Raw genomic sequence first — 113960 nt, 5'->3', positions numbered from 1 at the left:
TGCAGAGGCCGGTGCCGGCATGATGCGTGAAGCGTTTCAGAGCGGCAAGGCGGCTGAGAAGTTTGCCCAGATGGTTCATGCGCTTGGCGGACCTGCCGACTTCATGGAAAAGGCGGAACTTTATCTCGCCAAGGCGCCGGTGGAAGCGCCGGTCTACGCCGAACAAGACGGCGTCGTTACGGGTGTGGATGCCCGGGCAGTAGGCGTTGCGGTCGTCGCGCTTGGCGGTGGACGCAGGGCGGCGGCAGACGTGATCGATCCGTCCGTCGGCCTGACCAGCCTTGCCGGTGTCGGCAACACGGTCGACGCGGATGCGCCCTTGGCGATTGTCCATGCCAGAACCGAGGCAGAGGCCGAAGAAGCAGCCGTCGCGGTGCGCAAAGCCTACACCATCGGCTCCGCAGCCGATGTCATCGACAGGCCAAGCGTCATCGAGCGCATCGCGCCCTGACCGGGAAAATGCGTGCCGGGCGAATGGTCGCCCGGAACCTCTCCGGCCGAACCGGCCGGCAATGATAAATTTGAGGAGATGTCCATGCCTCGTGCAATTCTGTGCGTTCTGGACAGTTTCGGTATCGGCGGTGCCGCGGATGCGGAAGCCTTTGGTGATGCCGGGGCCGACACTTTGGGCCACATCGCGGCGCGTTGTGCAGCCGGTGAGGGCGACAAGGACAGTCTGCGCTCCGGCCCCTTGAACGTTCCCAACATGGACCGGCTCGGCCTGGGCGCGGCAGGGCGCCTGTCCACCGGCAAGGACGTGCCGGGCCTGGATTTCGATGGCGAGCCGGAAGGCCTGTGGGGCTATGCTGCTGAAGTTTCCAACGGCAAGGACACGCCGTCCGGCCATTGGGAAATCGCCGGTGTGCCTGTGCGCTTCGACTGGGGCTATTTTCCGGAAACGATCCCGACCTTCCCGGAAGAGCTGATTGCAAAGATCCGCGAGAAGGCAGGTCTCAACGGCATCCTGGGTGACAAACACGCCTCCGGCACGGTGATCATTGCCGAACTTGGCGAAGAGCACATTCGCACGGGCAAGCCGATTTTCTATACGTCGGCGGATTCCGTCATCCAGATCGCCGCCCACGAAGAACACTATGGTTTGGAGAAGCTGTACGAACTTTGCGAGATCGCGCGTGAATTTGCCGATCCCTACAACATCGGCCGGGTGATCGCGCGGCCCTTCGTCGGCGAAACTTCGGACACTTTCCAGCGCACCGCCAACCGGCGTGACTATTCGGTGCTGCCGCCGGAGCCGACCTTGCTCGACCGTCTGACCGAGGCAGGGCGCACGGTCTATGGCGTCGGCAAGATATCCGACATCTTCGCCCATCAGGGCGTTGCCAGGGTGCTGAAGGGCGCAGGCAATGACCAGCTGTTCGACAAGACGCTGGAAGCCATGGATGAGGCTGCCGACGGCGACCTGATCTTCGCCAATTTCATCGATTTCGACTCCCTCTACGGTCACCGCCGGGATGTTCCGGGATATGCAGCCGCGCTTGAGCATTTCGACCGCCGCTTGCCGGAAATGATTGGCAGGATGACGGACGGTGATCTCCTGATCCTGACGGCCGATCACGGCTGCGATCCGACCTGGCGTGGCACGGACCACACCCGCGAACATGTCCCGGTGATCGCAACCGGTCCGGGTCTCGAAGGCAGAAGTGTCGGTGGTCGCAAGACCTATGCCGATATCGGTGAAAGTATCGCCGATCATCTGGGCATTGCGGTGGGGCCGAACGGCACGAGTTTTCTGTAACCGCATCCGCATTCCGGCAATCCGGTGAATCGGGCACAATAACCGCGGGCCACTCGTCCGTCCTTTCTTCGGAAAGACGGAAAACCGGCCCGCCACACACTCGAATGAGGACCCGCGGGACATGAGCGACGCCATCACGGTACCGAAGGCGGAATTGCATTGTCATATCGAAGGCGCCGCGCCACCGACCCTGGTCAAGCGCCTTGCCGACAAGCGCGGCGAGGATGTTTCGGCCGTCCTCGACGGTAACGGCAAATACATCTGGTCCGACTTCACCACCTTCCTGAAAGCCTATGACGTTGCAAGTTCGGTGTTCCGGACACCGGCGGACTACGCCCTGCTTGCAGAAACCTATTTCCGCATGCTGGCGGCGGAAGGGGCAATTTATGGCGAGATCTTCATCTCGCCAGACCACGCTCAGGCCGCCGGCCTGTCCTACCGCTCCTATGTCGAGGGACTGGCTGCCGGGATCGAGCGCGCCAAGACAGACACTGCCATCGAAGGCCGGATGATCGCGATCGGCGTCCGCCATTTCGGTTCGGCCTCCGTCGAACGGGTAATCAAGGAAGTGATCGGCAATCCGCATCCTCTGGTCACGGGCTTCGGTCTGGCCGGGGATGAACGCTCCGGCCACCCGGCCAATTTCGCGAAGGCCTTCCGCATGGCGGCGGATGCCGGACTGGGCACGACGGCCCATGCGGGCGAGTTCGGCGGTCCGGACAGTGTGACCGCGGCACTCGAATTCCTGCGTGTGAAACGTCTTGGCCACGGCGTGCGGGCGATCGAGGACAAGGATCTGGTCAAGCGCCTTGTCGACGAGGAGATCGTGCTGGAGGTCTGCCCCGGGTCGAACATCGCTCTGGGCGTCTACACTCACCTGCGCTTCCACCCGGTCAACATGCTGCGCAAGGAGGGCGTGAAGATCACGCTCAACTCCGACGATCCGCCCTTTTTCGGCACCACGCTCGGCAAGGAATATTCATCGGTCACCGAAACCTTCGGATGGAGTTTCGATGATCAGATGGAAGTCACCCGCACGGCCATCGAAGCCGCCTTCTGTGATGAGCCCACACGCAAAAGGCTCCTTGTACGACTGGAAAGCGCAAAGCAGGCGCCGACGGGTTGAGGCAGGTCTTCTGCAACATGCCGGATGCGCCGCACGCTGAATGCACGCCAGATTTTTTTCAGGCGAGGTCGCTTCGCATTGGCTTGGTTCAGCGAGAACTCTAGTGAGCTTTCTCGCCTCTCGCCCTCTCATCCCCAAAACCTCATCCTGAGACGCCGCTGAAGCGGTTCCTCATAATGAGGGGAGAAGGGCGATGAATGCCGAAGGTAATGGCGTCAAGCCCCCTCAGATTTCCCCGCCGGTTTCGTCCACTTCCGTGCGCGGATCGAGGCTTACCGTTTCCGGGGTCGTAATCTGCGCGGTCGAGACCGCCATCACGAAATCGGACTTGTCTTCCTGCGGAAGCGAAGCACGCTGACGCATGCGCCAGAGGGCAAAGAGCATCATGGAAAGATGCGCTGCCGCCGTCACCTGGAAGAGTGCGCCCGGATAAGTGAAGGTCATCAAGCCCGAAGCGAGCAACGGTCCAAGCATTGTACCCGCCCCGAAGATAAGCAGAAGACCGCCGCTGATCCTGAGAAAGTCACCTGGCTCTGCGTGGTCGCTCGCGTGGGCGACGATCACCGGATACATGGAATAGACCACGCCGCCGAAACCTGCGATCAGAAGAACCGTGAGGGTCGGATCGGTGCCGCCGAAGAATGACAGGCTGGACCCGAAACTCATGGCGGTTACGGCGAGACCGACCAGCACAAGGCGCCGGTCAAGCCTGTCGGACAGCATGCCGACCGGGATCTGCACCACTGCGCCGGCCAAAAGCGCCAAACTCATCATGATGGCAATCTCCGGTACGTCCAACCCGATGCGAAGTCCATAAACCGCACCCAAGGTGCCGAAGGACCCGTTTGAAATGCCGACCATGAAAACCGCGACCACTGCGATCGGTGAATTGCGCCAGAGTTTTTTCGGGTCCAGCCGCGCCTGTGTCAGGGGCTGGGGCGATGCGGCGGTGGACAGCGCTGTCGGCAGCAGTGAGAGCGAGTAGATGATCGAACCGAGAACGAAGAAGAAGAAGCCGGTCGGATCACCAAGCGTCAGCAACATCTGTCCGGCGGTCGTCGCCCCCAGGTTGATCATCGTGTAGATGCCGAAGATCCGCCCGCGCGTTTCGCTGGTCGAACGTTCGTTCAGCCAGCTTTCCACGATCATGGCAGCGCCGGAAAAGCAGAAGCCGGTGATCGCCCGCAGCACGATCCAGACAGCGGCATCCATGAACAGAAGGTTCAGGAGAACCGAGATGCCCGCCAGCGAGGCAAGCGCCCCGAAGGCCCGCACATGGCCCACACGCTTCACGATGACCGGCACGGCCAGACAGCCGCTGACATATCCGACTGCCCAGCCGGTGCCGAGCAGACCGAGCGAGGCATCGGAAAAGCCGTTGGCGAGACCGGCGAGCGGCAACAGGAGGCCGTGAAGGCCGCCGGCGAGCAAAAGCAGTCCGGATCCGACGAGAAGGGCGGCGATTGAGACAACGGCAGACATGAAACTTCCGGTGTGGGGTGGTTGAAAGGCTTGGGTTCAAATCACACAGATGATGACCAATGACGAACCGGTTTGACAAGGTTATGGTGGGCAGATAGGCGAGGGCAGCGTCTTTTCACACAATCCTTTCCAGATCCGGCGATCTCCATGACCGATACCCAACCAGCCTTGTCCCTGTTCCGGCCGCAGCGTGTTCGGGAAAAAGCCTATGAGCTTTTGAAGCTCGCCACAGATGGCAAACTCGCCCATGTCGAAGCGGTTCCGGACCGGCTCGAGACAGCGCTGGCCACGGTGCTTGAAACTACCCGGGAAAACTATCCGGATTTTCACATTCCACCCTACGGCATCTGGCGGAATTTCGAAGCTGGCGGCATCGACCGCTGGGGTGCGTTGGCAAATGCACGCGGGTTTGAAACCGCCGAAGAAATGCTTGCCGCTGCAGCCGATCTTGCCATCCTCGGTACCTACATGAAAACCCGTCACCCCGAGGGCTGGGTCTTTGAAGACCGGATGACGGACACCAAGGCTACCGGTCAGGAGGCTTCGGCACTGGCCGCCTTTCACATGTTCGCGGCAGGTTCCTTTTCCGGTGAAATGACCGATCCCTACCGCGTCGATGCGCAGACGCTCGTGCAGATGGACCGGATGGAACTCGCAGAAGGCCTGCAGTGGGACGCAAGGGAAGATGACGACCTGCTCGAGGCGATGCAGCGCCATCTGAAACGCTTCGGTGAAGCGCTTGCCCTGCGGCCGGACCTTTTCGGAGAAGGGGACGAGACCCGTCCCGGCCGTCTTGCAGTTCGGATGGCAAAGGAAAGCGATGGTGTGGTTTCGGCAAGGGATCTGCTCGACCGGTTGCTGGAATCGCTTTGTCCGCTCTGGGACGGTGGTGCCAGCGAAGGAAGCATGGTCTATGGCGACAGCTTCGAGCATTACCAGCGGGGCGCGGTTTCCGAGAGAACTGTTGTTCCGTTACATCAGGCTGCCCAGGAGATGGTCTATTCACTGATCGAACCTCTTGCCTGGGCCGGGTTTGAAGTCTCCGGACTGGAGGCGCTGACGCCGCCGGCCGATCCTGCCCACGCGGCCCTGTTCCTTGACGCCGGTGTCCTGAAAATTGTCGAACCGGACACGGCGCTGTCAGCAGAGGCCGAACGCGACCGGATGGTCGAAATCCGCGCTGTGGCGCTTGCGCTCACCGACAGGCTGGCCGAACTGCTGCGGCACGAGCTCAAGGTTCATCAGGATCAGTTGCCGCTCACCTGCATCCTGGAAGGCGGAACCAGCCGGGCTGGCGGCATTTATTTGCAAGGACACCCGCAGGAAGCGAAAAAACTCGGGCACTTCATGAACCCGGGGTCTGTTTTTTGGTTGCCGTTCGGGGCATAGGTCCCGAACATAAAAAATTATGAGACCGGGCCGGTGTTATGGCCCCATTGAGAAGAGAGGCAGATATGTCCGGAGCCACTGTCATCAGCCACCCGCTGGTTCAGCACAAACTGAGCATCATGCGCGACAAGGGAACGTCCACCCAGGGGTTCCGGCGCCTGCTGCGGGAAATCTCCACGCTGCTCTGCTATGAGGTCACTCGCGACCTGCCGCTCGTCTACCAGACCATCGAGACGCCGCTTGCCGAAATGCAGGCGCCGACCCTGGCCGGCAAGAAGCTGGTATTCGCTTCCGTTCTGCGCGCGGGCAACGGACTTCTGGAAGGCATGCTGGATCTGGTTCCGTCGGCGCGCGTGGCGCACATCGGGCTTTACCGCGATCCGCAGACGCTGCAGCCGGTGGAGTATTACTTCAAGGCTCCGGAAGACTTGAACGAGCGTCTGGTGATCGTGGTCGATCCGATGCTGGCTACCGCCAACTCGGCGATTGCAGCAGTTCAGAAGCTCAAGGAGCGCGGAGCCAACAACATCCGCTTCCTCTGCCTGCTCGCAGCACCTGAGGGCGTCAAGAATTTCACGGAGAACCACCCGGACGTGCCGGTCTACACTGCTTCCATCGACGAGAAGCTGAACGAGAAGGGCTATATCGTCCCGGGTCTTGGCGATGCCGGCGACCGTATGTACGGCACGAAGTAACCGGCCGACGGAGCAGACGGCTGAAAGCGCGGAGGGAAACTTCCGCGCTTTTTTGTTGCGCTTGGGCGTGCGGTGTCTAACCTTTTGTAAAAAAAGGGAGGCGACATGATTACGGTCTTTGGTTCCATCAATCTGGATCTGGTCGTTGCCGTGCCCCGCTTGCCGACTGCCGGCGAAACGGTGAGCGGTCGCGATCACCAGACATTTCCAGGTGGGAAAGGCGCCAACCAGGCGCTGGCTGCCAGGCGGGCAGGGGCCGACGTTCGTTTCATCGGCGCGGTCGGACAGGACAGCTTTGCCGAACTCGCGCTGCTTAATCTGCGCGGAGCCGGCGTCGATCTTTCGGGCGTTCGCACCATGGCCGGGTCGACCGGCCTTGCCCTGATCGGCATCGATCCCGCAGGGGAAAACCAGATTATCGTCGCCAGCGGCACCAATGCACGTGTCGAAGCCTCCTGGCTGGAAGGCGGTTTTGGGCCCGGTCAGACACTGCTGGTTCAGGGAGAGGTGCCTCTGCTTGAGGTGATCAAAGGTGCCAGGCTTGCCCGGGATGCGGCAGGCACGGTCATCTGGAACCCGGCTCCTGTGCCTGAGGGCGACCTGAGTGCCTGTCTGGATGTTGCCGGTACGGTTGTGGTCAATGTGAGCGAGGCGGCAGAGATCGGAGGTCGTCTCGGCATTGCCGGTGACACGGAAACATTCGCGCTGAAGCTGGCGGAAGGTGGCCGGAACGTCATCGTCACCCTTGGTGCAGACGGTGTTCTCGCACGCACGCCAACCGCGCGCTATCGCTTCGCTTCTCCCTACGTCAACGCGGTGGATACGACCGGTGCGGGCGATGCCTTTTGCGGCGCCCTGGCTGCCGCTCTCGATCGCAAGACGTCCTTCGAACGTGCCTTGAAGGAAGGTGTCGCAGCCGGTGCGCTTGCCTGCACCGTGACAGGGGCCCAGTCCAGTGCACCGCTTCTGGAGGACATTGCCCGGCTGGCCGACACGATTGCCTGATGCTGTTTTACAGGCCGCTAAGGAAACCGTGATAATCAGGGGGCTCACGCAACGTCGAGACCCTGCATGTCGCGCTTTGTCATCATCTTTCTGGCCTGCATGGCAATCGTTCCGCTTGCGGCGTATCTGCTGGAGAACAGGCTTGAGGTGCTGGTGAGCAGCGACCCGGTTGCCGAAGATCAGGACGTGGACGAGGCCGGTGAACGAAGCCACCGAATATCGGCCAACAGGCAGGGGCATTTCGTGGCGGATGCCTATCTGAACGGCCGTGCGGTGGACATGCTGGTCGACACCGGTGCGACCGTCACCGTTTTGCCGGAATCGCTTGCCGAGAGCATCGGAATCTTCCTGAATTCGGCCGACTACAAGTACGCGATCCAGACGGCAAATGGCACAGTTCGTGGCGCCAGGGCGACCATTGACAATTTGCGCATTGGAAAGATCCGGCTACGCAATGTCGACACACTTGTGTTGAAAGATCAAAGCCTCGGGGAACCCCTGCTCGGCATGTCCGTTCTCAACCAAATGAAGCGGTTTGACATCTCCGATGGCACGCTTGTACTGGTGCAGTGAATTGTCATACCGTGTTTAGGTAATTACCCAGTTCCGTTCTTCTTCCTTGCTTTGAGAGGCATTGATGTTTCCGAAACCGCGTCCGAAATTGGTTCCGAACACTTTTGAATATGAATCCTTTCCAATGGTGAAGCCCACGGGTTTCCGCGAATACGATGCGCGTTGGCTTTTCGAAAAGGAAATCAATCTGATGGGCATGCAGGCGCTCGGTATGGGCATCGGCACGCTCATTCACGAACGTGGCGTGCGCCCGGACATCGTGGTGGGGCATGATTTCCGGGGTTATTCCTCCTCCATCAAGATGGCGGTGATCAACGGCCTTCTGGCAGCCGGCATCAACGTGCACGACATTGGCCTGGCCTTGTCGCCGATGGCCTATTTCGCACAGTTCGCGCTCGATGTTCCGGCGGTCGCCATGATCACGGCGTCGCACAACGACAACGGCTGGACCGGCGTCAAGATGGGCATCGACCGCCCGCTGACCTTTGGTCCCGATGAAATGGGCCGGCTGAAGGACATCGTTCTGGAAGCGGCCTTCGACCTGAAGGGCGGCGGCAGCTACCGCTTCGTCGACGGTTTCCCGGATGTCTATTTCAAGGATCTCACCGACCGGGCTAATCTGAAGCGCCCGATAAAGGTGGTCGCGGCATGCGGCAACGGCACTGCCGGCGCCTTCGCGCCGAAGATCCTGGAGGCGATCGGCGCCGAAGTCATCCCGCTTGATGCCGAGCTGGATCACACCTTCCCGCGCTACAACCCGAACCCCGAAGACATGAAGATGCTCCATGCGCTTCGTGACAAGGTTCTGGAAGTCGGTGCGGAAGTCGGACTTGGTTTCGATGGCGACGGCGATCGCTGCGGTGTCGTCGACAACGAAGGCGAGGAAATCTTCGCCGACAAGGTCGGCGTGATGCTTGCGCGCGATATCTCCGCGCTTCATCCCGGTGCCCAGTTCGTGGTCGATGTGAAATCCACCGGCCTGTTCCACACGGATCCGGTGCTTAAGGCCAACGGCGCCAAGACCGACTATTTCAAGACCGGTCACTCCTATATCAAGCGCCGTGTCACCGAACTGAATGCCATGGTCGGATTCGAGAAGTCCGGCCACTATTTCTTCAACAAGCCGATTGGCCGCGGTTATGATGACGGGCTCGTTTCGGCCATTGCCATCCTCGACATGCTAGACCGTAACCCGGACAAGACGATGGCAGACCTGCGCCGGGATCTTCCCAAGACCTGGGGGTCGCCAACCATGGCTCCCAAGTGCGACGACGAAATCAAGTACGACGTCGTCGACCGGGTTGTCGCCCGTTTCCAGGATATGAAAGCCAAGGGCGAAACGGTTGCCGGACAGTCGATCACCGACCTGATCACCGTCAACGGCGTTCGCGTCGTCAGTGAAGACGGAACCTGGGGTCTTGTGCGTGCCTCCTCCAACAAGCCGGAGCTGGTGGTCGTGGTCGAGAGCCCGGTTTCGGAAGACCGGCTCCACGCCATGTTCAAGGCTGTCGACGGCGTTCTGCGCGAAAACTCGGAAGTGGGCGACTACAACCAGACGCTCTGACCACTTGACCGATTGACGAAAGGCGGCGGATAGTTCCGCCGCCTTTTGCGCATCCTGCCGCCTTCTCGCCGGAGACTTTCATGATCAAGGAATTTGGGGTTCTGCCAGACGGGACCGTTGTCCAGGAAATTACGCTGGCAAAAGGGTCTCTGGCTGCCTCCATTCTCACCCTTGGAGCGATTATCCGCGACCTCAAGGTCGATGGTAAGACGGTGGTGCTGGGCTTTGACGATCTCCAGAGCTATCTGGATCATTCGCCCTATTTCGGCGTGATTGCCGGGCGCTGTGCCAACCGGATCGGCGGTGGCCGGATGACGATAGAAGGGGTCACCTATCAACTCGACCAGAACGAACGGGGTATCAACCACCTTCACGGTGGCTCGCTCGGCTTCTCCAGCAGGGTCTGGCAGATAGAGCAGCACGACAAGGCCAGTGTCCTGCTGAAGCTTGTCTCCGAAGACGGCGACATGGGGTATCCGGGACGGGTGGAGGTGCTTGCCCGCTATACGTTGACCGGCACCGGTGCGCTGCGTCTGAAAATCACCGCAACCACCGACAAGACGACGCCGGTCAATCTCACTCAGCACGCCTATTTCAATCTGGATGGCAGCAGCAATATTCTGGACCATACGCTGGAAATCGCTGCCGAGACCTATCTGCCCGTGGACGAGGCGCTGATCCCGACCGGCGAGATCCGCAACGTGGCCTGGACGCCATACGACTTCCGCGACGGGCGCAAACTGCGGCGCAAGGCGGGTGAGGAGAACGTGGTCTTTGATCACAACTTCTGCCTTGCGGATGCACCACGTGAGGGCGTGGAATTCGCTGCTGCCCTCGAAGACGGTTCCGGCAATCGCCGCATGGAAGTCTGGACGAGCGAACCCGGCCTGCAGCTTTATGATGCGCAGCGGATCTCGGTGACGGTTCCCGGGCTGGACGGCAGGCACTATGGGGCCCATGCCGGGCTGTGCCTTGAAGCGCAGCGATGGCCGGACAGCGTCAATCACGACGGGTTCACACCGGTTTTGTTACAGCCCTCAGAGACTTATACTCATGTTACGGAATTCCGTTTTTCCTGAAATGGGTTACATTAGCGCTGCTGTGTGAGACAACAGGGGACTTGGGGGCAACTCGTGAAGACGGTTTTTTCAAACACCCAGCTCGCGCATGCACCGGCGCAGGAAATATCAGACGGCGAACTGAAGCCTGCTGTCGAGATCCCGAGCCGCGCCGAAATCGTGCTCAAGACCGTGCGGGAGCGCAATGTCGGTGAAATCGTTGCGCCGGAGGAATTCCCCGTCCGTCCGCTGCACCGGGTGCACGCCCCCGAATACGTTTCGTTTCTGGAAAGCTTCTGGGAAAAATGGACAGCCGCAGGGCGGTCGCGGGAAGCCTTTCCCTTCGTCTGGCCTATCCGCAGCCTGCGTCAGGATGTTCAGGTCGAACATATCGACGGCCTGCTCGGACGGTACTCGATGGATGCCGGTACGCCGCTCGGCGAAAACACCTACAAGGCGGCGCGGGCGTCAGCCGACACGGCCCTGACTGCGGCCCGCCTGCTTCTCGATGGCGAGAAATCGGCTTTCGCGCTTTGCCGGCCACCGGGACACCACGCGGGCTATGACTTCTTCGGTGGATACTGCTTTTTCAACAACGCTGCTGTCGCGGCGCAGTATCTTCGGGACTACGGACTGCATCGTATCGCAATCCTGGATGTCGACTACCACCATGGCAATGGTACCCAGGCGCTGTTCTATGACCGGCCGGACATCCTGTTCCTGTCGATCCATGCCGACCCTAAACACGAATATCCCTATTTTCTCGGGTTTGCCGACGAGACCGGTGAACATGCCGGTACCGGGTTCACCCGTAACTGGCCTTTGCCGCTCGGCACCGATTGGGACAGCTACACACCGGCACTCGAGGAAGCCTGCCGTTGGCTGCTGGTGTACAAGCCAGAAGCGTTGATCGTCTCGCTTGGCATGGATTGCTACGAGAACGATCCGATCTCCGGCTTCAAGTTCAAGAGTGAAGACTACATCCGGCTTGGCCAGAGGCTCGCCAAGGTCGGCGTTCCGACCATCTTCCTGATGGAAGGCGGCTATGCGGTCGACGCACTGGGGACCAATTGCGTCAATGTGCTTGAAGGCTTCGAGGGATAAGACCTCTTCGCCGGGACTTGAGTGCGACGGATCCTGAGAGGCGGCCTTGCCGCCTCCCAAATATTGGTCGCCTCCTCGTGGCAATTACCCGTTCAGCAGACCAAGCTGTTTCAGTTCCGCGCGCAGACCCTCAGCCCCCTTGAAGTGATGGGCTGACATGCCGGCTTCTCTGGCAGCCTCGACATTGCGCTCGCTGTCATCGATGAAAAGGCATTGCGCGGCGGTCAGTCCGTTTCGCTCCAGCAGGATTTCGTAGATGCGCAGGCCGGGCTTGATTTCCTTTTCAGCGCCGGAGACGACGATGTCGCGGAAGCTGGTCTTCAGAAACGGAAACCGTTCCTGGGCCTGGACAAACTTGTCTTCTGAAAAATTGGTAATTGCATAAAGGGGCGTCCCCTGGGCCTTGAGCTCTGCAAGCATGTCAGGCGTACCGGGAATTTCGCCGGGCACCATGTCGTGCCAACGATCGCTGTAGGCGGCGATAAGCTCGGCCTTGTCCGGATGCTGGCGGGACAGAACATCGACGGCTTCCGCCCAGGGTCGGCCAAGATCCTGCTGCAGGTTCCACTCCATTGTGCAGACTGTCGTCAGGAAGTCTTCGCGTACATCGTCATCGGGAATGAGCTCGCGATAGAGATATTCGGGATTCCATTCGATCAGGACATTCCCTATATCGAAGACGACGGTCGTGATAGCATCGTTCATGTGGTCGATCCGGTTTTCTGGCGGAAGTTGTTCAAAAGGCGAGATAAAATTTTGCAAGTTTCATCAGAAGGTTATGTCGGCAATATGGCACTTGTAAATCTCCTGTTCCGTTGGCTGGCCCCCATTCTCGCGGCAGTCTTTCTCACCGCTGCCACCGCCAGTGCACAGGATCCGGAGACCATGCCCGATCGGCTGCGCCTCGGTGTTGTCGTGGCGGCAGATGAAGGGGCCCGGGACCGGGTGGAGCCTTTCCGCCTCGCGCTTGAGGAAATTGCCGACCTGCCGGTTGACCTCTTTCTGATGGATACCATGGCCGATGCTGTTGAGGCGCTTGCTTCCGGAAAGATCGACTATGCTCGCCTTTCACCATCTGCTTATGCTGCCGTGCATCAGCTCTGCAGTTGCGTAGAGCCGTTGGTCACCGCCGCTCCGGATGATTTTCCAGCGCGCTTTTACGCCATTCTGATCGCGAAGCGCGGCGCAGAGCAGGGAACCCTGGCAGACCTCAAGGGGAAGCGCCTTGCTGTCGGTGGTACCGACTCCGTGACCGGTTATCGTGTTCCGCTCGCCAATCTGGCGGCTGACGGTGTTGACGCGCGCGCGCATTTCACCGCGCTTGTTGAGGTGAAGGACCCTGTTGAGGGCCTCCGCGCCGTTCTGGACGGCCGTGTCGATGCGACCCTTGGCTGGTCGTCATTGGCGGGGGAGGCAAAGAATGGCTATACGGCCGGAACACTCAATGATTTTTATGTTTCGGGAGAGCGCGGTTTCAAGGATCTGGAAATCGTCTGGCGCTCGCCGCCGATCCCCTATTCCGCTCACAGCGTGCGCAAGGATTTGCCTGACGCGTTGAAGCGGCGTCTCAGGGCCGGATTGATGGACATGCGCCGGGAAGCACCCGACGCCTATCTGGCCATAGAACCGGACCTGCCGGGCGGTTTCGAGCCTGTGGTGCATGCCGACTACCGGCCGGTGCTGCGCACTTACGAGGACGATTACGCCACGCTGCTGGATCCAGCAGGCCGCTGAAGAAACCCTGCAGCGGTTGAACGATCGTCAGGCACCAGCGGCGGCGCTGCCCAGAAGCCTTTCGGTGTGGCGCCGGATCATTGCCTCTTCGTCGGTTGGAATGACCAGTACATTGATGCTGGAGGTATCGGTGGAGATTATCTCTGCTCCTGCGTCGTTCCTGACCGGGTCGATTTCAAGACCGAGCCATTCCTGACCGGCACAGACCTTCTCACGGACCAGGGCAGCGTTCTCGCCTATCCCACCGGTAAAGACCACGGTGTCGAGACCGCTCAGAACGGCGGCCATACCTCCGAGTTCCCGCCGGATGCGGAAGACGAAATAATCGATGGCTTCGGCGGCTTTCGGATCGTCGCTCTGCGTCAAGGTGCGCATGTCCTGGCTGATGCCGGAAAGCCCCTTGAGCCCGGACTGCTTGTACAGCAGGTCGGAGACCGCATCGGGGCTCATGCCCTTTGTCGTCAGCAGATACAGCACCACGCCCGGATCGAGCTGGCCGCAGCGCGTGCCCATCGGCAAGCCGTCAAGCGCGGTGAAGCCCATCGTCGACCCGATGCTCTGGCCTTCTCGAATAGCGCACATGGAAGCGCCGTTGCCGAGGTGGGCGACGACTAACCGGCCTTTATAGATTTCAGGATGAGCCTGCTTCAGATAGGAGCATATGTACTCGTAGGACAGGCCATGAAAGCCGTAGCGGCGTACACCTTCGTCATAGAGAGGCCGGGGCAGGGCGAAGGTATCGTTGACCCATGGGTGGCTGCGATGGAAGGCGGTATCGAAACAGGCGACCTGCATGGCCTCTGGAAAGGCTTCCTTGGCTGCAGTGATCCCTGCCAGATTATGCGGCTGATGCAGGGGCGCAAGTGGTTCGAGCGCCTTTAGGTCCTCAAGGATCTCAGCCGTCAAGCGAACCGGTTCGGTGTGGGTGACACCGCCGTGGACGACCCGATGACCTACTGCATCGACACTGCGTCCACCAAGTTCCTGTTCCAGAACCGGCAGGAGCGCTGCGAGCGAAGCCCCGTGGCTTTTGCCTTCGTCCGCCGAGAGCTGCCGGTCCACCCTGATGCCGGAAACCCTTGAGGCAAGGGAGATATGCGGCTGGGCACCCAGTCCGGAAATCTGCCCCTTGAGTTGAACGGTGTCACCCGAATAGAGAGTGAACTTGATCGAGGATGAGCCCGAATTAAGGACAAGAATGACCGGGTCCATGGTCACTCGCCGTCCCGGTCGAGGATACCTGCCGGATTGCCGGTTGCCTGCCAGTGCATGTAGAGCAGGGCGAGGGCACAGGAGGCGAGGCGGGCCCGGCTGTCGTCGGCTCTGCTCGTCAGCATGATGGGGACCTTCGCTCCGATCACCAGCCCGGCCGCTTCCGCGTGGGCGATAAAGGTCAATTCCTTCGCGAGCATGTTGCCCGATTCCAGGTTCGGTACGATCAGGACCTCTGCATGTCCGGCGACCAGCGAGGTGATGCCCTTGGTCCGGGCTGCCTGCACATCGACCGCGTTGTCCATTGCCAGGGGACCGTCGACGATCGCACCGGTGATCTGGCCACGTTCGGCCATCTTGGAAAGAACCGCCGCATCGAGACTGGACGGGATCGCAGGGTTTACGGTTTCGATGGCGGACAGGACGCCGACGCGCGGCATTTCCAGGCCGAGAGACAGGGCGGCGTCAATGGCATTCTGGGTGATGTCGACCTTGGTGTTGAGGTCGGGCGTGATGTTGATTGCAGCATCCGAAATCAGGACCGGGGTTTTGCGACCCGGGATGTCCATCACGAAGACGTGGCTGATACGCCGCTTGGTTCTGAGCCCGCCATCGCGTTTGACCACGTGGTGCAGAAGATGGTCGGTGTGAAGGTGGCCCTTCATCACGGCCTTGACCCGGCCTTCATGGACCAGTGCAACGGCACGGCCGGCCGCTTCCATTTCATCTTCGATATCGATCAGTTCATACGGGCCGAGATCTTCTTCAAGTTCTTTGGCTGCAGCTTCAATCCGGCTCTTCGCGCCAATCAGAATCGGCATGATCAACCCCTCGCGGGCGGCCATCAAGGCACCTTCCAGCGAGTTGGGATCGTCTGGCGCAGCCACCGCGGTCGGCAAGGCGGGCAGGGTCTTTGCCAGTTCGATCATCCGGTTGAAGTGCCGATGGCGCTGCACCAGGATCGCGGGAATGTCGCTGGAATCGAATTCGATAAGCTCTGTCGGCGCGGCGACTTCGGCAACGCCTTCAACGAGGCGGGTACCGTCTCCCCGTGTTACCGACATGTCGAACAGGACAATGTTGTCCGGACGTTTTTCGGTTGCCGTGACCCTGACATGCAGTTTGTCGCCGACCGCAGCTCCACCCAGGAAGCGGAACGACTGCGCCTTGTAGATCGTGCCGGGTCCGGGAAGAATGTTGCCGAGCACCGCGGAGGCAAGCCCCCCGACCCACATGGCCGGTGCTACCGGTTTGTCGACCAGGCCATCGCCGGTCCAGTCCGTGTCGGGCAGATGTATCGGATTGTGATTGCCGGAAGCGTGCGCGAAAACCAGAAGGTCGTTGGAGGAGCATTCGCGGACGATTTCTGCGGTATCGCCGACCTTGATCTGATCGTAAGTCTTGTTTGTCGCCATCGGTTCAAAAATCCCATACTTAAAAGTGCATATTGCGACGCAGCATTCCGGAGCAGATTAGCCGGAATGTGCGACGTTACAAATACGGGAGTTAGCGTAGGCGCGTGGCCGGCCGATTGAAACGGGATCAGGTAACGTGAAACAGACACGTTCTGGCGCCGCAGTTCCCGTTTCCAAGACGTTGCGGGTTTATCTTCAGCAGGCCGGGCACTTGACGGTATCGGTCAATCGCGGGCGCAGATAGTAGGTGTCGCTCAGGTCGATCGAGGACGCCCTGGAAAAATACTCGGTAAAAAGACCGGAGAACGTCGGCACATAGTTCAGGTTGGCCTGCGTCACGACGATGGAAGTGTTCGCTGCGGCCACCGTGGCAGGCAGTTCGATCGGCGGTGTCGACCCTTCCGCCCACGGGCTGCCGCCCTTGGACGAATAGCTCCAGTCGACAGCGGGATCACCGTCCTCGTCGAAGGTTACACTGGCGACAATCGTTTCCAGATTGGTATCCGGATAAGGATCCAGGATCTTTCCACCCAGAGCCATCATGGCGCTCAGGTCGGCAGGGGTAATGGTTTGCGCCTGGGCCACAAGGTCGGCGACCGAGTTGGCTATGCGGCTGACCTTGCGGTCATAGTTCAAGGTGCCGGTGACCTCTTCCATGCCGATCAGCAGGATCAGCAGAAAAGGCAGGATCATCGAAAACTCGATTGCGGACACGGCACGCTTGTCGGCGTGGAAGCTCCTCAGGCCGGCAAGCCGACGCCGGAAGTGGCCGAAATGACGAGGCATCTTAGTTCCAGGGTTCATTTCGAAACACCAATGTAGAAGTGAGATAGCGTTCGCTGCCATGATCGGCGAGATTGAGCGACAGAAGCGACGTGATCATGGGCCACCTGTAGATGACGTTGACCACGACGATCTCGCCCGCACCGGCGTCTTCGTAGTTGGACTCTTCCTTCAGGTTGCCGTCTTCATCGTAAAGACTTTCGCCGGCGGATTTGGCCAAGGCAAAAGCATCGACCTTGTCGACGTCGACCACCAGGCGGTCCAGGGAACAGAGAAAGTCCGGCAGGTTACCGCAAATCCGGGTCTTGAAGGTGGCAGCATCATAACCGCCATCATGTGCCTGGCCGGTGCGGATTTCGCGGGACGCATTGATCACGGCATTGTCGACCATCCGGTTTACGAAATGGGACAGGCCCACCTCGATGATCCCGAAAACGACTGTAAAGAAGGGCAGGGCGATCAGTGCGAATTCGACGGCTGTAGCGCCACTGTCGTTCTTGCCGAAGGACGCACGCTCTCTTTTCCGTCTCGAGACGAGGAGCCGTTTCAACAAGCGCATTCGGTGACTACTCCGTTAGGGGACCCGTTACTGCTGCCCGCCGGCTGCCTTGGTCGCCAAATCATTGCGTGCGCTTGCCTGATCTGCGGTTTCCTTGAAGGCTTCAATCGAGTCCCCAAGGCGCAGGACCGGTTCGCATGCCGGATTGCAGGACAGCGATTCCCGCGAGGCCTTCCTGTATACGGAGACGACGTCATCATCCGACGCCTTCACCGTAATGACTTCGTCGACGATCGGCTTGTTGTCACCATCAAGGATCACGAGGTTTGTTGTGCCGTAGCTCTTGCCGGTAATGACGACGGTGTTCTGATCGAACATCGCGACATCCGCGATAAAGGGGTTGCCGACAATAACCGCTGCGGCGCCGTCCTCGATCCGAAAGACCTTGGCGCGATCGACCGTAACAAGCACAGGGCCGTCCTGTGCGACCGCAACGGTCGCGCCAAAGGCAACGGCGAAAAGGCTTGTCCATCTGATTAGCTGCGCAAACATGCCTATGGATACTCCAATTGTGCATTTCCATAGAAGATCATGCGTCAAACGTGGTGAACGATCTGCTAACGACCCGGCGAAGGAAGTGTAAATGGATGTTCTTTTGCTTTTTCAGGGACAATTCTACGTTTGTATTGCCTTTATTCGTGGGTACGTGGATATTCTTCTCCCTCGGTAAAATTTGAGAGGCGGGAAGAAAAATAGAAGTTCGGGGAATTAGCGTATAACGCCGATCAAGCCCAAAATAAAATCTAAGAAACAAACTGGACAAATCGCGCGAGCATGTAGATAATTCTGTATGAGATTAAATTATACGTGTTTATATTAAAGTTTTTTGATCGTATTAACGAATTTTTATCTATACGTCTTGTTAACTATAGTAATAATTGCCAGCATTCTTTTTGGCTGGGATGGTAAATTTAACTGCTTGGAAAGCTCTCTGTCCTAGGGTGAGCCTATGTCCAATCGGACACAAAAGATCCGACGGACTTGAAGCTGTCAATTCAGTGGTACTTGGAGCAAAACACATGAAATCTCTTATCAACCGTTTCGTAAAAGACGAATCTGGCGCAACTGCAATCGAATACGGCCTCATCGCTGGCCTGCTGTCCATCGTCATCATCGGCGCACTGGCAGCAACCGGTACGTCCCTGAGCGCGATCTTCACCCGCATTCAGACGCAGCTCGGCGTTGCAGCTACCGACATCGCTTCCTAAGCGTCGTCTGGCGGCTCAAGCTGCCAAACAGGTTGAACAAGAACGGGCGGTTTTTCCGCCCGTTTTTTGTTCTGCCGGGCCGTACTTCCGCGAAATGTTAACCTCTGCCCCCTAGCCTTGAGGCATCAGGTTTTCAACGAGACGAATGTTCCATGGTTCAGGCCGCAATTCTCGTCATTTTTCCGATGCTGGTCGCCTTTGGCGGCGCATCCGATCTGCTGACAATGACTATCCAGAACCGGGTTTCCCTGCTGCTGATTGCAGGATTTGCCATCCTGGCGGTCGCGACAGGCTTGCCGTTGCAAGCCTGGGGAATGCATGCACTCGCCTTTGCGGTCGTTTTTGCCCCTTGTTTCCTGTTCTTCGCGTTCGGATGGATGGGCGGAGGCGATGTCAAGTTCATCAGTGCCATCGCGCTCTGGATTGGTTTTTCGCACGAACTGCTGATGTTCGTTCTCTTTGTTGCTGTCTACGGCATGTTTCTGACACTGGGGCTTTTGGCCTTACGGCAGAATGCGGTGGTGCCTTCCGTGCTTTATCGGCAGGAATGGTTCGCTCGTCTGCATGACAGCAAAAGCGGTATTCCCTATGGCATCGCAATCGCGATTGCCGGTCTTCAGGTATATTCCTCCACTTATTGGTTCGACCTCATTCGTTGAGGTCTTGTCCAGATGGGCTTTGGCAGGCGGGTCGAATCGCACCTGGCCGATGACCCGTGGGTGTTCGATTCCCGGTATGGATCATCACTTTGAGGTGAGCCATTTGCCCCTGGTTGGCAAATGCTAGCCGGCGAACGGATTTTTCTGCTTCAGGGCGCCGTTATCCAATTTGTCTGCCCGCGTTTCTGACAAGCAAAAACAGTGTCTTTGAAGCTGTGAGACGGTGTTGTAGCTCAGTATTCGTTGCAGAATGCATCAATTTAATAAAGTGTTCAGTAAAGTTAACGAATATTAACCGAAAACATCCATATCTGATTAACCATGTTTTGACCAATTACCCCTCATCCTAGTCGGGAACAGCGCATGTGCGCATTGGAATATTGGGTTTTGGTCATGAAAATCGCGCGAATTTTCGTCCTGGCAATTGCTGTAGCGGCAGGCATCATCGCCTTCCGCATGGTCATGATGTCGGGCAACAAGCCAGCAGAGCCTCAGATCGTACAGGCACCTGCCGCCGAGCAGACCAAAACGCAGGTTTTGGTTGCCCAAAGGGATATTCCGCTCGGTGCCAAACTCACGGCGGACGACATGAGCTGGGCGAAATGGCCTGAAGATGCCGTTCCCTTCGGAGCCGTGACGAAAGAGGCATCGCCTCTGGCCAACGAGGAGTATGAAGGCCGAATCGCCCGGGCACCGATTTTTGCCGGTGAGCCCGTTCGCCCCGAGCGTCTTATTAATACCGACAAGGGCTTCATGGCGGCGATCCTGCCCAAAGGCAAACGCGCAATCGCCGTCAGTGTGGAAGCGGAAACAACGGCAGGCGGTTTCATTCTGCCGGGCGACAAGGTCGACCTGATCCTGACCCGCAAGTCGGATACTGGCGCTCTCAGCGAAACGATCCTGGAAAACGTCCGCGTCCTGGCAATCGACAGTACGACCGCAGGCGAGCAGGACCAGAAGAACCTGTCACCAAAGCGCACGGCCACACTGGAACTGACCCTGCCTCAGTCCGAGGTGGTCGCTCAGTCGCAGCAGATCGGCACAATCGCGCTTGCCTTGCGCAGTGCCCAGGATTCCGCAGATGACGCGGACGATGAGGGCGGTCGCCGCCGAGGTGTCAGCTACGTGAAATATGGCGTGACGAGCCAGGCAGGTGCGCAATGAGCCCGGTTGAAAACAGAACGTCCAGCAAGAGGGGCGCGATGAAAAACTATCTTCACAAGCTGGCTGCCACGGCTGTTTTGCTCGGAGGACTGATGGGCGTGTCGGCTCCGGCAGCACAGGCGGAAGGCAACTTCCCGAGCCAGGTCCATATCGCCGCCGGCGAGCGGGCAACGGGCCGCATCCTGAACGTTGGGGTCGGCCGGTCGGTGGTGGTCAATCTCGCGGAAGACGCAGCCGATGTGCTGGTTTCCAACCCGGAAATCGCGGATGCCGTCCTCAGAACACCGCGCCGCATCTTCGTGATCGGCAATACCGCGGGTCAGTCTCGACTGGTTCTTTTCAGTCGCAGCGGCCGGGAGCTGGCCAGCTTCGACGTCCGTGTCGAAAAGGATACATCCGATATTACCCGGATCATCCGGAAGCTTATTCCCGGTTCCAACATTTCCGCAGAATCGATCAACGGCAGTGTTGTGCTCAGCGGGACGACCAAAAGCACGCTGGAAGCCCAGCAGGCAGCGGATATCGCGGCGAAGTTTCAAGGTGCCAAGGGCGCAAGCGAAGTCATCAATCTGATTTCCGTCGCCGGCAAGGATCAGGTTCACCTGAAGGTCACGGTCGCAGAAGTCGAGCGCTCGATCATCAAGCAGCTCGGAGTCCAGTTCCAAGGCACGATCGGCGTTGGCAATTTCACGCCCTTCATGTCCAGCCTGCCGAACTTCACCGTGAACCCTTCCATCGTGAACCAGGCAGTTGGCGGTACGCAGCTGTCTGCGGGAGCGACGAGCATCACCGCACAGGTGGAAGCCCTGCAGCGTGAGGGGGTCATCCGCACACTGGCTGAGCCGACCCTGACCGCGATTTCCGGCGAAAACGCAAGTTTCCTCGCAGGTGGCGAATTCCCGATCCCGATTTCCCAGCAGGATGGCGAGATCAGCGTCGAGTTCAAGAAGTTCGGTGTCGGTCTCGACTTTACGCCCGTGGTTCTGTCCGAAGGTCGGATCAGTCTGCGCGTGAAGACCGAAGTCAGCGAACTGAGCAACGATGGCGCGGTCTCCGCAGGTGGGATCACCATTTCCGCCTTGAAGGTACGCCGTGCGGAATCAACCATGGAACTGCCGTCCGGCGGCACGCTGGTGATGGCCGGTCTTCTGCAGGAATCCTATCAGCAGGCGATCGAAGGTGTCCCGGGTCTGATGCAGATCCCGATCCTGGGCGCGCTGTTCAAGAGCCGCGACTTCCTGCGTGAGCAGACGGAACTGGCGGTCTTCGTGACGCCCTATGTGGTTCAGCCGGTTGCGGTCAGCAAGCTGCAGCGCCCGGACAAGAACCTGATGGCGCCGTCGGATGCCGAGACGATTTTCCTGAACCGGCTGAACAAGATCTACAACCCGACCGGAGCCGCCGCCGAAGGCATCTATCACGGTCAGGTTGGCTTTATCTACAAGTGAGAACGGACGGATGAACATGTCAAACACGGTCCGCAGCAAGACGCTCTCGCAAACCGCACTTGTGGTCTTTGGGTGCCTGATCGCAGCCGGCTGCCAGAACCAGTCGCAGAGCCAGCTTCTGGCGTCTCACGACTACAGGCTGATGCACCCGATCGTGATCACCGAAGAGCCGGAAACGCTGGATCTCCCTGTTGGACGCAACACGCGTAACATCAACGGGCCGATCGAAAGCACCATTGCCGCCTTTGGCCAGCAGTCCCGGCAAAAGGGCGATGGATCCGTCGAGATCCTGGTGCCGTCTGGTGGGGCCAACGAGGCAGCGGTTCATTCCATCACGCCAAAGATCCGTCAGGCATTGCAGCGCGGGGGCGTTTCAAGGAACAGGATCAGCACCCGAACCTACTCGGTGGGTGATCCCGGAGCGGATGCGCCGATCCGCCTGTCCTATGCGCGCATGCAGGCGACTGCGGGCGAGTGTGGGGCCTGGCCGAAAAACATCGGTGGTGGCTTCGGCGAAAACTTCAACTACGAGAACTTCGGATGTGCCAGCCAGGCGAACCTGGCGGCAATGGTCGACAATCCGTCCGACCTGATCACGCCGAGAGCATCCGATCCTTCCGATCAGGGCCGGCGTGCTGTGGTCATAGAAAAATACCGGAAGGGCGAAGTCACCGCGGGTGACTTCACCGAAGGTGTCGGCGCCGAAGTTGCCGAGGACTAGGGGATAGCTATGAGTGCCAACCCAGACTTGAAAGATATGTCCGGCTACATGGATCCCATTTCCGAGCCTGCGGATCACAACTACGCGGGCAGCGACGATGGTCTCCATATCGGCTCCATCCCGCGCATCACGGTGCACGGTTTCTGCCTGACCGATGCCACCATGCGGGTGGCCGAGGCCTCCATGGAAGATCGCCGCATGGCAAAGGCGCACCTGAAGCTGGATATGGGCGGTATCCCGGCGGCGATCGAAACCTTCGAACAGGCTCCGACACCGAACCTGATCATCGTTGAAACGTCCGGCAGGCGGGAAGACCTTCTGTCGAGCCTCGATCATCTGGCGGAATACTGCGACGCCGGTACAAAGGTGATCGTCATCGGCGATGTCAACGATGTCATGCTGTATCGCGATCTGATTTCCCGCGGCGTCAGCGAGTATTTGATCACGCCTGTCAGCGTGTTCCAGCTGATCGGCTCAATTGCCAACCTTTATGCCGATCCGGCGGCTGAGCCACTTGGCCGCACCATCGCGTTCTTCGGCGTAAAGGGGGGCTGCGGTGCTTCGACTATCGCTCACAACGGGGCCTGGGCACTTGGTCGCGTGTTCCAAAGCGAGGTCGTGGTGGCAGATCTGGATCTGCCATTCGGCACGGCCGGGCTGGATTACAATCAGGATCCTCTCCAGGGCGTTTTCGAGGCCGTGTCTTCTCCGGAGCGCCTGGACGAAACGTATCTCGATCGCATTCTGTCCAAGTGCAATGAGCACCTGAGCCTGCTGGCCGCACCGGCAACGCTCGAACGCACCTACGACTACAGCGAGAAGTCCTTCGACCTGCTGGTCGAGACAATGCGCGCCGGGGTGCCGAGCGTCGTGCTGGACGTGCCGCATTCCTGGAATGCCTGGGTCAAGAACACACTGCTTGGCGTCGACGAGATCGTGCTTGTCGCGGAGCCGGACCTTGCCAACCTTCGCAATGCCAAGAACGTTGTCGACATGTTGAAGCAGCTGCGGCCGAACGACCGCCCGCCGCATCTCATCATGAACAAGGTCAACGTTCCCAAACGCCCCGAGATCAAGCCGGAAGAATTTGCCGGAGCACTCGGCCTGTCGGTTCACGCGATAATCCCGTTCGAACCGCAGCTGTTTGGAACGGCAGCCAACAACGGACAGATGATTGGTGAGATTGACGGCAAGCACGCGATTGCGCGCGTGTTCGACGACCTGGCACACACCATCTCCGGCAAGGCCCAGCCCGTCAGGGCGTCCAGGTCGAGCCTCGGTGGTTTGCTTTCGAAACTGAAGCGGAAGGCCGGCTAGGCCGGCCTGAGAGCGGAGCAGATAGTTCGTTATGTTTGGTAGACGTGGCAGCTCATCGTCTGGACCCCAGACCCTTCGGCCAGGTGGCATACCCGGGTTGCAGGACACGCCTGCGCCAGCGGAACAGGCTAAACAGCCGGAACAACCGGCGCCGCAGAAGATCCAGACCGAGCCTTCCCAGCCGGCGGCCGCGCCGACACCTCCACCACCGCCTCCGCCGCCCGAGCCTCAGCCGGCTGCCCCGGCAGCGCGGAAAAAGAACAGCGAATATTACGAAACCAAGGCCCAGATCTTCAATGCGCTGGTCGAGGCGATCGACCTGTCACAGCTGGCTCGTCTCGATGCCGAAGATGCTCGCGACGAGATCCGCGATGTCGTGAATGACATCATCGCGCTTAAAAACGTGGTGATGTCCATTTCAGAGCAGGAAGACCTGCTGGAAGACATCTGCAACGACGTACTTGGTTATGGTCCGCTTGAGCCTCTGCTGGCTCGCGACGACATCGCCGACATCATGGTCAATGGCGCGCACACGGTCTATATCGAAACCTCCGGCAAGGTTGAGCAGACCGGTGTGACGTTCCGCGACAACGCGCAGTTGATGAACATCTGCCAGCGCATCGTGAGCCAGGTCGGCCGCCGCGTTGATGACAGCAGCCCGATCTGTGACGCCCGTCTTCCCGACGGCTCCCGTGTCAACGTTATCGCGCCACCGCTCGCCATCGACGGGCCGGCCCTCACCATTCGTAAGTTCAAACGTGACAAGCTGACGCTTGACCAGTTGACCAAGTTCGGCTCGATCACGCCGGAAGGGGCGACGATCCTGCAGATCATCGGCCGTTCACGCTGTAACGTGCTGATTTCCGGCGGTACCGGTTCGGGCAAGACGACGCTGCTCAACTGTCTGACTGCCTATATCGAGAGCACCGAGCGCATCATTACCTGCGAAGATTCGGCCGAACTGCAGCTGCAGCAGCCGCATGTGGTGCGCCTTGAGACGCGTCCGCCCAACCTGGAAGGGGAAGGCGAGATCACCATGCGCGATCTCGTCAAGAACTGCCTGCGTATGCGTCCTGAGCGGATCATCGTGGGCGAAGTGCGTGGCCCGGAGGCATTCGATCTCCTGCAGGCCATGAACACCGGTCACGACGGCTCCATGGGAACCCTGCACGCCAACTCCCCGCGTGAAGCCCTGTCCCGTCTGGAATCCATGATCACCATGGGCGGTTTCTCGCTTCCGTCCAGAACCCTGCGCGAGATGATCGTCTCGTCCATCGATGTGGTGGTCCAGGCGGCGCGTCTTCGCGACGGTTCCCGCCGCATCACCCATGTGACGGAAGTAATGGGCATGGAAGGCGACATCATCACCACCCAGGATGTCTTCCTCTACGACATTGTCGGCGAAGACCCGAACGGCAAGATCATCGGCCGCCACCGCTCCACCGGAATCGGTCGTCCGAAATTCTGGGAGCGGGCAAGATACTTTGGCGAAGAAGCCCGTCTGGCACAGGCACTGGATGCTGCCGAGATGCCTGAATATGTAGCTGATTGAGGACCCCATGTCCGGACTTGAAGAGTTTCTCACGCCTGAGATCACCGGCCTGGCCGTCGCCGCCCTGGTGATGCTTGCCGTTGGCGGCATCATCTACAGCCTGTTTCAGCCTGCTCTGTCCGGCTCCAAGCGGCGCGATCAGCGCGTGAACGCGGTCGCAGCGCGGCCCCAGAGCGAAAATCAGCGCAAGGCCCTTCGTGATGTCGACCGGCGCAAACGGTCGATCCAGGATCAGCTGAAGGAATTCGAGGTTCGGCAAAAGGCCAAGCAGGACAAGCAGCAGAAGGTCTCGCTGAAGGTCAAGATCGAGCAGGCCGGCCTGGCCTGGGAGACCCATCATTTCGTGATCTTCAGTATCGTTGCCGGTCTGGTCTTCCTGATCCTTGGATTGATTTTCAGCGGAAATCTGCTCATTGCGGCAGCCTTCGGTTTCGCCGGCACGCTGGGTTTCCCCCGCTGGTACGTTTCCAGCAAGCGCAAGCGCCGCTTCAACGCGTTTCTCGACGAGTTGCCGAACGGCGTCGACATCATCGTGCGCGGCGTCAAGGCCGGTCTGCCGCTCAGCGACTGCATCAAGGTGGTTGCCCGCGAAGCCCGCGAACCTGTCGCGACCGAGTTCCGCAAGATCACCGAAACCCAGATCATGGGGATTTCGCTTGCCGAAGCAGTCGGCAAGTTGCCCGAACGAGTTCCGCTGGCAGAAGCCAACTTCTTTGCCATCGTGGTTGCCATTCAGCAGAAGGCAGGTGGTGGCCTGGCCGAGGCATTGAACAACCTGTCCAAGGTGCTGCGCGGCCGCAAGGCCATGAAGCGCAAGATCAAGGCACTCAGCGCCGAAGCGAAATCCTCCGCCGGGATCATCGGTTCATTGCCGTTTTTCGTCGGTGGGATCATGTACCTCATTTCGCCGAACTACATTCTGGTTCTTTTCGAGACCACGGCCGGAAACATCATCATCGCTGGCTGCCTGTTCTGGATGTTCTGCGGCATCATGGTGATGCGCGCGATGATCAACTTCGACTTCTAGGAGACGACATGGATATCGATACCATCGCATCCAGTCAGTTTCTGGCAGCTGTTCTGGCCATGGTGGCGGTCACGGGAACCATCTTTTCCCTGGTGATGCCACTTCTGTCCCGCGACACGTTGAAATCGCGGATGAAATCGGTCGCGATCGAGCGCAACAAGCTGCGCGCCAAGGAGAGGGCCCGTCTTCAGGCAGCCCAGGCAGACGCAAAGGCTTCCCTGCGAAACCAGCCCAAGGCGCAGATGAAAAGCCTTGTCGACCGGCTAAATCTCAAGGAAGCGCTTTCCGATGAGAGCACGGTCGAAAATCTCAGAATGGCCGGCTACCGCGGTTCCGCACCGCTTTACTACTTTCTGGTCGCGCGCATAGCGTTACCTGTCGGTATCTTCGCCTTCACGGTGGCTTACGCGTTTCTCGTACTGCCCGACGACTTCCCGGCATTGTCGAAGCTCTGCTTCTGTCTGGGTCTTGCCGGCCTCGGCGCTTTCATGCCGAACATCTATCTGAAGAACAAGATCGACAAGCGCAAGCTGACCATCCAGCGGGCCTGGCCGGATGCACTGGATCTCATGCTGATCTGCGTGGAATCGGGCATGTCCATCGAAGAAGGCTTCAAGCGCGTTGCGGAAGAAGTCGGTGTGCAGTCGGTTGAGCTGGCAGAAGAATTATCTCTGACGACGGCCGAACTGTCTTACCTGAGCGACCGCCGTATCGCCTATGAAAACCTGGCGAAACGCACTGGTGTCGAAGGTGTGAAGAACGTCATGATGGCGCTTATCCAGGCCGAGCGTTACGGTACGCCTGTCGGCACGGCCTTGCGCACGATGGCGGACGACACCCGCGAGCAGCGCATGCAAATGGCCGAACAGAAGGCTGCATCCCTGCCGCCGAAGCTGACGGTGCCGATGATCATGTTCTTCCTGCCTGTGCTGTTCTTCATCATCATGGGGCCGGCAGTGATTCAGGTGATCAACACCTTCCAATAGGCAGCAGGTTTGCTCTCCGGCGGGCTTCTCGCCGGGGGGCCCAGGGTTCTCTCAGCGACAACCGAAAACCGGATGCGTCAAACGTGCAAAAGGAGTGCCGATGTTGAGCAGCACTCCTTTCGTCGTTTTTCCGAATTTTCTGGATTTAGTTCTGGCCCGACGCCGGCAGCTGAAGGCCGTACAGTCATTGAGAAAAGCGGGACTATTGAAACCGCGCTGTTGCCTCAGCCCTGCTGGCGCTTCTGCATCATGGTGCGCAGATAGGCGATGTTGGCCTGGGCCTGCTGCGGATCGATCTCGGACTGGGCCACCTGGATGGCTTCGTCGAACTTGCCCTGGATGCCAAGCACCAGGGCCAGGTTCTGGCGAACGCGGCTGTCTGCGCCGGGCAGGGTGGCTGCCTTGCGCAGGGTATATTCCGCGTCGGGCAGATCATTGGTCAGCAGATATGACAGGCCCAGGTTGTTCAGGAGACTGGGATCGTTTGGCGCGATGATCAGTGCCTGCTTGTAGAGGCTGCGGGCCTTGTCGTGGTTGCCGGTCTGATCATAGATTGCCGCTTCAGCGGACATCAGCCTCCAGTCCGGCGTGTCCGGCCTCTGGGCACCACGAATGACGTTCAGCGCTTCGTCGAAACGGCCGTTCATCGCCAGAACCTTGCCATAGGCGGAAGAGATTTCCCGGTCCTTGGGATGTGCGATCACGCCGGACCGAAGAACGGCCATGGCCTGCGGTATTTGTCCGTTCTGGCTGAGAGCGCTTGAATAGCCAAGAATGGCGCTGCGGTCCTTGCGGTCGCGCTCATAGGCCTTGGACCATTTGGACACCTGTGCCAGTGCCTGCGAGGAGCCCGGCGAAGTGTAGCCGGAGGCAGGGGAGTGCGTGCCGGTGTTGGCGCGGTTGGAAGCACAGCCAGTGACAACGACAAGCGCCGACATGGCCAGCAGCGTCGTAGCGAGACGAGTGCGACGGCGAACGGAACCGGTTCTGGGCGATTGCATTTCCAACATCCTTGTTGTCGGCGGCTTTCAGGTTTCCTTATGAGAAATAGATAATTAACCCTAATGCTTGGTTAAGCACCGTTGCGAAATGCGAGAAGCGGTGCGCATCGACGCGTGCCATATTGCGTCCGAACGCCGGGCATCCTAGGTCTTGAAGATCGAATCCAATCTCCAACGGAGGTCCTCCCGTGCGCGAAAGCCTAGTCCGCAAGAGCGATGTTTCCAGCTCCACGCCCATCCACGCCGTCACCGAGGCAAGCCTGCCTCAAGTTCTGGACGGGCTCGGATCAGCAGCATTGAACTGGTGCAAGGTCAACGATTTTGCAGGCAAGCCCGCAACATCCCTGCTTGTCCCGGGAGCAGACGGTGCTGCGGTGCTGTTCGGCGTAGAGGATGGCGGTCTGTCGCATCCGCTGGCACTAGGTGGCCTGGTCGCCGGACTGCCGGAAGGTGATTACCATCTTGCCGAGGGGTTTCCGGATCCCGAACAGGCAGCGCTCGGCTTTGCCCTCTCCACCTATTCCTTTACCCGCTATTTGAAAAACGAAGGCAAGTCCCGCCGTCTTGCCGTTGACGAGACTGTCGACCTGGATCGAATCGGAACGATTCTCGACGGGGTCCAGCTGGCGCGTGATCTCATCAATACGCCTGCGAACGATCTTGGGCCGGGGGAACTGTCCCAGGCCGTTGTCGCCCTGTTCAAGCAGCATGGCGGCACCGGGCGTATCGTCATCGGGGAAGATCTTCTGGAAGAAAACTTCCCGATGGTGCACGCAGTCGGCAAGGCCAGCAGCCGGGCGCCGCGCCTGGCAGACTTCACCTGGGGTGACGAAGCCGCGCCCAAGGTCACTTTGGTGGGCAAGGGCGTCATCTTCGATACCGGCGGTCTCAACCTGAAACCGGGCTCCTCCATGGCGCTGATGAAAAAGGACATGGGTGGGGCGGCCAATGTGCTGGGCCTTGCGTCCATGATCATGGCGTCAAAGCTTCCGGTGCGTTTGCGCGTCATCGTTCCCTGTGTCGAAAACGCTGTTGCCGGAAACGCCTTCCGGCCGGGAGACATCCTGCCGAGCCGCAAGGGGCTGACCGTCGAAATCGGCAACACCGATGCCGAAGGCCGGTTGATCCTCGCCGATGCCCTGGCGCTTGCAGACGAGGAGAGCCCGGAAATCCTGATCGATATGGCAACGCTCACCGGTGCTGCCCGCGTTGCTCTGGGGCCGGATCTGCCGCCTTACTATACGGACGACGAGGAACTTGCCGAGGATATCGCGGTCATGGCCGAGGCTGCCGCCGACCCGCTGTGGCGCATGCCGCTGTGGCAGCCCTATCTGAAATATCTCGACAGCAAGGTTGCCGATATCAATCACATCAATACATCCGGCGCTGGATTCGCTGGGTCGATCACGGCGGCGCTGTTCCTGTCCCGCTTTGTCGAGAACACCGGCAGCTGGGTTCACTTCGATATTTTCGGCTGGACCCCGATGGAAAAGCCCGGAAAACCGATGGGTGGGGAAGCCCAGGGCATTCGTGGTCTGTTCGATGTCCTTTCGGAGCGTTTTGCGGGCGTACAATAACGGCTCCGAAACGTTTTCGTGCTTCGATGGTCATGGAGATGGATGGGGGAAAAGGATGGGACCCTGTAACTCATGGCCGTCGAATTGCGCGCCTCGCAGGCGCTGAAACTGATGCACGAGGTCAATCTGGCGCTTGTTCGCGATAGCGAACAGGATCTTTCCGCGCGCCAGTTGACGATCCTGATGACAGTCTATCTGGAGCCGCCGCCGCATACGGTGCGCGGGTTGGCTGCCAAGTTGAATGTCACCAAACCTGCCATCACCCGGGCGCTTGACACTCTGGGCGGTATGCGGCTTTTGTCGCGCAAGCGCGACGAAGCCGACAAACGCAATGTGATCATCACTCGCACGGTGGAAGGCGCGCTTTATCTGGAGCAGCTTGGCGATCTCGTGGTGGAAAAGGCCCGGGAACTGCCGCGCTGACAGTCCAATCCATTTCGGGATCGACCATGACCGAGACCTTCGACCGCCGCCGCCATCCGGTCCGTGCTGACCTTGCCGCCATCGACTATGAAGGCCGGGCAGCCGCTAGCCGTTTCGCCGAGGGCGAGGTGTTTCAGGTCATTGCCGACCAGCTGCCGATCCGGCCTGAACCGCGCCCGGACCGGCCGATCGACACCGAGGCCCTCAGCGGCGAGTGGGTGACGGTTTACGAGCAGACACCGGAAGGCTGGGCCTGGGGACAGCTCGACACGGACGGCTACGTCGGCTGGTTCTCCTCCGACGACCTTGGGCCGGTGAAGCCGGCAACCCACCGGGTGCGTGCCCTTCGGACCTACCGTTACCCGGTTGCCGACCTCAAGTTTCCGCCACTCGGGCTCCTGTCCATTGGCTCGCTGGTCACGGTTATCGGTGAAACCGAAACGCGTGGGCTGGCCTATGCGCTCCTCAGCGATGGTTCGGCGGTTGTTGCCAAACATCTTGTGCCGCTGGACGCCGTTGAGGATGACTGGGTGGCTGTCGCCGAAGAGCTGATCGGGACGCCCTACCGCTGGGGTGGACGCTCGAGCCTGGGTCTCGATTGCTCAGCGTTGGTGCAACTTGCGGCGCAGACAGGCGGACACGACCTGCCGCGCGACAGCGACATGCAGGAAGCGGAAGCCGGCGAAGCCGTTCCGCATGATGATCCGGCCGCATTGAAACGTGGTGATCTGCTGTTCTGGAAGGGTCATGTCGGCATCATCGCCGGCGAGAACCGCCTTTTGCACGCCAACGGCTTCACGATGACCGTCGCCTATGAGCCACTGGACAAGGCAATTGATCGCATCGCGGCAACGGAATGGGGCGCGATCACGAAGGCGCGGCGCCTGCCGGAGTTGTAAGTGGACAAGAGGTAGCAGTGCCCCGGGCATTCAAGTGCTCGCCCGGGGTCTTGTCGGCTGTGGTCTTGTGTTTGTCTAATCTACACGAATTTCTCAGCCGGGGAACGTCTGGACGCCAATGGATTCAAGTGCGCCGGACTTCGGGTTCTTGACCAGGCAAAGCTGGCTTTCAGTTCCCTGAATGAAGCAGACCATGGGGCGCTCTTCCTGGCGGGCCCGCTCATAGATCTCCCGTGTTACGCCTTCTTCTGCATAAAACGGAAATTCGCCGGCCTGCGGGCCTTCAGCGCCTTCAGGCCAGACCGGCAGCTTGGCGGATGTCGCGACATCGGTATAGCCGCTGATCCAGTCCAGCAGGGCTGCCTGCATGTCGGTGAGGGTTTCGATGCCGTAAAAACCGAACAGGTCGTTCTGATCAAAGGTAGCCTGATATTCAATGCCACCGGACTGATTGAAGACCGCGAGCGAGACCTCCGCAGACCCGCATTCGCCCTGTGCATCGGCTTCAACCGAATAGGTGTCCAGCCAGACCGCTTCGACGGACTGCGAGCATTCTTCCGCCGCTGCATTCTGGCTCAGCGGGAGCGCGAGCCCCCCAAGCACCACGCCGGTGATCGCGATGTTAAGTGTCTTGGAAAAAAGGAAATTCCGGAACGACATACCTGCCTCCAAATCGACTCGGATCGAGCCGGCCGGACTGTAGACCCGAGGTAGAACAGCAGCAACAGATTTGCTGCGTCACCCCTTCGGTGTCATCGCCAGCTGGGGTTCGGCACTGGAAGTGTCCTTTGCCACGCTTTCGAGTTCTCCCAGCTCGAGATCCTCGATCCGGCGGCTGCGCTTGGAGATCTTGTCCGAGGAAATCAGGATCTGGTCGATATCCTTGTTCGCCTGGGCGAAATGGGCCTGAAGCTTGCCGACGCGGTCGTTCAACCGGCTGACATCGGCAACCAGGTGGCCGACTTCCGCCTGGATCAGGTGGGCCTGCTCGCGCATCTTGGCATCGCGCAGCACCGACTGGATCACCTGGATCGACAGCATCAGCAGCGACGGCGAGACGATCACCACCCGGGTGCGGTGCGCCTTCTGGATCAGATCCTCGAAGCTCTCGTTGAGTTCTGCAAACACGCTTTCCGATGGGACGAACAGGAACGCGGTATCCTGCGTCTCGCCGGGCAGAAGGTATTTCTCGCCGATGTCCTGAATGTGTTTGGTGAAGTCGCGGCGAAACTGGGCCTGGGCATATTTCAGCTGGTCGTCGGTTTCCGCATTGCGCAGCAGGTTGAAAGCTTCCAGCGGAAACTTGGCGTCGATGGCCAGGGGCGGCGCACCGTTCGGCATGTGGATCAGGCAGTCCGGGCGGCTGTTGTTCGACAGCGTTGCCTGGAAGGAATAGGTGCTGGGCGCCATCTGGTCCTGGACAATCGCTTCCATCCGGCCCTGACCGAAGGCGCCGCGGGTCTGCTTGTTGGACAGGATAGCCTGCAACTGGCCAACCTGGCCGGAGAGATCGGTAATCGTGCGCTGAGCCCGGTCGATCACCGCCAACCGCTCGTGCAGGTGCCTGAGGCCGTCCTGCGTGCGCTTGCTGGTATCTGCCATCGAAAGGTTCAGCTTGTGGCCCATGCCATCCAGGCGCTCGTTGACGGCGCGCATCATGTCGGACTGCCGCGAGCCGAACACTTCCGCCATGGTCTGCATGCGGCCGGTCATTTCCCCCTGAGATTTCAGAAGTTGCGAGAGATGGCTTTCCAGCTCGTGAATGCGCTCGCCGGCTACTGCGTCCGATTCGGCACGCAAACGGATCTCCCGCATGGTCTTCAGGACCAGCCAGACAATCAACGCCAGAAGAAACAGGCCGCCGGCGATGGCAGCTTCCAGAACCGTCACTGGACGGCCACTCAAATCGAACAGGATCTCATTCATGAAACAAACATAGAACGATTCGGGGCGAAGGCCCATCCGCGCGGCAGGAGAGAGCTGTGGTCTTCTACCAGGTAGCCGGTCCGGCCGAAGGCGTTGAAAACGGGAGGCTGCCGCGTTATTTCCGCGTTGACCGGAGCGCTCCGATTTCTTATGTCAGGCGCATGACAATACGCCCGATCATCACCATTCCCGATCCGGTCCTGCGCGAGGTGTGTGCACCTATCGTGACCGTCGACGACGACGTCCGCAAACTGGCCGACGATATGCTGGAAACCATGTACGATGCCCCCGGTATCGGACTTGCCGCCAGCCAGATCGGGCTGCTGCAACGCATCTTCGTGCTGGACGTCGCCAAGGAAGACGCGCCGAAAGAGCCGATGGTGTTCATCAATCCGAAGATCGTCTGGTCGAGCGAGGACCTGTCCGTCTATCAGGAAGGTTGCCTGTCGATCCCCGATTACTACGAGGAGGTCGAGCGGCCTGCCGAAGTAACGGTCCAGTTTCTCAACCGGGAAGGCGCCGAACAGGAGATCAAGGCCGACGGGCTACTGGCAACCTGTATTCAGCACGAGCTTGACCATCTCAACGGGAAGCTGTTCATTGACTACCTATCGAAGCTGAAGCGCGAACGCGTTGTCAAGAAATTCACCAAGCAGGCAAAGCTGGCCGGAAAACTCTGATCCGCTGCTGCCTGGCTGAAACCGGGGGGCGGCATAAATGGATCAGGTCCTGTTCCTGAAACTCTTCGCTGCGCTCTTTGCAATCATGAACCCGATTGCAAACCTGCCGGTGTTCTTGTCGCTCACCGCCGACAAAGGGCCGGGGTTTGAGCGCAAGGTTGCCCTGACGGTGCTGATTGGCCTTGCCCTTGGTTCCGCATTCATCGGCCTCACGGGCGACGCCATTCTCAAGGTCTTCGGCATCAGCCTGGATGCATTTCGGCTTGCCGGTGGTTTCCTCATTCTCCTGATCGCGCTCAATCTCATCTCCGGTGAGAAGAGCAAGGCGCATCATGGGACGGACGAGGAACAGGAACATCATTCCGAACAGGACAATCCTGCAATCTATCCGCTGACCGTACCGATCCTGCTCGGACCGGGAACGATCTCGACCATGATTATCTACCGTGGCCAGGTCACGGATCTTTCCCACGAAATTGCGTATATCGCTGCCATCGCCGCCTCCATCGCCGTTCTCGTCGGCACATTCTTCGCCGCCCCGTTCCTTTCAAAGTTCCTCGGTCAGACCGCAACCAGCGTCATGAGCCGCCTGATGGGGATGATCCTGGCGGCCATTGCGATGGAAATGATGGTCGGAAGCCTAAAGGTCCTGCTGCCAGGCCTGGCTTGAAGCGAGCTGACGCCACGCGGCAGGCCTGATCGATTTCGCACTTCCAGGAAGGAGGCGCGCTGGGTGCAGGGGCGCCAACAACGCACGCTGCCCCCTTGCAACACCCGCCGCGAGACGCAATAAGGGCGCAGATCTTCAAAACCCCTCAGGAGCCTCATGTCCTTACGCGTCATCTTCATGGGCACCCCGGATTTCTCGGTGCCGACCCTCATGGAAATCGTCGGCCAGGGCCACGACGTGGTCGCCTGCTATTCGCAGCCGCCGCGTCCTGCGGGTCGGGGTATGGACCTGAAGAAATCGCCGGTTCATGAGGCCGCTGAATCTTTCGGTATTCCGGTGTTCACGCCGCAGAGCCTCAAAGGGGCAGAAGAGCAGGAGGCCTTTGCGGCCTTGAATGCAGATGTCGCGGTGGTGGTTGCCTACGGCCTTCTTCTGCCGAAACCGATCCTGGAAGCGCCGGAATACGGTTGTCTCAACCTTCATGCTTCCATGTTGCCACGCTGGCGCGGCGCGGCGCCCATCAACAGGGCAATCATGGCCGGCGACAAAGAAACAGCCGTTCAGGTGATGCGCATGGAAGAGGGGCTCGATACCGGCCCCGTCTGCATGTCGGAAACCGTTGCCATCGGCGAGAACATGACGGCCGGTGACCTTCACGACAAGCTGTCTTCGCTCGGCGGGGATCTGATGGTTCGGGCGCTGGCGGCCTTGTCGCGCGGGGCGCTTGGAGACCAGACCCAGGCAGAAGACGGTGTCACCTACGCGGCCAAGCTCTCCAAGCAGGAAACCCGGATCGACTGGTCCAAACCGGCTGCGGAGGTTCACAATCACATTCGCGGCCTGTCACCCTTTCCCGGTGCCTGGTGCGAAATGCCGCTCGGCGGCAAGATGGAACGGGTCAAGGTCCTGCGCAGCACGCTTGGCGAAGGCTCCGGCACGCCGGGATCCGTTCAGACCGGTGGGGATGTGCCGGTGATTTCCTGCGGTGCGGGTGCCGTACGTCTGGAACAGGTTCAGCGGGCCGGCAAGAAGCCGATGAGCGGCGCGGAATTCCTGCGCGGAGCATCGCTTTCTGACGGCACGGTTCTGGACTAATCTGAGGTTCGAGGAGACCGACATGACCCAAGCTGCCGAAGCTGCCGGCCTAGCCATCAGAAACGTGACTTCTGACGATGAAGCTTCCGTCAGGGAGCTGGTCACCGCTGCCTTTCCGTCCGACATGGAAGCCCGCCTCGTGCACACGCTGCGTCATTGCGGCGCTCTGGTGCTGGAACAGGTCGCGGTCGATGCCGACGGCCGGATCGTCGGACATATCGCCTACAGCCGTGTCACCCCGGCTGCCATTGGTCCGGGGCAGGGCATGCAGGTTGTCTGCCTTGCGCCTGTTTCCGTCTGGCCGGACCTGCAGAAGACCGGCATCGGTTCGGCGCTGATCAAGGCCTCTCTGGAAAGCCTGAAGGATCTGGGAGAGGACCTTGTTCTGGTGCTCGGCCCGCCGTCCTATTATCCGCGCTTCGGTTTCGATCCCGTGCTGGCACGCAAGGTGCAAGGGCCTTATGCGGGCGATGCCTTCATGGCGCTTGCGTTGACGGAAGCCGGATCGCGGGACCTGCCAATCGAGGTGGCCTTCGCCACACCCTTTGAAGAATTCGAGTAATGCCCCGCTACAAACTGACGGTGGAATATGACGGCAGGCCGTTCAGCGGCTGGCAGCGCCAGGCGAACGCGCCGTCCGTCCAGGCGGTGATCGAACGTGCCGTCAAGGCATTCTCCGGTGAGGAGGTGACCATCGGCGGCGCCGGTCGCACAGACACCGGCGTCCACGCCACCGGGCAGGTCTGCCATGTGGATCTTTCGAAGGCCTGGGACGCAAGAACGGTCATGGGGGCGCTGAATTTCCATTGCCAGCCCCATCCGGTGGTGATCCTGGATGCTGCGGAAATGCACGAGGGCTTCGACGCGCGCTTTTCCGCGATCCGCCGCTCCTACCGCTATCGCATTCAAAATCGGCTGCCGCCGCTCACCCATCAGCTTGGGCTTGCCTGGCATGTGAAGGTGCATCTAGATGCGGACGCTATGCACGCGGCCGCGCAGGAATTCGTCGGTCATCACGACTTCACCACCTTCCGCCATACGCGCTGCCAGGCAAAAAGCCCGGAAAAGACGCTGGAGGAATTCCAGGTCTACCGCGAGGGCGAGTTCGTCATTGCCGAATGCGCCTCACGGTCCTTCCTCCACAATCAGGTGCGCTCGATGGTCGGCTCCCTGCGCCTGGTCGGTGAGGGCAAATGGGGGCCGGGTGATGTCACCAAGGCCCTGCAAGCCCGCGACCGGAACGCCTGCGGCCCGGTGGCGCCGGCAGACGGGCTTTACCTGACCCGTGTCGACTACCGCTCGGCGGAAATGGACATCGAACTCAAGAAGGACTGGCAAGCTCGCAAAGCCGTGTTGGGCGCCGGAGAAGGTGAAGAAGACGGCGACGCGTGAGAGGATACTCTTTAGCCCGTCACAACGTCTCCTCGGGTATCTCCACGCACTTCTTGTAGAGATGCCAGGTCGTATGACCGAGGATCGGCAGGGATACGACCAGACCCAGGAACGCCGGTGCCATCGAGACGATCAGAACCGCGGTTACGACAAAGGCCCAGCCGATCATCGGGACGGGCGATGTGAACACGGCGCGCACGCTGGTGATCATGGCTGTGATGAAGTCCCGGTCCTCCTCCATCAGCAACGGGAAAGACACCACGGTCAGCGAGAACAGGATCAGCGACAGGATTGCACCCACCACGTGGCCGACGGCCAGGAACATCAGGCCTTCCGGGGTGGAGATGACCTGGGTCAGAAACTCGTCGAAGGAAGCAAACGACCGGAAGCCGAGGAACAGCGCCAGCAGCAGGCGCACCTGATACATCCACATGATCTGGATGAACAGAACCACGAAGGCCATCCAGGAAAGTTCCCGCCCCTTTTGGGCCCACATGGTGCCGAAGATGCGTGACCAGGAAAGCTCCTCACCATTTTGGAGACGCCGGCTGACCTCGTAGAGACCAACCGCAGCGAACGGCCCGATCAAGACGAAACCGGCCGCTGCCGGATAGGACAGGTAACTCATGTTGAGTGCGGCCGCGCTCAAAACGACGAACAGGCCCCCAAGAGCGAAAAACGCGCCGATCGCCAGGCCGTAGACCGGCGCCCTGCGGAAATCAGCCAGACCCGCAGCGAACGCGTCGATCACGTCGTTGACGGTAATCTTGTTGACCTTTGGCATGGGCCGCAATCCAGTTGTTGCGGATGCCCCGCTACCGTGCGGGGTTGACGTGTTGTCACTCATCAGGCGGCTTCCTCCCAAAAGCATATTGCCCGCCCGCCTCCCGCGGACAGGCAATCTTAGGCACGGAACGGTGTCCGGCTCAATCGGGAGAAGGGCTTATGCGCCGGTTAAATCCGACGTGAAGCGCGGGAGACCTGCGTGCCATGTTATCCGGTCGTGAAAATGGGGAGCAGGGCTTTGGGCCCATCCTTCGAGACGGCCTGGCGGCCTCCTCAGGATGAGGCTGCGGTTTGCTGAAGCCTTTCTTCCCCGTATCGCCTCATCCTGAGGAGCCGCGATAGCGGCGTCTCGAAGGATGGGCCACAAACTCTGTGCCCACCGCTCTCACAGGCGAAGCGGCAGGCCGGTCTGTTGCAGGCGAAGCAAGGCAGGGCCTCACTCGGTAGCCGGCTTCTTGTCCATGTCGGCGGCTGCGGCAGCCGCAGCTGCTGTGACGGCTTCCTTTTGCTTGTCGTCCAGCTTCGCGGTGTCGGGAATGTTGACCCGCACCTCCTTGCGCGCGAACTGGATGCCGTTCTCTTCGAACGCTTGTTGAACGCGCTTGTAGATTTCCTTGCGGATGCCGAACTGCTTGCCGGGTTTGGTGGTGTACTTGCCGCGCACCACGATGCCGACGTCGTCGACATCGGCAACGCCCTGTCCCTTGAACGGGGCCAGAATGTCGTCCTTGAACTCTTCCATTTCCATGATTTCCTGGCCGATCCGCTTGAAGAGCTTGCGAACCTTCTCGACATCCGTGTCGAAAGGAACGGTGAACTTCAGCTTCATGATCACCCAGTCTCGGGACAGGTTGGTGAGCTTGGGGATTTCGCCATAGGGGACGATATGAACGGCACCACGCGTGCCGCGCAGCTGCAGGGACCTTATCGAGATTTTCTCGATAGTGCCCTGTGTACCGCCCGCATCGATGAATTCACCCAGACGGAAGGCATCGTCCATCAGGAAGAAGATGCCTGAAACCACGTCGCGCACCAGGGTCTGCGCCCCGAAGCCGACTGCCAGGCCAACGACACCGGCACCGGCCAGAAGCGGCGTGATATTGATGCCTAGCTGGCTGAGGGCGAGCAGCGTGGTCAGGGTCAGGATCGTGATCTGCACGACGACGCGGATCAACGGCAGGATCGTTGCCAGGCGCGACTTGCCGGCCCCGCCCATCTCCGCGTCTTCATCTTCGTTGGAAGGCGGCGGCGAATCCTTGGCGAGCTGGTGGGCAACCCAGAGATTGGTGATTTCCCAGGCAAGGTAACCGGCGGCCAGAATAAGCAGGAAGATAACCGTATGCCGGGCGACCGAGGACCCGTCTTCCGCCCCGAGCGCGAGCAGATTGAGACCATAGATCCTGCCGACCATCAGCACCAGGAAGGCAAGCAGGGCCACGCGGGCAATGCGCACGTAGCTGTGCCGGGTCTGCATATGGGCAGCTTCCGCAACCGGACCTTCCCCGCGCATGGGCGGAACGATGTGGGAGACGATGCCGCGTACCATCGTGTCGAGAAACGGCGCGAACACGACCAACGCAATCACGGCGAGAGAGCGTCCCGCAGTCAGCGCCTCGATCCCCATGCTGGTTGTTATCTGAACCAGCAGCCAGTTGAAGGCGATGAAGGCAATCGAGAAGTAGGGCCAGAACCGGGCCATGCGTTCCAGGCCGCTGGTTGGCTGGTGCTCATCACCCAGAATGATGCTCGTCAGGCCATGACGGGCGTTCCAGATGACCATGGCGATCCAGAGATTGACGCCAAAGCCGATGAAGAAGCGGAAGGTTTCGGCAACATCCCCGTCGCCGGCCTCGATCATGATGTTACGCAGGAAGAACGTGACGCCAACAAAGGCGAAGAGGCTCGTGAAGCTGCGGTAAAGCGACTTGGCGGTGGTGTCGTCCGCGGTGACAAGGCGCAGCTCGCTCCGATGCGGGGCCAGGGCAAAACGCAGCAGGGCTGCGACGATGCGTGGCAGGAAAACGATCCAGTATACCGCCTGAAAGGCAAAGGCTCTGGCGACAGGATCGAAAATCGCGATCTTGCCGACAGCGAAGGCGACGATTGCAAAAACAATCAGCCCGCCAAGATCAAGCGCGGCACGTGTGGAGACCAGTTTGACAGTTTCAAAGAGGCTGTGGGGCGCATGGCTCTGGATCTTTTCCCGGCGGGAAGCGAAAAGCCGGTTGACCAGGAATTCGGCGGCAAACCCGGCTGCCAGGATGAGGGCGATCGCACCAATGAAGATATGCACCGGTCCTGCGACCGTTCCCGCGAACAGTGCGCCGATACTGGAGAAGAGGCTGCTGAAGAGCTCCGGCAAGGTTCTGAAATTGTTCGCAATCAGCGCGCCGAACTGATCGGCTGCAGTCTGCACCTTCTCGATCAGTTCGACTTCTTCTGACGGAGGCGGGGTCTGCGCGCCCTTGGCTGCGGCACCTTGCTGCAGCAGGGTCATCAGGTCGGTCAGCGCCTTCACCTGTTCCGGATCGAGATCGGAGACAAGCTTTTCCATGGCTTCGGGCTGAAGCTGCGACGGAAGGTTTTTTCCGGTGTCCTGTGCGATGGCCGGCAGTGCCATAACGGACAAGAACGCCAGAAATACTGAGAATGCACAGGCAGTTAGTCTAGTCTTCCAGGCACCGGTCATCAGCGAGCCCCCTCGTCGGCAGTGAACCTTCAAAATTAGGATTGGCACGCCGAACGTGCAAAATCCATTAAAATTACCCAAGGTAATAGGGGTGCAAACTATACGACTGGCACAATTCGCATGATTACGCACTGGCCAAGGCCGGTGCGACTGTGTAACAGACCTTGATCCGGCCCGCGTATGCGTCTACCTCCTTGCCAGATCAATCGAACCTGAGCTGGATGGAATGACAACGCCCCCACAGAGCGCGAATACTGCCCCGGGGCCGATCTGGGCCCTTTTGAGCCCTATCGGTCGTATGGGCCGGGAACCCTATTGGCTGTGTTTCCTTGTCAGCTGGATCATCTTTGGCATTGCGCTGCGGATCTGGTGGCTTTCCTCCGCTGAAACGCCGACGCCTGAATCCATGATTTCCGGCGACTACATCGGCACGAATCCGCTGTTTCCGGTTCTGTTTTTCGTTCTGCAGTGGGTGGAACTGGCACTGGTCGTCAAGCGGCTGCAGGACATCGGTCAGAGCGGGTTCCTCGCACTTTTGATCTTCGTTCCGATTTTGAACGTGATCATGCTGATCTTTCTCGGCGTTGTGCCGAGCCAGGGCCAGCCGAACCGCCATGGCCCGATGCCAAACAGCTACTGGCGCAAGCGCTGAACGCGCGTGAGCCCTGCATACGACTAACCAAAGAGACTGTTTCATGCCCACTTCCGCCGTCGCAATCGCACAGGACCTGATCCGTTGTCCGTCCGTGACCCCTGCCGAAGGCGGCGCGCTGGCATCGCTGGAAGCGTTGCTCGGCAAGGCCGGGTTTGCCGTGTCGCGCGTCACGTTCCAGGACGAGGACACGCCGGACGTGGAGAACCTGTTTGCCTCCATCGGCAGCGGTGCACCGCATTTCGTCTTTGCAGGCCACACGGATGTGGTTCCGGCCGGTGCCGAGAGCGACTGGCGGCACGGCCCGTTTGAGGGGACCATCGACAACGGCATGCTGTTTGGCCGGGGCGCAGTCGACATGAAAGGCGGCATCGCGGCCTTTGCAGCAGCAGCGCTTGATTACGTTGCCGAAAAAGGCCCGGATTTTGGCGGCACGATTTCCTTTCTCATCACCGGCGACGAGGAAGGCCCGGCAGTCAACGGCACCGTCAAGCTGCTTCAGTGGGCCAGGGAACAAGGGCATGTGTTCGATGCCTGCATCGTCGGCGAGCCGACCAATCCGGATGTGCTCGGCGATGCCATCAAGGTCGGGCGGCGCGGATCGCTGTCCGGCACCATCACGGTCCGGGGTGTCCAGGGCCATGCCGCCTATCCGCATCTGGCTGACAACCCGATCCCGGGCCTGATCCGCCTTCTGGCCGCGCTTGATGCGCTGGAACTGGACAAGGGCAACGAACGGTTTCAGCCGTCCAATCTGGAGATTGTCTCCGCTGATGTCGGTAATCCGGCCTTCAACGTCATTCCGGCGCGGGCAGAAGCCCGTTTCAACATTCGCTACAATGACGAATGGACGCTGGAGAGCCTCAAGGCCCGCATCACCGGGACGCTTGAAGCGGTAGACCTTGGAAAACTAGCGCTTGGGCTGGAGTTCAAGCGCGATGCCAGCGAATCCTTCCTGACGCGGGACGAAGTCCTGATCGAAGCCCTGAGCAAGGCTGTGGAAGCGGAAACCGGCCGGGTTCCGGAGCTTTCAACGGGCGGAGGAACATCAGACGCCCGCTTCATAAAGAACTACTGCCCCGTCGTGGAATTTGGCCTTGTCGGCCAGACGATGCACAAGGTGGACGAATGTGTCGCGGTTGAGGACCTTGACCGGCTGGCAGCAATCTACAAAAAATTCCTCTTCAGCTATTTTTCCGGAGCAGACGGGAATTGATCAGCAAGGTCGAAATTCGCGCGGCATTGGACGGGTCCTGGTTGCTTCTGCGCAACCGTCCGGAAGGAATGGCGTTTTTCGACCAGTCCATTCAGGGGTTCTGGCGTTCGTTCTCCGTCATCTTTCTGCTGGTGCCGGTTTACGTGGTCAGTTGCCTTGCGGAAAAGCGTCTCTTTTTCGCCGAGAACCTCTACCATCCCGATGCCTTTCCGAACGGTAGCTACTGGTTTGCCCAGTTCCTGGGAATGGGCGTCGACTGGCTGGCACTACCGTTGTTGCTGGCGTTGCTGGCAGCGCCGATAGGCATTTCGAACCGCTACGTGTCTTTCATTGTCGTACGCAACTGGACAAGCCTGCTCGCGTCGGTGCCGTATCTCTTTACCTACATCCTGTTTCTTCTGGACGTTATCTCGCCTGGCATCGTTGTCTTGTTGTCGCTGACCTGCCTCTTTGTCGTGATCTGGTATCGCTACCAGGTCGCCCGCATCGCGCTTCAGACAACCGTGAGCCTGACCATCGGCGTCGTCGTCCTGGATGTGTTGCTCACGCTCGTGATTTCCCAGGTGGTCGGGCTTTTGTGGGGCGCATGAAAAACCCCGCCGGGTTAGGGCGGGGCTTTCCGGATTTCCAGATGTCGGCGCGCTAATGGCGCTTCGTGGTCTGCGTCAGTCGCGCAGAAGTTCGTTGATGCCGGTCTTGGAACGGGTCTTTTCGTCAACCGTCTTCACGATTACAGCGCAGTAAAGGTTCGGAGCGGCTTCGCCGTTGCCCATCACGCTGGACGTCGGCATGGAACCTGCAACAACCACGGAGTAGGGCGGCACTTCGCCGTAGGTGATCTCGCCGGTCATGCGGTTGACGATGCGGGTGGACTGGCCAATGAAGACACCCATGCCGAGCACGGAACCTTCGCGCACGATGCAGCCTTCGACCACTTCGGAGCGTGCGCCGATAAAGCAATTGTCTTCGATGATCACCGGACCGGCCTGGAGCGGTTCCAGAACGCCGCCGATGCCGACGCCGCCGGACAGGTGGACGTTCTTGCCGATCTGGGCGCAGGAGCCGACGGTCGCCCATGTGTCGACCATTGTGCCTTCGTCAACAAAAGCACCGAGATTGACGAAGGACGGCATCAGGACCACACCCTTGCCGATAAAGGCAGAGCGGCGAACGATGCAGTTCGGCACGGCGCGGAAGCCGGCGTTTTCAAAATCCATGCCGCGCCAGCCGTCGAACTTGGACGGCACCTTGTCCCACCAGGTGGCGTCGCCGGGGCCGCCCTTGATGATGTCCATCGGGTTCAGGCGGAACGACAGCAGAACAGCCTTCTTGGCCCACTGGTTGACCGCCCAGTCGCCATCCTTCTTCTCCGCAACGCGCAGCTTGCCACGGTCGAGCAGGTTCAGAGTTTCCTCGACCGCGTCCCGGACTTCACCGGTGGTCGTGGTGTCGATGGCGGCACGGTCTTCGAAGGCGGCGTCGATGATCTTGGACAGGGAAGCGAGATCGTGGGTCATCAGGCAGATGGTCTCCGGGCGTTAATATTTCTGGCGCGGACCTAAGCCGCCCGGCAAGGTGCTGTCAAGCACGGGAGGGTCGGCAGATGTCCTGTAGCCGTCAAACAAGCAGCCATTCTCGGGGGAATGCTGGCTGGATTACACCTGTCGTCCAGTTCGATGAGTTGAGAAAAAATAAAATGTTGGTTGCGATCACGGCAGTTTAAAGCGGTGACCAAATCGTTAGGGTGAAATCAATTCAACAAAATCGACAAGAGTACGTTCCGTGGAATTATGGATCCCGATCACCATTGCAGCAGCGTTCTGCCAGAACCTGCGCACGGCCCTCCAGAAACACCTGAAAGGTCAGCTTGGTACCACCGGGGCAACATTTGTGCGGTTTGGCTACGGCGTGCCTTTCGCGATCGCCTATGCCACCGTGCTGCACGTCGTGTTCAAGTTCCCGCTGCCGGAACCGACACCAACGCTTTTGATTGCCGGTGCCCTGGGCGGTCTGGCGCAGATCCTCGGCACGTTTCTGCTGATCCACCTGTTCTCCATCCGCAACTTTGCCGTCGGGACAGCCTATTCCAAGACAGAACCGATCCAGGCGGCGCTCTTCGGCTTCGTCGTTCTCGGCGAACACATTTCCCTGGCGGCTGGACTGTGCATTCTGGTCGGCGTCATCGGTGTGGTCGTCATCTCCTTGGCACGTGTTCCGTTGACACTGGCTGCCATCCGCACGTCGCTAGTCGGACGTCCGGCATTGATCGGCCTTGCCTCGGCTGCCTTTTTCGGAGCGTCCGCCGTCGCCTACCGCACGGCTTCGCTGTCGCTGGAAGGCACCGGGGTGCCGATGCAGGCCGCCTACGCGCTGGTTTATGCAACGGCTTTCCAGACAATCGTCATGGCAAGCTGGATGGTCCTGCGTGAACCCGACCAGTTGCGCGCCAGCCTTCGCGCCTGGCGAGCAGCCGTCTGGGTTGGCGCTTCCGGCGTGGCCGGGTCTGTGGGCTGGTTCACGGCAATGACGCTGCAAAACGTTGCCTATGTGCGCGCACTTGCCCAGGTCGAACTCGTGTTCACCTTTCTGGTGTCATGGCTGGTGTTCAAGGAAGCGATCACCCGGTCCGAGATTTTCGGCTGCATGCTCATCGTTGCGGCGGTCGTGGGGGTTATCCTGCTGCGTTAGAACAGCACAAAAGCTCTGAAGCAATATCGCTCAATCCCTTCAGTCAAACTGTAAAGTGACCTTTAGGCATTTGTTTCGTTTTTAAGGTTATTCTGAGATAAGCTCCAAGACTGCGGTGTCCTGATCGTTGGCCATTGGAGATTTCTCGACCTAACGAGATGAGATGCCGAAGACATTTTTTTCCCGAATTGGAGCCAGTCATATTCTGACACGGCCCAGCCTGGCCAGCGTTGCGGCGATCGGCATTGCCCTTGCCGTGACAATTGCTGCCGGAATATTCGCGGAAGTTCAGAACCGGTCCGTGCATCTGCAGAGTGCGCGCGCGAATGTCGCCGAGCAACTCGGCATTGTCCGTGCCCGGCTGGAAGGCAACATCAACAGCAACCTGCAGCTTGTCCGTGGGCTTGTTGCGCTGATTGCGACACAGCCGGATATTGATCAGGACCAGTTCGGCCGGATATCCAGCGGTCTCATCGGCAATCACTCGCAGCTTCGCAATGTCGCCGGCGCACCGGATCTTGTCGTCAGGCTGATGTATCCGATGACCGGCAACGAAAAGGCCATCGGGCTCGATTACCGGAAAAACGAGCAGCAGCGTGATGCGGCCCTTCGGGCGGTGAATTCGGGCGAGATGGTGCTCGCCGGGCCCGTCGATCTCTTGCAGGGGGGCAAGGGGTTCGTCGGACGCTTCCCTGTCTTTACCGAAAATGATGATGGCACTAGGCGCCTTTGGGGGCTGGTTGCTGCTGTCGTCGACGCCGACAGGCTTTATGCGGACAGCGGCTTGCTGGACGCCGCGCTCCCGGTGGATATCGCGATCATGGGCCGCGATGCGACCATGGCGGACAAGTCGGTTTTCTTCGGGGACGAGAACATTCTGGCCCAGAACCCGGTGTTGTCCGAGGTGGTTCTGCCGACCGGGCGTTGGCGGATTGCGGCGATCCCGCGTGGCGGTTGGTCGGCAATGCCGGACAACGCCTGGAAAGTCCGCTTGCTGATGCTGGCCGGAGGGCTGCTGGTCCTGTTGCCGATCTTCATTGCCGGACAGCTTTACGACCAGCGGCGCGGGCATATCCGCGAACTGAGGCGCCGGCAGGTGCAGATGGAAGGCCTGTCTCAGCGCCTCAAGCTGGCTCTCGACACCTCCAAGATAGGCATCTGGGAACTGAACCTGGACACTGGTGTGTTGACCTGGGACAGCCGTATGCGAGAGCTTTACGATATCCCGGAGTGGCGCGACACGTCGCAATATGACGTCTGGTCCGAGTGCCTGCACCCGGAGGATCTGAAGCGTGCCGAAAAAGAATATTGGGACGCGATCGACACCGGCGGAACTTATCATTCCGACTTCCGTGTGATCCTTCAGGACGGCTCCACCCGCTGGATCCGGGCCATCGGCGCAGTTCACACCAACACTCGCGGCCAACGTTACATTCTGGGCGTCAACTGGGATGTTTCCCGGGACTTCCAGCTCAAGACCCGTTTGCTCAACGCCAAGCAGAATGCCGAAGACCGGAACCGCGAACTGGAAGATGCCCGTGCGCTGATGGAGCACCATTCGCTGCACGACAGTCTGACCGGTCTCCCGAACCGCCGGTTCCTGGACCGGCAGCTATTGGACGAGCAGGCCCCGCACAAGCCGACGGCGCTGCTGCATATCGATCTCGATCGCTTCAAGCATATCAACGATACGCTTGGCCACGCTGCCGGCGACTCGATGCTTACCCATGCCGCGTCGGTGCTGATGGAAAACGTCAGTTCCAGCGAGTTCGTCGCTCGCATCGGCGGTGACGAGTTCGTCATTGCCATCACCGAGCCGACCGACGAGAAAAGCCTGGCCACCCTTGCTGAAAAGATCATTGAGCAGATGCGTCAGCCGGTGACTTTCGAAAATCATCAATGCCGCTTCGGCGTGTCCATCGGCATTGCCATGGCCGACACGACCTTGAGCGACTACGGCCGGCACCTGCTGGTCGATGCCGACATCGCCCTGTACCGGGCCAAGAGCAACGGCCGCAACCGGTTCGAATTCTTCTCCGACACGCTGAAGTCGGAAATCGTCCGCAACAAGCAGGTTGCCGACGACATCCTGTGTGCATTGGAGCGTCAGGAATTCCTGCCGTACTTCCAGCCGCAGTTCGATGCGAGAACGCTGGCGATCACCGGCGTCGAGGCACTGGCGCGCTGGAACCATCCCACCGAAGGCATCCTGACACCGGACGTGTTCCTGAAAACGGCCGACGAGCTTAATGTGGTGCCCCTGATCGACCGAATTATTCTGGAACAGACCCTGTGGCAGTCCGCGCGCTGGAAAGCGGCCGGAATCCATATTCCGAAAATGTCGGTCAACGTGTCGGCTGGCAGGCTCAACGACGCCAACCTGATGCAGAGCCTCGACGGTCTTGCCTTCGAACCCGGGTCACTGTCGTTCGAACTTCTGGAATCCATCTTCCTGGACGACAAGAACGATCTTATCGCTGCCAATTTCGAACACCTGCGGGACATGGGCATCGACATCGAGATCGATGATTTCGGCACGGGCTATGCCTCCATCGTCAGCCTCATTCACCTGCGTCCGAAACGGCTGAAGATCGATCGTCAGCTGGTCATCCCGATCACCCATTCGGAAGGTCAGCGCCGCCTGGTGGCGTCGATCATCGAAATCGGGCAGTCGCTCGGTATCAAGGTTGTCGCCGAAGGCGTGGAAACCATGGAGCACGCCAGGATCCTGCGTGATCTCGGCTGCGATGCCCTGCAGGGCTATGCCTTTGCACCGGCGATGCCCTCGGACAGGCTGATCGAATTCGTTCGCGAGGAGCGCTGGCGCGAGGCGTCCTGAGACGCCCCATCAAGGTTCATTCAAGGTCGCTCAGGTCACCACTCGGCGAGACTTCCATCTTCATGACGCCATATGGGACTGCGCCAGCGGTGACCTTCCTTGGCACGCTCGACGACATAATCCTCGTTCACCTCGATACCGAGGCCTGGTCCCTGTGGGATGGCCGCAAAGCCGTCCGCATAGGCGAAGACATCGGCATTGGTGATGTAGTCCAGCAGGTCATTGGACTTGTTGTAATGGATACCGAGGCTCTGTTCCTGAATGAAAGCATTGTAGGACACCGCATCGACCTGGAGGCAGGCGGCAAGGGCGATGGGGCCAAGCGGGCAATGGGGCGCGAGCGCAACATCGTAAGCCTCGGCCATCGCAGCGATCTTCCGGCATTCCGTGATCCCGCCCGCGTGTGACAGATCCGGCTGGATGATGTCCACATAGCCGTCGGACAAAACCGACTTGAAGTCCCAGCGGGAATAAAGCCTTTCGCCAAGGGCAATCGGCGTCGAGGTGTGATTGACGATATCGCGCAGGGCTTCCTTGTTTTCGGAAAGCACCGGTTCTTCAATGAACATCAGTTTGTAGGGGTCAAGTTCCCGCGCCAGGACCTTGGCCATGGGCTTGTGCACCCGCCCGTGGAAGTCCACAGCAATGCCGATGTCCGGACCAACGGCCTCGCGCACGCTCGCGATCGCCTCCACAGCCTTGTCCAGCCGTGAGTTGCTGTCGACGATCTGGAGTTCGGCGCAGCCGTTCATTTTCAGCGCCTTGAAGCCGCGCTCGACCACCTGCCTGGCGTTGTCGGCCAGCTCCGAAGGTCTGTCGCCACCGATCCAAGAATAGACCTTGATCCTGTCCCGCACCTGGCCGCCAAGCAGCGAGTGAACCGGCTGTCCGAGAGCCTTCCCCTTGATGTCCCACAAGGCCTGGTCGATGCCTGCAAGGGCGCTCATGTGTATCGCGCCGCCCCGGTAAAATCCGCCTCGATAAAGCACCGTCCAATGGTCCTCGATCAAAAAGGGATCCTTGCCGACGAGATAGTCGGCAAGTTCATGGACTGCCGCTTCCGTGGTCAGGGCACGGCCTTCGACCACGGGTTCGCCCCAGCCGGTGACGCCTTCATCGGTTTCGATCTTCAGGAAAAGCCAGCGCGGCGGCACGATATAGGTCGTGAGTTTGGTGATCTTCATTCTTTAAGTTTCCGGCAAAGGCGACGTCATCGGGCGGCAGGCGAAGGGGTGGTCAGAGATCGACACGCCCTGCAGCAGCCTGGGCCGCAGTCAGGTCATGCTCGGCCAGGTCAAGCATCCGGTTCGAGGCTTCCCGGGCTCGCGGCGCATCGCGCAGACGCAGGGCATCCACAAGTTCGCCATGCAGTTCGATGGCAAGGTCCCGGCTCTCCACCGCGGTGTTGGACGCATGCAGCGTATAATGCAGGGCCGTATGAATGGCACTGGAAAGACGCCGAAACACCTGATTGTGGCTGGCGGCCATAAGCACGCTATGGAAATCGACGTCCGCCTCGGTGAAGGCTTCAGGGTCGGAATTTGAGTCGCGCATCCGCATCCAGGCCGCTTCCAGCGCCGCAATTTCCTGCAAGGTGGCGCGTTTGGCCGCAAATTCCGCTGCTGCCGGCTCAATCGTGCGCCGGGCTTCCAGGATGCATCCGAGCAGGTCGAACTCATGGATGAAGGGGCCGATCCAATCGAGCACTTCCCCATCCAGTATGTTCCAGTCCTCCCGGTCGGTCACCACGGTTCCCACGCGAGGCTTCACCCGCAGCATGCCTTTGGATTCCAGAACCTTGATGGATTCGCGAATGACCGTGCGGCTGACGCCATAGATTTCGCACAGGTCGTTTTCCCGCGGGAGCTGAGCGCCAACCGGATATTTTTCAGAGCAGATGTCTTCCGCCAGTGCCGCCGTCACATTCCTTCGCACGCGAGGGCGCTTGCCACTGTTCTGATCAGCGGTCGCTGTCTCCTCCCTCAACGTTTCCAATGGCCTGCTCCCTGTTTGTGGCGGAATGAGATCCCGCATTTTTAGCGGATTTTTTGCTCTGCGCGAACTGCGCGTTTCACCGTCCGTCATCGAATGTCGGGCAACCTTATCCGATACATCATACAAAAGCAGTTGACTGGTATGATGATTCACAGTAGGTCTGTTGAAGCGCCCCGGGAGGCTGGGCGCCTCGAAATGAATTGGGAGGTTCTGCAATGCGTGTGTTGAAGAAAGCCGTTCTGACCGGAGTGATGGCCCTTGCCCTCGTCGGTTCTGCCCATGCCGCTGACGTGAAAATCGGTTTCGTCGTCAAGCAGCCGGAGGAGCCCTGGTTCCAGGACGAGTGGAAGTTCGCCCAGAAGGCTGCCGAGGAAAAAGGGTTCACCCTTGTTGAAATCGGTGCGCCGGATGGCGAGAAGGTTCAGGCAGCGATCGATAACCTGGGTGCGCAGGGTGCGCAGGGCTTCATCATCTGCGTGCCGGATGTGAAGCTCGGACCGGGGATTGTAGCCAAGGCAGCTGCCAACGACCTGAAGCTGATGACCGTGGATGACCGACTTGTCGGCGCCGATGGCGAACCCATCGAAAGCGTGCCGCACATGGGCATTTCCGCGATAAAGATCGGCGAGACCGTGGGCCAGTCCATTGCTGCTGAGATCGAGGCGCGCGGCTGGGACATGTCCGAAGTGGGCGCGATCCGCGTTTCCTACGACCAGCTTCCGACGGCCGTCGACCGGGTCGAGGGCGCTATCGCAGCACTGACGGCTGCCGGCTTCCCCGCGGAAAACATCTATGACGCGCCCCAGGCCAAGACCGATACCGAAGCGGCCCTGAACGCTGCCACCACCGTGCTCAACCAGCACGCGGACGTGAAGAAATGGATTGCCTTCGGCCTGAACGACGAAGCCGTTCTCGGCGCGGTCCGGGCCACGGAATCGGTCGGCATTCCGGCTGAGAACGTCATTGGCGTTGGCATCGGCGGTGCTGAATCGGCCATCAACGAGTTCAAGAAACCGAGCGCGACCGGTTTCTACGGTACGGTCATTATCTCGCCGAAGCGCCACGGTTATGAAACCGCACTCAACATGTACGAGTGGATTGCCAACAACAAGGCACCGGAGCCGCTCATCCTGACGTCCGGCTCGCTTGCCCTGCGCGACACTTATGTGGACGTGCGCAAGGACCTGGGCATCGAGTGATCCGTCCCGACTGACACCTGATCCGGCGACCGGTCTTGCGGTCGCCGGGGGAACTGTTGCGCGAGCGTCATGTCTTATCTGTCAGTACAAAACATATCCAAGAGCTACCCGGGCGTTCAGGCCCTGTCGGACATCTCCTTCTCGGTGCAGAAGGGAGCCGTACATGGGTTGATGGGCGAGAACGGTGCCGGCAAGTCCACCCTGATCCGGGTGCTTTCCGGCGACCAGTCCGCGGACAGCGGATCCATTTCCATCGACGGGATCGAGCAGAACTACGGGTCTGTGCGCGATGCCTTCGAGGCCGGAGTGATCGTGATCCACCAGGAACTCCAGCTGGTGCCGGAGCTGACGGTGGCGGAAAATCTCTGGCTGGGCCGGTTTCCCAACCGGGGTGGCGTCCTCGAAGGCCGGCGATTGGTCGAGACCGTGCGCGACCGGCTTGAGGAGATCGGCGTCGATGTCGATCCCAATGCAAAGGTCGCTTCGCTGTCCATCGGTGCGCGCCAGATGGTGGAAATCGCCAAGGCCGTGATGATGGAGGCCCGGGTCATTGCACTGGACGAGCCGACGTCATCCCTGTCCTCCAGGGAAAGCGAGATCCTGTTCAAGCTGATCGCCCGGTTGAAGGCCAAGGGCACGGTGATCCTCTATGTGTCTCACCGGCTGGAGGAAATCTTCCACCTCTGCGACAGCCTGACGGTTTTGCGGGATGGCCGTCTTGCAGCCCATCACCCCGACATTGCCAATGTGACCCGCGACCAGATCATCGCCGAGATGGTCGGGCGTGAAATCGGCAACATCTGGGGCTGGCGTGAGCGGTCGTTCGGGCCGGTGCGGCTGGAAGTGTCCGGCATGTGCGGCGAAAAGCTTCCCGGACCGGCCGAATTCTCGGTTCGGCAGGGCGAAATCCTGGGCTTTTTCGGCCTGATTGGCGCCGGACGCAGCGAGTTGATGCGCCTTGTCTATGGTGCGGACACGCGGCGCGGCGGCACGGTCTCCATCGACGGCAAGGGAGTGCCTGCGGACAATCCGCGCGGTGCCATCAATGCAGGGCTCGTGTTGTGTCCGGAAGACCGGAAACACGACGGCATCATCCAGGGGCGGTCCATCGAGGAAAACATAGCCATTTCCTCACGCAGGCACACGTCCTCCTTCGGCATTCTCCAGCTTGGCAAGGAAGCAGCTCTTGCGGATCGCTTCATCGCCCGGCTCAAGGTGCGCACGCCATCGCGGAAGCAGGACATCGTCAATCTCTCCGGCGGCAATCAGCAGAAGGTCATTCTGGGTCGCTGGCTGTCGGAACAGGGTGTGAAGGTGCTGATTGTCGACGAGCCGACACGCGGCATCGACGTCGGCGCCAAGTCGGAGATCTACGACATCCTCTACGAGCTTGCGGAAGGCGGTATGGCCATCGTGGTCGTTTCCAGCGAGCTGCCCGAAGTGATGGGTATTTCCGACCGCATCATCGTCATGTGCGAAGGCCGCATGGTCGGCCAATTCGCGCGGGAAACCTTTGAAGAGCGCAACATTCTGACCCTGGCCTTGCCGGACAGAAATGCTGCCCACACGGTGTGAACGGGGCCGTTTCAGATGAATTCTCTCAAGAAAATTTTGCTCGGAGACCAGGGCCTGGTCGTCATCTTCGCGGTGGCCTTCGCAATCGTTTCCCTGACCGTTCCCAACTTCCTCACCGAGCGCAACATCCTCGGCCTGCTGCAGTCGGTGGTGACAATCGGCATTGTCGCCTGCACGATGATGTTCTGCCTGGCTTCGCGCGATTTCGACCTTTCGGTCGGGTCGACGGTCGCTTTCACCGGCATGATCGCCGTCATTGCTTCCAACATGACCGGCTCCATCGTTATGGGGCTCATCATAGCTTTGCTTAGCGGTGCGTTGGTGGGTGCGGTCAACGGCTTCGTCATCGCCTGTTTCCGCATCAACGCGCTGATCACGACCCTGGCCACCATGCAGATCGTCCGGGGACTGGCGCTGATTGTGTCCGACGGCCGGGCCGTCGGCATCAACGACCCCGGGTTCTACCAGCTCGCCCTGTCCCGCTTCCTGGGCATCCCAACGCCGATCTGGGTCATGGGTGCGCTTTTCATCGCTTTCGGCTTTCTGCTGAACCGCACGGTCTTCGGCAAGAACACGCTGGCGATTGGCGGTAATCCGGAAGCGGCCCGTCTTGCCGGGGTGAATGTGGTGTCCATGCGGATCTGGATCTTTGCCTTGCAGGGCCTGATCTGCGCTGTTGCAGGCATCATGCTTGCCTCGCGCATCACATCCGGCCAACCGAATGCAGCCACCGGCCTTGAACTTTCGGTGATTTCCGCCTGTGTCCTCGGCGGAGTCTCCCTGGCCGGTGGCCGCGCCGCCATGACGGGTGTCATTGTCGGCGTCATGATCATGGGCATTGCCGAAAACGTCATGAACCTCCTGAACATTCAGGCCTTCTACCAGTATGTGGTGCGTGGCCTGATCCTGCTTATCGCGGTTCTTCTCGACAATCTGCGCTCCTCCGCAAGCCGCTGATGTCCACAGATGCCGCTCAGCAATGGACGCTCTCACAAGGGGATCTGACGGTCACCGTCAGCCCAAGGGGAGGGTCTATCTTGCAACTGGCATGGCGGGGCACGCCGATCCTGCTTCCTGCCGGCGGGCCGGAGGGGGCCGCGGCGTGTTTTCCTCTGGTGCCCTTCGGAAACCGGATCGCAGGCAATTGCTTCTCCTTCGGGGGAGAGATCTTTGTGCTTCAGCCCAACACGGACGAGCCTCTTGTCCTGCACGGCGACGGCTGGCTGGATACGTGGGCTCTGGCAGGCAGGACCGACAATGCGATCGAGCTGGACCTGGTCAGGAAACAATCGTCCCGAAGCCCTTACGCCTTTCAGGCGCACCAGAAGGTTCATCTGGATGAGGACTGCCTGTCTCTGAGCCTTCGCGTGACGAACCTTGGCAAAAAGGCCCTGCCGTTCGGCATCGGGTTTCATCCGTTTTTCCGCCGAACTCCGGACATGACCCTGCAGACGAGGGTGCAAGACATGTGGCGCGAAGGCGAGGGACATCTTCCGGACGGTCTGCAGCACATTCCTTCCGAACTCGATTTTTCGATGCCGCGTATCATGCCGCCGCGCTGGATCAACAATGCCTTCGGCGGTTTTTCCGGCAGGGCCCGGCTACACTGGCCGGATATTGAGCTCGCTCTTGATCTCAGCTGCGAACCGGTGTTCGACGTGATGATGATCTTTGCCCCGCAGGCACCTGCAGACTTTGTCTGTCTGGAACCCATGAGCCATCTGCCGAACGGTCACAATCTGCCGGATCTCGGTGGCCTGAGCGTTCTGGAGCCGGGGGAGGAACTGGCGGGAACGATAAAGATGACATTTCTGCATGTGTTGGAGACCGGGGAGAAAAACGATGGCTGATCGGCTTTCAGGAAAGCGTATCCTGATCACTGGTGCCGCACAGGGCATTGGTCTTGCCATCGTCCGAGCCTGTCTCGGCGAAGGCGCTGCCGTGGTTCTGATGGACCTGGACGCAGCATTTCTTGCCCGCAGTGTCGCGGATCTGGGTGGGGAAGGAGAGTATCTGACGGCTCTCGCCGGGGACATCACGAACACGGATGACGTTGCCGCTGTGGTCGCTCGCGCGCAGCAGACCATCGGTCCGTTGAACGCGCTCATCAACAATGCCGGGATAAATGTCTTCGACGAGCCTTTGTCCCTGAGCGATGAAGACTGGAACCGCTGCTTCGACGTCAACCTGAAGGGGGCGTGGAATTGCGCCCGTGCCGTGTTGCCGGGTCTGCTTGAGCAGGGGGGCGGGGTCATTCTCAACATTGCCTCCACGCATGCTTTCACCATCATCCCGCACACCTTTCCCTACCCGCTGGCCAAACACGCCCTGCTGGGGCTTACCAAGTCCCTTGCGCTGGAATATGCAGCACAGAATGTCCGGGTGAATGCCCTGGCGCCGGGCTATGTCCAGACCCAGAAGGTGGTCGATTACTGGAACAGTTTTCCCGATCCCGAGGCGGCCCGGCAGGAGACCTTGCGACTGCATCCGGGTGGGCGTATCGCCACGCCGGAAGAAATCGCCAAGGCCGCTGTCTTCATGATTTCAGACGAATGCCCCTTCATGAACGCCGCCTGCCTGACTGTCGATGGCGGCCTCAGCGTCCAGCAGCACCAAGCCTGACGCGGTTATTTTTTCAATAAATCGGGCTTGACCCTGACACTAACGTCAACCGGCTAACACCGGCTTGGCGCGCAATGCGCAGGTGTTAATTCAGGAAAGCAAGCCAAGATGAATGAACGGACAAACTGGCAGGGCAAGGTTGCCATCGTAACAGGCGGAAGCTCCGGAATTGGAGAGGCCACCGCGCTGGCGTTGACCGGGCAGGGGGCGAATGTTGTCATCACCGGACGTGATGCGTCAAAGCTTGCCGGTGTTGCTGGCAAGAGCGAGGCAATCGAGGCCGTGCAAGCCGACAGTGCCGACCCGGCAGGCAGCCGGCGCGCTGTCGAGGCAGCACTGGGGCGATGGGGCCGCCTGGATCTTGTCGTCAACAATGCGGGCGCGGGCAAACCGCTGCCCATCGAGGCCTATGATGCCGAAACGCTTTCGGAAATCTGTGCGGTGAATATCGTTGCGCCGTCCCTTCTGTTGAAGGAGGCCCAGTCGGCCTTGCGGGACAGCAAGGGGGCTGTCGTCAACATCGGTACGGCCGTCTCCCAGAATGCGGCGCCGGGCCTGGCGCACTATGCGGCCACAAAGGCGGCGCTTGAGCATCTGACACGGTCCTGGGCCATCGAGCTTGCAGGCGACGGAGTACGGGTAAACGCCGTCTCTCCCGGTCCCGTCAAGAGCGGCGCTCTCACGGGCATGATGGGCCTGCCGCCGGAAGTCGCGCAAACCATCGAGGAAACAGAAGCAGCTCAGGTTCCGATGGGACGGCGCGGACTGACCTCCGATCTCGTGCCGTGGATCTTGCAGCTCGGCAGTTCCGCCAACGAGTGGCTCACCGCACAGGTGATCACGATTGACGGTGGCTGGTCGCTTCGGAGCTAGGCAGGCTGAGCATTTGTGACCAAGGGCAAATATGGGCATCCTCCCCTTGATGGGGAGGGTGCCCCTCGCCACTTGAAGGCCTGAAGCGAGCACTTCCGGGAAAACAGGGCTTGACCCTGACACTAGTGTCAAGGTGCTAGGGTCCACACCCTAGGCCGGTGTTGAAAGGGGTCGACATGCAGATCAAGGAAGCAGCCGAACGGCTTGGCATTACGGAACGGATGCTGCGCCACTATGAAAAGTCGGGCCTGATGGAAGCTCGCCGTTCGGAAAACGGCTATCGCAGCTATAGTGCCGCGGACTTGCGCCGTGCCGCCCGGATCCGCGATTTCATTGCCACGGGTTTTTCGACGCGCGAAGTTCGTGCGATGGCCGCCTGTCTGTCGGACGAAGGATCCGGGCCTTGCGAAGGCGGTATTCCGGAGCTTCTGAAAAAGCTTGAGCACATCGACCGGCTCAGCGCCGATCTTGAAGCGAAACGCGAAGCCATTCTCGACCGCCTGGCCGTGTTGGAAGAAGCTCTCTCGGTGAGCGCGGACGAGAAAGGTGGCGCCGGATCCGGGATGAATGCACCTGTTCCAGGCCGGGGTTCTGGCACGCCCGGCAGGGGCCGTGTCGGTCTGGAGCCTCACGCAAGCGGGCGCTGACGGGCGGTCTTGCTGATTTTTTGACACGCGCCGCATCCCCTGGCGAACTTCGCCATTGACATCAATCGATTTTCATCACAAATTTCTGTCATGACAGAAATTACCGACAAAGCCGATCCTTCGGCAAAAGAGAAGTTCATCCTCTATTGGGGGGACATGGGCAGCCAGTGGAGCGTCAACCGTTCGGTAGCGCAGATCCATGCATTGCTGTTCCTGAGCCCGGTGCCGATGAATGCGGAGCAGATTTCCGAGGAACTGGGCATTGCCCGGTCCAATGTCTCCAACTCCCTGAAGGAACTTGTCGGATGGCGGCTGATCCAGAGAGTGCCTGTCGCGGGGGATCGCCGGGAGCACTTCGTGGCCGAGACCGACGTCTGGGAAATGGCGCTGCTGATTGCGAAGGGCCGCAAGGAACGAGAGATCGATCCGGCGATCCGCGCTATCGATGTCTGCGTGCGCCAGGCGGAAAAGGAAAAGACGCTTGATCCCGTTGCTCTGGAGCGGATGCAGGAGATGCACCAGTTTTTGACCACCGCCGATCGCTGGTCGGAGCAGATGCTGAGCGTGCCGAAGTCGAAACTCGCCAGCTTGATGAAGATGGGCGACAAGGTTCTCTCGCTGCTCAAGATCGGCGGCAAGAAGGGCTGACAGCTGGGGCGGGTCAGGTTTTCGCCTTACCAGGCAGCTCCCATGGAAGTGCCGGATAGCGAGACAAGAGCGGGCGAGAGGTCAGTAGGCTTGCCACCCGATTTCAGGTTCAAAATTTTTTGCCAAGTAATTTCTCTTTATACAGAAATAACCGACATAACAGGAGGGATTGGAAATGCGAAACGCAAGCGCCACTCTGGAGCGGCCCGAAGCTGGCGATCGCCGTTTTCGCGATCTTCTGGGAGAAGCCGCCTGGCATGGCCTGCCAGCGGCCGTCCGCCGCCGGTTCGGCAAACGTCTGAGCGGCGGGGCAAGTGTCGTCTATCAAGGCCTGGTCGTGACCATGCGGATGAACCTTGCCGGAAGCATTCTGGCGCAGCTCGCGCGGCTTGTCGGCGGTCCACTCCCCTTTGACAGATCCTCTTTCAACCAGCCTGCCGTCGTCACCGTCACAGAAGATATTGCAAGCGATGGCCAGTTCTGGATCCGCCAATACGGACGTAGCTCTGGCTTTCCGCAGGTGATCCACAGTTCCAAGCGGTTCGAGGGCCCGACCGGCATTGAGGAATATATCGGTGCGGGGATTGGCATGGCACTGCGGGTGAATGCCCTGACAGACGGTCTCAGTTTCGAAAGCGACCACTATTTTCTGCAGGCCGGACGGTGGCGGTTGCGGCTGCCCGCCTGGCTCCGGCCCGGAGCTTTGACGATCACACACCGGGATCTCGGCAAGGACCGTTTCCTGTTCACCCTTTCCCTCAAGAGCCGCGTCTTCGGTGAACTGGTTCACCAGGACGCACTCTTTCATGACATGGAGACTTGATCATGGATAATCCCGTTCTCTGGACGTTGATCTCCATCCAGATATTCATGGGCGCATTCGATACGCTCGTGCACCATGAAGGCAGCGAGCGCCTGGCTTGGCGTCCGTCGCAGAAAACCGAACTGCGGCTGCACGGTGTGCGAAATTTCTTCTACGCGGTGATCTTCCTCTGCTTCGGCTGGCTGGAACCGCATGGGGTCTTCACCATGCTGTTGACGGCAATCCTTGTCGCCGAGGTGCTGATCACGCTTTGGGATTTTGTCGAGGAAGACATGACCCGAAAGCTGCCATGGACCGAGAGGATCAACCACACGCTGCTGGCCTTGAACTATGGTGCGATCCTGGTCCTGGCCGCGCCGGTTCTGTGGCAATGGTCGTTTCTCCCCAGCGCGCTGGTGCCCGTCAGCTACGGCTGGTGGAGTGTGCTTTCCACGGTTTCGGCACTTGGTGTCGGGCTCTTCAGCGCGCGGGATCTGCTTGCGGCCGCGCGCAGCGACAGGCTTGGTGGTCCAGATCCGGCGGGACTGGTTGCAGCCCTGCCACCGCGCCGGCATATCCTTGTGACGGGCGGCACCGGGTTCATAGGTCGGCGACTGGTGGAAGCGCTGGTGAGAGGCGGCCATTTCGTCACGGTCCTCACGCGAGACCTGCGCAAGGCGGATGACCTGGAACACCCTGTCCGTGTGATCACAAGTCTTGACCGGATCCACAATGCGGAGCGCTTCGATGCCATCGTCAATCTGGCAGGAGACCCGATCGCGAGTGGCTTGTGGACGAGCCGCAAACGCGCCCGGATCATCGGCTCCCGTGTTCAAATGACCGAAGCATTGCAGGCACTGGTGGGTCGTCTTGACAACAAACCGGCTTGCCTGATCAACGGTTCCGCCATCGGCTGGTACGGTCTGCGCGGTGATGAAACGCTGACCGAAGACGCAAACTTCGAACCTGCCTTCGTCCACGAAGTCTGCGAGCGCTGGGAACAGGCGGCACAAAAGCTGGAGCGGGACGGAGTGCGTGTCGTGCTCTTGCGGATCGGTCTGGTCCTCGGTGTCGAGGGCGGCATTCTGGCAAAGCTGCTGACGCCGTTCGAATTCGGTGGCGGTGGCGCGATGGGCTCCGGCCGCCAGTGGATGTCCTGGATCGAACGGGACGATCTTATCCGTATCATTGCCCGCACGGTGGTCGATGAAACCCTGTCCGGCCCCGTCAACGCCACTGCACCCGTGCCGGTCCGGAATGCGGAATTCACCGGCGCTCTGGCCAGGGCGCTTCACCGCCCCGCATTCCTGCGCCTGCCTGCCTGGCTTTTGTCGACGGCACTTGGTGACATGGGCCGGGAGACGATGCTGGCCGGCCAGCGTGTCGTACCGGCAAAACTGGTCGCCGCAGGCTTCAGGTTCCGCCACCCGGAACTTGCCCCGATGCTGCAGGTAATCACGGGCGCAAGGGCAGGCTCGTTTCGGGCTGAGGAACAAGAAGTCCGGTCATTGGCATAAGCGGATGTGACGAGATCAAAAGATCACGATCTGCGATCAAAAAGGGGCAGCCGGCTGACACCCGCTGCCCCGACTCACGATCTCCTCTCCATTGTCATCCCGGCCAAGCGAAGCGCGAGCCGGGATCGGAGAGCCACAGGGAGTGCTGCATTGTCCTTTAATGGAAAGACCTCGGCTCTCCGATCCCGGATCTTCGCTGCGCTGCGTCCGGGATGACGAAGGAGAGTGCGAGCGAGGCGTTTTGCAGGCACACCCATTTGCCCCTCGTTCAAATACAATTCACGTCAAGAGCGGGCGCAGCTCCGTCTGGATGTTCAGCAGGGCAGGGAGGAACTTTGTTTTTGCCGTTTCCGGTGCGGCTGACGTGCTGGCGTAACCGACATTGAGCGCGGCAATTGTGTGGCCGTGGGAATTTTGAACCGGAACCGCGATGGAGCACAGTCCGGGTTCGACTTCCTGATCGATCGTCGCGAAGCCCTGGCTCCGGATGCTGGCAAGTTCGGCCAGAATGGCGTCCACCCGGGTGAGGGTCTTTGGCGTCAGTGCGGTCAGGGTCATGGCTTCCAGCCTTGCCCGCGCCTCGCTCTCCGGCAAGGCGGCCAGCATGACGCGGCCCATGGAGGAGCAATGAGCCGGCAACCGCGAGCCCGGCATCAGCGCGATCGACATGACTTTCGTTCGGGCGGCCCGTGCCACATAGACGATCTCGTCACCGTCGAGGATCGACACCGACGAGCTTTCCCCGATCTGTTCCGACAGGCGGTCGAGCAGCGGTTGCACCACACGTGGCAAGGGCATGGTGGCAAGGCAGGCAGTTCCCAGCCGCAGCACCTGCGGCGTCAGGGTGAAATACTTGCCGTCCCAGTTTGCATACCCGAGATGGGCCAATGTCAGTAGGCACCGGCGGGAGGTTGCCCGGTCGAGACCGGATGCGTTCGAGACTTCGGAGATCGACTGGCGAGGACGGTCTGCGGTGAAGGTTTCGATAACCTGCAAGCCCTTGGCCAGGCCCCCCATGATGTCCCGCTCTGCAATCATTCGCCGGTCTCTTGCTGATTTTGATTTGTGCGATATGTAAACAAATGAAGCATATCGCACAAATAAATTGGACGAAAGACATCCGCCGTCGCTATCTCCATGGACACAACAAGGGGCGAATTCTGGCTGACCTTGAGGTGTCGGAATCTTCCGCACTCAAGGCGCACGCAGGAAGCTCCGGGCGTTGCCCGAAAAGGAGACAAAGATGGACAAGACGGTTTCCGACCTTGCCACCGCCGTGGCGGGGATCGAGGACGGCATGACAGTGATGATCGGCGGCTTCGGCGGCTCCGGATCTCCCATCGAGCTGATCCACGCGCTGATCGACCGCTATCGCGAAACGGGGCATCCGAAGGACCTCGTCGTCATCAACAACAATGCCGGCAACGGCCATGTCGGCCTGGCTGCGCTCATCGAGGCGGGCATGGTCCGCAAGTTGATCTGCTCTTTCCCGCGCTCTGCCGATCCGGTGGTCTTTACCGAGATGTACCTTGCAGGCGGCATCGAGCTGGAGCTGGTGCCCCAGGGCACGCTCGCGGAACGGATCCGCGCGGGCGGTGCGGGTATTCCCGCCTTCTACACGCCGTCGTCCTACGGAACGGATCTGGCAAAGGACAAGCCCGTCGGCGAATTCGACGGCCGCATGTATGTGCAGGAACGCTGGCTGAAGGCGGATGTTGCGCTGGTGAAAGCCGAAACAGCGGATACCTTTGGCAACCTGACCTATCGCATGGCAGCCCGTAACTTCAATCCGCTGATGTGCATGGCCGCGGCGGAGGCCATCGTGCAGGCAAGCCGGATCGTCGAAGCGGGCGGGATCGACCCCGAAGTCGTCGTCACGCCGGGTATCTTCGTTCAAAAGGTCGTTGAGGTGGCCAATCCGCTGCAGGAAGAAGACCTCAACCGCGCCAATGCCGCCTATCCGCTGGAGGCCTGAGATGGAAAAGCTTTCAAACAACCAGATTGCCTGGCGTGCGGCACAGGATATTGCCGACGGCGCATATGTGAACCTCGGCATCGGCTTCCCGGAAAAGGTTGCCCAGTTTCAGCCAGAGGGACGCGAGGCGATCTTTCACACCGAGAACGGACTTCTGGGTTTCGGCCAGGCCCCGGAGCCTGGTTCGGAGGACTGGGACCTGATCAACGCCGGCAAGAAAGCCGTCACGCTAAAGCCAGGTGCGGCCTTTTTCCACCATGCCGACAGCTTCGCGATGGTGCGCGGCGGTCATCTGGATGTGGCCATTCTGGGCGCTTATGAAATTGCCGAAAACGGCGACCTAGCCAACTGGTCGACCGGCCCCAAGGGCGTGCCTGCAGTCGGCGGGGCGATGGATCTCGTGCATGGTGCCAAGCGGGTTGCCGTCATCACCGACCACGTCACCAAGAACGGCCAGCCGAAACTGGTCAAGCGCTGTTCGCTGCCGCTCACCGGTGTCGGCTGCGTCACTCGTGTCTATACCAGCCTTGCGGTGATCGATATCGAGAACGGCCGCTTCGTGCTGCGTGAAAAACTGCCCGGCCTGTCGCTTGAAGATCTTCAGGCGGTGACCGGTGCTGAGCTTCTTGTTCCCGGCGCTGTCGTCGATCTTGTTGTTCCCGAGGTGTGAAATGGCTGAAGCCTTTATCTGCGACTATATCCGTACGCCCATCGGCCGCTTCGGCGGGGCGCTGTCCTCCGTCCGCGCCGATGACCTTGGCGCCATTCCGCTGAAAGCGCTGATGGAGCGTAATCAGGACATGGACTGGGCGGCGGTTGAGGAAGTCTTTTTCGGCTGCGCCAACCAGGCTGGTGAAGACAACCGCAACGTGGCGCGCATGAGCCTGCTGCTTGCCGGGCTGCCGGAAACCGTGCCCGGCACCACGTTGAACCGCCTGTGCGGTTCGGGCATGGATGCGGTCATCAGTGCGGCTCGGGCCATCAAGGCGGGTGAAATGGAGCTGGCGATTGCCGGCGGCGTGGAATCCATGTCCCGCGCTCCCTTCGTCATGCCCAAGGCGGAAACAGCGTTTTCACGCCAGAACGAGATTTTCGACACCACCATCGGCTGGCGTTTCGTCAACCCGCTGATGAAGAAGCAATACGGCATCGATTCCATGCCCGAAACCGGCGAGAATGTTGCCGAAGATTATGCCGTTTCCCGCGAGGACCAGGACGCCTTTGCCCTGCGCTCGCAAGAAAAGGCGGCCACAGCACAGGAAAACGGACGTCTGGCACGGGAAATCACGCCGGTGACCATTCCCCAGCGCAAGGGCGATCCGATTGTCGTCGACAGGGACGAACATCCGCGCGCAACCTCGCTGGAAGCTCTGGCGAAGCTGCGGGCACCCTTCCGCGAAGGCGGCAGCGTCACCGCGGGCAACGCGTCCGGCGTCAACGACGGTGCGGCAGCCCTGATCGTTGCGTCCGAGGCAGCGATCCGAAAATACGGTCTGACGCCGATCGCCCGCATTTCCGGCGGTGCGACGGCAGGCGTCGAACCGCGCATCATGGGCATCGGCCCGGCACCGGCAACCAAAAAGCTGTGCGAACGGCTTGGCATCAAGCCGACTGATTTCGATGTCGTCGAACTCAACGAAGCCTTCGCAAGCCAGGGCATTGCCGTCCTGCGCCAGCTCGGAATTGCCGAGGATGCACCCCACGTCAATCCGAACGGCGGTGCCATCGCACTCGGGCACCCGCTCGGCATGTCGGGCGCACGTATTGCCGGCACGGCTGCTCTGGAGCTGCAGCAGCGCGGCGCAAAGCGCGCTCTTGCAACCATGTGCATCGGTGTCGGCCAGGGTATCGCGATCGCGCTTGAAAGCGTCTGATCGTCGGTCGGCAATTGTCAGGTGAAACGGCCGGGCATCACGCCTGGCCGTTTCGCTATCTGCTCCTCAAGGATTGAGGACGATCACCTTGGTCTGACCGCCATTGCAGGTGTAGCAGCAGTTGGAACAGCGATTGCGGTTCTTGTAGCCCACGCCCCAGTAGAGATTGTTGCGATTTCGCACCCAAGCGCCATAGCAGACCTTTTCGCCGCGCTGGCAGGATATGTTGATCGTCTTCGTCGAAAAGTCGTCGAGCACGTAGATCTTCTTGTTGCCCGGCCAGACGTGTCCGCGGCGGGTATCGGAATAGAGTTCCACATCGACAATGTTCGGATGTTTGCTTTCGAACCGCCAGTGCAGTGTTTCCGCTGATGCCGGCAAGGTAGCGGTGGCAAAATAAACAAATGAGAACGCCAACAAGACGGCGCTCAAAAGCCCCTTACGCATAATACTTCCCCCAAAGTATCCCCATGAAAAGCTGCGCCGGACCATTGTGCTGAATGGATATCTGGCAGCTCGCGCAAATAATGGGGCCTTTTTGAAGAGGATGGCAAGCAGGCGTTGCCAATTGCAGTGTTCAGACAGTGGTTTGCAGCCAGTCCCGAAAGGCGGCCACGGGGCGGGTCAAGGTGCGGGCGGGCGAGCGCACAAACCAGTATCCGGTCTCCAGTTCAACCAGTTTCCAGTCCGGCATGATCAGGTGCCCCGCCTCCAGTTCCTGGGAGACGAAGCGTCTGTCGATCACGATCGCGCCCATGCCTGCTATGGCAGCCTGGATGGCAAGATCCCGGCTCTGCAGCACGGTTCCCGATTTCGTGTCCGAATGGCTGAGCCCGGCCTCCTCCAGCCAGCGCACCCAGTCGCCACGCCGCGAGGCGCTGTGCAGAAGCCTGAGGCCGCTCAGAACGGATGTGTCGGTGGCATCCTTGCCACGCAGCAGGCCGGGTGCCAGGGCCACCGCCAGGTGTTCCTTCCACAAGAGGTGGCTCTCGACACTCGGCCAGTTGCCGGTCCCCAGCCGTATGGCGCAATCGTAGTTTTCGCGATCGAGATCAACCATGCGAGTGGACGCGGACAACAGCAGTTCCACATCCGGTTGGCTCGCCTGGAAATCCGGCAAGCGGGGGATCAACCAGCGGGTGGCAAAGGTCGAGACGGTGCTGATCCTCAGCTCCGTCCGGCCGCGCCGGCGGAAGCTGTCGACAGCCTCTTCGATGCGGTCGAAGGCATCGCCCATGCTCAGGGCCAGGCGCTGTCCTTCTTCTGTCAGGGTGAGCCCGCGCCCATCCCGGTTGACCAGCGTCGCACCAAGCTCGTTTTCCAGCTTGCGCATCAGGTGGGACAGCGCCGAAGGCGAAACCCCGAGCTTTTCGGCCGCAAGCGACGCACGCCCGTGGCGGGCCAGCAGGGAAAAGGCATGTAGCGCACGCAGGGACGCCATGGTCGATCTCCGGAAAGTTGAATATTATTCAATAATGAACCCCGGAGACCCTGTCGAGATCGGTCAGGCTTTTTCGGCGGAACTTTCCCTTTTCGGCCTGTTCACAAGGGTGACCAGTACGAAGGAAATGATCATCAGAAGCACCCATGCATTCAACTTTGCGATTGAAACCAGTGTCCATGCATCGGCCTGATCGGGATACTGCCAGGCGCGGGCGAAAGTGCCGATATTCTCCGCAATCCAGATGAACAGGGCGACCAGAAAAAAGCCCAGCACCAGCGGCATCTTGTGCCTGTAGCGGAACACCGAATAATGGACCCAGGTTCGTCCAAAGAGCAAAAACAAGAAGACGAAAAGGCCAAGCCGCAGGTCGATGATGAAATGGTGGCTGAAGAAGTTCACGTAGATCGCGAGCGCAAACAGCCATGTGGTCCACAACGGCGGATAACCGCTATAGGCGAAGTGGAAGATCCGGGAAACGCGGGCGAGATAGCTGCCGACGGAGGCATACATGAACCCGGTGAACAGGGGCACGTCACCGATGCGGAACAGGCTTTCCTCCGGATAGACCCAGGACCCGGCGGAGGTCTTGAAAATCTCCATGACCGTGCCGACCACGTGAAAGATCAGGATGATCCTGGCTTCGTCCAGCGTTTCCAGACGCGTGGCCAGCATTGCGATCTGAAGACCGAGGGCCGCGAGAAACAGGAAGTCGTAGCGACTGAGTGCGGCGTCTTCCGGATAGACGAACCGCGTCAGAAGGATGATTGCGAGCAACAGGCCGCCGAAGATGCAGGCATAGGCCTGCTTCAGGCCGAAGGCGAGAAACTCCGTCGCCGCCAGACCGAACAAGCCCTTGCCGAAGACCGGACGCAGCCTGTGCAGGAGGTGATTGATGAGCCTTTCCGTTCCAGAGCCTGGACGGGAGGGGGCTTGTAGAGGTTGGACGATCCCGGTGGGTAACATGTAACGCCTCAGCTGAAGATACCGGCCGGTCCGCAAGCGGCCGGCAGGTCTTCTATGCATCTGGCGATGTGCAGGAACTGTGCAGTGCCTTCACAGTTTTCTGCAATATTGCGGGCTGACCTGCGGTCGGGCGCTAGCTGATGGCGCCAAGAACGGCGTTCAGGAACCCGGTCAGTTCATCGGTGACGAAATCCACATGCGGATAGGGTTCGCCTTCCATGTCCCAGGTTTCCTGGAACACGTCCCGCGTGCCGGTCGGCAGGATCAACGTCGTGCACATGCCAAGCGCATGCGGCACGCTCAGGTTCTTGGCCAGGTCTTCAAACATGGCAGCACGTGCCGGCGCGACGCCGGTATGTGCCAGGAAACGTTCGTAGGTGACCTTGTTGGGCTTGGGCACAAGATCCGCCGAGACGATGTCGAAGATATCCTCGAAATGATCCGCGATGCCGAGCGCAGCCGCCGTGCGTTCCGCATGTGGGCGGTCGCCGTTGGTGAAGATGAACTTCCGGCCCGGCAAGGCCTCGATCGCGGCTGCAAGGTCCGGATCGGGTTTCAGGGTCGAGTAGTCGATATCATGGACGAAGCGCAGGTAATCGTCCGGGTCGATGGCGTGGTTGGTCATCAGCCCGCGCAGGGTCGTGCCGAACTCGTGGTAGAGCTCCTTCTGATGCGCCATTGCCTCATCGGGCGGCAGGTTCAGGATCTTCTGCACATAGCGCGAGATCTGTTCGTTGATCTGCGGGAACAGGTCGCTCTCGTGCGGGTAGAGCGTATTGTCCAGATCGAAGACCCAGGCTTCGACGCCTTTGAAGATCCTCAGGTCGCGGCGATGAGCCTGCGGGCCCTCGTGGGGTAGGGGGCGTTTTCCTGTCACGGGCGGATCAACGTCCCTGCGCCGCCGTCGGTGAACAGTTCCAGCAGCACCGCGTGCGGTACCTTGCCGTTCAGGATGACAACGCCTTCAACGCCGCGGTCCAAAGCTTCGATACAGGTTTCGACCTTGGGGATCATGCCGCCGGAAATGGTGCCGTCGGCAATCAGCTCATGCGCCTTGGCAACGGTGAGCTGCTTGATCAGGTTGCCGTCCTTGTCCAGAACGCCGGGCACGTCCGTCAGGAACAGCAGCCGTTTGGCGTTGAGCGAGCCCGCAATGGCGCCGGCAGCGGTGTCGGCGTTGATGTTGTAGGTCTCGCCGTCTTCGCCCGGGGCGACCGGGGCGACAACCGGAATGATGTCTTCCTTGAGCACCAGCTTCAAAACGGTCGGGTCGACCTTGTCCGGTTCGCCGACGAAGCCGAGATCGAGAACGCTTTCGATGTTGCTGTCCGGATCAACCACGGTCCGGGTCAGCTTGCGTGCGGTCACCAGGTTGCCGTCCTTGCCGCACAGTCCGACTGCGCGGCCGCCTTCGGCATTGATCAGTTGGACGATTTCCTTGTTGATCGAACCGGCAAGAACCATCTCGACCACTTCGACGGTGGCCCTGTCGGTCACGCGCAGACCGCCCTTGAACTCGCTGACGATGTTCAGCCGCTGCAGCATCTTGCCGATCTGCGGCCCGCCGCCATGAACCACCACCGGATTGACCCCGGACTGGCGTAGCAGCGTGATGTCGCGCGCAAAGGCCTGGCCGAGTTCCGGATCGCCCATGGCATGGCCACCGTATTTCACGACAACGGTCTTGTTGTCGTAGCGCTGCATGTAAGGCAGGGCATGGGCAATGATGTTGGCGCGTGTGGCGGTGTCAGGCGTGGTCATGGAACGGAAATACTCACCGTGGCTGGGAAAACGTCTCGCGAAAGTCCCCTGCTATAGCCGGTTTGAAGTGGCTTCACAATCGGCGCAGGAGTGACGGGTCACTGGGTGGCCAGAAGAAACAGCTCCGCCCGCAGTTCGTCGACACCGCGGTTCTTTTCCGAGGACGTGGCCAGAATCTCCGGATGGGCGGCGACCCGCTTGCGCAGGATTGCCTTGGTGTCCTCGATGAGGCGAACGAGTTGCGGCGGTTTGATCTTGTCGGCTTTGGTCAGCACGACCTGATAGACGACGGCTGCCTTGTCGAGCAGTTCCATCGCTTCGAGATCGTTCTTCTTGATGCCGTGACGGCTGTCGATCAGAAGGATCACGCGGCGCAGGTTCGGCCGACCGCGCAGATAGGAAAACACCAGCTGGGTCCAGGCTTCCACCAGTTCCTTGGGCGCCTGCGCATAGCCATATCCCGGCATGTCGACGATCGTCAGCGGCGTCTCGGGAGCAATGAAGAAGTTCAGCATCTGTGTCCGGCCCGGGGTTGCCGAAGTCCGGGCAAGGTCCTTGCGTCCGGTCAGCGCGTTGATCAGGCTGGACTTGCCGACGTTCGATCGCCCCGCAAAGGCGATCTCCGCTCCGGCCGCTTCCGGCAGGTTGGCCATGTCGGTGACGCTGGTGAGAAAATCCCACGGACGGCAGAACATCAGCCGGCCAGCTTCGAGGTCTTCATCGGAATATTTTTGTTCTTCGCTCATAAGCGCCTTCTACCCTGCCTGAAAGCAACCGTCACTAGTTTTGGCGTGCCGGTTCAAGCCTGCAACCCCGCAAGGCGCACCCATTTGAAAGGGACGCCTTGCAGGTCTTTTGGTCCGCACGGCCGGACTGTTCTGATCAGGCGCTGTTTCGTTTGGCATCATACTCACCGCCCAACTCTGTCGCGACCGCCTCCAAGGCCTCGATATCCGCGCCGCGGATCGCATCGAGGTTCCGGGAGATCGTCTCGGCCGGCCAATCCCACCAGGCGATTTCAAGCAGCCGTTCGATAGTGGCTTCATCAAACCGGAGTTTTACCACCCGGGCAGGATTGCCGACCACCACCGCATAGGGCGGGACGTCGGACGCGACCACCGCGTGCGCGCCGATGATTGCCCCGGAGCAGATGGTGACACCGGGCATCACCGTTGCATTGGTTCCGAACCAGACATCATGACCGACAATGGTATCTCCCTTCAGGTGGTCGAAAATGGTCGCAGGATCGAAGCCCTGTTCCCAACCGTTTTGGAAGATGTTGAAAGGGTAGGTCGAAAAACCCGTCATGGCATGGTTGGCACCACTCATGATGAACGTCGTTCCCTGCGCCAGCGCGCAGAACTTCCCGATCTTCAGCCGGTCGCCGACAAAGTCGAAGTGATAGCGCACATTGCGGCTTTCAAACTCCGCTGCGTGGTTTTCATCGTTGTAATAGGTGAAGTCGCCCACTTCGATGGTAGGGCGGGTGATCACGTTTTTCAGGTAAACCGTGTGCGGTTCGCCATTGAAGGGATGGAGCGTGTCGGGGGACGGGCCGTGCATGGGGCCTCCTTAAAAGCAAGAAAACAAGGGAAATTGGAAAACGCGTGTTGGACGCGGTTGACCTGCCGGTGAGCGGCTTCGCCTTGCGGATCAGGTCTTGCTTTATCGGATCATTGGTCCAGGCACTCCAAACGGGATCGGTTGAAAGACGCGAGAGCCTCGCGTCAAGGTGCCGGATAAAAACACGAGGTTCCGGCGCCGGTCAAGGTGGAACCTTTTAGGGTTTGTCTATTTGTCCCTGCAGCCTTCCAGCCAGACGTCGCCATTGTCCAGCGGTGTGCAACTGCCGGCAACCAGGCGTTCGATCCGGGCAACGCGGTCTTCAAGTTTCGGATCGTCCTTTCCAAGATGGTATGTGGACGGGGCGATAAGGACCGCGACAAGGGAGAGAAATTCCCTTTCGGAAAGCTCTGCCGGAGCTTTCCCGTAGATGGCATTGCTTGCCCTGAAGAACCCGGTCATCCAACCGTCGGGCCCATGGCCCATTTCCAGGGTGTCGAGCCAGAGAGCCAGAATTTCCTGCTTGGTAAGCTCATGTTCCAGCCCGATTGCGTAACCGGTCTGCCGGATCTTGGCGATACCGGGATGGAATGTTTCGAAACCGACGCGTTTGGCAAGCGATTGGGTAATTGTGGTGAGACCGCCTCCGGCGCTGGAAAGATCCACGCCGGAATGGTCCACAAAGCCGGGATCCTCGACCTGCAGCAATTTCGCAAGTTGCCTCGGCCCAAGATCCACACCGCCTCGGCCGCCGGCAATCAGCCTGTCGGCGCGTGCAGACAGGCGAAAGGCATCGGCTCGGGCATCGAGATAACCGGCAAATCCGTAAACAAAGGCGGCGGCAGTCAGAAGCAGGACGAGGGCGGAAAGGATTTTGAGTACGCGCAAGGGACACCTCCGGAAATATATCTCGAACCGTGTCGGGCAAAGCGGGCACTGTCATGATGGAAACGAGGCCTAAAGACGGCGCCTGCCTGCGTTTTTCAAATCGGGGGCTACGGGGAGTCTGGCAGGCGACGACTTGAAAAGTCCCGCTTGAGTGGGGTTCTTCTGGTCGGTCGAGAGCCGCGTCGAAAGTGGACCCGACAGGTGGCACCGGTTTCTGGAGTAGCGTTCAGGTGGGAATGCGGACCCGGGCGTCGACACGCCTTTCACCAAAAGCCCTGTCCTGCGGCATTTGGACTGCCCTCGGGTCGTTGAACAGGAATTCGGAGATTCTCGACATCAACCTGATGCGTGTGTGTCTGTTGCCTTCGTGAAATCCGATATCATTAAGCCCTCTCACATAGGCTTGGAATGTCGGGTCCGGGGCGTTGTCCTGCGGTGGCTTGAAATAGAGCTCACCTTGTCCGAACGCAGGCTGATAGCCGAAAAACGCCAGGCCAAGCAGTTCGCGCGCCAGCACACGCGGGTTCTGGAATGATGCTTTCCTGTTGGTGTGTCTGTCCGTGTACTGTCCGAAGGTCCAGAACATGCCGGCGTTCCGGTTCATGAACTCCTTCCAGTGGTTCTTTTGATAGTCCACGGTTCCCTTCACAAGGTGCTCTGCAGCTTTCCGGTTGGTCACATGCGGCAGAATCTTCTGCAGTTTCGGGACCTCTTCGTCCAGCAAATCCTCGCCGCATTGGCGAAAAAGGCCGGCCTCAGCGGTTTCCAGCGTCAGACTGAAGGTCTTGTGGGCAGTGATCGCACCGATGATGAGTGCATCGTTGAGAAGAGGCGTCCACTTCTTTTCACTCAGGATGGCGCCTCCTGTGACGGGCACGGGAGGGATGATATTCTTGTTCGCGTCCGTGTGCGTGCCTTTGCCATCGTTGCGGGCTCTTTGTTCCGTTCGGACATGCTTCCTGGTTACGTCTTCCTGGATGCCGCTGGCAGCCGTCACACCGAAGTTTGCGATCAGGTTTTTGCACATCCGGATACCGGTGCCGCCAAGCAAGGTATATGGCATTCGGTTATTTGCGGCAGCCCTGTACAGATTGTAAGCAGCCCGGCAAAACTGGTCCATTTTGTCCCGATCCTGCCAGTTGGACCAGTTTTGAACCCACGCGTTGTCGTCCCAGTAACGCTGCCAGTGAGGTTCAACCGCTGCTTTGAAGGCGTCATAGTCTGCGTACATGTTCACGTTCTCCACGATGTGGCCATGCTTGCGGCCGCATAAAAGGGATCAGGCGCACGCTTTGCTGTGTGCCGGTTTCTGTTTCAGGTGTTGGCTGGCTTGCTTGTGTCACCGGGTATTGAGCAGGCGCTTTCGGCTGCGAGCACCCGGCCGCACAAGTTGTTGCGTCTCTGGCAGACAATTTGATGGAAGAAGGGCCAAATGGCCAGTGACGCCCGTCACTGCGCTCGCATGGGCCTTGAAGTGGTCAACGCTGGGTCTTGTCGAGAAATGGCGAACTCTTGCCGGTCATTTCCATACCGAACATTCACTCGACAGGCGGAGCGGGACAAAGTCGGCAATGTCCTGCCGACGGAAGCCAGGGGGGCATCATAAGAACATCAAAAGGTTCGATGACCGGCCTCTCAATGAATAAGCCCCGCCGGTTGGCGGGGCTTATTGTTTTCAGGCAACTGCCAGAGGACTAACTCTTGTCGTCGGGAGCTGGCTTCTTGCGTTTGAAGAGCGCCCCCAGATTGTCCCAGAGCTCCACCTTGGCTCCCTGACGGCGCATGATCACATACTGCTGCGTCACGGACAGGGTGTTGTTCCATGCCCAGTAGATCACCAGACCGGCCGGGAAAGAGGCCAGCATGAAGGTGAAGATCACGGGCATCCAGGTGAAGATCATCTGCTGGGTCGGATCGGGCGGAGCCGGGTTCATCTTCATCTGGATGAACATGGTGATCCCCATGATCAGCGGCCAGACGCCCAGCATCAGCATCTGCGGCGGATCCCAGGGGATCAGGCCGAACAGGTTGAAGATGGTGGTCGGGTCCGGTGCCGAAAGATCCTGGATCCAGCCGAAGAACGGTGCGTGGCGCATTTCGATGGTGACGTACAGCACCTTGTAGAGTGCGAAGAACACCGGGATCTGCACCAGGATCGGCAGACAGCCGGCCAGCGGGTTGATCTTCTCTTTCTTGTAGAGCTCCATCAACGCCTGCTGCTGCTTCTGCCGGTCGTCGGAATATTTCTCTCGAATTTCCGTCATTTGCGGCTGCACGAGCTTCATCTTGCTCATGGAGACGTAGGACTTGTTGGCCAGCGGGAAGAAGATCAGCTTGACGATAACGGTGACGACCAGGATGGCGACACCGAAGTTGCCGAACAGGTGGAAGAACCAGTCGATCGCGAAGAACATCGGTTTGGTGAGGAAGTAGAACCAGCCCCAGTCGATGAGGAGTTCGAACCGTTCGATGCCGAGCGCTTCCTCGTAACCGTCGAGAACCTTGGTTTCCTTGGCACCGGCAAACAGATACGAGCTGCTTTCGCCGGTCGAACCGCCTGCAATGGTCACACCGTTGCCGAGATAGTCGGCCTGAAAGACGTCGGTGGTGGCGGAGTGGCTGAAGCCCGGCTGGAATTCCTGACCCGGGGTCGGGATGAGCGTCGCGGCCCAGTACTTGTCGGTGATGCCGAGCCAGCCCTGGTCGACCTTGGCCGGCCGGATGGAGCTTTCTTCCATCAGATCGTCGTAATCGACTTCCTTGAGGCCTTCCGCGCCGAAGACGCCGAGCAGACCTTCATGGAGAATATAGATACCCTTGGTTTCCGGCATGCCCTTTCGAGCGATCAGGCCGTAGGGATAGAGCGTTACCGCGTCGGCGCCAGTGTTTTCGACCGCCTGATTGACGGTGAACATGTAGTTGTCGTCGACAGAGAAGGTGCGCTTGAAGGTGAGGCCCGCACCATTGTCCCAGGACAGTGTCACGGGGGTCGACGGGGTCAGTGTCGTCTCGCCGTCGATGGACCAGATGGTATCCGGGCCGGGCAGGGCGATGTTCGAACCCGGATCGCCGACCCAGCCGTAATCAGCGTAGTAGGGCTTGGGGCTGCCGGACGGTGAGAACAGCACGATGGTCGGGCTGCTCTTGTCGACGGTCTCGTGATAGTCCTTCAGCCGGATATCGTCGAGGCGGCCGCCTTTCAGATTGAGCGACCCTTCAAGGCTGGGCGTATCGATGGTCACGCGCTGGGAAGCGGCAAGCGCAGTATCCCGGTTGGCGAAGGCGGCCTGTTGCCCGGCCGCCGGTGCCGCGGTATTGGCGCCCTGCGAACCGGTCGGTTGCGGTGCATCCGGGTTTGTTGTGCCGGTCGCGGCCTTTTGAGCGGCCTCCTGCTGGGCCTGAAGTTCGGCCTGCTGGCGTTCCAACTGAGGCGCGGCAACGAAATATTGCCAGCCGAGCAGAACAATCAGGGACAGAACGATCGCGAGAATCGTGTTGCGGTTTTCAGAAATCAACTGGATTTACCCCTGTTTCCTGCGCTGTTTCGATTGGGCTGCGAGCCCTGCCGGCGCGGTTTTCCCCGTCCGCGCGGCGTTTGCGGATCCAGCACCTGGCTCAGGCCAGACTTAAGGTCTGCAACGATTTTTTCAAAGGGAAGAGTGAGTGCGCTGTCGCGAGCGACAAGCACGAAATCCGCCTTTTGCGGGATATCTTCGGGCGCAAGTTCGGCCACGGCGGCTCGAAGCCTCCGCTTTATGCGGCTGCGCATAACCGAATTGCCGGTTTTCTTGGTAACCGTGTAGCCAACCCGCGACGCGTCGTCGCTGTCGCGGTTCAAGCCCTGAACGACAAAAGCGCGCCGGCCCAGCCGGCCGCCTTTGGCGACCGCCAGGAATTCGGAGCGCTTTTTCAAAGTGTCCATAGCGGCGGATTGGTGTTGGCAGTCGCCGCCAACCCGGCGCACTGCGGGCTGGTCGCCGATTAGGCGCTGAGGCTCTTGCGACCCTTCGCGCGGCGACGAGCAAGCACCTGACGGCCATTCTTGGTGGCCATACGTGCGCGGAAGCCGTGGCGACGCTTGCGGACAAGACGGCTCGGTTGATACGTACGCTTCATTGTTCTTCCCCGCGCGGCTAAGAGCGCGGCCCTTGTTCATTTTTTAAATTCTTTGGAGGAAGCACCCGAAGCGCCATGAAGAGCGCGGCTTTTCCAGCCTTGGGTCCGAATGCATGTCCCGGTCGAGCGCGCTTATAAGGGCCATGCCGCCTCAAGTCAACTTTGCACGCCTAAGATTCTGCGTTTTCCTTTCGATCACGCACAGGTGAACCTGAAACGGGCAAGCGTCACTTATCAGTGAAGCACAGTTCTTTTTACGAGGTTTAAGGTACATCTGCCTATCAGAACAAAAAAGCAGGGCGCCCCTGCGACAAGAAGCGAGCTGATGGAAGAGTGGATGCTGGGTGACGAGGCCAACAGGATGACGCCGCCGAAGGACACGGGGCAGACCGGCGGAAAGACGCAGGAACGCACGGCAGCCGAAAGGCTCAGAAAGTGGCTGCCACTGGCGGTTCTCGCAGGACTGATGGTGCTCGGATTCGCGCTTGGCCTGCACAAGCAGCTGACCTTGTCGAACCTCATCATGCAGCGGCAGGACCTTGCCGGTTATGTCGAGCAGAACCTGGTGCTCGCCATTCTCGCCTATGTGGCAATCTATACCGTGGCGGTCGCTCTGTCGTTTCCCGGGGCATCCTTGCTGACCATCGCGGGCGGTTTTCTGTTTGGCTGGGTAATTGGCGGTGTCGCAACGGTTCTGGGCGCGACGATCGGCGCCTGCGCCGTCTTTCTTGTTGCAAGATCCTCCTTCGGTGAGGTGCTCACCAATCGGGCCGGCCCCTTCCTTGCTCGTCTGGCCGAAGGGTTTCGCAAGGATGCGTTTCACTACCTCCTGTTCCTGCGGCTGACGCCGGTGTTTCCTTTCTGGCTGGTCAACATCGCCCCGGCAATCTTCAAGATGCCGTTGCCCTCCTACACGCTCGCCACGTTTGTCGGCATCATTCCGGGCACCTTTGCCTTCACCTTCATCGGTTCCGGCCTCGACAGTGTCATCGCGGCACAGGAAGCTGCCAACCCCGGCTGCGCGGCGTCCGGAACCTGCCAGATCGACGTTGCTGCCCTGGTAACACCACAGCTGCTGGCGGCGTTTTTTGCGCTCGGAATCGCCAGTCTCATTCCGGTGATCTTGAAAAAAGTCCGCAATCGTTAAACTTTCCGCCAGTTTCCTGCCGAATCGGAGCCCGTCATGGCCAATTTGCTGACCCCGGACATTTGCGTGATTGGCGCAGGCTCCGCCGGCCTGTCCGTTGCCGCGGCCGCGGCGGCCTTTGGCGTCGAGGTGGTGCTGATCGAAAAGGGGCTCATGGGCGGCGATTGCCTCAACTACGGCTGTGTGCCCTCCAAGGCACTTCTGGCCGCCGCCAAGGCCGCGCATACGCAGGAAGCTGCGAGCCGGTTCGGAGTGCATGGCGACAAGCCGAAAGTCGATTTTGCCGAAGCGAACGATCATGTCCGCAAGGTCATCGCCGCCATCGAGCCGCATGATTCCCAGGAACGCTTCGAAGGCCTCGGCGTCACCGTCCTGCGCGAGACGGCAAGGTTCACCGGACCCGATGAGGTGTTGGCCGGTGCCGTCCGTATCAAGGCCCGGCGTTTTGTCATCGCAACGGGTTCCTCCGCTTTCGTTCCGCCTATTCCGGGCCTCGAGGACGTTCCCTATCTCACCAACGAAACCCTGTTCCAGCTACGCGATCGACCGGAGCATCTGGCGATTATCGGCGGCGGACCAATCGGTCTTGAAATGGCGCAGGCCCACCGGCGTCTCGGTTCGAAAGTCACCGTGTTCGAAGCCCAGAAGGCTCTTGGCAAGGACGATCCGGAACTGGCGGCGTTGGTGCTGGATACCCTGCGTGCCGAAGGCATCGACATTCTGGAAGAAACGGCGGTCGAAAAGGTCGGGCGATCCGGTGCGGGGCTTGTGATCAGTGCGAAGGGAGCGGACGGAAAGCCGGTCACGGTGGAGGCCTCTCATCTGCTGGTGGCGACCGGCCGTGCGCCCAACGTCGACGGGCTCGGTCTGAAAGAAGCCGGCATCGATCATGACCGCAAAGGCATAGCGGTCGACAAGGGTTTGCGAACGAGCAACCGGCGCGTCTATGCCATTGGCGACGTTGCCGGCGGTCTGCAGTTTACGCATGTCGCCGGCTATCAGGCAGGTCTTGCGATTCGCTCCATCCTGTTCCGGCTGCCGGTCTCCATGACCAGCGACATTGTGCCCTGGGTTACCTACACATCGCCGGAACTTGGTCATGTCGGCCTGAGCGAAGCCGAGGCCCGCTCGCGCTATGGCCACAAGGTCAAGGTGCTGACGGCGGACTATGCCGGCAATGACAGGGCGCAGGCAGAAGGCCTCACGAAGGGCCGCCTGAAGCTGATTGCCGGGCCGCGCGGCAGGCTGCTTGGCGCGGATATCGCAGGTGCCCAGGCCGGGGAGGTCATCAATCTTCTGTCGCTCGCCCTGTCGAAGAAGATGACCATGAAGGACCTTGCCGGGTTCATCGCGCCCTATCCGACACTGGGTGAACTCGTGCGCCGTGCGGCAATTTCTTACTATGCGGAAGCGCCCAAAAATGCTTGGCTGCGCAAAGCGATCGGTTTCCTGCGTCTGTTCGGGTGACCGCTGGTGCCGTCTGTTTTAGAGAAGCTGTGGTACCATCGCTGATGCGGGGCCGGGGCCTTGGGATTTGGAAAGACGTGACATGAAACATGAGGGCGCGCCGCAAGGATCGGCTGTCCCGCAAGAACCCGCCGCCACGCCCGCTTCTCCCGGCGATGGCTTCGGGCATTATCGATTTGGCGGCCTGTCGGGCAAACTGCTGTTGATGACGGTGCTTTTCGTGATGCTCGCGGAAATCCTCATCTATGTGCCCTCGATCGCCAACTTTCGAAACACCTGGCTTACCGACAGGCTGACCACGGCAGGTGTCGCGGCCTCTGTGCTTGCGGAAACCAACACCATCGCCCCGCGTCTTCAGGAAGAATTGCTGCGCACGACCGGTGCGCTCGCGATTTCCCTCGACGAAGGCTCGCGGCGCAGCCTGATCGCCATGAGCAATGTGCCGGGCGAGATGGACTTCGTTGTCGACATGGCCGAAGTCACCCCCTGGTCGGCCATCCTGCACAGTTTCGAGATCCTCACCTATCGCGGCGACGGCGCCATGCGCATCATCGGTGTCGGCCAGATGGGCCATACCGAGCATGTCGATGTGGTCCTGCCCGTACGCCTTCTGCAACAGGACATGCTGGCCTTCTCCGGCCGCATTCTTGCACTGTCGCTGGTGATCTCGATCATCACCGCCAGCCTTGTCTACATCACCCTCAGGGCATTGTTCATCCGGCCGCTGCGCCGCCTGACGCGCTCCATGGAGCGGTTTGCCGAAAGCCCGGAAGATACCTCGCGTATCATGTCGATTTCCGGCCGCCGCGACGAGCTCGGCGACGCCGAAATCCGTCTGGCAGGCATGGAGGAGGCTCTTTCAAGGGCGCTTCATCAAAAGCAGAGGCTTGCTGACCTCGGTCTGGCCGTTTCCAAGATCAATCACGACCTCCGCAACCTGCTGGCCTCTGCACAGCTGTTTCTGGAGCGTCTGGAGCATGTGCCGGACCCGACGGTCAAGCGCCTTGCCCCCAAGATCCTGGCAACGCTCGACAGGGCGGTCGGTTACACCCAGGCGGTGATGTCCTACGGCAAGGCCCAGGAACGGGCGCCACAACGCCGTCTGTTGGCGCTGAAGCGTGTCGGTGACGACGTGGCGGACGTGCTGGGTCTCGTGGATCATGCCACGGTGCGTTTCGACAACAAGGTCCCGGTGGAAATCGAGATCGACGCCGATCCGGAACAGATCTTCCGTGTGATGCTCAATCTCGTCCGCAATGCCTTTCAGGCGCTGGAGGCGGAAAAGGACGAAACGCTGGTCCGCCGGATCACCATCGAGGCCGAGCGTGAGGGCACTTGCGTCCGCGTCCGGGTTTCCGACACGGGGCCGGGCATTCCGGAGAATATCCGCAAGGCACTGTTCAGGGCTTTCCACAGCGGTTCGAAAAACGGCGGCGTCGGTCTCGGGCTGGCGATTGTCGCCGAATTGCTCAAGGCGCATGGCGGATCGGTGCGGCTGGAAGACAACCGGACCGGCACATGTTTCTGTTTCGAGGTTCCTGACCGCAAGCCATGAGTGGGAAGGGCGATCTTATTCACCGCTAAGTCTCGAGGAGTTCTGCGGCTTTCCGAACTGTGTGACAGTTCTTTGAAAAAAAGTTCAAAAAGGTTCTTGCAATCCCCATCGGACCGCAGTAGGTAAGCGCCCTGTCCGGGGCACACGACACGCCCCGCAGCGCCAAGACCGGTCATCGGCAGGTTCAACCGAGATGACAAGATCTTCGCAAATACGCACCGGTAGCTCAGCTGGATAGAGCACCAGACTACGAATCTGGGGGTCGGGGGTTCGAATCCTCCCCGGTGCGCCATCTCTTTTTCACTACATGAAATCTCTGCTAAAGCCTTGAAAGGCATAGCTATTTTCGGGGTTCGAACACCCTCATTTCTGCTATAGGAAATAGGCTCTACAAAGGCCAGTCTAAGCACGGTTTTCTTCCATGCTAGATCATTATTTCTCCATATATTCCAAGGTCTTGATAGGAACTTGAAAGCGAGTTCGAACAACTCCTCCTGGGTGTGTCGCGGCTTACCCGCATTTTCGATCTGTTCCTGCGTAAGAAGTTTTTCCTGCTCAAGCTTCGAGATTCGCTTTTCATAGGCAGCAACCACAGAAGCATTGCTAGCCTCAACGATGCGGTCGAGAAGCTGCTCGATCTGTTTATCGATTTTCTGAATGCTCGTTTTTAGCGACTTCGCCACTTGATCCGCCTGTGCCAGGCGCATGTTCCAAAGATCGATAAACATCGCCTTAGCCAGCTCGAACAGTTTCGCTTTTGGCTGCAGTCTCTGAAGGAGGGCTTCGAATTCGCCCTCCAGCTCATCACGCCGAATGGATTTGCGATAGCTCTCGCACCCTTTTTTCTTACACATATAATAGGGGTGCTTTGCTCCGGTTTTCGATTTTGCCCAACAGGCCGTCATCGGAGTTCCGCAATCATCGCAATGCACGAAGCCACGAAGCGGAAAGTCAGCGCTTATGTCTTTGCGCGCAGGTGCCTTTGCCGTGCCGTTTAAGCGCTCCTGAATACGTTGGAAGGTCTCGAAACTGATAAGGCCCTCGTGCTGACCTTTGCGAAGCGAGATGCCCCAATTTGGAGCTTCTACGTACCCAGCGTAAAGCGGCTGCGTCAGAAGGTCGTGAATGCGTTGGTTTCTGATCGTACCGTCCGGTAGATCCTTGGGATAGGCAGGCTGCCCCTCTAGAAAACGCTTCACTTCAACTTGCGTCTGAAATCTTCCGCACGCATAGCCCTCAAACGCTTCCTGCAAGATCGATGCAATGGGTTCGTCACGGACGAGGAGCTTTCGATGGCCTGGGGTCTGTTCATAGCGAAACCCTCTGGGAGGACGCGCAAGCACGCAATACCCATTCATCACTCGGGCACGCATCCGGTTCTTGGTTTGCTCCGCATTCTTCTGGCGTTGGTGCTGCGAAACAGAAGCCAGCATATTCTCCACGAGGATGGAGTCTGAATCTTCACCAAACTCAATAGAGGGGCTTTGCAGCACACCCCCAGCATCCGAAATAGCCGCCCGAAGAGCTAAGTGAGCATCCAGGCCGCGTGCGAGGCGGGAGACATCATCGATGATAACGATGTGAGGGTCGTTCTTGCGCTTGCGGATATAACGCAGCATTGCCTGGATACCCGGTCTATCAATCAGCCCGCCGGAAGCGTCATCTTGAAAAATTTCGACGACATCCAATCCCTTATAACGGGCAAACTCTCGACATCTGGATTCCTGTGAGCCCAGTCCGTCACCGACCTTTTTTTGTTTCGAGCTGGAAACACGGCAATATATAACCGCCTTGGTTCCAGTTTCGGAAAATGGGTTTGTCGATCTCATAGCAATCACCTTTCTGCAGATTGTCCGTCAGGGCCATCTGCCAACTTCTCAAATTCCTTCTGAATACACTTATTTGTATCGTTTTTATTATCTGGAAGGCTTTCTTTAACTTCAATATTATTCGAATCATATTCCTCAATAACCTGTTGAATTGGGTGAATACCAAAACCGAGATCGACAAATTGTAGTAATATCGACCATATTGTTTCTATGAATTCTTGCTTTTGGGCATCGCTGATCGATGGATCATCGAGAAAATGCATATATTTCTCGAAATCGATTTGGAGAGCATTGCTGTGCTCCCCCTTTGCATCACCCGCCTTCGAAAAGGATTCTCGGACAGAGAAGCTGCCTGACTTTGTTTTGTCCTTCATGAGTTTACCCTTCCCCAATTGTCGATTTTCAACTGAGCCCTTGGCAAAGGCCGCAAGCTTCCTGTCCCTTCCGTTCATCCAGAAGGGCTGCATTTCGAATACGAAAGGCTGCAAAGTTGAATTTCGCCTTTTCTATTAATAGTAGAGTAGATATTATGTATATATACTTTAAGTTTAACATAACAACTTTGAAAATTGCAATGCAGTTTGATTATTTTCTTGGAAAGATTGTATATATTCATTGAGATCTCCTTTGTTATTTCGCCCAGATGATGACGGGACATCCGCCCGGTACGCGCTTTTCGACAGGGCGGGTGAGTAGAGGAGGGCCAACATAGCGGCAGAAGCTACCCGACCTGGTGTAATCGGTGAGAATATGGGGCCAGCCCCAAATGTTGATGCTTAGGATGGATGCGCAAATCAGGAGCGTCGCTCCGCTCGGTAGTAGGTAGCTAGAGATAGCGAACAGTGGGCCGAGCAGTGGCTGTTTTTGTCTTTTGAGTGGACGGTTGCCACGGCGTGTCGCTTTCGCTCTGCCATTGCGGATGCGCATCTTGAACTCGCCGATAAAGGCTTTTCCGCCATTAAGCGGATTAGGCTTTACCTGCATGCACCACGGCTGAACCTCTTGGTAGCCAACCTTGAGGGCGCGGATAGGAGGCAGGTTTTTGACGAAGATTATCTGCTCATCTTCGGGCAATTCACGAACCTGATTGTGCGTGAGCAGGGGTTTGACGGTTGTACCTATACTCAGGCTTGGCAGGGCGAAGAAGTCGTTTCCCAAGCCGAAGCTCTTCGTTGATATTTCCTGATCACCAAGCGCGCGGCTTACGAGCTGCGCCGTCTCCAGAGAGGAGACACCGAAAAACTGCTTCACATCTGTTTGGCTAAGGATTGTAGCAAGGGCATCGCGACCATAAACGCGAGCAATCTCTTGTAATTCCTGCACCACCATCCAGCAGCGAATTCCATAACCGCCAAGGGCAGTGAGTGCATTGGGCAGGCCGCTAAGGTGGTAGTTGGTGAACTCGTCCAGGATGAAATGAACAGGGATACTGTTGTCTTCACGCACCAGTTCTTTGAGCGCGGCCCAAACCAAAAGGCCGATCCATGGCGCAAACACATCCATGCGGGAATAGTCGCAAACGAGAAAGAGTGTAATTTTTCGCGTCTTTAGATCGCGGAAACGAAAATTGCAGCCTTCCATCGAGGGTGCGAGACGACCGGACGGGCCGAAGGGAACAAGACATTGAATGGCTCCTTCCCGGAAAGATTCATGTTGTTTTGGATTCTCGTCCCATGTGCCTTTGACGTTGGCGGCAAGCGTGCTCAGCTCTCCCCCCAGAATGTCGTTATCAATTGCGTCGTCCAACAGAGATCGCAGCAGGTCATTATTACCAAGCACCTCGTAGGCCCGAGGCAACGTGGCTTCTTCCTCTCCCCGCAATGCTGCAAGACCTGCAATTGTGAAGCCGGTCAACTTTCGTGTGCCGTTTGGCCAGAAAGGATCACGGTCTCCACCAAGCGCAGGAGGGCAAAGCTGAAGCGTCATTGAACGTGTGTCGGCCAAGGCATCTTCCGGATTGTTCTTCAGATCGTCGAGGATGATTTGGACCGGATTGTAGGGCACGTTGCCGAGGGCAAATTTTTGCGCCGGATTGAGCGCGATCACCTCATGACCGTGCCGCTCACGGATCAAATCAGCCGTCTGATAAAGCAGCTCTCCTTTCATGTCTGCGACAACGCGGCTTGCTCCAAGATCCTGGCAAAGAGCCGGCATGACAAAGCTGGTGGTTTTTCCCTTTCTTGCTGGCGCGCAAACCAGGCCGTGGACGCCATTTTCGATGAAAAGTGGCTGTCCCTCTAAAATGCCGAGGAACAGCCCTCTTGCTTTTGTCAGTCCCGCCTTGGCAGCCTGACGAGCTGTTAGCCAGCTCGCCGAAGACTCTGAGCGTTTCGGGCGATGCGCCTGAAATGTGCGCTTGGCCATCGAAAAAGTCGCAATGACCTGACGGCTTAAATTGTATGCTCCAGTTAGGGCGATAAAGGCTACGAAGCCCCACATCAGATGCTGCCAGTCCGGTCCGTCTGGCATCCCCCGCACGTAAGGCCATGTTTCTTTTAGGGCAAAACACAGGCCCACAAGGATCAGGATTTTGACAAGCGGACCGGAGTTCCCGTAGGGCATGGCTTTCAAGTCCCTTGGCGGTTCAGAACAGCCAGTGGATCGATGGTAATCCAGTGACCGCTACGGGTCGAAGAATTCCCCCGGTTGCCCCTTTCCGCCCGCATATGGAAGTCTTGCTCCCATACGCCGTCTTGGCCTTCCAGCCAAATACGCACCGCGCCCTTCGGTCCACCCGGCACTTTGCCGGAGTGGAAATTCACCCTGATTTCCAGTTCCCGAGCATCCACGGGCTGGTTGAACTCGATAAATTCGTAAGACAGTGCGTCCTTGGTGGATGACGTCCAATCTTTGAAGAACGAGCCGAGCTTCGAGCGCTTATTGGCATAGTAGAGAGGTTTTTCCTCGCTTTTGTGCCGTACGTATAGATCTAGGTCGCATGCGCAATCCCAGCGCACGCCAACTTTCAATCGACCCCTCGTGTTCAGTGCCGACGCCGCGTTGACCGGAATATCGGCCCCAAGGAATCTGCCACCCTGATTGGCTGCGAGGCGTTTTTGAGGCTGAGCTGCTGTTGCTCTTGGATGATCGTCATCCTTGCGCGAGTGCTTGGCTTCCAAGAGCCGGATCATCACAGGCTCTTTTTCTTCCGGATTCAGAAGAAACTCACGCTGTGGGTCGCTCTTATCCAGAAACCGCTGAATGCAGGTTTTCGTATCACGGGTGAAGGTGGCCAATGTTCCACCTAATCCTGCAATGTAGAGGGACCATGCCCGCTCGACATGTTCCTCATATTCGAGGCTCTGAAGATTGTTGTCGGCGAAGCAGAAGTGGAGCTTCACATCACGGTAGTGGTTGGCGCGATCTGCGACGCCGTAGGGCGAGGTAAAACCATCGACGGTGAAATGCCCGTCATTGGGATAAACAGCACCTCTCATAGAGAAGCCCTGCTGCCGAGGATCGTGCTGGACGGCTGAACCGAACACGATCATATGGACGGTCTCTCCCGGATAGGCTGCCCTGATCGTGTCACCGAAATAACGGTAGAAACTCAGGAGGTCATTGGCGTCGCTGACGGAAGAGGCCGTTTCTCGCTTGGCCTGATAGGTGGCAATAGGGCGGAAATTTTTTTTCAGATAATTGAAGCGGAATTTTGCGCTGTTGAAGCGGTTCTCCGAAGGAATGGCGATATCGGCAATGCGCTCACGCGCCGTTCCGTCCAGGACAATCACCCGGTCATTCGGCGTTAGAACAGCGCCAGCCAGCTTGGCGAGCGTACCACCAAGCTTCTCAGTGCCTTCGCCGTGATGGTCGGTGGCGACAATGGCGTAGATATCAGCCTTTGCGGATAAAGGCGCAGCCATGCAGGCTGAAATGACTGCGACTTTCAGAATGGCATTCATCGTCATCTCCATCATTTCAGTGCAGGGGATTGGCGGGGGATTGCGCTTCTTTCGTCGCAACGCGTGCCTGAAGGGCCGCCGCGTTGGCACGTTCTTCCAGCAGAGCCATGGCAGCTTGTTCCGCTCGGAGTGCAGCTAGGCAAGTCGCCACAAAACTCCTCTTGGCCGCCGCGTATGCTTTCAGTTGTCTTGCAATCGCAGCTTGCTCGATGAGAAGAGGCGCGTTTATGAGCGCGAGCATGTTCACCGACGCGCGGGACATCTTGCTTGCGGCGGTTTCTCGCGGCTCGGTCTTGCGGCTGTCGCGATCCATACGGAACAATGCGATCTTGAGGAGCGCGCCCAACAAGATCTCTCCGCAGAGTTGAAGCGTGATGTGGAGCGGGTAGAAATCAAATCCCGGATCAACAGACAGATCGCTCAGATCGGTTGCATCGGAATAGGCTGGGCCGAAGGTCGCGATCCAGGCAGCGGATACGAGAAGGCACAACAAAAAGAGCGCCCCCTTATAGCTCGCCTTGCAGCGCTCGCATTTGATCCACTGCCAGGCTTGAGCGATCACGACCATGATCGTGACGGGCACGAAGGCGAAGAGATACACAATGGCCGGATAGTCATAGGCCAGAGGAACTTTATCGCTCCCCAAAATCACGTTGGACAGCGTTGCGCCCATCACGATCACGCCAAAAGCGATCAGAATTGCATGAAGGATTTGGTGCAGCGTGAAGATTTTGGTGTGGAGGTATTTGGCTTCCTTGACTGCGACTTCTTCGTAGCGCGGTTCTTGTTCGCCTTCCTGACGCGCTTGCTCAGCAGCCCGGTCATTTATTTTGATCTCGGATATCAGAGACGTTTTGCGGCTCTCCAACCCCTCAACATCGACAGGATTAAGGGAGGTGAAATCAGCTTCCGCTTTATCCTCCACCTGCCGCCCAGCATCGTCATAGGGAGCCGCGCCTTTGATGAAGTCATGATCGACAGGCGGGACGATAAATCCAATTGGGTATCTGGTCTGCATGACCTCCTCAGAAATAGGAAGCGGAAGGCCGAGCGCGATCAGCGCCTGCGTCCAATTCAGTTCGATTTGTGAAGAGTGGGGAGCTTCCGCCCCTGGCGGTTTCATATGCGTAGTCATCGGAAGTCTCCTGATGATCGGCTTTTGTGTTCAGACCTTGGTTGCTCATTGCTTGATTTGTCCGATAGGCTGAAGGCTGAACCACACCACTAGCGTGGAGCGGGCGGCCTTTACTGGGACAACGCAAGCAAAAAGCGGGTCTGAAGAATGACTACGACGGATGATGATCAGGAGAATGCAAATGTCGTTAGCATTCACGCGAACGCAAATAGAATTAGCGTTGAGAGCGAAAATCTAGTTCCGAGCTTTCCCAAAGAATGGAAAGCACATGGCCTCGTCTTGTTATCTGTATACAAGGAAGATGAGAGAGAGCGACTAGGCTACAAGCGTTATGGATGGGGGAAAATTCGCGACGCGATAATGAGTGAATTTGATGAGGTAAAAAGTGGGAAAATATTGCAAAGGGACAGCCGTCTTAGTCGGCAAGATCTAGAAGCGTGGGAACGAGGTACTGAACTCTCAGACAACAAATTTTTGTTCATTGATCGATTTATTCGCAAGCTAGATATCGAAGGAAAGCTGGATAAAACTCAAAAAGTCGTCATCCATTCTAAGTCTAAGCTGAATGCTATATCTCTCCAGGAAATGTATCAAAGCAACAATTTGAAGGCCAAGGATTATGCTGCATATTTATACACTTCCGGCAAATCAAAGTACCTTATGTCGTCGGAAATAGCGGAAACCTGGTTTAAGCAAATAATTGTGAGGGTAGACTTTGTTTTCGGTAACGTCCTGTCCATTCGGGTCGCATATCTACCTAAAGTCGCAGATAAATTAAATCCGATAATTGATCCTAGTGAAATTGTCTTCTATGACGGATTTATAGTTCCGGTCGTTTGCTCAGAAGAAAAAGGGATTACTGGAGGGCGTATATTTAAGCATATTTCACTTATAAAGCTTTACAGTTCTGAATTTAAGGGGGTTAAGTCTATTGGGTATGCAGAAGGAGAGTTATGTTTCATTACGCTTGACTTTATGTACCCCAAGACAAAGAGCAAATCACTGGAAGATGCTTTCGCATATTTGTCGGTAAACCCCAAAATAGAACTAGATTTTCCAAGCCCTGTATTGAAGCCAGCTCATTCACCAAAGGAACGAGGTGGAAAATACTTTCCAATCGAAGCAGAGGAAAAGTCTCGCTTGGAACGGCACATCAAAGAGCAGAAAGGAGAAATAGAAGAAGATGAGCAAGATTTCTTTAAGGAATATAGATGGAAAGTTTCAATCAAAAAGTGCCTAAACGCATCACTTATTGGAAAGTTTGACTTAATATTTGAAGAATACTATAAAGGGTACTCATTTTAATGATTAAACATAACTTAAAAATGAATAGTAACACTGCGGATGAGCCGCCTGACATATTCAGGGCCGCCGAAAATAATGATGTAGAAGAGCTTCTTCGTGCCCTGAAGGATGGGCAATCTCTCACGGATAGAAAGCCCGATTTAGCGAATGTTAATCCGGTGCACCTCGCGTGCATAAAATCGAGTGTGGAGTTTATTTTGGTTGCGGTTCAGCAAGCCTCTTTCGATCCCTGGGCTCGGGATGACAACATGCGCACGGCGTTCGATCATGCTTCCGCCAGAAAGCTTAAAAAGCCAATGGAAGCACTCTTCGAAAAAATGCACCCGGTTCCCAGCGGTCATGATTTAGAAATCTAAAATTCTTCCCTAGCACTGAACGCAAGATGTGTTTTGTAGTACAAAACCTATCTTGGCAGGGGAGACATTGCCATTCTCCCCGTGCACCCCTCACGCCATTGGCTCTTCCAGGGCATTGAGCCCATCTCAGAGCCAGCAGAACGTTATCGCCGTTCCATCGCTCGCAGGCGTTTGGCCGCTGCACCACCACTCAGGAAGGAGCCTCCAAGCTCCCCCAAGACCCCCATGGTAATTTCATTGAGACCAACCCTTCGCGGATTGGATGCCGCCATCGTCTTTCCGATGGATCACGCGCAGGAGATGTCACTCTCCCTGCACCCATCGATCAGGAGGCTATCGCGCCGCCCTGAACCCACTCGCTGGACTTGGAGACATGCCTCTCCACCTGCACCGAACCATGCACAATCGTCGGCCGATTGACCACCATGCAAGGGAGCTTCCAAGCTCCCCTGAAGACCCCATGGCCATCTCATAGAGACCAATCCTGTGCGGATTGGATGCTTTCATTGTATCGATGCTGAATGTGGACATTTTTGCCGATTTCATTGGCTCTTTGTGTATCCAATGGCTACACTGGCTGCATGAAAGATTCAGGGCTACGCATACGTGTTGAGCAGAAGCTTCGGCAAGAGTTTTTGGAGCTTTGCCGAAAGCAGGACAAGCCAGCGTCTCAAGTCATTCGTGAGTTCATGCGTAACTACATCGCTTCGAATCAAAATAGTGAAGGGCAACCAGATACGAAGAAAAAGAACGCATGATCCCAGATTATCAATCGTTGATGTTACCGGTTCTGAAAGCCGCAGAAATTCACCCTGTTCACACTCAGGACGTGATCTCCGCGCTTGCTGATGAATTTGGACTTTCCCCTGATGAGCGCGAGCAGTTGCTGCCGTCTGGAAAACAGCGAACTTTTGATAATCGCGTCCAATGGGCAAAGACTTATTTAAAGCAAGCCGGTCTTCTTTCTTATCCGCAAAGAGGTCATTTTGTAGCGACGGACGAGGGCCGAAAAGTCTTAGCAAAACCGCCTAAGCGAGTGGATGCAAAATTTCTGCGGAGATACGAAGCATTCCAAGAGTTTCAGAACAGAAAAAGCGGTTCTGATTCTGTCACAGATGATGTCACCGAAACCTCAAATAAAGCGGATGCTACTCCGGACGAAATCATACGCGCCGCACATCGCCAGATTAACTCGGCATTGGCAGCAGATCTCCTGGAGAAAGTGCGCACAGCAACGCCTCAGTTTTTTGAAAATCTGATTGTTGATCTGCTTTTGGCGATGGGCTACGGCGGCACATCGGAAGATGCGGCCCGTGCACTTGGACAAACAGGTGACAACGGTGTTGATGGCGTTGTTGATCAAGACCCTTTAGGCGTTGACCAAATCTATGTCCAAGCAAAGCGCTATGCTGAAAAGAATAACGTCGGCGCGGGAGATATCCGGGACTTCTTTGGCGCGCTCAATCTAAAAAAAGCGCAAAAAGGAATTTTTTTCACGACATCCAGCTTTAGCCCTAGCGCGACCCAGACTGCTAAAGACCTGGGGATGCGGATCGTTTTGATCGATGGACACCAACTCGCAAAGCTCATGATCCGCTACAACATCGGGTGCCGCGAAGAGGATGTCTTATCTCTCAAAAAAGTGGATGATGAATTTTTTGAAGAAGGGCTTTCGTGAGCCGAAAACAATAAAGCCAGGGACAGAAATTGAACGCCGTTGAAATTGAAGAAGCCATTTCCGCACTTGCTGAGCAGTCATTTGATGCCCAGGAGTTTCCGTTCGCCTTCTTAGAGGCATTTGGGAATAAGGCGACCACCATCAAGCGCCTGCGCAGCGGTTCGTCGAACAAGTCCGACCTCGGCGGCGTCCTCCAAACGAGCAACATTCATATCAAGGTTTGCGATCCTGGTGAGGTCACTCAGACGCTGACCGAGCTTAAGGAAAGCCCGGCAACCAAAAAGGCCAAGGCCAAGTTCGTTTTGGCGACAGACGGCGAGCAACTTGAGGCCGAAGATCTGGCGTCTGGCGAGACCGTTGCTTGTTCATATGAGAGTTTTCCCGATCATTTTGGCTTCTTTTTGCCGCTCGCCGGTATCAGCACCGTCAAGCAAATCCGTGAAAGCTCGTTTGATATCAAGGCGACGGGTCGCCTTAACCGGCTATATGTCGAGCTTCTGAAAGACAATCCCGAATGGGGAACCGCTGCACGCCGGCATGACATGAACCATTTCATGGCGCGGCTTATTTTCTGCTTTTTCGCGGAAGACACTGACATCTTTCACGGCGAAGACCTGTTCACCGCCACCATTGAGCAGATGAGCGCGAACGATAGCTCCAACACCCATGAGGTGATTGGCGAGCTGTTTCGCGCAATGAATACGAAGACCGAAGATAAGGGCACCGCAAAACTTCCGCGTTGGGCCAACGGGTTTCCTTATGTGAACGGAGGCTTGTTCTCGGGCTCAACTGAGGTTCCGCGTTTCAGTCGTATTGCCCGGTCTTATCTTCTGCATATCGGTAAACTCGATTGGCAGCAGATTAATCCCGATATCTTTGGGTCGATGATCCAGGCGGTGGCGGACGATGAGGAACGCGGTGCGCTTGGAATGCACTACACCAGCGTCCCGAACATTTTGAAGGTGCTGAATCCGCTCTTTCTCGATGATCTAAGGCAAAAATTGGAAGACGCAGGTAATAGCCCGCAAAAGCTTCTGAACCTGCGAAAACGCATGGCCCGCATCCGGGTTTTTGATCCGGCTTGCGGTTCAGGGAACTTCCTCGTCATTGCCTATAAGCAGATGCGGGAAATCGAAGCGGAAATTAATCGCCGCCGGGATGAGAGGGATCGACCTACCGATATTCCGTTGACCAATTTTCGCGGGATTGAGCTCAGAGACTTTCCCGCCGAAATCGCACGGTTGGCGTTGATTATCGCCGAGTATCAGTCTGACGTTCACTATCGCGGTCAGAAAGAAGCGCTTGCCGACTTTCTCCCCCTGGATGCAATGAACTGGATCACCTGCGGGAATGCGTTGCGCCTGGATTGGCTGAGTATCTGTCCACCAACCGGAACTGGCGTGAAACACCATGCCGATGATTTGTTTCATTCGCCGCTCGACCAGGCTCAAATAGACTTTGAGAATGAAGGTGGCGAAACCTATATCTGCGGGAATCCACCGTATCTAGGCTCTAGAGAGCAGCAAAAGGAACAGAAAGAGGATCTAAAAAGAATATTCGAGGGGCGCAGCAGCAGCTGGAAAACTTTAGACTATGTAGCGGGCTGGTTCATGAAAGCAGCCGATTATGGACTTCAAACTGAGTCGGCAGCCGCCTTCGTGTCTACCAATTCGATCTGCCAGGGGCAGTTGGTTCCAATATTGTGGCCGCTTATTTTTGATACAGGACATGAAATTGCATTTGCTCATACAAGTTTTAAATGGGCAAATCTTGCGGCACATAATGCCGGCGTTACGGTAGCAATTGTTGGAATTTCTAATCACTCACGACCGATAAAAAAGCTTTTTTCATTGTCAGACGATGGCAGAACGATTGTAAAAGCAGTTCCAAATATTAATGCGTACCTAGTCCCCGCAGCGGATTTTATCGTTAGAAAAAATTCAAAACCGCTATCTGAACTCAATTCTATGAACTACGGAAATTATCCAGGCGACGGCAACCACCTTACTTTGAATGGGCTTGAGAAAAGAGAGCTCATTGATAGACGCCCTGATTTATCCGGCTTAGTTAGACCTGTGTACGGAGCACAGGAGTTCATCAAAGGATTGTCACGATTTTGTCTATGGATTGATGACGATCAGTTGGATCTAGCATTGAGTGAACCTATAATTGCTCATCGAATAGAAGCCGTGCGCGACACACGAGATTCTAGTCGTGACAAGTCCCTCAATAAACTTGCTATTCGCCCACACCAATACCGTGATCGCAACACGGCTCAGAGCCATCTAATTCTAGTTCCCACGGTATCTTCCGAGCAAAGAGAGTTTATACCGACGGAAATAAAGTCGTCGGTCGCTGTTACCACTAATCAAGCATTCGCTCTTTATGATGCTCCACTCTGGAATATGGCGCTGATAGCATCGCGCATTCATTTGATTTGGATCGCCACGGTTTGTGGCAAAATGAAAACCGATTTTCGATACTCCAATACGATGGGGTGGAATACTTTTCCGGTTCCTAAACTTACCGAGAAAAACAAAGAAGACCTAACACGTTGTGCCGAAGATATTCTCTTGGCCCGCGAGGCACATTTTCCGGCGACCATTGCCGATCTCTACGATCCAAACAACATGCCTGCGGATCTACGGGCTGCGCATGAGCGCAATGATGAAACGCTAGAGCGCATTTATATCGGTCGCCGTTTCAAGAATGACACCGAGCGCTTGGAAAAGCTGTTTGAGCTTTACACAAAGATGACCACGACCCCGAAGGCAAAGGGGGCGGCATGACCGAATTCAACCGCATGACATTAGTTGCTGCTGCAGAAGTGATTTCCGCCTTCAATGCGCATAGCGACATGGAAATCCTCGAAGTGGAATGGGGAATTGCGGGGCGTTATGCGACCGGTAGCAAATCTGCGCGGGTGGCAGGTCTGGCAAAAATTGCGATTGAGGAGCCGCTTGAAGTTTTAACAGAGACAGGACAGCAAAGCCTCGCAAGGGCTCTGATTGAGAGGGCGGCTAAAGCCCCGCAGAGTGTGAAGAAATTGGATTGCTGGAAGAGATTTGTTGCAGGCCTGCGGTTTGATGGCTTTGAGGTAGTGGAGTCAAAGACTGAAATAGAAGCGGAATACCCGTGGGGGACTCCCGAGATTGAAACCGAGGTTCAGGTTGTCCGGATGCTTCCCTCCGACGTTCCGGAGCTGGATTTTCGGGAAGCCGAAAGCGAAGTCGAAGAGCTTCTGGATCGTCATGGGTTCACCGTAGCAAAGGGACATCTCAAAAGAGCGATTTCCGCTTTCAGCAGAGGTGAATGGTCTTCGGCAAACGGTGAGCTGCGAAACTTTTATGAGGACTATCTGAATGAAATATCGGATCGGCTTGGCTATTCAGGTCCGCAGAATAGCAAGGCGAAACGCGATTATCTAGGCGATGGAGTCACTCCGCCGTTTCTGCTTAGCGACTACAATGAATGGAACGCAAGCAATCAGAAACCGCAATTTGTTCAGGGTCTGATGAATCGGATGCATCCACATGGCGGCCATCCCGGTTTATCGGAAGAAGAGGATGCGACTTTTAGACTTCAAACAAGTTTGATTACTGCCCGCCTGTTCCTTCGTCGATTTGACCGGAGGTCCGCATGATGGCGAAAGTCCCGAATTATAATCAAGGTGGCGATGCACAAGCGATCCAGAAGATCGCAAATTCTTATTATGGCAGCTACCGAAACATGTTCGAAGTGCACGGGTGGGATGCGCCTGGCAATAGAATAATGACGTCTGCGCCGAAGCTTATTGTTGAAGCCTACGGAAGCATCCAGCGTTTTGAAGAATTGCACGAGCCCTCCGAAGTTATGTCGCCGATGGAGGCAATCTATTCGGACCCGCCGAATGTTTGGCTGACAAGCTTCTACGGATTTCGCCCTGAAGAATGGGGACTGCTTGGTTTTGCCGACGAAGGGCGCAGGAAGAGTTTCCTAGAAGGGAGCAAGCCTGGCGTCTTGGTCGTTGTGTATGGTGCAGGGCAAGCCTCCAAGGACGAACTTGGCCAGGTTATCGGCATTCAACAATGCTCGCACCAGTTAGGGCATGCGCGCCAATTCATGGCACCACATGAATGGAATGCAAAAGAAAGAGATCCCGAAAGAACGCATAAATGGAACTATGCCGTCAAGGCGACCCGCGCATGGCGCGTTACGCCTGAGAGCCGCATCAATGTGCGGGACTTCGCGCCGGAGGCTACCGAGACCGAAGCTTGGCAACATATTGGCGCTCGCGGGGTTCGGCTGACCAAACAGGAAGCCTTAAATATATTGCGCTTGGATCTCCAGGAGACTGATGTCTACGGAGAAACGGAGATAATTGGCTCGACTCCAGGAGGAGCCAAGGAAATTCTTGCGCCGAGCAAAGCAGGCCCCGTCTCGCAAAATGCGTTCGTAACCCGAGAATCTGAGGGGCCGAAGCACCTCTACATTCTAAAGCTTGAAGGCGATACGGATGCCTTTCTCGGCGAACCGGCCAACGATAAAGCAATTGTGAAAGCGGGCTTTTCTAAGAGTCCGCAAACACGTTGTGATGATCACAACCGTGCTTTGCCCCGCTGTGCGTTCCGTTGGAAGATTCATCACTCCGGCTCAAATTCCGGTTTTCACCCTTATGCAACTTCTGAGCACGCCAAGGCGGGAGAGCGAGCTATGCAAGATGTACTCTGCAGAGAGCCGGATGGTCGCTCACTCGGCGGCGAATTTTTTTTAGCCAATAATCAATTGATTGAAGAGGCTTGGACAAAAGGCAATTTAACAGCGAAAGAATATAAGAAATGAACCATAAATCCGTTCCCTCAGTTTCCGTCACTTACGGCCAGAAAGGCACCTCCACCAAGTCGAATGAACTTGGAATGCGCGTGATGCAGGAACGGGCATATGAGCGGCGCGGCGAGCAGTATTTGTTGATCAAATCTCCTCCGGCCTCGGGTAAGAGCCGAGCACTGATGTTCATTGCTCTCGACAAGCTTCATAATCAGGGATTGAAGCAGGCGATTGTTGTCGTTCCGGAAAAATCCATCGGGTCCAGTTTCAACAACGAGCCGCTGACAGATTTTGGTTTCTACTGGGACTGGAACGTCGAACCGAAATGGAACCTATGCAACGCGCCTGGTACTGATGGTGGCAAGGTGAACTCGCTCGGAGCCTTTTTAGAGAGCGATGATCGCGTGCTCGTTTGTACCCATGCCACGTTCCGTTTTGCTGTCGATAAGTTCGGCGTCGAGGCGTTCGATGAACGGTTGGTCGCCGTTGATGAGTTTCATCATGTCTCGGCAAATCCGGATAATAAGCTTGGTGCACATCTCGCCGAATTCATTGCGCGTGATAAAACCCATATCATCGCGATGACGGGCTCTTATTTTCGCGGCGATGCGGAAGCGGTTCTTTCGCCTGAAGATGAAGAAAAATTCGATAGCGTCACTTACACCTACTATGAGCAGCTCAACGGATATAAGTATCTGAAAGCGCTGGATATTGGTTACTTTTTCTATTCGGGCTCCTATGCCGATGACATATTGAACGTGCTCGATCCAAACGAGAAAACGATCATCCATATTCCAAGCGTGAACTCGCGGGAGAGTACGAAGGACAAGCACCGCGAAGTTGAGCACATCATTGACGCTTTAGGTGAGTGGCAAGGTACCGATCCCGCTACCGGCTTTCAGCTAGTAAAAACACCGCTGGGACGGATTCTAAAAGTAGCCGATCTGGTCGATGATGAAGCCGCAAAACGAGATAAAGTCTCCGCTGCGCTCAAAAACCCAGATCAGAAAAACAATCGCGACCATGTAGATATCATCATCGCACTTGGTATGGCTAAGGAAGGATTTGACTGGATCTGGTGCGAGCACGCGCTAACGGTCGGTTATAGAGCGAGTCTAACCGAAATTGTCCAGATCATTGGGCGGGCAACGCGCGATGCTGAGGGTAAGTCTCGCGCGCGTTTTACGAACCTCATTGCTGAGCCCGACGCTTCTGAAGAGGCTGTGACAGAAGCCGTCAATGACACATTGAAAGCCATAGCGGCGAGCCTGCTTATGGAGCAGGTGCTCGCCCCGCGTTTTAACTTCACACCGAAGACGCCTAAGAGCGGGCCAGTGCAAGGCTTTGACTACGGTGAAGGCGGTTACGACCCGGAGAAAACCAACGTAGGTTTCAATGAAGAAACCGGGCAGTTCCAGATTGAAATAAAAGGCCTTGCTGAACCAAAATCCAAGGAAGCCGAGCGTATCTGCAAAGAGGATTTGAACGAGGTCATCACAGCCTTTGTCCAGGATAAGCAAACGCTTGAGCGAGGATTGTTCGACGGGGATCATGCTGGTGGCGAAACCCTACCTGAAGAACTGACGCAAGTGCGCATGGGCAAGATCGTCAAAGATAAGTTCCCGGATCTCGATGACGAAGATCAAGAGGCTGTTCGGCAGCATGCAATTGCAGCGCTAAATCTTACCCAGAAGGCTAAGGAAATCGCCGTCGGTGGAGATAATCAAGAAAAAGGAAATACCGCGCTTATCGATGGCGTTCGAAAGTACGCGATGGATGTCCGTGAGCTTGATATCGATTTGATCGATCGGATCAATCCGTTCGGTGAAGCCTACGCGATCCTCGCGAAGACGATGAGCGAAGAGAGCCTGAAGCAGGTTGCCGCGATTATTTCCAGCAAAAGGGTAAATCTGACCCCCGATGAGGCGCGTGATCTTGCTAAGCGTGCTCTAAAGTTTAAGCAGGAACGCGGTCGCCTTCCTTCTATTACATCCACGGATGCCTGGGAAAAACGTATGGCTGAAGGTGTAGCCTTCCTTGCCCGCATGAAAGCGGAGGCCGCGAATGGCTAAGCAATTCACCGATGAAGACGACGTGTTGCTAGCCGAACTCGGTGTCGAGGTCGAGTCCAAGAAGGTCGCCGCCAAAACACCTCAAGAAGAACGGGTCATTGCGGGTTTTGCAGAAATTCAGCGCTTCGTCGACGAACATGGTCATGCGCCGCAACACGGCGAAGACAAGGACATCTTCGAACGCCTTTATGCCGTTCGCCTAGATCGGTTGAGGGAACTGGGTGAGTTTAGGCCTCTGCTTGAGCCCATCGACCACGAGGGGTTACTCACAGCCAGCGCTCCTGTCGTGGCGGCAGTTGATGACGACATAGACGACGATGCGCTTCTTGCTGAACTTGGCGTCGAGGCTGAACCGGCGGACCTAACTGAACTTCGCCATGTACGTTCCCATGCTGAAAAGAAGGCTGCGGAAGAGATCGCCAATCGGCAGAAGTGCGAAGATTTCGAACGCTTCAAGCCGTTGTTTGATCAAGTTCAGAACGAACTTGATACAGGGCTTCGGACCACACGGTCTTTCGAGCGCAAGGCTGAGATCGCCCCAGGGCGTTTTTTCATCGTGAGCGGACAGAAAGCCTATGTCGCCGAAATGGATGAGGCATTCCTTACAGCACAGGGCATGACCGATGCTCGTCTACGTGTGATCTTTGATAACGGGACCGAGAGCAACATGCTGATGCGTTCCCTCCAAAGAGCACTTCATAAGGATGATGCGGGCCGGCGGATAACTGACTCGTCAGCAGGACCGCTATTCGCAGACCACACCGCCGATGGCGATGAAGCGAGCGGCACGATCTACGTGCTTCGCAGTAAGTCTGACCTTCCAATTGTGAAGGATCATCGCAATGTGCTCCATAAGATCGGCGTGACAAGTGGCAAGGTCGAGCGTCGTATCGCTAACGCAAAGATCGACGCGACTTTCTTGCTAGCTGATGTCGATGTTGTCGCAACCTACGAACTCTACAACATCAATCGTACGAAGCTCGAAAATCTGATCCATCGCATCTTTGATCCAGCGCGGCTGGACATTGAGATCAAAGACCGATTTGGCAACCCCGTAGTGCCTCGGGAGTGGTTTTTGGTCCCGCTAGCCGCCATCGACGAAGCTGTCGAGAAGATCAAAGACGGAACCATTACCACGTTTAAATACGATCCTAACTCCGCAACCCTTGTGAAGAGAGTGGGGTGAACGATGAATTTTCTCAAAGGAAGCCGCAACGAATTCGAAAAGCTCAAGGACGACAGTTCCTGGGAGGACAAGGCTGAAATCATTCAGAGGCAGATGGCGGATGTCTTCGGCTCGAAGAATCTGTCCTTTTTAATGGGGTCAGGTTGTTCGTCCTTGCGGAAGGATGGCAACGAGCTAGGAATTCCTACGATGAAATTCCTGGCGGAAGAATTTCAAGCTTTACTCGCCGCTGACGCCGAAGCAGGGCAAGCTTTCGTCAGTGCGGCGCACAAGGCGGAAATATACGACAAGCTCGGGATTGATCTTTCCTCCGATGAAGTGAAAGGCAACTTGGAGCAGATGATGGCTATTCTTATAAACACCCATCAGTTCTGCAAAACAAGCGATAAGGAAGAGCTGAGTGCTGCCGCCCCGCTAGTGGAAAGTATAATCGTCGGCATCAAGAAGTTCGTTCTTCAAAAGTGCACAACAGGGCCTTTCTCAAACGGCGACGAAAGCGTCGTCGCTCTCTATCGGCGGTTTTATCAATCTTTGGCGACACGCGCGCGCGGCCTCGCGCCGCCTTGGGTCTTCTCGACCAATTACGATCTATTCAATGAATGCGCGATGGATCGAGCAGGCATATCTTACTCGAACGGTTTCTCTGGAACAGTCGAACGCAGGTTCAACCCTGCCACCTACAGGCTGGCGCTAGCGGAGCAGTTGGACATCACTTCCCGTCGCTGGGCCGCCGTTGATGGTTTCGTGCACTTTTGCAAGTTGCACGGCTCCGTCAACTGGATAGAACAGGATACGGGTCTCTATCCTATCCGTGAAACGCATGCGCCGATCGATCCTTCCAAGGATCGAGTTATGATCTACCCCACACCATCGAAACAGACGGCGAGCTTCGGATCGCCGTACTCAGATATGTTCCGCGAATTCCAAAGACAGGTCGTCCAAGATCAGAGCGTCTTAGTGGTCTTAGGATTCAGCTTTGGAGACGAACACGTCAACAACATCATTTTCCAAGGGCTGACACTGCCGGGCTTCAGGGTAGTTGCCTTCATGGATCCTGAGACGAATGACATTACTCGTGAGCTTGCAGCACTTGGGGACCCACGTATCTGGTTCATTTGGGGCGACGGCATAGAAGCGGGGAAGAAGGCCCATTATTTTGACGGTGTCGTCAATCATCTAATGCCCACCAGCTCCGATCAGAAGATTGACCAGACAATAGAGAAGACATTGCAGGCGCTTCTTGCCAAGCGACAGGACACTGAAGATGGGCAGGGATGATGCGAGCCGCGCCATCGGGAAGATCGTCAGCGTTTCGGCTGATCGCTTAGTTGTCGAGCTGCACGGTGGTAGTGATAATTTCACCATAGTTGGCTTCGACGACATCCACTACGTGGCAACCCTTGGATCTTATCTCACGGTTCCGATGCAGGCCGAATATGTGGTTCTCGAAATTGTCGGGCTTCGCGAGAAGGATAACGCACAGCCCCACGTGTCTCAAGCCGAATTAGACAAAACCTCTTCCGCCAAATTTCTTGATGTAGTTCCGGTGGGATCAATGCCCATAAAGGGCGGGAGCTTTCGCTTTGGAGTTTCGACGTTTCCGCCGCTCTATGCAGACGCCCTCTACGCGCGGGACGAAGATCTCGATCGTATCTTTAATGTCGAACTGCCGTCTGAAATCGAGACTAAAAAGGACGCAAGGGGCACCGAGCAACAGGGCAGCGTCCCGCATAACATCGAAATCGGCACGTCTGCCGTTTTCAAAGGCTATCCCGTTAAATCGCGCCTTGATGAACTGTTCGGCGGTCACGTAGCCGTGCTTGGGAACACGGGAAGCGGCAAGTCCTGTACCGTTGCGTCTATCTTCCAGTCTGTGTTCATGAAGCCGGAGGCATTTGCCGCACTGGGCGCAGCATTCGTGATCTTCGACGTAAACGGTGAGTATCGGCGGGCGCTCGATAGCCTCCCTGCCTGGATTAGATCCTGCTATCTCAAGGCAACTGAGCCCGATATGCCGATCCTCGATCCTTCCGACAAAAGGCGAGAGGCGGAGATAAAAGACCGATTCAAACTTCCGCACTGGTTTATGAGTGTCGATGAATGGGCATTGCTCTTGCGGGCGAGCGAAAAATCGCAACTCCCCGCGCTCCGTACCGCGCTTGGTTTGACGACTCTGTTTCAGGAAACGCCTGAACAAGAAATGGTTGAAGGCGAAGGAGCCGAGAACGGCCTTAACGCGATCCGTAATCACGTCTTGGCAAAGATAATTCTTTCCATTTTGCATAGCGACGCCAGTTCCCCGAGCAAAGCGGATCGTATTCATGCTCTTCTGAATACATTTTGGACCGACGAGATATCGAAGGAAACAGTCTCGGTGGGTTTGACTGTTTATTACGGGCAATTTCGGGATGGGCAGCACCAAGAGACGACAGCCAACTATGACGCACTCTTAGAACTTCTCAAGGAGCATGAACAAGATGAACCCGTGCTTCCGGGTTACGGGAATACCCCGTTTTCATTCGAGAGGCTTCAGGCCGCGCTCGACCTTGCGCTTTTCTACGAGGAAGCCAACGGTAACAAGCAAATTCGAGAATATTGCTCGCAGTTGGTCACACGGCTCAAGTCTGTGATCGACAATCCTGATTATGAGTTTCTGCGGGCCGATGTTGACGCATTGCAAGATCACGACCGTGAACCGACGCATTATGTGGATCGCTTGCTCGGGATCGCTGTAGATGGCGGACGATATAAAAAAGAGCGCCAGATTTGCATTATCGATCTCAACGATGCATCTGACGAGATTGTCGAGCTTGCCTCAGCAGTTGTTGCCCGCTTGATTTTTGATCGTATGCGCCGTGCTGATCCGCGCAACGCCATGCCGGTTCATCTGATTTTGGAAGAGGCGCACCGCTATATTTCGGAGAGGCCAAGCCGGTTTGCTATTGATGCGGGCATTACGTTCCAAAGAATTGCAAAAGAGGGAAGAAAATATGGTGCTTTTCTGATCGTGGCGTCCCAGAGGCCAAGCGAACTTTCGAAGACGGTTCTCTCTCAGTGTAACAATTTCATTATTCATCGCATTCAGAACCCTGACGATCTTTCCCAGATCCGGCAGATGACTCCATTCATTTCGGAAACGGTGCTGAGGCGGTTGCCGTCATTGCCGAAGCAGCATGCGCTCATTTTTGGCAACTCTGTGAATATTCCGACCACTTTCCGAGTGCGGGACGCCGACCCGACACCGTACAGCAATGATACCCAAGTTAGGGATATCTGGTACGTCCCACTTGACCCCAACGTTAATTGGATGCCGTGAGTAACTTGGCAGCTTCGAAGTTCCGTTCGGCCGCTTTCGTTCGGCTTTGTGCTTGATTGCACTGGGTGAACAATTGCGATGGTAAAATGCGGTTTGGCTTTTCATCTATCTACTCAATTGTGTTGAGTTTTTTGTCAATTTTTCAAACTTGAGTTTGGTTTGAAAATCATGTAATATGCTCAGTATGGCTGAGCATAATTCTTCATTGCTAAACCGACTTGAAAAGGACCTGCCTGAAGGGCTGGTCGTTGATGCCGCTTGGCTGGAAGAACGCGGAATAGCCAGCAATCTGCGCGCTTACTACGTCAAAAACGGATGGCTGGAGCAACCCGTTCGCAGCGTCTACAAACGACCACGCGGCAGTCTAAGCTGGCAACAAGTCGTAATATCGCTCCAGACCTTGCTACTGAGAACGCCGCTTATCGTCGGCGGGCGAACAGCGCTGCAACTACAGGGATTCGCTCATTACCTTTCGCACGAGACCAAGAGCGTTCACCTCTACGGGCCAAAGAAACCACCTGCATGGCTGAAAAAGTTGAACCTCCCCCAGCGCTTTGTCTATCACAACAGCGCAACGCTATTCCGGAACGATCCCATCACATTCGGACTGAGCAGTCTTGCCTGGAATATAGCGGATGGAAGTGGACGCGATCTGACCCGCTTTCAGGGCGGTAGTTTGTCTACGATCACGTGGGGTCAATGGGATTGGCCCCTAACGCTTTCCCAGCCAGAACGCGCCTATCTCGAAATGCTCGATGAATTGCCGAGCCATGAAAGTTTTCATCAGGCCGACATGATCATGCAAAGCGCGGCAAATTTCAGTCCGAGGCGTTTGCAAAAACTGCTCGTCGATTGCGACAGCGTGAAAGTGAAGCGCCTCTTCTTTTTCTTTGCGGATCGCCATCGTCATGCGTGGCTCAAGCGACTGGACAAAGAGGCAATCGATCTCGGGAAGGGCAAACGCATGCTTGTTTCCGGAGGGAAGCTTGATCCGGTCTACTTGATAACCGTGCCGGAGGACCTCGATGCCGTTTCGTGATCAATACCAAAGTCAGGTCCGGCTCCTCATGCGCCTTCTGCCCATCGTGGCGCGCGAGAGCTGCTTTGCGCTCAAAGGCGGCACAGCCATCAATCTCTTCGTTCGCAACCTGCCGCGCCTTTCGGTGGATATAGACCTCATGTATCTCCCAATGCATGAGAGGCCGAAAGCCCTGGCCGAAATTGACGCAGCCATGAAACGGATCGAAGCTGCAGCGTTGGAGGAATTGCCTGGTGCTCGGGTTTCAGAGAATGTCAGCGAGGGAACAATTCTGCGCCTTTTGGTCATGGCAGATGGGACGCAGGTGAAAATTGAAGTCTCGCCGGTACTACGCGGTGTGGTCCATGAGCCATCGACAATTCCGGTGACTGAAGCCGTGGAAGAAGCCTTCGGCTACGCAGAAACAAGCGTTGTGTCTTTCGCAGACCTTTATGCCGGCAAGCTGGTGGCAGCGTTGGATCGTCAGCATCCGCGCGATCTCTTCGACGTCCGAGACCTGCTTGCCAATGAGGGGCTGACCGACGAGTTGCGCGAGGCTTTTGTCGTCTATCTGCTGAGCCACAACCGACCCATGGGCGAGGTGCTTTCCGGTCGCGTTAAAGACCTGGCCAACGAATACCGCAATGGCTTCGAAGGAATGACGGAAAAGGATGTGACAATCGAAGAGCTGATTGAAACCCAAAATGAAATGATTGCGAAGTTGATCGGCGAAATGCCGGATCGCCACCGTGAATTCTTAATCGGTTTTGAACGCGGCGAACCGAATTGGGAGCTATTGAAGATCCCACACGTTGCTGATCTTCCAGCGGTGCGTTGGCGGCAACGCAATCTCGATAAGCTGAGCCGGGAGCAACGTTCCGCACTGGTTGATCTGCTGGTAGCCTCACTCCAAGGTCGTACACACACAAATGCATAAGAGCTTAAGCGCTAATTGGCCGCTTTGATGGCCGGTTCTGTTTGGCCGTCCGGGCGGGCTGTCGTGAACCGAGCCTGATGTCTCGGCCATTCGGCTTACATCCCTGACGCATGAGTATTGGGCTGCTTTGCAGCGCTTTCCCGTTTGTCGGGGAAGCCAAGAGGCTTTGCCTCTTTCTCCCCGCAAGGAAAATAGACGCTGGCCGTGGCTCGGCTTTGCCTGCGCCCGCACCACCCAGCATCGATTTTCCTTAGCCCCTCCCATCTCCATCCTCAGCCGGAAGCAGGGTTGCATGAACAACCCACTTTCTATTTGGAGGATTTATCAATGACTTATCTCTTTGCTCAGCCCTATGACATTTCAGCAAACGGCTTTTACTTCGAGAGTTTTGAAGACTATCAGGCCAAGGCTGCGAAGGCCGTGAACCACTACGGCGAACGCGTCGAAGAGTTCGAGATCCAGTTTATCGATGGAGAAGACATCGATTGCGAACTCGCAAAAGCCTACGGGATCAATCAGGCCAATCTGAAAAGCTATTTCAGCGCTGTAGACGAACTGGACGAGGACGAAAAGAAAACGGTGATTTTAGCCGTTGGTGAATGCGGCTACGACATCGAACGTGTCCTTGGCCATATCAGCGGCGTTGATCTGGATATCTATTATGTGTCCAGCATGCGTGAGCTGGCCGAGCAGTTTGTCGAAGAAGGTCTGTTCGGGGAGATCCCCGAACGCCTGCAATACTACCTCGACTATGACGCAATCGCCCGTGATCTGTCGGTGGATTACACCGAGACGGTGATTGCCGGTGAAACCCTCATCTATCGCTGCGCGTAGGAGGAGGGATCATGACACAAACCACTTCAATCGAAATCGAACTAGAATGCGGCGGATATTCCGCTGGGCATCCTTGGTACTACCTGCTTGGCGGCACCGTACCGACCTTGAAACAAATTCGCGCCTATGCGCAGAAATTCGAGAAGCGCGGCTATAGGGTAGAAGAAATCGACACCGCGCACAGGCTGCCAGAGCCAAAACGCACGGCTGCTCTCTCAAAAATCCGCGCAGATATCATGGAAGGGCTGCGCGGAGATATCAGCGGTTTTCGCAGGGCGGCAAGGAACCTGACGGAATATAGGAAAAAGCACCAACCCGAGGCCAGTCCAAGGATCTGTGACGGTGTGCATGTGGCTATCAGCCTGAAATTCTCCCATCTGCTGAATGATTTCATCCATCTGCAGAAGCTGGATTCAATACCTTCACAACTCGACCTGTTTTGATTGATTGGAAGGGCAAGTCTCTTGCCCTTCTGCCACATGGCGAATGTGGGGGTGCAAGGGAAAGCGAATAAGCGCAAGGGGATGGTGCGGGCGCAAGGCTCCGCCTGTGCCTCGGTTCCCCTTGTCCCGTAGCGGGGGCAAAGCCCCTTTGAATTTTTTGAGACGTTTTGTCCGTTTGAATGCTCAAAATCGGCTAGCGCCTTGCTGTGCAAGTCGCCTTTCGCCCGAAGTTCTAGTATAGCCATGCGCCACTAGGGGTTGAAGCTATGGGGGCTCGTTTGAACTATCCGCTCATCGGCGCACTAAGCGTGTTTACATTCGTCATACTGGCCACAGCCAACGCGATGATCGTCCCGCTCGACCCGGCAGCAGTATGTGAGACGAAACTCTGCATCATCGTGCGCACCTTCAGCGAATACCAAACCCTAACAGGTGCGGGGCTTGCGATTATTGCGGCCTTTGTCGCCGCCCGCCCAGCATGGCTTCAGCTTCAAAAAATGAAACTGCAGCAAGATATTGCAGCGCGCTCCGCCATAGTCAGCCGACTAAAGGGAATTGAGGGACGTGCCAGATACATGGAGAAGGAGGTGGATTCACTACTGCGTGAGATTATGAACCACCTTTACGATTTTGATGACGAGGGTGAGTTTGGAAATGCTTCAACACCAGTTGACCCGCAATGGGCTCACAATATGTCGTCCCAGTGTCTTAGCATTGCCAGCAAGCTCGAAACCCATCAGAAATTGATGCGTGATACCCATCGCATAGAAACTGCGCGGCAAAATGTTATTTTAGCGCTAAAAGCTTTAGATGATTGCCTGGACGGTATTTCCCTCTATGCAAGAACAAAATACGAGCCAGAGATATCTTCTAGCCAACGAGAAGAATGTAGGCGCTGTTTGCGTCCCACAGGGTTTCAACTTGACGGCTTGAAGTTCCATGGCAGGAGTTCATCGATCCGACTTTTCGGGTGGCCGCCAGCAATGGCTTCGAGGGTCGCCTTGAGATAGGCGAAGGGCTCGACGTTGTTGATTTTCGCGGTCTCGATAAGGGATGCGATGCGGCCCCAGGTGCGGCCGCCCTCGTCATGGCCGGCGAACAATGCATTTTTCCTGTTCAGGGCAATTGGCCGGATCAAATTCTCGACACTGTTGCTATCGATCTCGACACGGCCATCGTGAAGGAAGGTCTGTAAACCGTCCCAGTGACGATGGATATAGGCGAGTTTCTCGCCGAGGCGTGACTTGGCGGAGACCCGGAGCCGTTGCTTTTGCAGCCATTCCCCGAAGTTGGCAACCAGAGGCGCGGTGCGGGCCTGCCGGGCCGAGAGCCGCTGCCCTGGCGCCGTGCCGCGGATATCGGCCTCGACCCTGTAGAACTCGGCGATCCGGCGCAAGCCTTCGGCGGCGATCTCGGAGCCGTCGCGGTCGAAGACCTCCTTCAGTTTCCGCCGTGCATGCGCCCAACAATGAGCCACGCGGATCGGCTCGCCGCCCTTGCGGGACGAGCGCGTCAGGCAGTTGTAGCCTTGGTAGCCATCGAGTTGCAGGACCCCGTCGAAGCCACGCAGGAATGTCTCCGCGTTCTCTCCGCGGCGGTCAGGCGCATAGAAGAAGACCACGCCGGGTGGATCGTCCCCGCCCCAGGCCCGGTCGTCTCGGGCCAAGGCCCATAGATATCCGGTTTTCGTCTTACCGCGGCCCGGATCCAACACCGGCGCCGTCGTCTCGTCCATGAACAGTTTGGTCGACACCTTCAGGTGCTCGGCCAGCCGGTCGACCACCGGGGCGAGGTGGAACGCGGCGGTACCGACCCAATCCGCCAGCGTGCTGCGATGGATATCGATGCCCGACCTGGCAAGGATCTGGCTCTGCCGGTGCAAGGGCAAATGGTCCGCGTACTTGGCAACCAGAACATGCGCAATGGCGCCTTCCGTCGGCAGACCGCCTTCGATGAGGTGAGCCGGTGCCGTCACTTGGGTGACGCCGTCGGTACAGGAGCGGCAGGCGTATTTGGGGCGAACGGTAACGATCACGCGCAGCTGTGCGGGCACGATATCCAGCCGCTCCGTGCGATCCTCGCCAATCTTGTGCATCACGCCGCAGCCGCAGGGACATTGCAGGTTGTCGGGTTCGATCACATGCTCAATGCGCGGAAGGTCCTTCGGCAGGTTGCCTCGATTGCGACGGGCCGGACGGCGGGGTTTGCCCTCAGAGCAGAGCTGCGTATCCTGGCTTTCCTCAACCTCGGCGATGGCTGTCTCGAGGTCTTCGAAGGCCAGTTGCCGTTCGTCTTCGCTGAGCTTCTCCGACCTTTTGCCGTGAACCGCGTGGTTCAACTCCGCGACCAGGTGCTCCAGGCGCCTGTTGATCTCCTTGAGCGCATCCCGTTCCCGCAGGAGCGCGGCGACAGCATCACGCTGGTCAGCGGGGATCGCGGAAAGATCGATGGCGACAGTGGAAGGCATGGGTCGAGAATAACCCGGGGCGGCTGCGGATGCCCGCCATTTCCGGTACCTGATTCATTCTGCCGCAGCGGGCCGGCTGGTCTCCAGAGCCTTGACCTTGCGCCAGTCCAAACCGGCGAACAGGGCCTCGAACTGCGCCCGGTTCAACGTCATCACGCCGTCACGAACGGCTGGCCAGGTGAACGTATTTTCTTCAAGCCGCTTGTAGGCCATCACCAGCCCGGACCCATCCCAGAACAAGATCTTCAATCTGTCCGCTCGCTTGGCCCGGAAGACAAACACAGCGCCGGTGAACGGGTCCTCCTTCAGCACCGATTGCGTCAGCGCGGCAAGCCCATCGTGGCCCTTCCTGAAGTCGACCGGCCGCGTCGCCACAAAGATGCGGACATTGTGCGACGGCAGCATCAAGATGAAACCACGAGCGCATGAACAATCTCCGCCACCCGCACCGCGGGCGTGTCGGCTGCCAGATCGATCGTCACATCGCCGAAGACGATGTGGAGCATGTCGGTCGATCGCGATGGAACCTCCTGAGCCTGAGCGGCAGCTGGCTCACAAAGCACGAGTGGTGCGAAGGCAGTAGTTTCTTCAGCGGTCTCGGCGGCGGGCAGGATCAGCTTGCCCTGCTTGGCCAACCGGCGCCATGCCGAAAGGTGGTTCGGCTTCACTCCGTAACACGCCGCCACGCTGTTGACCGTGGCGCCCGGTGCCAGCGTTTCCGCGACAGCCTGCGCTTTCACCTCATCAGGCCATCGACGTTGACCCGACGCATAGAACTCGACACCAAGGGATTTGAGAAACGAATTTGTAGCACACATTGCGAAACGCACTCCCAACATTGAGATGCGTATCAAGTCGCAACCCGGATCAAGACGGGCAACGTGGGGTGCTGCCAACGCTTACAGAAGAATTCAAAAATATTGAAGAAAAATCTAGAGCCGATCTTCCAGAGAAAACCCGTGAACTCACAGAAGCCCTGAATGACGCAAAAGAAGTTAGCGCATCCGAATCCAAGGCAATTCGTCGTCGCCTTCGCCGGATCGATGATGCCATTTTGGCCGAGCCCGAATAAAGGCTTTTATTCGGGCTCGGCCGTCTCCGCTAAGGCGCAGGAGACGGAGCGCGGCTGCGCCATGCCAATTCGGCCTCGATAGCGGCCAATGTGGCCCGGATTGCAGGCAAATCCGCAGGATCAATCTGCGGGCATGTCAGAGCGCGAAAGAGCAGTGAGCGAAGCCCATAAAGCTCCTGATCGCGCAGTCTTCGCAGTGCGTCTTGTTCAATCCATCCTCTCATAACAACCTCCGTTTCGCTTTGGACCCGAGCCGTTCGGGTCGTCATGGGATCGGGAGGCGCAGGGGCTGATCGGTTGAAACACCCTTCAGGGGCGCAACATCAATCGTGGAGCAGGAAAGCGCAGCGTTCCTTGTCATCCGCAGATCAGCTCATGCCAGAACCGAAATGCCTCAGACCCGAGCGAGGAGGGCAACGCAAACGGCGCGTTGTTTGGATGGATTGGTTTTAAGTGCAGAAGAAGCCAGTGATCCGCCTATGGGCTTCGGGAAAGCCCGTCTTTTATCGCAATTCGTCCTGACCGAACGTGGCCTGCCGTCAAGTGCCTGCCCGCGCCTGTTCGCGTATCCGCTCACCCGTGTTGGACATGACCGCGAGGCCTTCTCCGTCCGGTCTATCGGAACGGCGTAGACGAGCCAAACCCGAACCCAAGGAGGAAATCATGGCAAACTCGAATGAAGACCAAACCAACCAACCGACCAACGCACCGGACTTTCTGGCCTGGCACGTCATCGACAAAGGCGAAAAGTCTTTCTGGAACAAGGTCGGAGCAGCATGGAAACACAAGGACGATAAAGGCTTCACGCTCCAGTTTGAAGTCGTCCCCATCAATGGCCGCATCGTTATGCGTCGACCTTTGGACGATCCTAGAAGCTAAGTAAGAACGGGGCGCCAAGCGGCGCTCCATTTTTGCTGCAGCAAGAATACAGGCGTGTGATCATCTGTTCATCACGGCGCACAATCCAAACCCAAGCGCCTAATGGCCCTGTCCAACGTCATCCGAGACACACCAAGCATGTCGGCGATGTCATCGCGGCGTTCTCCGGCCATGATGAGACGGTGGGCTTCAACAATCGCTTGCGGACCCAGGATGCGCGGGCGACCTAATTGACTGCCGCGCCTCTTCGCGGCTTCGAGGCCGCAGAGGGTGTTCTCGAGGATCGTATCGCGTTGGAATTCGGCAAAGGCGCTAAAGAGGTGAAAAACGAGTTTGCCGCCTGGCGTCGCGGTGTTTATCCCCTCTGACAGTGACATAAAATGAATGTGCTCTTCCTGAAACCTCACAAGCAGATCGGAGAGGTGGAGCACAGAGCGTCCAAGACGGTCGAGCTTATAGACGACGACCGTATCATTGGGTTTGATGTCCAATAGCAAGGCATCCAATCCTGGGCGGCTTCCTTTCGCTCCTGATACGCCATGATCCTCAAAGATCGGCCTGCACTTTGCGTTCTGAAGGGCATCCAACTGCATCGAAAGGCGCTGATCTTTGGTACTGACGCGCGCATAGCCCACACGACGGCCCGAGGTTTTTTCTTCGGTCATGACGCGCTCTCCGCTTCACAAAAACCATCCTTTTTGAGCAGGCGGAACGGGGAGGCATTTTCGGCCTCAACAAAGTTCGAATGGGGCGGAAACCCCGCCTTTCGAGTTTTGCATAAATCTTGTTCTAGGCTTATCGTCGTTTTATCAGAATCCATGAATTATGATCGGCATAAAACGCGTCTTAACCGCAAGTTTTTGCTTAGGAATTCTGCTTTTTTGCATGCCATCGTATGCAGAAGGTCGGTTTACGGCTGAAGAATTTTTAAAGCAGCCAGCCGCAAGTAAATCCGGCTATATCCAAGTCTCACTGATGACAGCGAACTTCATCGCCAATCAAAATGACACGGCACAGGGCAAGTGCATTGGGAATTGGTATGATTCCAATCGCTCGGGTGCTGAGGAGTACATTCTCGAAATAATGGCAAAAAATCAGGATGTTCATCCGCTCTCAATCATCATGTTCATTGCCGAGAAAGAGTGCGGATCGTTCAAATACAAAGCTGATTAAAAATTCAAGCTGTCTACTTTGGGCGCTGAAGCAAGGGATGTGTCTTGTCTCATGCCTGGCGCAGCCACTTCGTTTGTCATGCGACTTTCGACTTCTTGAACTTGGGCATCAATCTCCTTCACGCGTTTGATATCAGCCTCTTGTTGCTCATGAATGTCAGTAATTTCGTCTTTGGTCGGTGGCTTGTCCGCGTCTTCCAAACGATCCGCAATTTCCCCAAGACGCAAACCGATCGCATCGTTTTCTTTGGCTAATTGACCCAGAGTGGCCTTGTCTTGCGTCAGTGACAGATAGGCTTCGTAGCCGGGGCGGCCTTCCCAATCATAGCCTTCGGCAATAGCCGGATCGACCAACTCACCATCGGCGGTATAAACCGAGCCGTCTTCGTTCATGAAAGCCTTGCGGCCATCGGGGAGCGTGACGGCTTGATCAAGCGTTTCATCTATCCTGCTATCGATCTTCGCCATGACCTGCGCGATGCGATCATGCAAGTCTGTCACAGCCGCTTGTCCTATCCGGTTTTCATCCAAAGCTGCTTGGTGCATCTGTGCATATTCGGGATCGCTGAGAAGCAGGATATCCAAAGCGGACATCGAAGAACGCGAAGCCCGCCCGCCACCAGAGCGCTCGGCAATAGCCTCGCGTGCGTCACTGTTCAGGAAACGGGGAATCCGTCCAACTTGGATACCAGCGGCCTCACGTTGAGCGTCCTCAAAATCCAGCCGCTGGCGCGCTTCTTCAGATGCACCGGATCTATCGTTAAATTCCCCAAAATAATCTTCCATACTCAAATTACGCTATACAATTAATAGTTTTACATATGCGTACATCATATCATTATTGAGGTAAGAAATGCAAAATTACTTAGTCCATTTCTAAAGTGGGTCCTGAGTGATATTTTGGTTCATGTGTGCTTTCTTGTCTTGGATGCGCTCGCGGCTTAGGTTCCTTTGAAATTTCGTGGTTGCGAGTGTCCTTCTCCGAAGCCTTTAAGTAGTTGGTCATTTCCCGCTGAAGGTCGGCGATTTCCTGACTGCGTTGCTGGCGCAGAATCTTAATTTTTTGCTGGAGCCGTTGACGTTCTTCGAGGTGCTGAACGATCAGCTTTTCCTTTTCCGCAGCATCGCGTCGGTAAGCCTGCCAGGCTTCATATTCGTTCTGTTGCTTGATGCGGCGTGTCTTGCCTGTCAGATGGCTCCACAACCCTCCAAGGCCCCTAGGGAGCCTTGCGGCGCGTTGCTGCGCTTCGTGACGCTGGCGTTTGTCCAGTTTCTCCGAGAGGAGGGTGCGCTCTTTCTTCTGACGCTCGACCATTTGCGTTCGCTGATATTCGATAGCGGGGCGCAAACGGCGGTAGTTCAGACCGACATCATGGATGAGGCTCTTCAGCTTTTCATCCATGCGTTCGGACACCATCATTTTCACCTCTTCAACGGAAGGAAGCTGCGTGCTCTGGCCAAAGCGATCCCTAACATCTTTGGCCTTCACGCCCGACCAACGTGCCAGCGAATAGACTTCGCCGCGTATATCCACAGCAACCACGGTACGCCGGTCACCTCTGGCAATGAAGTAGCCTTTTTCCTGAAGAGCCTCTTTGAGGGCTTTGGCATTATCGGATCTTTGCCAGCTCTCCTGAAACATGGCTTTGACCATTCGGGGGTCTTGCTGGGTGCGTTTGGCCTGTTGCCATTCCTTGAGGCTGAAATTGAGTGGATTGCGCAGTTCGCGGTCGATAAAGCCTTTGGGCAACTCCCAACCATGTTCGAGATAGAGTTCCTTAGAAACCTCCATAAGGCGGTTTTTAAAGAAGGGGAGCTGCTTGGCTGTCATGGTCTGCGCATCGATACGCGACCACACCGCGTGTGCGTGCCGTCTCCCTTCTTTCTCGTGGAAGACAATTACGCGTGGATGATCATCCAGACCCAGCTTTTGCTCGATCATTTCAATCGCGGTTTCGAAGGTCTCGACAGGCACGTTTTCAGTTTCTGGAGGGCTAAGGCTGAGCGAGAATAAGAACTGCTGGCAACGCGTGCCTTTGGCGATGGCTTCGGTCTCATTCAGAGCGCTATACAAATCTTCGCTGAGGAAGCCGCGTAGCTCATGCAGTTCCACATGCTCATTGTCCTGCGTATTAAGCAGATGTCCGGCGAGTTGGTTGGCGTTTGCACGCTGAGAGGCCTTCAAGATCATGGGCCACTCTCCGGCCCCTTGCCGAGCGCTTCCATAAGAGCGCAGCGCATATCTTCGATAGCTGCACAGGCCTCCTTCAAGGATTCGTCAGTTTCTGGCGTAACTGGCAAGATGCCGGTATTCACCGCGCGAGCCAGTTGATTGAGATTCGCGGATAGCCGTGACGCGCCGAGCCCGGCCAGAACACGCCCCAATGCCGCTTGATCTTTAACCGGAAACTTGCCACGCGTGCGCCGTGGCGTGACATCATCGCCTAAGATCTGGGAACGGATATACGCCCCAAGAGACATGCCTGCCGCCTGCCTCTCCAGCAGGGCACGTTCCTCGAATGTAAGACGAAGAGAAAAGGGTGGCGGATATTTCAGCTTCTCGCTCTTGTCCGCTGACTTATTGAATTCACGGTCCAGAGGGTTCATCGTCGCACCTCAGACCGTCAGTGTCTAAATGTCTGAGATGGCGTTCCCATTCCTCAAGCGCTTCAAGGAGAGAGTTTGCACTTTCTCCGCCTAGGTGCGCCACTTTTCCCGCACCATCAGTATTTGATCTGCTTGCACCTGTGTGTGTTGCGCTGAAGCGTTGTCGGTCTGTCTGGACAGTTTCCAGGAAGCAATTTCAGCATTTGCCGTTTCCGCAATAGCTACATTCGTGCTTTGGATTCCCGCTTTCCATGCGATGGACCGGACAGGTTCTCGTGGGGGCTAATGTCGTTTAAAGGCCAGGTCGTCAGCGGGTGATTTGCCGAATCCCAATGTGCCTGATCCGGGAAATCGGATCTTGTTTCCGATGACACATGCCGCATGTTCTTGGGCAGGTGATTACGGTCGCCCGGCTTGGATCGTCCCTATAAGAAGGGGGCGTTTCGGGTCATTCCAAAAGAATTGGAAGAAATAAAATCTCAAAATATTTTGATGTTTGATTATTATTGTAAAATGTGTATGCTGAAAATTAGAAAAATAAGCGCGGAACAAAATAAAAAATCAATCTCACCGCCTATTTTGTCATGAAAATTCAAAGTAAATAAGTGTATTTTTTCCTTGTCAGGGTGCTGCTTAGGCCTGTGCCCTCCCTGGACAAGTGTACCCGCGAAACCGGTCATGACACATTTGGCGGCGCAGATGTTTACCGCTTTCCGTCATGCATTTGGCCTTCTCGGATCAAGGACAGTTTACGGAAGCGGCCACCGTATGCCGGTTGAACAGGCTGATACACGTATCTGTCGATAGCATAGCGTCACTTGGCGGATCTCAGCCGGCGAATTCTTCAAATCAAAGGATACCCAGTTATCATGACCAGGAAAACGGTCGCAAATACCAGCCAGGGCAGAGCCTCGGGTGGCTCTTCGGACCACAGTTTCAGGATAGGGCAGGCCGTGCGCCTGAAAAACGTATTCGGTGGCAAGGGCATGTCCGGCCTGACGTATCGTGTGACAGGCAGGTTGCCTGCTCGCGATGGCATGCCGCAGTATCGCATACAGTCCGATGGGGAAGCGTACGAGCGCATGACCACGCAGGATCAACTTGAAGCGGTTGGCGAAGCTGCTTCTGGTTCCAACTCGACGCTGCTTGAAAAAACATTCGGTTCAAGCCACCGTTAGGCTGCTGGAGAACCGGTTCTGCCCGTGCGCGAGAAGAGGTGTTCCTCATCTGTGATTGCCTGATGAACCAGGAACAGGAAACGTGGTGGAACTGGTCGAATTTGCGTCTGATGGCGATCTATCAGACGGCCTGCCCAGATCCCGTCTCAGGGCTTTTCTTGCGACTTGTTGGCGGGAAACCTACCAGGAACAATTGGGTAGCGACACTGCCACCGCGATGGTCGAATCCCTTGCCGGAGACGATCTGGGTGGCATTCTGCCTGCGACGGATGAACGGGTAGTCCTCGCGTTTCATGACGATCGGATCGTCGGAAGCTGCGTCTACGCAGCTCGCGGGGCAATTGTCTATGTCTGGGGCTGTTACATCAGCCAGGCGTTCCAGAGATCGGGGACCGGACGCAGATTGATCCGGCATGTTCAGCGTGAAGGTTCGAGCGCAAGGCGGCTTCAGGTCACGGTGCTATGCGCCAGCACAGGCGCGATCGCCTTTTACGGATCTCTGGGATTTGCAGTTGTGGAACACGTAGAATACGAGCTCTTTCCCGGTTGCAGAGAGCCGGCGCAGGTCATGGAACTGGCGACTGCCTGACGGTGTGCCATGGTTCCGAAGCTTTGGCCGGAGAAGCAGAAGCGATCGCCGAACGGCAATCGGGGCGATCCATTTTGAATGCCCGTTTCGCTCGCCTTGCCGAAAGTGCCCTTAAGAAGCCCCTGGAAAAAGAGAAACGAAACCTGGCGTCAGGCTTTGGGCACAATGGGTTTGCGGGGTTTTGCCGGGGCTGACTTACCTTTGGCGGTATTCGTGGCGGCGGCTGCCTGCTTGTCCTGGCTCGCCAGTCTTGCAGCTTTCAGCCGGGCCGTCTTGGCGTCGCGGGCAGATGTCTCGGCCTCATTGATTTCACGCGCGACCCGACGCGTTGTTTCCGCTTTGCTTTCCGCAGTTTCCCGTCGTGTGCGAAGCGGGCTTTCATTATCCTTGCACGAAGTCATCTGCACGTCTCCAACCGTTCACTGGTGGTAATTGCAAAAAAGGCCGGGAGTTACCCCGGCCTTTTCCATTCATCCTG

The 113960-nt window shown here is 57.7% G+C and carries 109 protein-coding genes, 1 tRNA gene and 1 pseudogene (1 of these 111 only partly in view); 71 read left to right on the top strand and 40 right to left on the bottom strand.

Annotation, left to right across the window (positions count from 1 at the left end; translation table 11 throughout):
- The 3 genes from deoA to HEP89_RS04635 all read left to right on the top strand — a co-directional run.
- Positions 1-451, top strand: partial view of a thymidine phosphorylase gene (deoA, locus tag HEP89_RS04645; RefSeq protein WP_062490540.1) — the final stretch only. The gene continues 866 nt to the left of window position 1, outside the view; 451 of the gene's 1317 nt are visible here — the last part of the coding sequence; the start codon falls outside the window, past its left edge; it ends in the stop codon at positions 449-451.
- An 84-nt stretch (positions 452-535) separates the two neighbouring features.
- Positions 536-1756, top strand: coding sequence for a phosphopentomutase (locus tag HEP89_RS04640; protein ID WP_062491952.1), 1221 nt, complete (start codon positions 536-538; stop codon positions 1754-1756).
- Positions 1757-1877: 121 nt separating this feature from the next.
- Entirely contained in the window at positions 1878-2882 is a 1005-nt protein-coding gene (locus tag HEP89_RS04635) for an adenosine deaminase (protein WP_022999734.1), read from the top strand.
- Between the two features lie 225 nt (positions 2883-3107).
- Here the strand turns inward: HEP89_RS04635 and HEP89_RS04630 are convergent, their stop codons facing one another.
- The gene (locus HEP89_RS04630) at positions 3108-4364 is read right to left on the bottom strand and encodes an MFS transporter (protein ID WP_022999735.1); all 1257 of its coding nucleotides are present in this window, start codon (positions 4362-4364) and stop codon (positions 3108-3110) included.
- Between the two features lie 147 nt (positions 4365-4511).
- On the opposite strand from HEP89_RS04630, the gene HEP89_RS04625 reads away from it, so the two are divergent.
- The 7 genes from HEP89_RS04625 (at position 4512) to HEP89_RS04595 (ending at position 11752) form a co-directional block, all read left to right on the top strand.
- Positions 4512-5753: a DUF1688 family protein gene (locus HEP89_RS04625; RefSeq protein ID WP_168691441.1), complete on the top strand. Its 1242-nt coding sequence runs from the start codon at positions 4512-4514 to the stop codon at positions 5751-5753.
- 65 nt (positions 5754-5818) lie between these two features.
- The gene (upp, locus tag HEP89_RS04620) at positions 5819-6448 is read left to right on the top strand and encodes a uracil phosphoribosyltransferase (RefSeq protein ID WP_022999737.1); all 630 of its coding nucleotides are present in this window, start codon (positions 5819-5821) and stop codon (positions 6446-6448) included.
- Positions 6449-6553: 105 nt separating this feature from the next.
- Complete coding sequence (locus HEP89_RS04615) at positions 6554-7453, top strand: ribokinase (RefSeq protein WP_168691440.1); 900 nt, start codon at positions 6554-6556, stop codon at positions 7451-7453.
- Positions 7454-7519: 66 nt separating this feature from the next.
- Positions 7520-8026 carry a TIGR02281 family clan AA aspartic protease gene (locus HEP89_RS04610; protein WP_077290880.1) on the top strand — a complete coding sequence of 169 codons (507 nt, stop codon included), beginning with the start codon at positions 7520-7522 and terminating at the stop codon, positions 8024-8026.
- A 64-nt stretch (positions 8027-8090) separates the two neighbouring features.
- Entirely contained in the window at positions 8091-9590 is a 1500-nt protein-coding gene (locus HEP89_RS04605) for a phosphomannomutase/phosphoglucomutase (protein ID WP_168691439.1), read from the top strand.
- Positions 9591-9670: 80 nt separating this feature from the next.
- The gene (locus tag HEP89_RS04600; protein ID WP_168691438.1) at positions 9671-10669 is read left to right on the top strand and encodes an aldose epimerase family protein; all 999 of its coding nucleotides are present in this window, start codon (positions 9671-9673) and stop codon (positions 10667-10669) included.
- A 54-nt stretch (positions 10670-10723) separates the two neighbouring features.
- A complete protein-coding gene (locus tag HEP89_RS04595; RefSeq protein WP_022999743.1) occupies positions 10724-11752 on the top strand; it encodes a histone deacetylase family protein in 1029 nt (342 codons plus the stop codon).
- An 84-nt stretch (positions 11753-11836) separates the two neighbouring features.
- Here the strand turns inward: HEP89_RS04595 and HEP89_RS04590 are convergent, their stop codons facing one another.
- Entirely contained in the window at positions 11837-12457 is a 621-nt protein-coding gene (locus tag HEP89_RS04590; protein ID WP_062490522.1) for an HAD family phosphatase, read from the bottom strand.
- 84 nt (positions 12458-12541) lie between these two features.
- Here HEP89_RS04590 and phnD point away from each other — a divergent pair, with 84 nt between their 5' ends.
- Positions 12542-13486 (top strand): phosphate/phosphite/phosphonate ABC transporter substrate-binding protein, encoded by a 945-nt coding sequence (gene phnD, locus HEP89_RS04585; protein ID WP_209010266.1) that lies wholly within the window; start codon positions 12542-12544, stop codon positions 13484-13486.
- Positions 13487-13513: 27 nt separating this feature from the next.
- On the opposite strand, the gene HEP89_RS04580 is transcribed toward phnD, so the two are convergent.
- The 5 genes from HEP89_RS04580 to HEP89_RS04560 all read right to left on the bottom strand — a co-directional run bounded on the left by HEP89_RS04580 (position 13514) and on the right by HEP89_RS04560 (position 17947).
- On the bottom strand, positions 13514-14698 hold the full coding sequence (locus tag HEP89_RS04580; RefSeq protein ID WP_168691673.1) for an acetate/propionate family kinase: 1185 nt from the start codon (positions 14696-14698) through the stop codon (positions 13514-13516).
- Positions 14699-14700: 2 nt separating this feature from the next.
- Positions 14701-16113 carry a bifunctional enoyl-CoA hydratase/phosphate acetyltransferase gene (locus HEP89_RS04575; RefSeq protein WP_168691437.1) on the bottom strand — a complete coding sequence of 471 codons (1413 nt, stop codon included), beginning with the start codon at positions 16111-16113 and terminating at the stop codon, positions 14701-14703.
- A 195-nt stretch (positions 16114-16308) separates the two neighbouring features.
- Entirely contained in the window at positions 16309-16899 is a 591-nt protein-coding gene (locus tag HEP89_RS04570; protein ID WP_208993400.1) for a hypothetical protein, read from the bottom strand.
- Between the two features lies 1 nt (position 16900).
- A complete protein-coding gene (locus HEP89_RS04565; RefSeq protein ID WP_168691436.1) occupies positions 16901-17455 on the bottom strand; it encodes a TadE/TadG family type IV pilus assembly protein in 555 nt (184 codons plus the stop codon).
- Between the two features lie 27 nt (positions 17456-17482).
- Positions 17483-17947 (bottom strand): pilus assembly protein N-terminal domain-containing protein, encoded by a 465-nt coding sequence (locus HEP89_RS04560; protein ID WP_055657461.1) that lies wholly within the window; start codon positions 17945-17947, stop codon positions 17483-17485.
- Positions 17948-18474: 527 nt separating this feature from the next.
- Here HEP89_RS04560 and HEP89_RS04555 point away from each other — a divergent pair.
- The 9 genes from HEP89_RS04555 (at position 18475) to HEP89_RS04515 (ending at position 27537) form a co-directional block, all read left to right on the top strand.
- Positions 18475-18663, top strand: a complete 189-nt coding sequence (locus HEP89_RS04555) for a Flp family type IVb pilin (RefSeq protein ID WP_022999751.1) — start codon at positions 18475-18477, stop codon at positions 18661-18663.
- A gap of 152 nt (positions 18664-18815) precedes the next feature.
- Positions 18816-19322: a prepilin peptidase gene (locus HEP89_RS04550; protein ID WP_022999752.1), complete on the top strand. Its 507-nt coding sequence runs from the start codon at positions 18816-18818 to the stop codon at positions 19320-19322.
- Positions 19323-19715: 393 nt separating this feature from the next.
- Positions 19716-20486, top strand: coding sequence for a Flp pilus assembly protein CpaB (cpaB, locus tag HEP89_RS04545; RefSeq protein ID WP_077293185.1), 771 nt, complete (start codon positions 19716-19718; stop codon positions 20484-20486).
- A gap of 38 nt (positions 20487-20524) precedes the next feature.
- The gene (locus HEP89_RS04540; protein WP_077290872.1) at positions 20525-21934 is read left to right on the top strand and encodes a type II and III secretion system protein family protein; all 1410 of its coding nucleotides are present in this window, start codon (positions 20525-20527) and stop codon (positions 21932-21934) included.
- 16 nt (positions 21935-21950) lie between these two features.
- Complete coding sequence (locus HEP89_RS04535) at positions 21951-22655, top strand: CpaD family pilus assembly protein (RefSeq protein ID WP_208993399.1); 705 nt, start codon at positions 21951-21953, stop codon at positions 22653-22655.
- A 9-nt stretch (positions 22656-22664) separates the two neighbouring features.
- Positions 22665-23972 carry a CpaE family protein gene (locus HEP89_RS04530; protein WP_062490512.1) on the top strand — a complete coding sequence of 436 codons (1308 nt, stop codon included), beginning with the start codon at positions 22665-22667 and terminating at the stop codon, positions 23970-23972.
- A gap of 31 nt (positions 23973-24003) precedes the next feature.
- Positions 24004-25524, top strand: a complete 1521-nt coding sequence (locus tag HEP89_RS04525) for a CpaF family protein (protein ID WP_055657464.1) — start codon at positions 24004-24006, stop codon at positions 25522-25524.
- A 7-nt stretch (positions 25525-25531) separates the two neighbouring features.
- Positions 25532-26551 (top strand): type II secretion system F family protein, encoded by a 1020-nt coding sequence (locus tag HEP89_RS04520; protein WP_022999758.1) that lies wholly within the window; start codon positions 25532-25534, stop codon positions 26549-26551.
- 8 nt (positions 26552-26559) lie between these two features.
- A complete protein-coding gene (locus HEP89_RS04515; RefSeq protein WP_022999759.1) occupies positions 26560-27537 on the top strand; it encodes a type II secretion system F family protein in 978 nt (325 codons plus the stop codon).
- A gap of 224 nt (positions 27538-27761) precedes the next feature.
- Here the strand turns inward: HEP89_RS04515 and HEP89_RS04510 are convergent, their stop codons facing one another.
- Positions 27762-28538 carry a tetratricopeptide repeat protein gene (locus HEP89_RS04510; protein WP_168691435.1) on the bottom strand — a complete coding sequence of 259 codons (777 nt, stop codon included), beginning with the start codon at positions 28536-28538 and terminating at the stop codon, positions 27762-27764.
- A 188-nt stretch (positions 28539-28726) separates the two neighbouring features.
- Between HEP89_RS04510 and HEP89_RS04505 the strand changes: the two genes are divergently transcribed.
- From HEP89_RS04505 to HEP89_RS04495, 3 genes are all read left to right on the top strand, one after another.
- Positions 28727-30115: a leucyl aminopeptidase family protein gene (locus HEP89_RS04505; RefSeq protein ID WP_168691434.1), complete on the top strand. Its 1389-nt coding sequence runs from the start codon at positions 28727-28729 to the stop codon at positions 30113-30115.
- 72 nt (positions 30116-30187) lie between these two features.
- Positions 30188-30538: a MarR family transcriptional regulator gene (locus HEP89_RS04500; RefSeq protein ID WP_006934185.1), complete on the top strand. Its 351-nt coding sequence runs from the start codon at positions 30188-30190 to the stop codon at positions 30536-30538.
- 26 nt (positions 30539-30564) lie between these two features.
- Complete coding sequence (locus HEP89_RS04495; RefSeq protein ID WP_062490508.1) at positions 30565-31437, top strand: NlpC/P60 family protein; 873 nt, start codon at positions 30565-30567, stop codon at positions 31435-31437.
- A gap of 93 nt (positions 31438-31530) precedes the next feature.
- Here HEP89_RS04495 and HEP89_RS04490 read toward each other — a convergent pair whose 3' ends face one another.
- Together HEP89_RS04490 and rmuC are read right to left on the bottom strand one after the other, a co-directional pair.
- Positions 31531-32097, bottom strand: coding sequence for a hypothetical protein (locus tag HEP89_RS04490; protein WP_152504710.1), 567 nt, complete (start codon positions 32095-32097; stop codon positions 31531-31533).
- Positions 32098-32175: 78 nt separating this feature from the next.
- Complete coding sequence (rmuC, locus tag HEP89_RS04485; protein ID WP_035908085.1) at positions 32176-33363, bottom strand: DNA recombination protein RmuC; 1188 nt, start codon at positions 33361-33363, stop codon at positions 32176-32178.
- A 161-nt stretch (positions 33364-33524) separates the two neighbouring features.
- Between rmuC and def the strand changes: the two genes are divergently transcribed.
- From def to truA, 5 genes are all read left to right on the top strand, one after another.
- Positions 33525-34043, top strand: a complete 519-nt coding sequence (def, locus tag HEP89_RS04480; protein WP_031268905.1) for a peptide deformylase — start codon at positions 33525-33527, stop codon at positions 34041-34043.
- 37 nt (positions 34044-34080) lie between these two features.
- Positions 34081-34713 (top strand): NAAT family transporter, encoded by a 633-nt coding sequence (locus HEP89_RS04475; protein ID WP_055657472.1) that lies wholly within the window; start codon positions 34081-34083, stop codon positions 34711-34713.
- Between the two features lie 156 nt (positions 34714-34869).
- A complete protein-coding gene (gene fmt / locus HEP89_RS04470) occupies positions 34870-35808 on the top strand; it encodes a methionyl-tRNA formyltransferase (protein WP_022999767.1) in 939 nt (312 codons plus the stop codon).
- Between the two features lie 22 nt (positions 35809-35830).
- Entirely contained in the window at positions 35831-36370 is a 540-nt protein-coding gene (locus tag HEP89_RS04465; protein ID WP_152504708.1) for an N-acetyltransferase, read from the top strand.
- Positions 36370-37200, top strand: a complete 831-nt coding sequence (truA, locus tag HEP89_RS04460) for a tRNA pseudouridine(38-40) synthase TruA (protein WP_168691433.1) — start codon at positions 36370-36372, stop codon at positions 37198-37200. Before HEP89_RS04465 ends, truA begins: the two co-directional genes overlap by 1 nt.
- Before the next feature lie 19 nt (positions 37201-37219).
- Here the strand turns inward: truA and HEP89_RS04455 are convergent, their stop codons facing one another.
- Together HEP89_RS04455 and HEP89_RS04450 are read right to left on the bottom strand one after the other, a co-directional pair.
- Positions 37220-37984 (bottom strand): DUF2189 domain-containing protein, encoded by a 765-nt coding sequence (locus tag HEP89_RS04455; protein WP_022999770.1) that lies wholly within the window; start codon positions 37982-37984, stop codon positions 37220-37222.
- A gap of 438 nt (positions 37985-38422) precedes the next feature.
- The gene (locus tag HEP89_RS04450) at positions 38423-40606 is read right to left on the bottom strand and encodes a mechanosensitive ion channel family protein (RefSeq protein ID WP_209014441.1); all 2184 of its coding nucleotides are present in this window, start codon (positions 40604-40606) and stop codon (positions 38423-38425) included.
- Between the two features lie 295 nt (positions 40607-40901).
- On the opposite strand from HEP89_RS04450, the gene HEP89_RS04445 reads away from it, so the two are divergent.
- Genes HEP89_RS04445 through HEP89_RS04435 form a run of 3 tightly spaced genes read left to right on the top strand, consistent with a single transcriptional unit; the run spans position 40902 to position 43133 of the window.
- Positions 40902-41327 carry a DUF805 domain-containing protein gene (locus tag HEP89_RS04445; protein WP_031268909.1) on the top strand — a complete coding sequence of 142 codons (426 nt, stop codon included), beginning with the start codon at positions 40902-40904 and terminating at the stop codon, positions 41325-41327.
- Between the two features lie 43 nt (positions 41328-41370).
- Complete coding sequence (gene dapE / locus HEP89_RS04440; protein WP_168691431.1) at positions 41371-42543, top strand: succinyl-diaminopimelate desuccinylase; 1173 nt, start codon at positions 41371-41373, stop codon at positions 42541-42543.
- Positions 42540-43133: a hypothetical protein gene (locus tag HEP89_RS04435; RefSeq protein WP_022999774.1), complete on the top strand. Its 594-nt coding sequence runs from the start codon at positions 42540-42542 to the stop codon at positions 43131-43133. Before dapE ends, HEP89_RS04435 begins: the two co-directional genes overlap by 4 nt.
- 75 nt (positions 43134-43208) lie before the next feature.
- On the opposite strand, the gene dapD is transcribed toward HEP89_RS04435, so the two are convergent.
- On the bottom strand, positions 43209-44063 hold the full coding sequence (dapD, locus tag HEP89_RS04430) for a 2,3,4,5-tetrahydropyridine-2,6-dicarboxylate N-succinyltransferase (RefSeq protein ID WP_088665171.1): 855 nt from the start codon (positions 44061-44063) through the stop codon (positions 43209-43211).
- Positions 44064-44325: 262 nt separating this feature from the next.
- Between dapD and HEP89_RS04425 the strand changes: the two genes are divergently transcribed.
- Positions 44326-45231 carry an EamA family transporter gene (locus HEP89_RS04425; protein WP_168691430.1) on the top strand — a complete coding sequence of 302 codons (906 nt, stop codon included), beginning with the start codon at positions 44326-44328 and terminating at the stop codon, positions 45229-45231.
- Positions 45232-45394: 163 nt separating this feature from the next.
- Complete coding sequence (locus HEP89_RS04420) at positions 45395-48070, top strand: EAL domain-containing protein (protein ID WP_168691429.1); 2676 nt, start codon at positions 45395-45397, stop codon at positions 48068-48070.
- Between the two features lie 35 nt (positions 48071-48105).
- Here HEP89_RS04420 and dgoD read toward each other — a convergent pair whose 3' ends face one another.
- Positions 48106-49254, bottom strand: coding sequence for a galactonate dehydratase (dgoD, locus tag HEP89_RS04415; protein ID WP_168691428.1), 1149 nt, complete (start codon positions 49252-49254; stop codon positions 48106-48108).
- Positions 49255-49306: 52 nt separating this feature from the next.
- Positions 49307-50056, bottom strand: a complete 750-nt coding sequence (locus tag HEP89_RS04410; protein WP_168691672.1) for a FadR/GntR family transcriptional regulator — start codon at positions 50054-50056, stop codon at positions 49307-49309.
- A 224-nt stretch (positions 50057-50280) separates the two neighbouring features.
- Here HEP89_RS04410 and HEP89_RS04405 point away from each other — a divergent pair, with 224 nt between their 5' ends.
- The 10 genes from HEP89_RS04405 (at position 50281) to HEP89_RS04360 (ending at position 59948) form a co-directional block, all read left to right on the top strand.
- Entirely contained in the window at positions 50281-51264 is a 984-nt protein-coding gene (locus HEP89_RS04405) for an arabinose ABC transporter substrate-binding protein (RefSeq protein ID WP_022999780.1), read from the top strand.
- 69 nt (positions 51265-51333) lie between these two features.
- On the top strand, positions 51334-52839 hold the full coding sequence (gene araG, locus HEP89_RS04400) for an L-arabinose ABC transporter ATP-binding protein AraG (protein ID WP_168691427.1): 1506 nt from the start codon (positions 51334-51336) through the stop codon (positions 52837-52839).
- 15 nt (positions 52840-52854) lie between these two features.
- The gene (gene araH, locus HEP89_RS04395) at positions 52855-53796 is read left to right on the top strand and encodes an L-arabinose ABC transporter permease AraH (protein WP_152508502.1); all 942 of its coding nucleotides are present in this window, start codon (positions 52855-52857) and stop codon (positions 53794-53796) included.
- On the top strand, positions 53796-54689 hold the full coding sequence (locus HEP89_RS04390) for an aldose 1-epimerase (RefSeq protein WP_168691426.1): 894 nt from the start codon (positions 53796-53798) through the stop codon (positions 54687-54689). The genes araH and HEP89_RS04390 overlap by 1 nt, the downstream gene beginning before the upstream one ends.
- Positions 54682-55461 carry an SDR family oxidoreductase gene (locus tag HEP89_RS04385; protein ID WP_168691425.1) on the top strand — a complete coding sequence of 260 codons (780 nt, stop codon included), beginning with the start codon at positions 54682-54684 and terminating at the stop codon, positions 55459-55461. Before HEP89_RS04390 ends, HEP89_RS04385 begins: the two co-directional genes overlap by 8 nt.
- 108 nt (positions 55462-55569) lie before the next feature.
- A complete protein-coding gene (locus HEP89_RS04380) occupies positions 55570-56334 on the top strand; it encodes an SDR family oxidoreductase (protein WP_152504702.1) in 765 nt (254 codons plus the stop codon).
- Between the two features lie 176 nt (positions 56335-56510).
- Positions 56511-56981 (top strand): MerR family transcriptional regulator, encoded by a 471-nt coding sequence (locus HEP89_RS04375; RefSeq protein ID WP_168691424.1) that lies wholly within the window; start codon positions 56511-56513, stop codon positions 56979-56981.
- A 90-nt stretch (positions 56982-57071) separates the two neighbouring features.
- Positions 57072-57629, top strand: a complete 558-nt coding sequence (locus HEP89_RS04370; protein WP_022999787.1) for a MarR family transcriptional regulator — start codon at positions 57072-57074, stop codon at positions 57627-57629.
- A 175-nt stretch (positions 57630-57804) separates the two neighbouring features.
- Complete coding sequence (locus HEP89_RS04365) at positions 57805-58452, top strand: DUF4166 domain-containing protein (RefSeq protein WP_022999788.1); 648 nt, start codon at positions 57805-57807, stop codon at positions 58450-58452.
- Positions 58453-58454: 2 nt separating this feature from the next.
- Positions 58455-59948, top strand: a complete 1494-nt coding sequence (locus HEP89_RS04360; RefSeq protein WP_168691423.1) for a TIGR01777 family oxidoreductase — start codon at positions 58455-58457, stop codon at positions 59946-59948.
- Positions 59949-60227: 279 nt separating this feature from the next.
- Here the strand turns inward: HEP89_RS04360 and HEP89_RS04355 are convergent, their stop codons facing one another.
- Positions 60228-60986, bottom strand: coding sequence for an IclR family transcriptional regulator C-terminal domain-containing protein (locus HEP89_RS04355; RefSeq protein WP_168691422.1), 759 nt, complete (start codon positions 60984-60986; stop codon positions 60228-60230).
- A gap of 205 nt (positions 60987-61191) precedes the next feature.
- On the opposite strand from HEP89_RS04355, the gene HEP89_RS04350 reads away from it, so the two are divergent.
- The 3 genes from HEP89_RS04350 to pcaF are packed head-to-tail and all read left to right on the top strand — an operon-like array spanning position 61192 to position 63797.
- Positions 61192-61923: a 3-oxoacid CoA-transferase subunit A gene (locus HEP89_RS04350; RefSeq protein ID WP_168691421.1), complete on the top strand. Its 732-nt coding sequence runs from the start codon at positions 61192-61194 to the stop codon at positions 61921-61923.
- A 1-nt stretch (position 61924) separates the two neighbouring features.
- The gene (locus HEP89_RS04345) at positions 61925-62593 is read left to right on the top strand and encodes a 3-oxoacid CoA-transferase subunit B (protein WP_168691420.1); all 669 of its coding nucleotides are present in this window, start codon (positions 61925-61927) and stop codon (positions 62591-62593) included.
- A 1-nt stretch (position 62594) separates the two neighbouring features.
- Positions 62595-63797, top strand: coding sequence for a 3-oxoadipyl-CoA thiolase (gene pcaF, locus HEP89_RS04340; protein WP_168691419.1), 1203 nt, complete (start codon positions 62595-62597; stop codon positions 63795-63797).
- Between the two features lie 66 nt (positions 63798-63863).
- Here the strand turns inward: pcaF and HEP89_RS04335 are convergent, their stop codons facing one another.
- The 12 genes from HEP89_RS04335 to rpmH all read right to left on the bottom strand — a co-directional run bounded on the left by HEP89_RS04335 (position 63864) and on the right by rpmH (position 74532).
- The gene (locus HEP89_RS04335; RefSeq protein WP_208993397.1) at positions 63864-64244 is read right to left on the bottom strand and encodes a hypothetical protein; all 381 of its coding nucleotides are present in this window, start codon (positions 64242-64244) and stop codon (positions 63864-63866) included.
- Between the two features lie 130 nt (positions 64245-64374).
- Entirely contained in the window at positions 64375-65238 is an 864-nt protein-coding gene (locus HEP89_RS04330) for a LysR substrate-binding domain-containing protein (RefSeq protein WP_023002264.1), read from the bottom strand.
- A gap of 63 nt (positions 65239-65301) precedes the next feature.
- On the bottom strand, positions 65302-66204 hold the full coding sequence (locus HEP89_RS04325; protein ID WP_023002263.1) for a DUF817 domain-containing protein: 903 nt from the start codon (positions 66202-66204) through the stop codon (positions 65302-65304).
- A gap of 133 nt (positions 66205-66337) precedes the next feature.
- Positions 66338-67081, bottom strand: coding sequence for a pyrimidine 5'-nucleotidase (locus HEP89_RS04320; protein ID WP_197923139.1), 744 nt, complete (start codon positions 67079-67081; stop codon positions 66338-66340).
- Positions 67078-67965, bottom strand: a complete 888-nt coding sequence (argB, locus tag HEP89_RS04315; protein WP_023002261.1) for an acetylglutamate kinase — start codon at positions 67963-67965, stop codon at positions 67078-67080. The genes HEP89_RS04320 and argB overlap by 4 nt, the downstream gene beginning before the upstream one ends.
- A 98-nt stretch (positions 67966-68063) precedes the next feature.
- A complete protein-coding gene (gene yihA, locus HEP89_RS04310; RefSeq protein ID WP_023002260.1) occupies positions 68064-68711 on the bottom strand; it encodes a ribosome biogenesis GTP-binding protein YihA/YsxC in 648 nt (215 codons plus the stop codon).
- Between the two features lie 136 nt (positions 68712-68847).
- Positions 68848-69528 carry a CatB-related O-acetyltransferase gene (locus tag HEP89_RS04305; RefSeq protein ID WP_168691418.1) on the bottom strand — a complete coding sequence of 227 codons (681 nt, stop codon included), beginning with the start codon at positions 69526-69528 and terminating at the stop codon, positions 68848-68850.
- 228 nt (positions 69529-69756) lie between these two features.
- Positions 69757-70416: a transglycosylase domain-containing protein gene (locus tag HEP89_RS04300; RefSeq protein ID WP_168691417.1), complete on the bottom strand. Its 660-nt coding sequence runs from the start codon at positions 70414-70416 to the stop codon at positions 69757-69759.
- Between the two features lie 226 nt (positions 70417-70642).
- A complete protein-coding gene (locus tag HEP89_RS04295; protein WP_168691416.1) occupies positions 70643-71647 on the bottom strand; it encodes a hypothetical protein in 1005 nt (334 codons plus the stop codon).
- A gap of 463 nt (positions 71648-72110) precedes the next feature.
- Entirely contained in the window at positions 72111-73931 is a 1821-nt protein-coding gene (gene yidC / locus HEP89_RS04290; RefSeq protein WP_197923138.1) for a membrane protein insertase YidC, read from the bottom strand.
- The gene (gene rnpA / locus HEP89_RS04285; protein ID WP_023002254.1) at positions 73928-74338 is read right to left on the bottom strand and encodes a ribonuclease P protein component; all 411 of its coding nucleotides are present in this window, start codon (positions 74336-74338) and stop codon (positions 73928-73930) included. Before rnpA ends, yidC begins: the two co-directional genes overlap by 4 nt.
- A gap of 59 nt (positions 74339-74397) precedes the next feature.
- Positions 74398-74532 carry a 50S ribosomal protein L34 gene (gene rpmH / locus HEP89_RS04280; protein WP_006934271.1) on the bottom strand — a complete coding sequence of 45 codons (135 nt, stop codon included), beginning with the start codon at positions 74530-74532 and terminating at the stop codon, positions 74398-74400.
- A gap of 325 nt (positions 74533-74857) precedes the next feature.
- Between rpmH and HEP89_RS04275 the strand changes: the two genes are divergently transcribed.
- The 4 genes from HEP89_RS04275 to HEP89_RS04260 all read left to right on the top strand — a co-directional run bounded on the left by HEP89_RS04275 (position 74858) and on the right by HEP89_RS04260 (position 78993).
- The gene (locus HEP89_RS04275; protein ID WP_023002253.1) at positions 74858-75679 is read left to right on the top strand and encodes a TVP38/TMEM64 family protein; all 822 of its coding nucleotides are present in this window, start codon (positions 74858-74860) and stop codon (positions 75677-75679) included.
- A 36-nt stretch (positions 75680-75715) separates the two neighbouring features.
- Positions 75716-77146 carry an FAD-dependent oxidoreductase gene (locus HEP89_RS04270; protein ID WP_168691415.1) on the top strand — a complete coding sequence of 477 codons (1431 nt, stop codon included), beginning with the start codon at positions 75716-75718 and terminating at the stop codon, positions 77144-77146.
- 82 nt (positions 77147-77228) lie between these two features.
- Positions 77229-78701 carry a HAMP domain-containing sensor histidine kinase gene (locus HEP89_RS04265; RefSeq protein WP_023002251.1) on the top strand — a complete coding sequence of 491 codons (1473 nt, stop codon included), beginning with the start codon at positions 77229-77231 and terminating at the stop codon, positions 78699-78701.
- Between the two features lie 215 nt (positions 78702-78916).
- Positions 78917-78993: transfer RNA gene (locus HEP89_RS04260), tRNA-Arg, on the top strand.
- Between the two features lie 493 nt (positions 78994-79486).
- Here the strand turns inward: HEP89_RS04260 and HEP89_RS29975 are convergent.
- The 5 genes and pseudogenes from HEP89_RS29975 to HEP89_RS04235 all read right to left on the bottom strand — a co-directional run.
- A pseudogene (locus tag HEP89_RS29975) lies at positions 79487-80530 on the bottom strand (recombinase family protein); the annotation flags it as partial.
- Between the two features lie 5 nt (positions 80531-80535).
- Entirely contained in the window at positions 80536-80904 is a 369-nt protein-coding gene (locus HEP89_RS04250) for a hypothetical protein (protein ID WP_168691414.1), read from the bottom strand.
- 256 nt (positions 80905-81160) lie between these two features.
- Positions 81161-83092: a type IV secretory system conjugative DNA transfer family protein gene (locus tag HEP89_RS04245; protein WP_168691413.1), complete on the bottom strand. Its 1932-nt coding sequence runs from the start codon at positions 83090-83092 to the stop codon at positions 81161-81163.
- 5 nt (positions 83093-83097) lie between these two features.
- On the bottom strand, positions 83098-84432 hold the full coding sequence (locus HEP89_RS04240; RefSeq protein WP_168691412.1) for a hypothetical protein: 1335 nt from the start codon (positions 84430-84432) through the stop codon (positions 83098-83100).
- Between the two features lie 16 nt (positions 84433-84448).
- A complete protein-coding gene (locus HEP89_RS04235) occupies positions 84449-85567 on the bottom strand; it encodes a hypothetical protein (RefSeq protein ID WP_168691411.1) in 1119 nt (372 codons plus the stop codon).
- 147 nt (positions 85568-85714) lie between these two features.
- On the opposite strand from HEP89_RS04235, the gene HEP89_RS04230 reads away from it, so the two are divergent.
- From HEP89_RS04230 to HEP89_RS04160, 16 genes are all read left to right on the top strand, one after another.
- Positions 85715-86872, top strand: coding sequence for a hypothetical protein (locus HEP89_RS04230; RefSeq protein WP_168691410.1), 1158 nt, complete (start codon positions 85715-85717; stop codon positions 86870-86872).
- Positions 86872-87228 carry a hypothetical protein gene (locus tag HEP89_RS04225; RefSeq protein ID WP_168691409.1) on the top strand — a complete coding sequence of 119 codons (357 nt, stop codon included), beginning with the start codon at positions 86872-86874 and terminating at the stop codon, positions 87226-87228. Before HEP89_RS04230 ends, HEP89_RS04225 begins: the two co-directional genes overlap by 1 nt.
- 521 nt (positions 87229-87749) lie before the next feature.
- On the top strand, positions 87750-87986 hold the full coding sequence (locus HEP89_RS29805) for a hypothetical protein (protein WP_353622305.1): 237 nt from the start codon (positions 87750-87752) through the stop codon (positions 87984-87986).
- Positions 87983-88906 carry a restriction endonuclease gene (locus HEP89_RS04220; RefSeq protein ID WP_168691408.1) on the top strand — a complete coding sequence of 308 codons (924 nt, stop codon included), beginning with the start codon at positions 87983-87985 and terminating at the stop codon, positions 88904-88906. The genes HEP89_RS29805 and HEP89_RS04220 overlap by 4 nt, the downstream gene beginning before the upstream one ends.
- Before the next feature lie 29 nt (positions 88907-88935).
- Positions 88936-91695, top strand: coding sequence for a class I SAM-dependent DNA methyltransferase (locus HEP89_RS04215; RefSeq protein ID WP_168691407.1), 2760 nt, complete (start codon positions 88936-88938; stop codon positions 91693-91695).
- Entirely contained in the window at positions 91692-92549 is an 858-nt protein-coding gene (locus tag HEP89_RS04210) for a hypothetical protein (protein ID WP_168691406.1), read from the top strand. Before HEP89_RS04215 ends, HEP89_RS04210 begins: the two co-directional genes overlap by 4 nt.
- Positions 92546-93727, top strand: coding sequence for a hypothetical protein (locus HEP89_RS04205; protein WP_168691405.1), 1182 nt, complete (start codon positions 92546-92548; stop codon positions 93725-93727). Before HEP89_RS04210 ends, HEP89_RS04205 begins: the two co-directional genes overlap by 4 nt.
- The gene (locus HEP89_RS04200) at positions 93724-95784 is read left to right on the top strand and encodes a pseudomurein-binding repeat-containing protein (RefSeq protein WP_168691404.1); all 2061 of its coding nucleotides are present in this window, start codon (positions 93724-93726) and stop codon (positions 95782-95784) included. Before HEP89_RS04205 ends, HEP89_RS04200 begins: the two co-directional genes overlap by 4 nt.
- On the top strand, positions 95777-96970 hold the full coding sequence (locus HEP89_RS04195) for a GIY-YIG nuclease family protein (RefSeq protein ID WP_168691403.1): 1194 nt from the start codon (positions 95777-95779) through the stop codon (positions 96968-96970). Before HEP89_RS04200 ends, HEP89_RS04195 begins: the two co-directional genes overlap by 8 nt.
- A 3-nt stretch (positions 96971-96973) precedes the next feature.
- On the top strand, positions 96974-98248 hold the full coding sequence (locus tag HEP89_RS04190) for an SIR2 family protein (RefSeq protein WP_209014437.1): 1275 nt from the start codon (positions 96974-96976) through the stop codon (positions 98246-98248).
- Positions 98235-100286 carry a DUF87 domain-containing protein gene (locus tag HEP89_RS04185; protein ID WP_168691402.1) on the top strand — a complete coding sequence of 684 codons (2052 nt, stop codon included), beginning with the start codon at positions 98235-98237 and terminating at the stop codon, positions 100284-100286. Before HEP89_RS04190 ends, HEP89_RS04185 begins: the two co-directional genes overlap by 14 nt.
- A 184-nt stretch (positions 100287-100470) precedes the next feature.
- Positions 100471-101325: a type IV toxin-antitoxin system AbiEi family antitoxin domain-containing protein gene (locus HEP89_RS04180; protein WP_168691669.1), complete on the top strand. Its 855-nt coding sequence runs from the start codon at positions 100471-100473 to the stop codon at positions 101323-101325.
- Complete coding sequence (locus tag HEP89_RS04175) at positions 101312-102241, top strand: nucleotidyl transferase AbiEii/AbiGii toxin family protein (RefSeq protein WP_168691401.1); 930 nt, start codon at positions 101312-101314, stop codon at positions 102239-102241. The genes HEP89_RS04180 and HEP89_RS04175 overlap by 14 nt, the downstream gene beginning before the upstream one ends.
- 327 nt (positions 102242-102568) lie before the next feature.
- Entirely contained in the window at positions 102569-103075 is a 507-nt protein-coding gene (locus tag HEP89_RS04170) for an antirestriction protein ArdA (protein ID WP_168691400.1), read from the top strand.
- A gap of 11 nt (positions 103076-103086) precedes the next feature.
- A complete protein-coding gene (locus HEP89_RS04165) occupies positions 103087-103518 on the top strand; it encodes a hypothetical protein (RefSeq protein ID WP_168691399.1) in 432 nt (143 codons plus the stop codon).
- Between the two features lie 278 nt (positions 103519-103796).
- Positions 103797-104528, top strand: a complete 732-nt coding sequence (locus HEP89_RS04160) for a hypothetical protein (protein ID WP_168691398.1) — start codon at positions 103797-103799, stop codon at positions 104526-104528.
- On the opposite strand, the gene HEP89_RS04155 is transcribed toward HEP89_RS04160, so the two are convergent.
- From HEP89_RS04155 to HEP89_RS04145, 3 genes are read right to left on the bottom strand one after another with little or no spacing between them, the layout of a single operon-like run.
- Positions 104435-105985, bottom strand: coding sequence for an IS66 family transposase (locus tag HEP89_RS04155; protein WP_168691397.1), 1551 nt, complete (start codon positions 105983-105985; stop codon positions 104435-104437). The two genes, HEP89_RS04160 and HEP89_RS04155, sit on opposite strands and share 94 nt — an antisense overlap.
- Positions 105986-106039: 54 nt before the next feature.
- The gene (gene tnpB / locus HEP89_RS04150) at positions 106040-106396 is read right to left on the bottom strand and encodes an IS66 family insertion sequence element accessory protein TnpB (RefSeq protein ID WP_168691668.1); all 357 of its coding nucleotides are present in this window, start codon (positions 106394-106396) and stop codon (positions 106040-106042) included.
- Complete coding sequence (locus tag HEP89_RS04145; protein WP_168691396.1) at positions 106390-106803, bottom strand: transposase; 414 nt, start codon at positions 106801-106803, stop codon at positions 106390-106392. Before HEP89_RS04145 ends, tnpB begins: the two co-directional genes overlap by 7 nt.
- A gap of 68 nt (positions 106804-106871) precedes the next feature.
- Between HEP89_RS04145 and HEP89_RS04140 the strand changes: the two genes are divergently transcribed.
- Together HEP89_RS04140 and HEP89_RS04135 are read left to right on the top strand one after the other, a co-directional pair.
- Positions 106872-107057 carry a hypothetical protein gene (locus HEP89_RS04140; protein WP_168691395.1) on the top strand — a complete coding sequence of 62 codons (186 nt, stop codon included), beginning with the start codon at positions 106872-106874 and terminating at the stop codon, positions 107055-107057.
- A gap of 663 nt (positions 107058-107720) precedes the next feature.
- Positions 107721-107936 (top strand): hypothetical protein, encoded by a 216-nt coding sequence (locus HEP89_RS04135; RefSeq protein WP_168691394.1) that lies wholly within the window; start codon positions 107721-107723, stop codon positions 107934-107936.
- 71 nt (positions 107937-108007) lie between these two features.
- Here the strand turns inward: HEP89_RS04135 and HEP89_RS04130 are convergent, their stop codons facing one another.
- Positions 108008-108601: a recombinase family protein gene (locus HEP89_RS04130; RefSeq protein WP_168691393.1), complete on the bottom strand. Its 594-nt coding sequence runs from the start codon at positions 108599-108601 to the stop codon at positions 108008-108010.
- A gap of 160 nt (positions 108602-108761) precedes the next feature.
- Here HEP89_RS04130 and HEP89_RS04125 point away from each other — a divergent pair, with 160 nt between their 5' ends.
- Positions 108762-109109 (top strand): hypothetical protein, encoded by a 348-nt coding sequence (locus tag HEP89_RS04125; protein WP_168691392.1) that lies wholly within the window; start codon positions 108762-108764, stop codon positions 109107-109109.
- On the opposite strand, the gene HEP89_RS04120 is transcribed toward HEP89_RS04125, so the two are convergent.
- The 3 genes from HEP89_RS04120 to HEP89_RS04110 all read right to left on the bottom strand — a co-directional run bounded on the left by HEP89_RS04120 (position 109106) and on the right by HEP89_RS04110 (position 111715).
- Entirely contained in the window at positions 109106-109894 is a 789-nt protein-coding gene (locus HEP89_RS04120; RefSeq protein ID WP_168691391.1) for a hypothetical protein, read from the bottom strand. The genes HEP89_RS04125 and HEP89_RS04120 overlap by 4 nt on opposite strands.
- Before the next feature lie 79 nt (positions 109895-109973).
- Positions 109974-111299: a relaxase/mobilization nuclease domain-containing protein gene (locus HEP89_RS04115; RefSeq protein WP_168691390.1), complete on the bottom strand. Its 1326-nt coding sequence runs from the start codon at positions 111297-111299 to the stop codon at positions 109974-109976.
- Entirely contained in the window at positions 111296-111715 is a 420-nt protein-coding gene (locus HEP89_RS04110; RefSeq protein ID WP_168691389.1) for a hypothetical protein, read from the bottom strand. Before HEP89_RS04110 ends, HEP89_RS04115 begins: the two co-directional genes overlap by 4 nt.
- 869 nt (positions 111716-112584) lie before the next feature.
- Between HEP89_RS04110 and HEP89_RS04105 the strand changes: the two genes are divergently transcribed.
- Both HEP89_RS04105 and HEP89_RS04100 read left to right on the top strand, forming a co-directional pair.
- Positions 112585-112893: a hypothetical protein gene (locus HEP89_RS04105; protein ID WP_168686384.1), complete on the top strand. Its 309-nt coding sequence runs from the start codon at positions 112585-112587 to the stop codon at positions 112891-112893.
- Between the two features lie 85 nt (positions 112894-112978).
- Positions 112979-113482: a GNAT family N-acetyltransferase gene (locus HEP89_RS04100; protein WP_168691388.1), complete on the top strand. Its 504-nt coding sequence runs from the start codon at positions 112979-112981 to the stop codon at positions 113480-113482.
- The last annotated feature ends 478 nt before the right edge of the window (positions 113483-113960 follow it).

It is taken from the genome of Labrenzia sp. 5N (assembly GCF_012395805.1).
Lineage (GTDB): Bacteria > Pseudomonadota > Alphaproteobacteria > Rhizobiales > Stappiaceae > Roseibium > Roseibium algicola.
This window is presented reverse-complemented; position numbering and strand designations above follow the sequence as displayed.

Excerpts from the sequence above, each read along its gene's own strand:
- HEP89_RS04640 (WP_062491952.1), top strand. The coding sequence starts at position 536 with ATGCCTCGTGCAATTCTGTGCGTTCTGGACAGTTTCGGTATCGGCGGT.
- HEP89_RS04635 (WP_022999734.1), top strand. The coding sequence starts at position 1,878 with ATGAGCGACGCCATCACGGTACCGAAGGCGGAATTGCATTGTCATATC.
- HEP89_RS04630 (WP_022999735.1), bottom strand. The coding sequence starts at position 4,364 with ATGTCTGCCGTTGTCTCAATCGCCGCCCTTCTCGTCGGATCCGGACTG.
- HEP89_RS04625 (WP_168691441.1), top strand. The coding sequence starts at position 4,512 with ATGACCGATACCCAACCAGCCTTGTCCCTGTTCCGGCCGCAGCGTGTT.
- upp (WP_022999737.1), top strand. The coding sequence starts at position 5,819 with ATGTCCGGAGCCACTGTCATCAGCCACCCGCTGGTTCAGCACAAACTG.
- HEP89_RS04615 (WP_168691440.1), top strand. The coding sequence starts at position 6,554 with ATGATTACGGTCTTTGGTTCCATCAATCTGGATCTGGTCGTTGCCGTG.
- HEP89_RS04610 (WP_077290880.1), top strand. The coding sequence starts at position 7,520 with ATGTCGCGCTTTGTCATCATCTTTCTGGCCTGCATGGCAATCGTTCCG.
- HEP89_RS04605 (WP_168691439.1), top strand. The coding sequence starts at position 8,091 with ATGTTTCCGAAACCGCGTCCGAAATTGGTTCCGAACACTTTTGAATAT.
- HEP89_RS04600 (WP_168691438.1), top strand. The coding sequence starts at position 9,671 with ATGATCAAGGAATTTGGGGTTCTGCCAGACGGGACCGTTGTCCAGGAA.
- HEP89_RS04590 (WP_062490522.1), bottom strand. The coding sequence starts at position 12,457 with ATGAACGATGCTATCACGACCGTCGTCTTCGATATAGGGAATGTCCTG.
- phnD (WP_209010266.1), top strand. The coding sequence starts at position 12,542 with ATGGCACTTGTAAATCTCCTGTTCCGTTGGCTGGCCCCCATTCTCGCG.
- HEP89_RS04580 (WP_168691673.1), bottom strand. The coding sequence starts at position 14,698 with ATGGACCCGGTCATTCTTGTCCTTAATTCGGGCTCATCCTCGATCAAG.
- HEP89_RS04575 (WP_168691437.1), bottom strand. The coding sequence starts at position 16,113 with ATGGCGACAAACAAGACTTACGATCAGATCAAGGTCGGCGATACCGCA.
- HEP89_RS04570 (WP_208993400.1), bottom strand. The coding sequence starts at position 16,899 with ATGCCTCGTCATTTCGGCCACTTCCGGCGTCGGCTTGCCGGCCTGAGG.
- HEP89_RS04565 (WP_168691436.1), bottom strand. The coding sequence starts at position 17,455 with ATGCGCTTGTTGAAACGGCTCCTCGTCTCGAGACGGAAAAGAGAGCGT.
- HEP89_RS04560 (WP_055657461.1), bottom strand. The coding sequence starts at position 17,947 with ATGTTTGCGCAGCTAATCAGATGGACAAGCCTTTTCGCCGTTGCCTTT.
- HEP89_RS04555 (WP_022999751.1), top strand. The coding sequence starts at position 18,475 with ATGAAATCTCTTATCAACCGTTTCGTAAAAGACGAATCTGGCGCAACT.
- HEP89_RS04550 (WP_022999752.1), top strand. The coding sequence starts at position 18,816 with ATGGTTCAGGCCGCAATTCTCGTCATTTTTCCGATGCTGGTCGCCTTT.
- cpaB (WP_077293185.1), top strand. The coding sequence starts at position 19,716 with ATGAAAATCGCGCGAATTTTCGTCCTGGCAATTGCTGTAGCGGCAGGC.
- HEP89_RS04540 (WP_077290872.1), top strand. The coding sequence starts at position 20,525 with ATGAAAAACTATCTTCACAAGCTGGCTGCCACGGCTGTTTTGCTCGGA.
- HEP89_RS04535 (WP_208993399.1), top strand. The coding sequence starts at position 21,951 with ATGTCAAACACGGTCCGCAGCAAGACGCTCTCGCAAACCGCACTTGTG.
- HEP89_RS04530 (WP_062490512.1), top strand. The coding sequence starts at position 22,665 with ATGAGTGCCAACCCAGACTTGAAAGATATGTCCGGCTACATGGATCCC.
- HEP89_RS04525 (WP_055657464.1), top strand. The coding sequence starts at position 24,004 with ATGTTTGGTAGACGTGGCAGCTCATCGTCTGGACCCCAGACCCTTCGG.
- HEP89_RS04520 (WP_022999758.1), top strand. The coding sequence starts at position 25,532 with ATGTCCGGACTTGAAGAGTTTCTCACGCCTGAGATCACCGGCCTGGCC.
- HEP89_RS04515 (WP_022999759.1), top strand. The coding sequence starts at position 26,560 with ATGGATATCGATACCATCGCATCCAGTCAGTTTCTGGCAGCTGTTCTG.
- HEP89_RS04510 (WP_168691435.1), bottom strand. The coding sequence starts at position 28,538 with ATGCAATCGCCCAGAACCGGTTCCGTTCGCCGTCGCACTCGTCTCGCT.
- HEP89_RS04500 (WP_006934185.1), top strand. The coding sequence starts at position 30,188 with ATGGCCGTCGAATTGCGCGCCTCGCAGGCGCTGAAACTGATGCACGAG.
- HEP89_RS04495 (WP_062490508.1), top strand. The coding sequence starts at position 30,565 with ATGACCGAGACCTTCGACCGCCGCCGCCATCCGGTCCGTGCTGACCTT.
- HEP89_RS04490 (WP_152504710.1), bottom strand. The coding sequence starts at position 32,097 with ATGTCGTTCCGGAATTTCCTTTTTTCCAAGACACTTAACATCGCGATC.
- rmuC (WP_035908085.1), bottom strand. The coding sequence starts at position 33,363 with ATGAATGAGATCCTGTTCGATTTGAGTGGCCGTCCAGTGACGGTTCTG.
- def (WP_031268905.1), top strand. The coding sequence starts at position 33,525 with ATGACAATACGCCCGATCATCACCATTCCCGATCCGGTCCTGCGCGAG.
- HEP89_RS04475 (WP_055657472.1), top strand. The coding sequence starts at position 34,081 with ATGGATCAGGTCCTGTTCCTGAAACTCTTCGCTGCGCTCTTTGCAATC.
- fmt (WP_022999767.1), top strand. The coding sequence starts at position 34,870 with ATGTCCTTACGCGTCATCTTCATGGGCACCCCGGATTTCTCGGTGCCG.
- HEP89_RS04465 (WP_152504708.1), top strand. The coding sequence starts at position 35,831 with ATGACCCAAGCTGCCGAAGCTGCCGGCCTAGCCATCAGAAACGTGACT.
- truA (WP_168691433.1), top strand. The coding sequence starts at position 36,370 with ATGCCCCGCTACAAACTGACGGTGGAATATGACGGCAGGCCGTTCAGC.
- HEP89_RS04455 (WP_022999770.1), bottom strand. The coding sequence starts at position 37,984 with ATGCCAAAGGTCAACAAGATTACCGTCAACGACGTGATCGACGCGTTC.
- HEP89_RS04450 (WP_209014441.1), bottom strand. The coding sequence starts at position 40,606 with ATGGCACTGCCGGCCATCGCACAGGACACCGGAAAAAACCTTCCGTCG.
- HEP89_RS04445 (WP_031268909.1), top strand. The coding sequence starts at position 40,902 with ATGACAACGCCCCCACAGAGCGCGAATACTGCCCCGGGGCCGATCTGG.
- dapE (WP_168691431.1), top strand. The coding sequence starts at position 41,371 with ATGCCCACTTCCGCCGTCGCAATCGCACAGGACCTGATCCGTTGTCCG.
- HEP89_RS04420 (WP_168691429.1), top strand. The coding sequence starts at position 45,395 with ATGCCGAAGACATTTTTTTCCCGAATTGGAGCCAGTCATATTCTGACA.
- dgoD (WP_168691428.1), bottom strand. The coding sequence starts at position 49,254 with ATGAAGATCACCAAACTCACGACCTATATCGTGCCGCCGCGCTGGCTT.
- HEP89_RS04405 (WP_022999780.1), top strand. The coding sequence starts at position 50,281 with ATGCGTGTGTTGAAGAAAGCCGTTCTGACCGGAGTGATGGCCCTTGCC.
- araG (WP_168691427.1), top strand. The coding sequence starts at position 51,334 with ATGTCTTATCTGTCAGTACAAAACATATCCAAGAGCTACCCGGGCGTT.
- araH (WP_152508502.1), top strand. The coding sequence starts at position 52,855 with ATGAATTCTCTCAAGAAAATTTTGCTCGGAGACCAGGGCCTGGTCGTC.
- HEP89_RS04390 (WP_168691426.1), top strand. The coding sequence starts at position 53,796 with ATGTCCACAGATGCCGCTCAGCAATGGACGCTCTCACAAGGGGATCTG.
- HEP89_RS04385 (WP_168691425.1), top strand. The coding sequence starts at position 54,682 with ATGGCTGATCGGCTTTCAGGAAAGCGTATCCTGATCACTGGTGCCGCA.
- HEP89_RS04380 (WP_152504702.1), top strand. The coding sequence starts at position 55,570 with ATGAATGAACGGACAAACTGGCAGGGCAAGGTTGCCATCGTAACAGGC.
- HEP89_RS04375 (WP_168691424.1), top strand. The coding sequence starts at position 56,511 with ATGCAGATCAAGGAAGCAGCCGAACGGCTTGGCATTACGGAACGGATG.
- HEP89_RS04370 (WP_022999787.1), top strand. The coding sequence starts at position 57,072 with ATGACAGAAATTACCGACAAAGCCGATCCTTCGGCAAAAGAGAAGTTC.
- HEP89_RS04365 (WP_022999788.1), top strand. The coding sequence starts at position 57,805 with ATGCGAAACGCAAGCGCCACTCTGGAGCGGCCCGAAGCTGGCGATCGC.
- HEP89_RS04360 (WP_168691423.1), top strand. The coding sequence starts at position 58,455 with ATGGATAATCCCGTTCTCTGGACGTTGATCTCCATCCAGATATTCATG.
- HEP89_RS04355 (WP_168691422.1), bottom strand. The coding sequence starts at position 60,986 with ATGATTGCAGAGCGGGACATCATGGGGGGCCTGGCCAAGGGCTTGCAG.
- HEP89_RS04350 (WP_168691421.1), top strand. The coding sequence starts at position 61,192 with ATGGACAAGACGGTTTCCGACCTTGCCACCGCCGTGGCGGGGATCGAG.
- HEP89_RS04345 (WP_168691420.1), top strand. The coding sequence starts at position 61,925 with ATGGAAAAGCTTTCAAACAACCAGATTGCCTGGCGTGCGGCACAGGAT.
- pcaF (WP_168691419.1), top strand. The coding sequence starts at position 62,595 with ATGGCTGAAGCCTTTATCTGCGACTATATCCGTACGCCCATCGGCCGC.
- HEP89_RS04335 (WP_208993397.1), bottom strand. The coding sequence starts at position 64,244 with ATGCGTAAGGGGCTTTTGAGCGCCGTCTTGTTGGCGTTCTCATTTGTT.
- HEP89_RS04330 (WP_023002264.1), bottom strand. The coding sequence starts at position 65,238 with ATGGCGTCCCTGCGTGCGCTACATGCCTTTTCCCTGCTGGCCCGCCAC.
- HEP89_RS04325 (WP_023002263.1), bottom strand. The coding sequence starts at position 66,204 with ATGTTACCCACCGGGATCGTCCAACCTCTACAAGCCCCCTCCCGTCCA.
- argB (WP_023002261.1), bottom strand. The coding sequence starts at position 67,965 with ATGACCACGCCTGACACCGCCACACGCGCCAACATCATTGCCCATGCC.
- yihA (WP_023002260.1), bottom strand. The coding sequence starts at position 68,711 with ATGAGCGAAGAACAAAAATATTCCGATGAAGACCTCGAAGCTGGCCGG.
- HEP89_RS04305 (WP_168691418.1), bottom strand. The coding sequence starts at position 69,528 with ATGCACGGCCCGTCCCCCGACACGCTCCATCCCTTCAATGGCGAACCG.
- HEP89_RS04295 (WP_168691416.1), bottom strand. The coding sequence starts at position 71,647 with ATGTACGCAGACTATGACGCCTTCAAAGCAGCGGTTGAACCTCACTGG.
- rnpA (WP_023002254.1), bottom strand. The coding sequence starts at position 74,338 with ATGGACACTTTGAAAAAGCGCTCCGAATTCCTGGCGGTCGCCAAAGGC.
- rpmH (WP_006934271.1), bottom strand. The coding sequence starts at position 74,532 with ATGAAGCGTACGTATCAACCGAGCCGTCTTGTCCGCAAGCGTCGCCAC.
- HEP89_RS04275 (WP_023002253.1), top strand. The coding sequence starts at position 74,858 with ATGGAAGAGTGGATGCTGGGTGACGAGGCCAACAGGATGACGCCGCCG.
- HEP89_RS04270 (WP_168691415.1), top strand. The coding sequence starts at position 75,716 with ATGGCCAATTTGCTGACCCCGGACATTTGCGTGATTGGCGCAGGCTCC.
- HEP89_RS04265 (WP_023002251.1), top strand. The coding sequence starts at position 77,229 with ATGAAACATGAGGGCGCGCCGCAAGGATCGGCTGTCCCGCAAGAACCC.
- HEP89_RS04250 (WP_168691414.1), bottom strand. The coding sequence starts at position 80,904 with ATGAAGGACAAAACAAAGTCAGGCAGCTTCTCTGTCCGAGAATCCTTT.
- HEP89_RS04245 (WP_168691413.1), bottom strand. The coding sequence starts at position 83,092 with ATGCCCTACGGGAACTCCGGTCCGCTTGTCAAAATCCTGATCCTTGTG.
- HEP89_RS04240 (WP_168691412.1), bottom strand. The coding sequence starts at position 84,432 with ATGAATGCCATTCTGAAAGTCGCAGTCATTTCAGCCTGCATGGCTGCG.
- HEP89_RS04235 (WP_168691411.1), bottom strand. The coding sequence starts at position 85,567 with ATGACTACGCATATGAAACCGCCAGGGGCGGAAGCTCCCCACTCTTCA.
- HEP89_RS04230 (WP_168691410.1), top strand. The coding sequence starts at position 85,715 with ATGACTACGACGGATGATGATCAGGAGAATGCAAATGTCGTTAGCATT.
- HEP89_RS04225 (WP_168691409.1), top strand. The coding sequence starts at position 86,872 with ATGATTAAACATAACTTAAAAATGAATAGTAACACTGCGGATGAGCCG.
- HEP89_RS29805 (WP_353622305.1), top strand. The coding sequence starts at position 87,750 with ATGTGGACATTTTTGCCGATTTCATTGGCTCTTTGTGTATCCAATGGC.
- HEP89_RS04220 (WP_168691408.1), top strand. The coding sequence starts at position 87,983 with ATGATCCCAGATTATCAATCGTTGATGTTACCGGTTCTGAAAGCCGCA.
- HEP89_RS04210 (WP_168691406.1), top strand. The coding sequence starts at position 91,692 with ATGACCGAATTCAACCGCATGACATTAGTTGCTGCTGCAGAAGTGATT.
- HEP89_RS04205 (WP_168691405.1), top strand. The coding sequence starts at position 92,546 with ATGATGGCGAAAGTCCCGAATTATAATCAAGGTGGCGATGCACAAGCG.
- HEP89_RS04200 (WP_168691404.1), top strand. The coding sequence starts at position 93,724 with ATGAACCATAAATCCGTTCCCTCAGTTTCCGTCACTTACGGCCAGAAA.
- HEP89_RS04195 (WP_168691403.1), top strand. The coding sequence starts at position 95,777 with ATGGCTAAGCAATTCACCGATGAAGACGACGTGTTGCTAGCCGAACTC.
- HEP89_RS04190 (WP_209014437.1), top strand. The coding sequence starts at position 96,974 with ATGAATTTTCTCAAAGGAAGCCGCAACGAATTCGAAAAGCTCAAGGAC.
- HEP89_RS04185 (WP_168691402.1), top strand. The coding sequence starts at position 98,235 with ATGGGCAGGGATGATGCGAGCCGCGCCATCGGGAAGATCGTCAGCGTT.
- HEP89_RS04180 (WP_168691669.1), top strand. The coding sequence starts at position 100,471 with ATGGCTGAGCATAATTCTTCATTGCTAAACCGACTTGAAAAGGACCTG.
- HEP89_RS04175 (WP_168691401.1), top strand. The coding sequence starts at position 101,312 with ATGCCGTTTCGTGATCAATACCAAAGTCAGGTCCGGCTCCTCATGCGC.
- HEP89_RS04170 (WP_168691400.1), top strand. The coding sequence starts at position 102,569 with ATGACTTATCTCTTTGCTCAGCCCTATGACATTTCAGCAAACGGCTTT.
- HEP89_RS04165 (WP_168691399.1), top strand. The coding sequence starts at position 103,087 with ATGACACAAACCACTTCAATCGAAATCGAACTAGAATGCGGCGGATAT.
- HEP89_RS04155 (WP_168691397.1), bottom strand. The coding sequence starts at position 105,985 with ATGCCTTCCACTGTCGCCATCGATCTTTCCGCGATCCCCGCTGACCAG.
- HEP89_RS04145 (WP_168691396.1), bottom strand. The coding sequence starts at position 106,803 with ATGTGTGCTACAAATTCGTTTCTCAAATCCCTTGGTGTCGAGTTCTAT.
- HEP89_RS04135 (WP_168691394.1), top strand. The coding sequence starts at position 107,721 with ATGGCAAACTCGAATGAAGACCAAACCAACCAACCGACCAACGCACCG.
- HEP89_RS04130 (WP_168691393.1), bottom strand. The coding sequence starts at position 108,601 with ATGACCGAAGAAAAAACCTCGGGCCGTCGTGTGGGCTATGCGCGCGTC.
- HEP89_RS04125 (WP_168691392.1), top strand. The coding sequence starts at position 108,762 with ATGATCGGCATAAAACGCGTCTTAACCGCAAGTTTTTGCTTAGGAATT.
- HEP89_RS04120 (WP_168691391.1), bottom strand. The coding sequence starts at position 109,894 with ATGGAAGATTATTTTGGGGAATTTAACGATAGATCCGGTGCATCTGAA.
- HEP89_RS04115 (WP_168691390.1), bottom strand. The coding sequence starts at position 111,299 with ATGATCTTGAAGGCCTCTCAGCGTGCAAACGCCAACCAACTCGCCGGA.
- HEP89_RS04110 (WP_168691389.1), bottom strand. The coding sequence starts at position 111,715 with ATGAACCCTCTGGACCGTGAATTCAATAAGTCAGCGGACAAGAGCGAG.
- HEP89_RS04105 (WP_168686384.1), top strand. The coding sequence starts at position 112,585 with ATGACCAGGAAAACGGTCGCAAATACCAGCCAGGGCAGAGCCTCGGGT.